At 74.2% G+C, this 113,662-nt stretch carries 101 protein-coding genes, 2 pseudogenes and 1 riboswitch (1 of these 104 running past the window's edge); of the genes and pseudogenes, 37 read left to right on the forward strand and 66 right to left on the reverse strand.

Translation table 11 applies throughout. From position 1 onward, the window contains the following. Positions 1 to 113, forward strand: partial view of an SMP-30/gluconolactonase/LRE family protein gene (locus ACQPZO_RS16115; protein ID WP_433341857.1) — the 3' end only. It extends 907 nt beyond the left edge of the window; the window shows 113 of its 1,020 coding nt (coding positions 908-1,020); its start codon lies beyond the left edge, outside the window; the stop codon is at positions 111 to 113. A 118-nt stretch (positions 114 to 231) separates the two neighbouring features. Here the strand turns inward: ACQPZO_RS16115 and ACQPZO_RS16120 are convergent, their stop codons facing one another. The 5 genes from ACQPZO_RS16120 to pdhA form a co-directional block, all read right to left on the reverse strand. Further along, positions 232 to 1,494, reverse strand: coding sequence for an Ig-like domain-containing protein (locus ACQPZO_RS16120; protein WP_433341858.1), 1,263 nt, complete (start codon positions 1,492 to 1,494; stop codon positions 232 to 234). A gap of 227 nt (positions 1,495 to 1,721) precedes the next feature. Further along, the gene (locus ACQPZO_RS16125) at positions 1,722 to 3,404 is read right to left on the reverse strand and encodes a right-handed parallel beta-helix repeat-containing protein (RefSeq protein ID WP_433341859.1); all 1,683 of its coding nucleotides are present in this window, start codon (positions 3,402 to 3,404) and stop codon (positions 1,722 to 1,724) included. Positions 3,405 to 3,820: 416 nt separating this feature from the next. After that, the gene (locus ACQPZO_RS16130; RefSeq protein WP_433341860.1) at positions 3,821 to 5,242 is read right to left on the reverse strand and encodes a dihydrolipoamide acetyltransferase family protein; all 1,422 of its coding nucleotides are present in this window, start codon (positions 5,240 to 5,242) and stop codon (positions 3,821 to 3,823) included. Further along, positions 5,239 to 6,255 (reverse strand): alpha-ketoacid dehydrogenase subunit beta, encoded by a 1,017-nt coding sequence (locus ACQPZO_RS16135; protein WP_433341862.1) that lies wholly within the window; start codon positions 6,253 to 6,255, stop codon positions 5,239 to 5,241. The genes ACQPZO_RS16130 and ACQPZO_RS16135 overlap by 4 nt, the downstream gene beginning before the upstream one ends. Continuing rightward, positions 6,255 to 7,487 (reverse strand): pyruvate dehydrogenase (acetyl-transferring) E1 component subunit alpha, encoded by a 1,233-nt coding sequence (gene pdhA, locus ACQPZO_RS16140; protein ID WP_433351029.1) that lies wholly within the window; start codon positions 7,485 to 7,487, stop codon positions 6,255 to 6,257. The genes ACQPZO_RS16135 and pdhA overlap by 1 nt, the downstream gene beginning before the upstream one ends. Positions 7,488 to 7,559: 72 nt before the next feature. Between pdhA and ACQPZO_RS16145 the strand changes: the two genes are divergently transcribed. Further along, complete coding sequence (locus ACQPZO_RS16145) at positions 7,560 to 8,066, forward strand: Lrp/AsnC family transcriptional regulator (protein ID WP_433341864.1); 507 nt, start codon at positions 7,560 to 7,562, stop codon at positions 8,064 to 8,066. Positions 8,067 to 8,079: 13 nt separating this feature from the next. Here ACQPZO_RS16145 and ACQPZO_RS16150 read toward each other — a convergent pair whose 3' ends face one another. The 3 genes from ACQPZO_RS16150 to ACQPZO_RS16160 form a co-directional block, all read right to left on the reverse strand. Beyond that, positions 8,080 to 9,051 carry a DNA polymerase domain-containing protein gene (locus ACQPZO_RS16150; protein ID WP_396672707.1) on the reverse strand — a complete coding sequence of 324 codons (972 nt, stop codon included), beginning with the start codon at positions 9,049 to 9,051 and terminating at the stop codon, positions 8,080 to 8,082. A gap of 76 nt (positions 9,052 to 9,127) precedes the next feature. Continuing rightward, a complete protein-coding gene (locus ACQPZO_RS16155) occupies positions 9,128 to 9,949 on the reverse strand; it encodes an SAM-dependent methyltransferase (protein ID WP_433341866.1) in 822 nt (273 codons plus the stop codon). 82 nt (positions 9,950 to 10,031) lie between these two features. Continuing rightward, positions 10,032 to 10,358, reverse strand: a complete 327-nt coding sequence (locus ACQPZO_RS16160; RefSeq protein WP_433341868.1) for a hypothetical protein — start codon at positions 10,356 to 10,358, stop codon at positions 10,032 to 10,034. A 334-nt stretch (positions 10,359 to 10,692) separates the two neighbouring features. Between ACQPZO_RS16160 and ACQPZO_RS16165 the strand changes: the two genes are divergently transcribed. Continuing rightward, on the forward strand, positions 10,693 to 12,183 hold the full coding sequence (locus ACQPZO_RS16165; RefSeq protein ID WP_433341869.1) for a S8 family peptidase: 1,491 nt from the start codon (positions 10,693 to 10,695) through the stop codon (positions 12,181 to 12,183). Positions 12,184 to 12,245: 62 nt separating this feature from the next. On the opposite strand, the gene ACQPZO_RS16170 is transcribed toward ACQPZO_RS16165, so the two are convergent. Together ACQPZO_RS16170 and ACQPZO_RS16175 are read right to left on the reverse strand one after the other, a co-directional pair. Beyond that, positions 12,246 to 12,497, reverse strand: a complete 252-nt coding sequence (locus ACQPZO_RS16170; RefSeq protein ID WP_433341871.1) for a hypothetical protein — start codon at positions 12,495 to 12,497, stop codon at positions 12,246 to 12,248. Between the two features lie 27 nt (positions 12,498 to 12,524). After that, the gene (locus ACQPZO_RS16175; RefSeq protein ID WP_387017538.1) at positions 12,525 to 12,695 is read right to left on the reverse strand and encodes a hypothetical protein; all 171 of its coding nucleotides are present in this window, start codon (positions 12,693 to 12,695) and stop codon (positions 12,525 to 12,527) included. 220 nt (positions 12,696 to 12,915) lie between these two features. Here ACQPZO_RS16175 and ACQPZO_RS16180 point away from each other — a divergent pair, with 220 nt between their 5' ends. The 5 genes from ACQPZO_RS16180 to ACQPZO_RS16200 all read left to right on the forward strand — a co-directional run bounded on the left by ACQPZO_RS16180 (position 12,916) and on the right by ACQPZO_RS16200 (position 16,793). Then, positions 12,916 to 14,172 carry a hypothetical protein gene (locus ACQPZO_RS16180; protein WP_433341873.1) on the forward strand — a complete coding sequence of 419 codons (1,257 nt, stop codon included), beginning with the start codon at positions 12,916 to 12,918 and terminating at the stop codon, positions 14,170 to 14,172. Then, positions 14,169 to 14,813 (forward strand): immunity protein Imm33 domain-containing protein, encoded by a 645-nt coding sequence (locus ACQPZO_RS16185; protein WP_433341875.1) that lies wholly within the window; start codon positions 14,169 to 14,171, stop codon positions 14,811 to 14,813. The genes ACQPZO_RS16180 and ACQPZO_RS16185 overlap by 4 nt, the downstream gene beginning before the upstream one ends. Before the next feature lie 79 nt (positions 14,814 to 14,892). Next, the gene (locus ACQPZO_RS16190) at positions 14,893 to 15,378 is read left to right on the forward strand and encodes a GNAT family N-acetyltransferase (RefSeq protein WP_433341876.1); all 486 of its coding nucleotides are present in this window, start codon (positions 14,893 to 14,895) and stop codon (positions 15,376 to 15,378) included. Positions 15,379 to 15,460: 82 nt separating this feature from the next. After that, positions 15,461 to 16,228 (forward strand): HAD family hydrolase, encoded by a 768-nt coding sequence (locus tag ACQPZO_RS16195; protein WP_433341878.1) that lies wholly within the window; start codon positions 15,461 to 15,463, stop codon positions 16,226 to 16,228. A 64-nt stretch (positions 16,229 to 16,292) separates the two neighbouring features. Next, positions 16,293 to 16,793 (forward strand): hemerythrin domain-containing protein, encoded by a 501-nt coding sequence (locus ACQPZO_RS16200; protein ID WP_433341880.1) that lies wholly within the window; start codon positions 16,293 to 16,295, stop codon positions 16,791 to 16,793. Positions 16,794 to 16,936: 143 nt separating this feature from the next. Here ACQPZO_RS16200 and ACQPZO_RS16205 read toward each other — a convergent pair whose 3' ends face one another. Next, positions 16,937 to 17,785: a metallophosphoesterase family protein gene (locus ACQPZO_RS16205; protein WP_433341882.1), complete on the reverse strand. Its 849-nt coding sequence runs from the start codon at positions 17,783 to 17,785 to the stop codon at positions 16,937 to 16,939. A gap of 210 nt (positions 17,786 to 17,995) precedes the next feature. Then, a riboswitch (ZMP/ZTP riboswitch) is annotated at positions 17,996 to 18,085 on the forward strand. Between the two features lie 18 nt (positions 18,086 to 18,103). Here ACQPZO_RS16205 and ACQPZO_RS16210 point away from each other — a divergent pair. Next, the gene (locus tag ACQPZO_RS16210) at positions 18,104 to 19,543 is read left to right on the forward strand and encodes a glycine hydroxymethyltransferase (RefSeq protein WP_405108352.1); all 1,440 of its coding nucleotides are present in this window, start codon (positions 18,104 to 18,106) and stop codon (positions 19,541 to 19,543) included. 100 nt (positions 19,544 to 19,643) lie between these two features. Here ACQPZO_RS16210 and ACQPZO_RS16215 read toward each other — a convergent pair whose 3' ends face one another. The 6 genes from ACQPZO_RS16215 to ACQPZO_RS16240 form a co-directional block, all read right to left on the reverse strand. Further along, positions 19,644 to 19,904, reverse strand: coding sequence for a hypothetical protein (locus ACQPZO_RS16215; RefSeq protein WP_350887997.1), 261 nt, complete (start codon positions 19,902 to 19,904; stop codon positions 19,644 to 19,646). 61 nt (positions 19,905 to 19,965) lie between these two features. Next, positions 19,966 to 21,369: a PLP-dependent aminotransferase family protein gene (locus ACQPZO_RS16220; protein ID WP_433341884.1), complete on the reverse strand. Its 1,404-nt coding sequence runs from the start codon at positions 21,367 to 21,369 to the stop codon at positions 19,966 to 19,968. Continuing rightward, on the reverse strand, positions 21,318 to 22,418 hold the full coding sequence (locus ACQPZO_RS16225) for an alpha-hydroxy acid oxidase (protein ID WP_433341886.1): 1,101 nt from the start codon (positions 22,416 to 22,418) through the stop codon (positions 21,318 to 21,320). Before ACQPZO_RS16225 ends, ACQPZO_RS16220 begins: the two co-directional genes overlap by 52 nt. Beyond that, positions 22,411 to 23,382 carry an alpha/beta hydrolase gene (locus ACQPZO_RS16230; protein WP_433341888.1) on the reverse strand — a complete coding sequence of 324 codons (972 nt, stop codon included), beginning with the start codon at positions 23,380 to 23,382 and terminating at the stop codon, positions 22,411 to 22,413. The genes ACQPZO_RS16225 and ACQPZO_RS16230 overlap by 8 nt, the downstream gene beginning before the upstream one ends. Before the next feature lie 9 nt (positions 23,383 to 23,391). Further along, positions 23,392 to 24,609 (reverse strand): cytochrome P450, encoded by a 1,218-nt coding sequence (locus tag ACQPZO_RS16235; protein ID WP_433341890.1) that lies wholly within the window; start codon positions 24,607 to 24,609, stop codon positions 23,392 to 23,394. Between the two features lie 71 nt (positions 24,610 to 24,680). Continuing rightward, positions 24,681 to 25,952, reverse strand: coding sequence for an SGNH/GDSL hydrolase family protein (locus ACQPZO_RS16240; RefSeq protein ID WP_433351031.1), 1,272 nt, complete (start codon positions 25,950 to 25,952; stop codon positions 24,681 to 24,683). Between the two features lie 378 nt (positions 25,953 to 26,330). On the opposite strand from ACQPZO_RS16240, the gene ACQPZO_RS16245 reads away from it, so the two are divergent. After that, entirely contained in the window at positions 26,331 to 27,905 is a 1,575-nt protein-coding gene (locus ACQPZO_RS16245) for an AMP-binding protein (RefSeq protein WP_433341892.1), read from the forward strand. Positions 27,906 to 27,931: 26 nt separating this feature from the next. Then, positions 27,932 to 29,185, forward strand: coding sequence for an MFS transporter (locus tag ACQPZO_RS16250; protein WP_433351032.1), 1,254 nt, complete (start codon positions 27,932 to 27,934; stop codon positions 29,183 to 29,185). A gap of 359 nt (positions 29,186 to 29,544) precedes the next feature. Here the strand turns inward: ACQPZO_RS16250 and ACQPZO_RS16255 are convergent, their stop codons facing one another. Beyond that, positions 29,545 to 29,751 carry a hypothetical protein gene (locus ACQPZO_RS16255; protein WP_433341894.1) on the reverse strand — a complete coding sequence of 69 codons (207 nt, stop codon included), beginning with the start codon at positions 29,749 to 29,751 and terminating at the stop codon, positions 29,545 to 29,547. 125 nt (positions 29,752 to 29,876) lie between these two features. On the opposite strand from ACQPZO_RS16255, the gene ACQPZO_RS16260 reads away from it, so the two are divergent. Then, complete coding sequence (locus tag ACQPZO_RS16260) at positions 29,877 to 30,578, forward strand: SGNH/GDSL hydrolase family protein (protein ID WP_433341896.1); 702 nt, start codon at positions 29,877 to 29,879, stop codon at positions 30,576 to 30,578. Positions 30,579 to 30,625: 47 nt separating this feature from the next. Here the strand turns inward: ACQPZO_RS16260 and ACQPZO_RS16265 are convergent, their stop codons facing one another. Both ACQPZO_RS16265 and ACQPZO_RS16270 read right to left on the reverse strand, forming a co-directional pair. Then, on the reverse strand, positions 30,626 to 31,369 hold the full coding sequence (locus tag ACQPZO_RS16265) for an ABC transporter permease (RefSeq protein WP_433341898.1): 744 nt from the start codon (positions 31,367 to 31,369) through the stop codon (positions 30,626 to 30,628). A gap of 71 nt (positions 31,370 to 31,440) precedes the next feature. Continuing rightward, a pseudogene (locus ACQPZO_RS16270) lies at positions 31,441 to 32,100 on the reverse strand (ABC transporter ATP-binding protein); the annotation flags it as partial. 131 nt (positions 32,101 to 32,231) lie between these two features. Between ACQPZO_RS16270 and ACQPZO_RS16275 the strand changes: the two are divergent. Together ACQPZO_RS16275 and ACQPZO_RS16280 are read left to right on the forward strand one after the other, a co-directional pair. Further along, positions 32,232 to 34,157: a sensor histidine kinase gene (locus ACQPZO_RS16275; RefSeq protein WP_433341899.1), complete on the forward strand. Its 1,926-nt coding sequence runs from the start codon at positions 32,232 to 32,234 to the stop codon at positions 34,155 to 34,157. After that, complete coding sequence (locus tag ACQPZO_RS16280) at positions 34,121 to 34,768, forward strand: response regulator (RefSeq protein ID WP_433341901.1); 648 nt, start codon at positions 34,121 to 34,123, stop codon at positions 34,766 to 34,768. The genes ACQPZO_RS16275 and ACQPZO_RS16280 overlap by 37 nt, the downstream gene beginning before the upstream one ends. Before the next feature lie 169 nt (positions 34,769 to 34,937). On the opposite strand, the gene ACQPZO_RS16285 is transcribed toward ACQPZO_RS16280, so the two are convergent. From ACQPZO_RS16285 to ACQPZO_RS16340, 12 genes are all read right to left on the reverse strand, one after another. After that, complete coding sequence (locus ACQPZO_RS16285) at positions 34,938 to 36,296, reverse strand: hypothetical protein (protein WP_433341903.1); 1,359 nt, start codon at positions 36,294 to 36,296, stop codon at positions 34,938 to 34,940. Next, the gene (locus tag ACQPZO_RS16290) at positions 36,293 to 37,267 is read right to left on the reverse strand and encodes an alpha-ketoacid dehydrogenase subunit beta (RefSeq protein WP_433341905.1); all 975 of its coding nucleotides are present in this window, start codon (positions 37,265 to 37,267) and stop codon (positions 36,293 to 36,295) included. The genes ACQPZO_RS16285 and ACQPZO_RS16290 overlap by 4 nt, the downstream gene beginning before the upstream one ends. Then, entirely contained in the window at positions 37,267 to 38,238 is a 972-nt protein-coding gene (locus ACQPZO_RS16295; protein ID WP_433341907.1) for a thiamine pyrophosphate-dependent dehydrogenase E1 component subunit alpha, read from the reverse strand. Before ACQPZO_RS16295 ends, ACQPZO_RS16290 begins: the two co-directional genes overlap by 1 nt. After that, a complete protein-coding gene (locus ACQPZO_RS16300; RefSeq protein WP_433341909.1) occupies positions 38,235 to 39,032 on the reverse strand; it encodes a DUF3050 domain-containing protein in 798 nt (265 codons plus the stop codon). The genes ACQPZO_RS16295 and ACQPZO_RS16300 overlap by 4 nt, the downstream gene beginning before the upstream one ends. A 3-nt stretch (positions 39,033 to 39,035) precedes the next feature. Next, positions 39,036 to 39,965 (reverse strand): phytanoyl-CoA dioxygenase family protein, encoded by a 930-nt coding sequence (locus ACQPZO_RS16305; RefSeq protein ID WP_433341911.1) that lies wholly within the window; start codon positions 39,963 to 39,965, stop codon positions 39,036 to 39,038. Further along, complete coding sequence (hppD, locus tag ACQPZO_RS16310; RefSeq protein ID WP_433341913.1) at positions 39,962 to 41,047, reverse strand: 4-hydroxyphenylpyruvate dioxygenase; 1,086 nt, start codon at positions 41,045 to 41,047, stop codon at positions 39,962 to 39,964. The genes ACQPZO_RS16305 and hppD overlap by 4 nt, the downstream gene beginning before the upstream one ends. 73 nt (positions 41,048 to 41,120) lie before the next feature. Next, the gene (locus tag ACQPZO_RS16315; protein WP_433341915.1) at positions 41,121 to 42,380 is read right to left on the reverse strand and encodes a beta-ketoacyl-[acyl-carrier-protein] synthase family protein; all 1,260 of its coding nucleotides are present in this window, start codon (positions 42,378 to 42,380) and stop codon (positions 41,121 to 41,123) included. Next, entirely contained in the window at positions 42,377 to 43,993 is a 1,617-nt protein-coding gene (locus ACQPZO_RS16320) for a class I adenylate-forming enzyme family protein (protein ID WP_433341916.1), read from the reverse strand. Before ACQPZO_RS16320 ends, ACQPZO_RS16315 begins: the two co-directional genes overlap by 4 nt. After that, entirely contained in the window at positions 43,990 to 44,577 is a 588-nt protein-coding gene (locus ACQPZO_RS16325; RefSeq protein ID WP_433341918.1) for a beta-ketoacyl synthase chain length factor, read from the reverse strand. The genes ACQPZO_RS16320 and ACQPZO_RS16325 overlap by 4 nt, the downstream gene beginning before the upstream one ends. Continuing rightward, positions 44,574 to 45,668: a beta-ketoacyl-[acyl-carrier-protein] synthase family protein gene (locus ACQPZO_RS16330; RefSeq protein ID WP_433341920.1), complete on the reverse strand. Its 1,095-nt coding sequence runs from the start codon at positions 45,666 to 45,668 to the stop codon at positions 44,574 to 44,576. The genes ACQPZO_RS16325 and ACQPZO_RS16330 overlap by 4 nt, the downstream gene beginning before the upstream one ends. Next, a complete protein-coding gene (locus tag ACQPZO_RS16335) occupies positions 45,661 to 45,906 on the reverse strand; it encodes an acyl carrier protein (RefSeq protein WP_433341921.1) in 246 nt (81 codons plus the stop codon). Before ACQPZO_RS16335 ends, ACQPZO_RS16330 begins: the two co-directional genes overlap by 8 nt. After that, on the reverse strand, positions 45,906 to 46,172 hold the full coding sequence (locus ACQPZO_RS16340) for a phosphopantetheine-binding protein (RefSeq protein WP_387017585.1): 267 nt from the start codon (positions 46,170 to 46,172) through the stop codon (positions 45,906 to 45,908). Before ACQPZO_RS16340 ends, ACQPZO_RS16335 begins: the two co-directional genes overlap by 1 nt. Before the next feature lie 15 nt (positions 46,173 to 46,187). On the opposite strand from ACQPZO_RS16340, the gene ACQPZO_RS16345 reads away from it, so the two are divergent. Then, positions 46,188 to 46,910: a 4'-phosphopantetheinyl transferase family protein gene (locus tag ACQPZO_RS16345; protein ID WP_433341923.1), complete on the forward strand. Its 723-nt coding sequence runs from the start codon at positions 46,188 to 46,190 to the stop codon at positions 46,908 to 46,910. Between the two features lie 50 nt (positions 46,911 to 46,960). Here the strand turns inward: ACQPZO_RS16345 and ACQPZO_RS16350 are convergent, their stop codons facing one another. Further along, on the reverse strand, positions 46,961 to 48,301 hold the full coding sequence (locus ACQPZO_RS16350) for a class I adenylate-forming enzyme family protein (RefSeq protein ID WP_433341925.1): 1,341 nt from the start codon (positions 48,299 to 48,301) through the stop codon (positions 46,961 to 46,963). A 362-nt stretch (positions 48,302 to 48,663) separates the two neighbouring features. Here ACQPZO_RS16350 and ACQPZO_RS16355 point away from each other — a divergent pair, with 362 nt between their 5' ends. Then, positions 48,664 to 52,251, forward strand: a complete 3,588-nt coding sequence (locus tag ACQPZO_RS16355; RefSeq protein WP_433341926.1) for a trypsin-like peptidase domain-containing protein — start codon at positions 48,664 to 48,666, stop codon at positions 52,249 to 52,251. Positions 52,252 to 52,302: 51 nt separating this feature from the next. On the opposite strand, the gene ACQPZO_RS16360 is transcribed toward ACQPZO_RS16355, so the two are convergent. From ACQPZO_RS16360 to ACQPZO_RS16395, 8 genes are read right to left on the reverse strand one after another with little or no spacing between them, the layout of a single operon-like run. After that, entirely contained in the window at positions 52,303 to 52,623 is a 321-nt protein-coding gene (locus tag ACQPZO_RS16360) for an antibiotic biosynthesis monooxygenase family protein (RefSeq protein ID WP_405108282.1), read from the reverse strand. Next, positions 52,620 to 53,909: a beta-ketoacyl synthase N-terminal-like domain-containing protein gene (locus ACQPZO_RS16365; protein WP_433341928.1), complete on the reverse strand. Its 1,290-nt coding sequence runs from the start codon at positions 53,907 to 53,909 to the stop codon at positions 52,620 to 52,622. Before ACQPZO_RS16365 ends, ACQPZO_RS16360 begins: the two co-directional genes overlap by 4 nt. Continuing rightward, the gene (locus tag ACQPZO_RS16370) at positions 53,906 to 55,180 is read right to left on the reverse strand and encodes a beta-ketoacyl-[acyl-carrier-protein] synthase family protein (protein ID WP_350888907.1); all 1,275 of its coding nucleotides are present in this window, start codon (positions 55,178 to 55,180) and stop codon (positions 53,906 to 53,908) included. Before ACQPZO_RS16370 ends, ACQPZO_RS16365 begins: the two co-directional genes overlap by 4 nt. Further along, positions 55,177 to 55,611, reverse strand: a complete 435-nt coding sequence (locus ACQPZO_RS16375; RefSeq protein ID WP_433341929.1) for a cupin domain-containing protein — start codon at positions 55,609 to 55,611, stop codon at positions 55,177 to 55,179. Before ACQPZO_RS16375 ends, ACQPZO_RS16370 begins: the two co-directional genes overlap by 4 nt. Continuing rightward, the gene (locus tag ACQPZO_RS16380) at positions 55,604 to 56,332 is read right to left on the reverse strand and encodes an SRPBCC family protein (RefSeq protein WP_433341931.1); all 729 of its coding nucleotides are present in this window, start codon (positions 56,330 to 56,332) and stop codon (positions 55,604 to 55,606) included. The genes ACQPZO_RS16375 and ACQPZO_RS16380 overlap by 8 nt, the downstream gene beginning before the upstream one ends. Continuing rightward, the gene (locus ACQPZO_RS16385; protein WP_433341932.1) at positions 56,332 to 57,789 is read right to left on the reverse strand and encodes an acetyl-CoA carboxylase biotin carboxylase subunit; all 1,458 of its coding nucleotides are present in this window, start codon (positions 57,787 to 57,789) and stop codon (positions 56,332 to 56,334) included. The genes ACQPZO_RS16380 and ACQPZO_RS16385 overlap by 1 nt, the downstream gene beginning before the upstream one ends. 13 nt (positions 57,790 to 57,802) lie before the next feature. Further along, positions 57,803 to 58,240: an acetyl-CoA carboxylase biotin carboxyl carrier protein gene (gene accB / locus ACQPZO_RS16390; protein ID WP_433351034.1), complete on the reverse strand. Its 438-nt coding sequence runs from the start codon at positions 58,238 to 58,240 to the stop codon at positions 57,803 to 57,805. A gap of 11 nt (positions 58,241 to 58,251) precedes the next feature. After that, positions 58,252 to 60,180 (reverse strand): acetyl-CoA carboxylase carboxyltransferase subunit alpha, encoded by a 1,929-nt coding sequence (locus ACQPZO_RS16395; protein WP_433341934.1) that lies wholly within the window; start codon positions 60,178 to 60,180, stop codon positions 58,252 to 58,254. 639 nt (positions 60,181 to 60,819) lie between these two features. On the opposite strand from ACQPZO_RS16395, the gene ACQPZO_RS16400 reads away from it, so the two are divergent. The 5 genes from ACQPZO_RS16400 to ACQPZO_RS16420 all read left to right on the forward strand — a co-directional run bounded on the left by ACQPZO_RS16400 (position 60,820) and on the right by ACQPZO_RS16420 (position 65,663). Continuing rightward, positions 60,820 to 61,623 carry an AfsR/SARP family transcriptional regulator gene (locus tag ACQPZO_RS16400; RefSeq protein WP_433341936.1) on the forward strand — a complete coding sequence of 268 codons (804 nt, stop codon included), beginning with the start codon at positions 60,820 to 60,822 and terminating at the stop codon, positions 61,621 to 61,623. A gap of 182 nt (positions 61,624 to 61,805) precedes the next feature. Further along, a complete protein-coding gene (locus ACQPZO_RS16405) occupies positions 61,806 to 62,156 on the forward strand; it encodes a TcmI family type II polyketide cyclase (protein ID WP_396672745.1) in 351 nt (116 codons plus the stop codon). Between the two features lie 15 nt (positions 62,157 to 62,171). Beyond that, on the forward strand, positions 62,172 to 63,521 hold the full coding sequence (locus ACQPZO_RS16410) for an FAD-dependent oxidoreductase (protein ID WP_433341938.1): 1,350 nt from the start codon (positions 62,172 to 62,174) through the stop codon (positions 63,519 to 63,521). 281 nt (positions 63,522 to 63,802) lie between these two features. Further along, positions 63,803 to 65,017, forward strand: a complete 1,215-nt coding sequence (locus ACQPZO_RS16415; RefSeq protein WP_433341939.1) for a helix-hairpin-helix domain-containing protein — start codon at positions 63,803 to 63,805, stop codon at positions 65,015 to 65,017. 436 nt (positions 65,018 to 65,453) lie between these two features. Further along, on the forward strand, positions 65,454 to 65,663 hold the full coding sequence (locus ACQPZO_RS16420; RefSeq protein ID WP_350888920.1) for a hypothetical protein: 210 nt from the start codon (positions 65,454 to 65,456) through the stop codon (positions 65,661 to 65,663). 812 nt (positions 65,664 to 66,475) lie between these two features. Here the strand turns inward: ACQPZO_RS16420 and ACQPZO_RS16425 are convergent. From ACQPZO_RS16425 to ACQPZO_RS16440, 4 genes are all read right to left on the reverse strand, one after another. Beyond that, the gene (locus ACQPZO_RS16425) at positions 66,476 to 67,081 is read right to left on the reverse strand and encodes a hypothetical protein (protein ID WP_433341940.1); all 606 of its coding nucleotides are present in this window, start codon (positions 67,079 to 67,081) and stop codon (positions 66,476 to 66,478) included. Between the two features lie 492 nt (positions 67,082 to 67,573). After that, positions 67,574 to 69,700, reverse strand: coding sequence for an amino acid transporter (locus ACQPZO_RS16430; protein ID WP_433341942.1), 2,127 nt, complete (start codon positions 69,698 to 69,700; stop codon positions 67,574 to 67,576). Positions 69,701 to 70,180: 480 nt separating this feature from the next. Next, entirely contained in the window at positions 70,181 to 70,951 is a 771-nt protein-coding gene (locus ACQPZO_RS16435) for a DUF5995 family protein (RefSeq protein ID WP_387017618.1), read from the reverse strand. Between the two features lie 124 nt (positions 70,952 to 71,075). Continuing rightward, a complete protein-coding gene (locus ACQPZO_RS16440; RefSeq protein ID WP_433341944.1) occupies positions 71,076 to 74,027 on the reverse strand; it encodes a helix-turn-helix transcriptional regulator in 2,952 nt (983 codons plus the stop codon). A gap of 188 nt (positions 74,028 to 74,215) precedes the next feature. Here ACQPZO_RS16440 and ACQPZO_RS16445 point away from each other — a divergent pair, with 188 nt between their 5' ends. Further along, positions 74,216 to 77,053 carry an AAA family ATPase gene (locus ACQPZO_RS16445; protein ID WP_433341946.1) on the forward strand — a complete coding sequence of 946 codons (2,838 nt, stop codon included), beginning with the start codon at positions 74,216 to 74,218 and terminating at the stop codon, positions 77,051 to 77,053. A 45-nt stretch (positions 77,054 to 77,098) separates the two neighbouring features. Here the strand turns inward: ACQPZO_RS16445 and ACQPZO_RS16450 are convergent, their stop codons facing one another. Further along, a complete protein-coding gene (locus ACQPZO_RS16450) occupies positions 77,099 to 77,665 on the reverse strand; it encodes a dienelactone hydrolase family protein (protein WP_433341947.1) in 567 nt (188 codons plus the stop codon). A 198-nt stretch (positions 77,666 to 77,863) separates the two neighbouring features. Here ACQPZO_RS16450 and ACQPZO_RS16455 point away from each other — a divergent pair, with 198 nt between their 5' ends. Further along, positions 77,864 to 79,036 (forward strand): hypothetical protein, encoded by a 1,173-nt coding sequence (locus ACQPZO_RS16455; protein ID WP_433341949.1) that lies wholly within the window; start codon positions 77,864 to 77,866, stop codon positions 79,034 to 79,036. Between the two features lie 50 nt (positions 79,037 to 79,086). Here ACQPZO_RS16455 and ACQPZO_RS16460 read toward each other — a convergent pair whose 3' ends face one another. After that, entirely contained in the window at positions 79,087 to 80,058 is a 972-nt protein-coding gene (locus ACQPZO_RS16460) for a zinc-binding dehydrogenase (RefSeq protein WP_433341951.1), read from the reverse strand. A gap of 307 nt (positions 80,059 to 80,365) precedes the next feature. On the opposite strand from ACQPZO_RS16460, the gene ACQPZO_RS16465 reads away from it, so the two are divergent. From ACQPZO_RS16465 to crcB, 3 genes are all read left to right on the forward strand, one after another. After that, positions 80,366 to 81,148 carry a class I SAM-dependent methyltransferase gene (locus tag ACQPZO_RS16465; protein WP_433341952.1) on the forward strand — a complete coding sequence of 261 codons (783 nt, stop codon included), beginning with the start codon at positions 80,366 to 80,368 and terminating at the stop codon, positions 81,146 to 81,148. A gap of 162 nt (positions 81,149 to 81,310) precedes the next feature. After that, entirely contained in the window at positions 81,311 to 81,880 is a 570-nt protein-coding gene (locus ACQPZO_RS16470; RefSeq protein ID WP_433341954.1) for a FluC/FEX family fluoride channel, read from the forward strand. Beyond that, complete coding sequence (gene crcB / locus ACQPZO_RS16475; RefSeq protein WP_350889277.1) at positions 81,877 to 82,239, forward strand: fluoride efflux transporter CrcB; 363 nt, start codon at positions 81,877 to 81,879, stop codon at positions 82,237 to 82,239. Before ACQPZO_RS16470 ends, crcB begins: the two co-directional genes overlap by 4 nt. 43 nt (positions 82,240 to 82,282) lie before the next feature. On the opposite strand, the gene ACQPZO_RS16480 is transcribed toward crcB, so the two are convergent. The 6 genes from ACQPZO_RS16480 to ACQPZO_RS16505 form a co-directional block, all read right to left on the reverse strand. After that, complete coding sequence (locus tag ACQPZO_RS16480) at positions 82,283 to 83,533, reverse strand: MFS transporter (RefSeq protein ID WP_433341956.1); 1,251 nt, start codon at positions 83,531 to 83,533, stop codon at positions 82,283 to 82,285. A 155-nt stretch (positions 83,534 to 83,688) separates the two neighbouring features. After that, the gene (locus ACQPZO_RS16485) at positions 83,689 to 84,810 is read right to left on the reverse strand and encodes an FUSC family protein (RefSeq protein ID WP_433341958.1); all 1,122 of its coding nucleotides are present in this window, start codon (positions 84,808 to 84,810) and stop codon (positions 83,689 to 83,691) included. Positions 84,811 to 84,959: 149 nt separating this feature from the next. After that, positions 84,960 to 85,388, reverse strand: coding sequence for an NUDIX hydrolase (locus tag ACQPZO_RS16490; RefSeq protein WP_433341960.1), 429 nt, complete (start codon positions 85,386 to 85,388; stop codon positions 84,960 to 84,962). Positions 85,389 to 85,425: 37 nt separating this feature from the next. Next, the gene (locus tag ACQPZO_RS16495; protein WP_433341962.1) at positions 85,426 to 86,271 is read right to left on the reverse strand and encodes a sugar phosphate isomerase/epimerase family protein; all 846 of its coding nucleotides are present in this window, start codon (positions 86,269 to 86,271) and stop codon (positions 85,426 to 85,428) included. After that, positions 86,268 to 87,419, reverse strand: a complete 1,152-nt coding sequence (locus tag ACQPZO_RS16500; protein WP_433341964.1) for a dihydrodipicolinate synthase family protein — start codon at positions 87,417 to 87,419, stop codon at positions 86,268 to 86,270. Before ACQPZO_RS16500 ends, ACQPZO_RS16495 begins: the two co-directional genes overlap by 4 nt. Further along, on the reverse strand, positions 87,416 to 88,564 hold the full coding sequence (locus ACQPZO_RS16505) for a Gfo/Idh/MocA family protein (protein WP_433341965.1): 1,149 nt from the start codon (positions 88,562 to 88,564) through the stop codon (positions 87,416 to 87,418). Before ACQPZO_RS16505 ends, ACQPZO_RS16500 begins: the two co-directional genes overlap by 4 nt. A 186-nt stretch (positions 88,565 to 88,750) precedes the next feature. Here ACQPZO_RS16505 and ACQPZO_RS16510 point away from each other — a divergent pair, with 186 nt between their 5' ends. Then, positions 88,751 to 89,767, forward strand: a complete 1,017-nt coding sequence (locus ACQPZO_RS16510; protein ID WP_433341967.1) for a LacI family DNA-binding transcriptional regulator — start codon at positions 88,751 to 88,753, stop codon at positions 89,765 to 89,767. Positions 89,768 to 89,791: 24 nt separating this feature from the next. Here the strand turns inward: ACQPZO_RS16510 and ACQPZO_RS16515 are convergent, their stop codons facing one another. The 8 genes from ACQPZO_RS16515 to ACQPZO_RS16550 all read right to left on the reverse strand — a co-directional run bounded on the left by ACQPZO_RS16515 (position 89,792) and on the right by ACQPZO_RS16550 (position 97,702). Next, the gene (locus ACQPZO_RS16515; protein WP_433341968.1) at positions 89,792 to 90,421 is read right to left on the reverse strand and encodes a bifunctional 4-hydroxy-2-oxoglutarate aldolase/2-dehydro-3-deoxy-phosphogluconate aldolase; all 630 of its coding nucleotides are present in this window, start codon (positions 90,419 to 90,421) and stop codon (positions 89,792 to 89,794) included. Beyond that, entirely contained in the window at positions 90,418 to 91,635 is a 1,218-nt protein-coding gene (locus ACQPZO_RS16520) for a sugar kinase (RefSeq protein WP_433341970.1), read from the reverse strand. Before ACQPZO_RS16520 ends, ACQPZO_RS16515 begins: the two co-directional genes overlap by 4 nt. Beyond that, entirely contained in the window at positions 91,632 to 92,708 is a 1,077-nt protein-coding gene (locus tag ACQPZO_RS16525) for a PmoA family protein (RefSeq protein WP_433341972.1), read from the reverse strand. Before ACQPZO_RS16525 ends, ACQPZO_RS16520 begins: the two co-directional genes overlap by 4 nt. Continuing rightward, a complete protein-coding gene (locus ACQPZO_RS16530) occupies positions 92,705 to 93,316 on the reverse strand; it encodes a hypothetical protein (RefSeq protein ID WP_433341973.1) in 612 nt (203 codons plus the stop codon). Before ACQPZO_RS16530 ends, ACQPZO_RS16525 begins: the two co-directional genes overlap by 4 nt. A 4-nt stretch (positions 93,317 to 93,320) precedes the next feature. After that, positions 93,321 to 94,082 (reverse strand): carbohydrate ABC transporter permease, encoded by a 762-nt coding sequence (locus tag ACQPZO_RS16535; RefSeq protein ID WP_433351035.1) that lies wholly within the window; start codon positions 94,080 to 94,082, stop codon positions 93,321 to 93,323. A 119-nt stretch (positions 94,083 to 94,201) separates the two neighbouring features. Beyond that, positions 94,202 to 95,185, reverse strand: a complete 984-nt coding sequence (locus tag ACQPZO_RS16540; RefSeq protein ID WP_433341975.1) for a carbohydrate ABC transporter permease — start codon at positions 95,183 to 95,185, stop codon at positions 94,202 to 94,204. 32 nt (positions 95,186 to 95,217) lie between these two features. Continuing rightward, positions 95,218 to 96,558, reverse strand: a complete 1,341-nt coding sequence (locus ACQPZO_RS16545) for an ABC transporter substrate-binding protein (RefSeq protein WP_433341977.1) — start codon at positions 96,556 to 96,558, stop codon at positions 95,218 to 95,220. A 19-nt stretch (positions 96,559 to 96,577) separates the two neighbouring features. Then, entirely contained in the window at positions 96,578 to 97,702 is a 1,125-nt protein-coding gene (locus ACQPZO_RS16550) for a LacI family DNA-binding transcriptional regulator (RefSeq protein ID WP_433341979.1), read from the reverse strand. A gap of 238 nt (positions 97,703 to 97,940) precedes the next feature. Here ACQPZO_RS16550 and ACQPZO_RS16555 point away from each other — a divergent pair, with 238 nt between their 5' ends. The 6 genes and pseudogenes from ACQPZO_RS16555 to ACQPZO_RS16580 all read left to right on the forward strand — a co-directional run. Continuing rightward, on the forward strand, positions 97,941 to 99,269 hold the full coding sequence (locus tag ACQPZO_RS16555) for a Gfo/Idh/MocA family protein (RefSeq protein WP_433341981.1): 1,329 nt from the start codon (positions 97,941 to 97,943) through the stop codon (positions 99,267 to 99,269). Positions 99,270 to 99,370: 101 nt separating this feature from the next. Then, the gene (gene uxaC / locus ACQPZO_RS16560; protein WP_433341983.1) at positions 99,371 to 100,801 is read left to right on the forward strand and encodes a glucuronate isomerase; all 1,431 of its coding nucleotides are present in this window, start codon (positions 99,371 to 99,373) and stop codon (positions 100,799 to 100,801) included. Continuing rightward, positions 100,798 to 102,102 (forward strand): enolase C-terminal domain-like protein, encoded by a 1,305-nt coding sequence (locus ACQPZO_RS16565; protein WP_433341984.1) that lies wholly within the window; start codon positions 100,798 to 100,800, stop codon positions 102,100 to 102,102. Before uxaC ends, ACQPZO_RS16565 begins: the two co-directional genes overlap by 4 nt. Next, complete coding sequence (locus tag ACQPZO_RS16570; protein WP_433341986.1) at positions 102,093 to 103,583, forward strand: mannitol dehydrogenase family protein; 1,491 nt, start codon at positions 102,093 to 102,095, stop codon at positions 103,581 to 103,583. Before ACQPZO_RS16565 ends, ACQPZO_RS16570 begins: the two co-directional genes overlap by 10 nt. Continuing rightward, entirely contained in the window at positions 103,580 to 104,848 is a 1,269-nt protein-coding gene (locus tag ACQPZO_RS16575) for a Gfo/Idh/MocA family protein (RefSeq protein WP_433341988.1), read from the forward strand. Before ACQPZO_RS16570 ends, ACQPZO_RS16575 begins: the two co-directional genes overlap by 4 nt. A gap of 419 nt (positions 104,849 to 105,267) precedes the next feature. Beyond that, positions 105,268 to 105,876, forward strand: a pseudogene (locus ACQPZO_RS16580) (pectate lyase); the annotation flags it as partial. 441 nt (positions 105,877 to 106,317) lie between these two features. Here ACQPZO_RS16580 and ACQPZO_RS16585 read toward each other — a convergent pair. After that, positions 106,318 to 106,995, reverse strand: coding sequence for a DedA family protein (locus ACQPZO_RS16585; protein ID WP_433351037.1), 678 nt, complete (start codon positions 106,993 to 106,995; stop codon positions 106,318 to 106,320). Between the two features lie 168 nt (positions 106,996 to 107,163). On the opposite strand from ACQPZO_RS16585, the gene ACQPZO_RS16590 reads away from it, so the two are divergent. Continuing rightward, positions 107,164 to 108,012: an HD domain-containing protein gene (locus tag ACQPZO_RS16590; protein ID WP_433351039.1), complete on the forward strand. Its 849-nt coding sequence runs from the start codon at positions 107,164 to 107,166 to the stop codon at positions 108,010 to 108,012. An 89-nt stretch (positions 108,013 to 108,101) separates the two neighbouring features. Next, positions 108,102 to 108,851, forward strand: a complete 750-nt coding sequence (locus ACQPZO_RS16595) for a dienelactone hydrolase family protein (RefSeq protein ID WP_433341989.1) — start codon at positions 108,102 to 108,104, stop codon at positions 108,849 to 108,851. 55 nt (positions 108,852 to 108,906) lie between these two features. On the opposite strand, the gene ACQPZO_RS16600 is transcribed toward ACQPZO_RS16595, so the two are convergent. The 4 genes from ACQPZO_RS16600 to ACQPZO_RS16615 all read right to left on the reverse strand — a co-directional run bounded on the left by ACQPZO_RS16600 (position 108,907) and on the right by ACQPZO_RS16615 (position 112,682). Next, complete coding sequence (locus ACQPZO_RS16600; protein ID WP_161684008.1) at positions 108,907 to 109,230, reverse strand: hypothetical protein; 324 nt, start codon at positions 109,228 to 109,230, stop codon at positions 108,907 to 108,909. After that, positions 109,227 to 111,416: an EAL domain-containing protein gene (locus ACQPZO_RS16605; RefSeq protein ID WP_433341991.1), complete on the reverse strand. Its 2,190-nt coding sequence runs from the start codon at positions 111,414 to 111,416 to the stop codon at positions 109,227 to 109,229. Before ACQPZO_RS16605 ends, ACQPZO_RS16600 begins: the two co-directional genes overlap by 4 nt. Positions 111,417 to 111,598: 182 nt before the next feature. Then, positions 111,599 to 112,333, reverse strand: a complete 735-nt coding sequence (locus tag ACQPZO_RS16610) for a restriction endonuclease (RefSeq protein ID WP_433341992.1) — start codon at positions 112,331 to 112,333, stop codon at positions 111,599 to 111,601. 109 nt (positions 112,334 to 112,442) lie between these two features. Next, positions 112,443 to 112,682, reverse strand: a complete 240-nt coding sequence (locus ACQPZO_RS16615) for a winged helix-turn-helix domain-containing protein (protein WP_350888974.1) — start codon at positions 112,680 to 112,682, stop codon at positions 112,443 to 112,445. 318 nt (positions 112,683 to 113,000) lie between these two features. On the opposite strand from ACQPZO_RS16615, the gene ACQPZO_RS16620 reads away from it, so the two are divergent. Then, entirely contained in the window at positions 113,001 to 113,294 is a 294-nt protein-coding gene (locus ACQPZO_RS16620) for a DivIVA domain-containing protein (RefSeq protein WP_433341994.1), read from the forward strand. A 2-nt stretch (positions 113,295 to 113,296) separates the two neighbouring features. After that, positions 113,297 to 113,608, forward strand: coding sequence for a hypothetical protein (locus ACQPZO_RS16625; RefSeq protein ID WP_433341995.1), 312 nt, complete (start codon positions 113,297 to 113,299; stop codon positions 113,606 to 113,608). Positions 113,609 to 113,662: the final 54 nt, after the last annotated feature.

Raw genomic sequence — 113,662 nt, forward strand, 5'->3', positions numbered from 1 at the left:
TGCACGGCCCGCGCGGCGCCTACTGGATGATCACCGGCGTACGTCAGCACGGCGACCGACTCTGGCTCGGCAGCCTGGTCGGCTCGGGCGTGGCCCGGGTGCCACTGGGCTGAGGGCCGACCGGGGCGTCCCGCGGGCGAGGTGGGCGACGACGGGGCGCAGCCGGTGAGGACGGCGACCGGTCCGCCACCGTGCGGTGACGGACCGGTCCGGCGGTCGTTCCTCCCGTGTTCAGCCGCCGCTGGCCGAGGGGGCCGGTGCGGGCGAGCTGCCGCCGGCCACCGCGCCGGGGTGCGGCGGCGCCATGTGCGGGCTGGGCCGCAGCCCGGCCGGTACGGGCAACGCGCTGCCCTTGGCGAACTCGTCCCAGCCGACGTTCCAGGCCGTCCAGCCGTTGCCGGCCTGCAGCGGCACCTCGGTACCCTTGACGGTCACCAGGTCGCCGACCTGGGTGATCCCCATCAGCCAGTCGGCCGCCGTGGCGGAGACGTTGGCGCAGCCATGGGAGACGTTGGTGTAGCCCTGGTCGCCCTCGGACCACGGCGCCGAGTGGATGAACTCACCGCCCCAGGTGATCCGCTGCGCGTCGTCGACGTCGACCACGTACCCGCCGTCGGGCTCGCCGCGGGTGTCGAACGTCGTCCGCTCGTGCTTCTCCATGATCACCATTTTGCCGCTGGAGCTGGGCGTGCTCGGCTTGCCGAGGCTGACCGGGATCCGGCGGACCAGCTTGCCGTCCCGGAACACCGACATCTGCTTCGTGGCGTTGTCGATGTCGACGGCGACCTGCCGCCCGATCTTCGAGGTGGCCCTGCGGTCGGCGTCGCCCATCCGCTCCTTGCCGATCGGCAGCCCGTCGAGCGCCGCCCGGACGCTGATCGCGGTGCCCGGCCGCCAGAAGTCGGGTGCCCGGTAGTACACCTGACTGCCGTCCTCCAGCCACGACCAGGTGCCCGGCTGCGGCGGATCCGTCTTGACGAACAGCCGCTTCTGTACCGCCGCCCGCGCCTCCTTCGGCACGGCCGGCTCGAACGCCACCGTCACCGGCATCGCGGTGCCGTACGTCTGGTTGCCCGCGAAGTAGAGAGTGCTGGTGATCGCCGGCTTCGTCGGCTTCGACGCCGTGGTGAAGGTTGTCTTCCGGGTGGAGGTCCGCCCCTGGTCCCCGGTCACCGTCACCTCGGCGGTGTACGTCCGCCCGTTCGCCAGGGGCGCGCTGGGCACCCAGCTCGACCCGTCCTCCCGGGGCTCGCCGCCCAGCTGCCGCCCCTTGTCGTCGGTGAGCCGGACGGCGCTGACCTTCCCGTTCGTCACGCTGGTGCCGACCTCGGCGCTGAGCGGGACGTCCCGGGCCCGGTCGGCCGGCGTCAGCTCGACCGCGGGTGGCGGCGCCGCTCCCCCGGCGGTCTTCCGCTCGGCGGTGCACCCGCCGAGCACCAGCGAGGTGGCTGCGATGGTTACCGCAAATAGCGTCGATCGCCGCCTCACGTTCATATTCGCACCCCATTCCCATTTCCCCTTGGCCACATTCTGTACGGCCCGACGGGAGGCGCGACGCAGCTTCCCCGGAATTACGTGAAGCATTTTTCGGCAGTTTCGACGGCACCGGGCCGAAAGTGTTCCCGCCGACCTGGCAGGACCCGATGTCACGGTTCGGCCGGGTCACCCCGGACGACCGGTTCGCCCCGCCGTGCACCCGGCCGGAAACCGTCCACCGGCGATCAGCAGTCCCAGTCCTGGTCGCCGTGGTTGCGGTCCCAGCGGCCGCCGACCGGCGGGGTGTCCAGCCGGGTGGGGGCCACGGCGTTGCCGGCCAGGTCGTTGTCCTCCACCCGGCAGGCGACGCAACTGCCCAGCTCGGTGATCCACAGCCCGTGGGTCTGCGTACGCCTGTGGTGGTTGTCCCAGATCCGGTTGCCCCGGACGGTGGCGGAGTCGAACGGCGCGTTGATCGTGATCCCGGCCCGGCACTGCGGCGCCGGCGACAACTCGTACGCGGTGCCGGGCAGGGGGGTGTCGCCACTCCACCCGCTGTAGGCGTCGGGGCGGACCGGGGCGAGGGTGAGCTCGTTGCCGTCGTTCGCAGCGACCACGGCGACCCGCCTGTCCACCCGCAGCACCTTGCCCCGGTGCCCGTCGTGCGGCCAGTCCGCCGCCCGGTCGACCAGCGACCGGTCGGTGTAGCGGACGGAGTCGCCGCTGCCCCGGTACTCGTCGGCGCACTGCCGGCCGTTGTTGCGGATCCGGTTGTTGAGCAGCACGGCGTCGGCCATCGGGCGGTCGAACCGGATGCCGTCCAGGCCGTTGCCCCAGAAGTCGTTGCTGTCGATGACCACGTCCATCGCCGCCCCCTGGTAGCCGTGGCCCAGATCGTGCCCGTGGTACCCGTACGCCCCGTTCCCGCTGATCCGGTTCCCCCGGATCGTGTACGGGCCGGGGGTGTTGCCCATGCTGACGCCGTCGCGGACGTTGCCGTCGATGACGCAATCGGACAGCAGACCGCCCCGGCCGGCGATGCCGGACGTGCCCTCGGCGGAGACGTCGAAGCCGGCCTCCAGATTGCCGATCATGGTGCAGGCGGAGACGACCAGCCCGTCGGCGCCCCAGTCGGAAATGCCGAACCTGTTGCCCTGGCTGTGGCAGCCGATGATCCGGTAGCCACGCGGGGGCTGCCAGTAGGGCTTCTGCAGCTCCAGGAAGATGCCATTGGTGCCGTTGCCCAGCGTGGTGCAGTTGGCGATGGTGAGCCGCTCCACGGTGCCCCAGCCGCCGATCCCGACACCGATCCCGGCGCCGCCCATCTCCTCGCCGTTGTCCAGCCGGCCGCAGCCGACCACCACCACCCCCTCGATCAGGCTGTCCTGGAGGAAGTCGCAGCCGAGCCCCGTCGCGGCGGTGTGGTGGATGTACAGGTTCCGGAACGTCCCACGCACCACGTACTGGAGGCCGAGCCCCTTGGCCAGGTAGTTGTACTCGGCCATGCTCACGCCGGAGCCGTCGATCTCGAAGTCGGCGAAGGCGCAGTCGGCGATGTGCCGGTCGCGGTCGGCGCCGTGCTGGACCGTGGTCCAGAAGGCCAGCGGCGTCGGCTCGACGCGGTTGCCCTCGTTGCTCAGCAGGAACCGGGTCGCGCCCGGTCCGGCCCCGATCAGCGACACCCCGCTGCGCCACACCGTGCCCGCGTCCCGGATGGAGTAGATGCCGGGCGGGCAGTAGATCACCCGGGCCCGTCCGTCGGCGGCGTACCCCGCACCGAGGCGGTCCACCAACGCGGCCAGCGCTGGTTGGTCGTTGGTCACCCCGTCACCGCGCAGCCCGTATTCGGTGGCGTCACAGTGCAGCGGCGCTCCGGCGACGGCGGGACGACGGTCCCGGACGTTGACAGGCACTCCCTGGAACGACACTGCGCTCTCCTCTCCGACGGCGAACGACGGGCGGTGGAGGGCGCGGCTCGCACCCGGAACGCCACCGCCACGGACGACCGGGACGGCCGCCGACGGCGCCGGTTTCCCGGCCGCCGAGCCGGAAAACGGAATGGTGCCGCCGCTGTCCCCGGCGGCTCGGCCAGGATTGCGCCCGATCGGGGGCACAATTCCCTCATCGCACCCGCGAGGCCACTATTTGCCGGATCGCGCGCGATATTCTCCGCCGTGACAGATCGACGGAATTGTCGGCGCAGTGCGCCGGCCGGGGCTCGGACACCCATTTTCGCCGAAAAGGACCGCACGCCCGGATCCCGCCACGCCTTCGGGTGCACTTCTTGTCGCCAGGGGCGGCAGGAGATGCACCCGAAGGGCGGCGCGCGCCGGGAACGGCGCGGTCAGACGTTCGCCACCAGCAGGGCAGGCTGTTCGACGCAGTCGGCGACGTGCCGCAGGAAGCCCCCGGCCACCGCGCCGTCGCAGACCCGGTGGTCGAAGGTGAGGCTCAGCTGCGTCACCTTCCGTACGGCGAGCTGCCCGTCGACCACCCACGGCTTGTCCACGATCCGGCCCACCCCGAGCAGCGCCGCCTCCGGATGGTTGATGATCGGGGTGGAGCCGTCGACCCCGTACACCCCGTAGTTGTTGAGGGTGAACGTGCCGCCGGTGAGGCGGGCCGGGGGCAGGGCGCCGGCCCGGGCCGCGGCGGTGGTCTCGGCGAGGGCCACGGACAGCTCCCGGGTGGTGAGCAGTTGGGCGTCGCGCAGCACCGGGACGACCAGGCCCCGGTCGGTCTGCGCGGCGATGCCCAGGTGCACCCCCCGGGACTGGACGATCCGCTGCCCCTCGGTATCGACGTGCGCGTTGAGCTGCGGGAACCGGCGCAGGCCGCTGAGGCAGATCCGGGCCAGCAGGGCCAGGATGCTCACCGGTTGGTCCGGCGTCGCGGCGTTGATCGCCCGCCGGGTCTGCACCAGCGCGGTGGCGTCCGTGTCGACCCAGATGGTCACCTCGGGGATCTCCCGCCGGCTGCGGGAGAGCTTGTCGGCGATCGCCTTACGGATGCCGGTGAGCGGGATGACCAGGTCCTCGTCGCCGGTCGACCGGGCGGGCTCGGGCCGGGCCGGCACCGGGGCGAGCCGAGGTGCCGGGGCGAGCGGGGCGGCGAGGGCTGCTTCGACGTCGGACCGGCGGACCACCCCGCCGGGGCCGGTGCCCCGCAGGGTGGCCGGGTCGATGCCGTGCTCGCGGGCCAGCCTCCGGACGATCGGCGAGATGACCAGCGCCGCCCCCGTCCCGGCCGGGGCGAGCGCGGGAGCCACGGCCGGGTGGGTGGTCGGCGCGGGCGCCACCGTCGGGGCGGCGGCCGAGGCGTGGCCCGGTGCGGGTGCCGGGGCCACGGCCGGGGTGGTGGCCGGTGGTTCCGGGGCGAGCGCGAGGCGGGGGCGGCGGCGCCGTCGGCCCGTCCCGCCGTGCCCGGTGCCGTACCCGATGAGGACGTTGCCGGAGCCGGCGCGCTCCTCCTCCCGGTAGGTGGCGTGCCCGGCGGGCTCGCCGTCGTCGCCGTCCGGCGGCGCGATGGTGATCAGTGGCTGGCCGACCGGGCGCGTCTCGCCGGCCGCGCCGTGCAGGGCCACGACCCGACCGGCGTACGGGCAGGGCACGTCCACGACCGCCTTGGCGGTCTCCACCTCGACGACGGTCTGGTCCACGGTCACGGTGTCGCCCACGGCGACCCGCCACTCGACGATCTCCGCCTCGGCCAGCCCCTCGCCCAGGTCCGGCAGGAGGAAGACCCGGGTACGGTCGACGGTGGTCATGCCGCGCTGCCCTGGGTCAGCCAGCGCGGATCGGGCTGGTCGTCCCACTGGAGCCGGGCCACCGTGTCGAGCACCCGGTCCACCCCGGGCAGATGGGTGTGCTCCAGCATCGGCGCCGGGTACGGGATGTCCAGCCCGGACACCCGCAGCACCGGGGCGTGCAGGGCGTGGAAGCAGCGCTCCTGCACCCGGGCGGCGATCTCGGCGCCGACCCCAGCGAAGCCCTGCGCCTCCTGGATCACCACGCACCGGCCGGTCTTGCGCACGGAGGCGCTGATGGTGGCGTCGTCGAGCGGGACGATGGTGCGCACGTCCACCACCTCCAGGTCCCAGCCCTCCTCGCGGGCTGCCTCGGCGGCCTCCAGCGCGACCGGCACCGCCGGCCCGTACGCCACCAGGGTGGCGTCGCGGCCGGGGCGGCGCACGACGGCCCGGCCGAACGGCTCGGTGCGGGCGGGCAGCTCGGCCTCGGCGCTGGAGAAGTAGAGCTTCTTCGGCTCCATGAAGACCACCGGGTCGGGGTCGGCGATCGCCTCGCGCAGCAGCGAGTACGCGTCGGCGACGGTCGCCGGGGTGACCACCTTCAGGCCCGGGGTGTGCGCGTAGTACGCCTCGGACGAGTCGCAGTGATGCTCGACCCCGCCGATGCCGCCCGCGTACGGCACCCGGATGACCATGGGGACGCTGAGCGCGCCCCGGGTGCGATTGCGCAGCTTGGCCACGTGCGAGGCGATCTGCTCGAAAGCCGGGTACGCGAACGCGTCGAACTGCATCTCCACGACCGGTCGCAGCCCGGACATGGCCAGGCCGACGGCGAAGCCGACGATGCCGGCCTCGGCGAGCGGGGTGTCGAAGCAGCGCTTGTCGCCGAACCGGGCCTGGAGCCCGTCGGTGATCCGGAAGACGCCGCCGAGCTTGCCGACGTCCTCGCCGAAGACGAGCACCCGCTCGTCGGAGGCCAACGCGTCGGCGAGCGCGGCGTTGAGCGCCTTCGCCATGGTGGTGGCACCCATCAGGCGTCCACCTCGGACTCCCGGTCGGCGGCCAGTTCGGCGCGGACCAGCTCGCGCTGCTCGACGAGCTGCGGGGTCGGCTCGGCGTAGACGTGGTCGAAGAGGCTGAGCGGGTCGACCTGCGGCTGGACGTGCATCCGCTCGCGCAGGTCGGCGGCGTACGCCTCGGCCTCCTCGGCGATGGCGGCGATCGCGGCGTCGTCGAGCACTTCGCGCGTGCGCAGGTACGTCTCCAGCCGGGCGATCGGGTCGCGGTCGCGCCAGGTGTCGACCTCGGCGCCGTCGCGGTAGCGGGTGGCGTCGTCGGCGTTGGTGTGCGCCTCCATCCGATAGGTGTGCGCCTCGACCAGGAACGGGCCCTGGCCGGCGCGGGCGTGCTCGACCGCGCGGGTCAGCACGGCGAGCACGGCGACGGGGTCGTTGCCGTCGACCTGCTCGCTGGGCACGCCGTACCCGACGCCCTTGTACGCCAGCGACGGCGCGGCGGTCTGCCGGGACAGCGGGACGCTGATGGCGTACTTGTTGTTCTGCACGAAGAACACGACGGGGGCCTTGAACACGGCGGCGAAGTTGATCCCCTCGTGGAAGTCGCCCTCGCTGGTGGCGCCGTCGCCGATGAAGGCCAGCGCGACGGTGTCCCGCCCCTGGTGGGCCTCCCCGTAGGCGAGCCCGGCGGCGTGCACGCACTGGGTGGCCAGCGGCGTGCACTGCGGGGCGGTGTGCCGCTGCGCGGGGTCGTACCCGCAGTGCCAGTCACCGCGCAGCAGGGTGAGCACCTCGACGGGGTCGATGCCCCGGGAGACCAGGGCCATCGACTCGCGGTAGGTGGGGAAGACCCAGTCGGTGTCCCGGACGGCGAGCCCGACGCCGACCTGACAGGCTTCCTGGCCCCGGGACGAGGGGTAGACGGCGAGCCGGCCCTGCTTGGTCAGGGCGGTGGCCTGGGTGTCGAACCGGCGGCCGACCACCATCCGGCGGTACAGCTCGCGCAGCGCCTCGGCGGGCGGCTCGGGGTAGTCGGCGCGGGCCGGCAGCGGGGTGCCGTCGGCGTCGAGCAGCCGCACCGGCTCCGGCTGCGGCAGCAGGCCGGCGGTCGGGTCGGTCGTCGCCTGCCCGCGGGCGGGGGCCTTGGTGGGCTTCTTGGCCGGCGGGCGGGTGCGCGGGGATGCCCTGCGGACCGCCTGGGGTGTGGTCGTCACGGCGGGGACCTCCTGGACGTGTGGTGGCCCTATGCTCCTGCTGTTGGATGATTGACTCAAGATTCACGATGAACGTGGGACGAACGGCACTGGGGAGGGCCTGAGGTGAGCCAGGAGACAATCCCGGAGCCGGCCGGGACGGGCGGGGCGGGACGTTCGGCCGGGCCGCTGGACGAGGTCGACCGGCGCATCCTCGACAAGCTGGTCCGCGACGGCCGGATCTCCATCCGCACCCTCGCCGAACAGGTGCACGTCTCGCGCACCAACGCGTACGCCCGGGTGGAGCGGCTGCTGCGCGACGGCGTGATCACCGGGTTCCGGGCCCAGGTCGCTCCGGAGCCGGCCGGGCTGGGCACCTCGGCGTACATCGCGCTGACCATTCAGCAGAACACCTGGCGGGAGGTGTCGGCCGAGCTGGCCCGGGTGCGCTACATCGAGCACGCGGCCCTGCTCGGCGGCGAGCACGACGTCCTCGCGCTGGTCCGGGCGCCCGACAACGCCACCCTGCGGGACGTGGTGCTGGGCCGGGTGCAGAGCATCTCCGGGGTGCTGTCGACCCGGACCTGGCTGGTCTTCGAGGAGTTCGACGGCGCGCAGAGCCCCTGGGAGTGAGCCCGCGCCCGGCTCAGCGTTCCGGCGGGGCCTCCAGGCCCTCCCGGTCGGCCAGCTCCAGCAGCGGCTCCAGGGAGAACCGCTGCCCGTCCAGCCCGGCGTGCGGGTCGCCCCGCTCGGCGAAGCGGGCCGGCATACCGACCACGTCGAAGTCCTCCGGGCGGGCGTCGTCCAGCTCCGACCAGTCCAGCGGCGCGGAGACCAGGGCCTGCGGGGTGGGCCGGATCGAGTACGCCGAGGCCATGGTGTGGTCCCGGGACATCTGGTTGTAGTCGACGAAGACCGGGCGGTCCCGCTGGTCGCGCCACCAGGTGGTGGTGACCAGCTCCGGCAGCCGGCGCTGCATCTCGCGGCCGAGCGCGAGCACCGCCCGGCGACAGTCGGCGAAGCTCCACCGCGGCTCGATCGACAGGTAGACGTGCAGGCCGCGCCCGCCGGTGGTCTTCGGGTAACCGGTCAGGCCCAGCTCGGCGAGGAACGCCCGGACCTCCCGGGCGACCGGCACCACCTGGTCGAAGCCGACCCCGGGCATGGGGTCGAGGTCGATGCGGAGCTGGTCGGGGCGTTCCACGTCGGCGGCGGTGACCGGCCACGGGTGGAACCGCAGGGTGCCCAGGTTGGCCGCCCAGACCACCACGGCCAGCTCGCTCGGCGCGACCTCGTCGGCCGTCCGGCCGCTGGGGAAGGTGAGGTGCGCGGTGCGGACCCAGTCGGGCGCGCCGGCCGGCAGCCGCTTCTGGTAGAACGCGTCGCCCCGGTTGTCCTGCCGGGTGCCGATCCGCGCGCCGGGGAAGACGCCCTTGGGCCAGCGCTCCAGCATGGTCGGGCGGTCGCGGAGCGCGCGCAGGATCCCGTCGCCCACGGCGAGGAAGTAACGCACCACGTCCAGCTTGGTCAGCCCGCGCTCCGGGAAGTAGGGCTTGTCGGGGCTGGAGACGCGCACGACCCGCTCCCCGACCCGGATCTCCTGCGCCGCCGTCGCCATGCCTGACACCGTACGACGTGGCACCGACACGCGCGGGCGGGTCGGCACCACGCGGCCCCGGCGGGTCGACCCGCCGTCAGGGCTTGCGGGCCACGCAGCCGTACTGCGGGACGGTGACCGGCTCCTCCCCGTCGGCCGGCCGCCACCGCCCGCACGACACCAGGCCCGGGTCGAGCAGCTCCAGGCCGTCGAGGAACCGGGCGATCTCGGCTGCGGTGCGGGACCGGATCGGCGGGGCGGCGTTCTCGTTCCAGAACTTCATGGCCGGCACGTTCGCCTCGCCACCCAGCTCGACGGTCGGGTGGGTGAGCACCAGGAAGCTGCCCGACGGCATCTCGTCCATCAGCCGACGCACTATCGCCACGGCCTCGTCGGTGTCGAGCACGAAGTTGAGGATGCCCAGCATCATCACCGCCACCGGCCGGTCGAGGTCCAGTGTCCGGGCGGCGCCGGCCAGGACCGACGCAGGGTCATGGACGTCGGCCTCCAGGTAGTCGGTGGCACCCTCGGCGGAGCTGGTCAGCAGGGCCCGGGCGTGCACCAGCACCATCGGGTCGTTGTCGACGTAGACGATCCGGGCGTCGGGGGCGACGGCCTGCGCGACCTGGTGGGTGTTGTCGGCGCTGGGCAGGCCGGTGCCGATGTCGAGGAACTGCCGGACACCCACCTCGCCGGCCAGGTGCCGCACCGCGCGGGCGAGGAAGCGCCGGTCGGCCCGGGCGACCTCCCCGATGACCGGGAACATGGTGTGGATGTGCTCGCCGACCCGGCGGTCCGGCTCGAAGTTGTCCTTACCGCCGAGCCAGTAGTTCCACACCCGGGCGTTGTGCGCCACTGTGGTGTCGATACGCTCCGCCCGTCCCCCGTCACGGACCCCGACGTCGCCGGCCTCTGACACGAAAACTCCTCGACTGCCGCTGTTGTCCGGTCAGCGTAGCCGAGCCTGTGGCCGCCGCGTCGAGGGAGGACAGTGAGGACGGTCAGGACAGCAGCGTCACGCCGACGACCATCAGCGGCAGTGAGACGAACAGGAAGATGCCGACCCCGGTGAGCACCCGGCCGCCGCCCGCGTCCTCGCGCTCCGGGGCAAGCCCGAACGTCGCCCGGGCCGGCAGCATGCCGATCCGGCTCAGGGTCAGGTCGCCGGTCAGCCCGAGCAGGGTGCCGACCACGATGAGCGCGACACCGAACCGGAAGACGAAGTCACCGCCGCCGACCACCGTCCACACGCCCACCGCGACGGCCACCGCCACGAGCGCGATGACGAACAGCATGAGAGCCTCCCGCAGGCCCCTGACCACCGTCATCGCTCGCCGCCTCCTCCGGCCGGCCGGTTGCCGGCGTCGCACCGACACCCCGTCGCCGGGACCCCGGCGACGCCGGTGACATTCTGCCGGTCGACACCCCTCGGCGCTGCCCCCTGTCCACTTCGGCCCGGAAGAGCGCCGGCCACGGCCGCGCCCACTCCGGACGGCCCTCATTGCCACCGTCTGACAGTCCCTGTCTGTCCGGACGGATGTTTGTAACGCCGCGACAAGTTCCTACGCTGTGCATCGGAAGCGGGCGCCCCGTCCGCTTCCCGCCGAGCCGCGCCTCCACCAGGGGCGCGAGCCGGCCGGATACAGCCCCCTGGGAGCCTGTGTGAAGAACCTCCGTCGCAAGACCCTGGCCGCCGCGTCCTCCGTGACGCTCGGCGTCGGTCTCGCCCTCACCGGCGGACTGACCCCGGCGGCGGCCGCCGGCCCGGACGCCACCTACCTCGTCGTCGCCCCGCTGGGTGGCAAGGCCGACAGGGCTGCCGCCCGGGTGGCCGCCGCCAACGGCACGGTGGTGGCCCGCTACGACCAGATCGGCGTGATCGTCGCCCGATCCACCAACCCGAACTTCGTCACGGACGTGAAGGGCGCCGGCGTCGAGGCGGCGGCCTCCACCGCCGGCCTCGGTACCGCCCTCGAAGAGGGCGAGACCGTGGAGGTTCCGGCGGCCGACGTCGTCAACTCCACGGGCGACCCGACCGCCGAGCCGATGTACGGCCAGCAGTGGGACATGCCGATGATCGGCGTTCCGCAGGCCCACGCGGTCAACAACGGCCGCCCGAGCGTGGTCGTCGGCGTGCTGGACAGCGGCATCTCCAGCAGCCACCCCGACCTGGCCGGCCAGATCGCCAAGGACAAGAGCGCGTCCTGCGTCGGCGGTGTCGTCGACACCGCCGAGGCCGCCTGGAACCCGACCTCCTCCGACCACGGCACCCACGTCGCCGGCACCATCGCCGCCGCCGTCAACGGTGTCGGCGTCACCGGTATCGCCCCGGGCGTCAAGGTCGCCGCGGTCAAGGTGGTCAACGACGACGGCTTCATCTTCCCGGAGTCCGCGGTCTGCGGGTTCATCTGGGCCGCCGACCACGGCATGCAGCTCACCAACAACAGCTACTTCGTCGACCCGTGGGAGCTGAACTGCCGCAACGACCCGCGTCAGCGTCCGGCGTGGACCGCGATCCACCGGGCCATCCGCTACTCGCAGAGCAAGGGCGTGCTCAACGTGGCGTCCGCGGGTAACTCGAACTGGGACCTCGCGGGCAAGATCACCGACGACGGCAGCCCGAACAACGGGACCCCCGAGACCCGCCCGGACCTGGGCAACGAGTGCCGCGTACTGCCGGCCGAGGTGCCGGGCGTGGTGACCGTGTCGGCGGTCGGCCCGACCGGGCAGAAGAGCTACTACTCGTCGTACGGCAAGGGCGTCGTCGAGGTGACGGCCCCGGGCGGCGACACCCGGTTCCGCACCCAGGGCGCGCAGTCGACCATCGCCGACGGCATCCTGTCCACCACCTTCAACACCGCCACCCGGACCAACGGCTGGGGCTACAAGCAGGGCACCTCGATGTCCTCCCCGCACGCGACCGGCGTCGCCGCCCTGGCGCTGTCGGCCCACCCGAGGATGGGGCCGCTGCAGCTGACGCTGTTCCTGCAGCTCACGGCGGTGGCACAGGCGTGCCCGGCGGGCGCGGTGTACAACCCGGTGCCGCTGATCGCGGCGGGCCCGCACGCGTACGACTCGACCTGCTCCGGCGGGAAGTACTACAACGCGTTCTACGGCTCGGGCATGGTCAACGCGTACAACGTGGTGAAGTGACCGCCTGACCGCACGACCAGTGGTGGGGCCCGGCGCCTGCGTGCCGGGCCCCACCCGTGCGGTCACCGGGTCAGGCCGACCACCATCACCAGGTGCGCCACGCCGGCCGGCGTCGGGCCGCCGCGCGCCACGTCGGCGATCACCGTACGCGCCAGCGGCCGGCACCGGACCTCGGCCGGCGCGGTCCGGTCGGCGTCGACCAGGGCGCGGCCCGCCCGCAGCAAAACACCGACGTGCAGGTACGCCCGCGCGGCGTCGACCAGGTGCGCGGCCCGATGCTCCACCGGCAGCCGCCCCCGCGTTGGGCCCGCCACCGCGCAACCCGCCTGCCTATCGGCAGGTCATCGCTGGTCACGACGCCACCGCCGGTCCGGCACCGCCCTGGTGGTGTCGTCCACCGGAATCCGGTCCGCCTCGGCCTGCGCCAACAGGCGTTGCCTCGCCGCCTCCCGCTCAGCGGCCTCGGCCTGCTCACCCCGGCTCGGCACCGGATCGTCACCGTGCACCTGCATCCCCACCTCCATTGGCAGGGGCGCGGCGGCAAGCTCGTGGAAGGACCCTCACCGCCGCGCCCGGACGACGGGCGCGACGGAGACCGATCCCCTACTGCCGGAGAGGTGCACACCGCGCCCACTACGGAAGGTAGGACAGCAATTACCCGATAATCGTCACTCCCTGTGCGACTACCCCGTTTCGTTGACAGCCCCCCGGTGGCCGGGGAAGGGTTGCGCCATGATCGAACACCTCGACGACGACCGGCTGCGCGCCTTCGGCGAGCCGGCGCGGGTCACGGTATGGCCCGCGCGCGACGCGTTGCTGCAGGTCGGCGATGCGGAGATCCTGCTCAGGATCGTCGAGCGGGACGGCGGTTTCGTGGTCGAGAAGCGGGACCGCGGCGGGGCGTGGCGCCCCCAGATGTCCGCCGGATCGCTGACGGTCGCACGCCGCTACGTGATCGGGGAGATCGGCGGCCGGGTGCGGGCCTTCGTGGAACGGGGACAGCGAGGGCCGTCCCCGGACGAGCCGCTTCGGGACGGGTTCACGTTGACCGATCTCGGGCCCTCGGGGCTCGTGCTGTCCTGGCGCGAGGCGTCCGGCGAGCGGTCGGCCCGCTTCCCGCCCGGCCCGTGGCGCGGCAAGGCCGTGCGGTTCGCCAGGTACGCCGACCTGTCGGAGGAATCGATCGTGCGGCGGTTCGGCGGCACCGGGGCGGCTGCGGACGCGCTGCCGCCCGGCACCACCGCCCCTGCCGAAGCCGATGCCGATGCCGAGGAGCAGCGGGTGGCGGCCCGGGAGATCGTGCGGTTGGTGCGCCGCGAGCTGCCGGTGGGAGCGGACCGCCTCACGATGCGCGCCGGCGTCCTGGCGACGGTCGACTGCTGCCGGTGGTGGGCGACGTGGGGCGAGCGGCGCGAGGAGATTCGCCGCCCGGACGACCCTGCGCTCCGCGACGCGCTCCAGGCGTCGCGGCGGGCCTCCTACCGGCCGGGCCTGGGTACGTGGTTCGGCCTGGAGCTGACCGTGACGTCAGCGGGCGACGTGACGATGCGGTTCGACCGTGACGACGAGCCGGTGTGGTGGCCGGAACCCGTCGACCCCACCGCGTACGTGGCGGAGCAGCGGTGCTTCCCCCGCGAGGAGACGCACCAACCGCCGTGGCTGCGTCAGCGCCTGGCGCAGGGGCGTGCGCAACTGCCGCAGCGCCTGATCGAGCGGGGCACCGAACTGTTCGGCCGGATCGCGCCGGGCGCCCAACTCGTCCACCACCTGCTGCCGGAGGACGACGCGGTGCTCGTCGTCCGCCCGGTCCGGGGCGGCGGCTCGATCTACGTCGCGCACGACGGGAGCGTGCTGTTCGCGGCGTCCGCCGTGCCGCCGCACCAGGCGCTCGAACTGTTCCGGGCCGGGCAGCGCACGCCCGCCGAGAAGTTCGTGGAACGACGACCACAGGAGGATCCACACTCGGGCGGGCGGTCGGCGGGGCGATGACACTTCCGCTCCGCGAGTTCTCCCGCCGGATCGGCGCTGCGACCGTCACGGTCGACGCCGGGGAACATCTCCGGACGCAGGCGGATGCGCTGCTGGACATCGTCGCCGCCTACGCCGACGAGCTGAGGGACGAGTTCAGCGTACGAGCGGGGTGGGCGCCGTTCATGCTCGTCGCGCGTGGTGGGGACCGGCTCGGTGTCGTCGCGCCGGACTTCGCGACGAAGACCCCGGACCGGGTGGGGTGGGTCGGGGACCTCACGCTGGCGCTCCGGGTGCTCAACGGCCAGGTGACGGTCGCCCGCAGGCTGCCCGGAGTCGAGCCGCAGCCCGTGCACTTCAACGACACGGTGCTGTGCTGGCGCGGCATCGAGAACGCCGACCGGCTGGTCATGAGCCGGACCGCGCGCAAGGACCACGCCGACGACTCCGGGTGGTACATCGACGTGTTCCCGCAACCCCGTGGATCCCGGCAGGCGCACGAGTTCGTCCGCTGGCCGGCGTTCCAGCTGCTCGGCGTCAACGAACACCTCGCCCGGGCGTTGCTCCTGCCGGTGGGTTACGGCGCGGTCGTGAGCCCCACCAGGATAGATGCGATCATCGATCTCTCCACCACCAGCGTGGCGGTCCGCGGGCCGCTCTGAGCCCAGGGCCGTACCGTCCGCTCAGCCCGTCCCGGGTCGCGGCAGCCGGTCCGAACGGCGGGTTGCTAGGGTCGCGCGGGTGACCGGACTCCAGCGGCTCGACGCCCACCATGCCGCCGCGCTGCTCCGCTTCGAGCGGCAGAACCGGACGTACTTCGCCCGGTCCGTGCCGGATCGGGGCGACGACTACTTCGCCGGCTTCGCCGCGCGGCACGCGGGGCTGCTCGCGGAGCAGGCCGCCGGCCTGTGCCACTTCCACGTCCTGGTCGACGAGGACGGGGCCGTGCTGGGCCGGTTCAACCTGGTCGACGTCGCCGACGGCGGCGCGGAGCTGGGCTTCCGGGTGGCCGAGCGGGCGGCCGGGCGGGGCGTGGCGACGGACGGCGTGCGCCGCGTGGTGGAGCTGGCCCGCGCCGGGTACGGGCTGCGCCGGCTGGTCGCGTCGGCCGCGCTGGACAACGCCGGTTCGCTCGGGGTGCTCCGGCGCACCGGTTTCGTCCCGGCCGACGAGGTGCTGCTCGACGGGCGTCCCGGGCTGCGGCACGTCCGGGAGCTGGGGGCCTGACGCGGGGCCGGCCCCGCCCGCGTCGCCCGCCCGGGGCCGGCTCGCCCTTCACGTCCTCCCGCCGGTGCGACAGGATGCGGGGATGCTTCCGATGCCGCGCGCCCTCCTGCTCGACTTCGGCGGCGTCCTCGCGGACGCCCCGTCCGCCTTCACGACCCCGCCCGAGCTGGTCCGGCGTCTGGTCGAGCTGTCCGGGGGCGTGCGGTCGGCGGAGGAGGTCACCCGGGACCTGAGCGACGCGTCCCAGGCGTACGCGCGGTGGCGTGACGACGTGGGCAACCGCGAGCGGTCGATGGAGCTGCCGCACGCGCGGGTGTGGGCCGAGTTCCTGACCCCCGACTGGCCGGCCCCGGCGCGGGAGGCCGTCGAGCGGGAGGCCACCCCGCTGGCGTACCTGTGGACGTGGCGCCCGGAGTGGGCGGTTCGTCCCGGCGTACCCGAGGCGCTGGCCGCCGCCGCGCGCGCCGGCCTGCCGATGGCGATCGTCAGCAACACCCTCTGCGGCGCCGCGCACCGGGACTTCCTGCGGGGCGTCGGCCTCGACGGGCGGTTCGCGGCCCAGTTCTACAGCGACGAGGCCGGGCCGCGCAAGCCGAACCCGGAGCTGGCCCGCCTCGCCGCGCGGGCCGTCGCCGTGCCGGTCGGTGACTGTTGGTTCGTCGGCGACAGCGTGCACCGGGACATCGTGTGCGCCCGTCGCGCCGGGGTGGGCGCGGCGGTGCTGATGCGCTCACCGCGCACCGACCGCGAGGCCCCGCTACCGGGTTTCGCCCCGGACGCCGTGGTCGACGACGGTCACGGCCTGCTCGCGCTGCTGCGGGACGCCGGGGCGGTGGACTCGTCCGGGTGACGGCTGTTTCCGCAGCTCACCTCACGGGTACCGGAGGGATCACCAGCAACCGAGGAGGTCACGGGTGTCCACCGATGCCATCGTCCTGTTGAAAGAGGACCACAAGGAGATGCGCCGCCTGTTCAAGGCGTTCCAGGATGCCGAGGACGGGCCGGCGAGCCGGCGGCAGAAGCTGGTCGGGCAGATCCTGGAGGCCCTCACGGTGCACACCTACCTGGAGAACGAGGTGATGTACCCGGAGGTCCGCAAGCTGCTGCCGGACCTGGAGGACGACATCCTCGAGTCGTACGAGGAGCACCACGTCGCCGACCTGCTCTGCGCCGAACTGGCCACCATGGACGCCGGCCACAAGCACTTCAACGCCAAGACGACGGTGCTGATCGAGAACGTGCAGCACCACGTCGAGGAGGAGGAGCAGGAGTGGTTCCCGAAGGTGCGGGAGGCGCTCAGCCGCAAGCAGTTGCAGGAGATCGGCGAGCGGATGATCGCGCTGCGCCCCGACGCGCCGCGCAGCCCGACCGAGCCGAAGGCGATCAAGAAGGCCGTCGACGCGGTCACCGCCTGAGCGCGCACGCCCCCGACCGGGGCCCGGCCTGAGGGCCGGGCCCCGCCGTCGTCCCCACCGCCGGTTCTTGGACGGTTTCCGTCACCGGCGGACGGCAACCGTCCAAGATCCGAGGTCGCCGGGAGCGGGCGCCGGGGGGCGGGTCAGGGGGTGGGGGGCGGGGGGAGGATCTGGCGGAGCTGGCCGGGTGGGGTGGCACGGGGACGCCACTCCCGGGGGTAGCCCACCGACACCTCCTCGAAGCGCACCCCGTCGTGCCAGGTGGTGCGGGGGATGTGCAGGTGGCCGTAGACGGCCGCGACGGCGTCGTAGCGCAGGTGCCAGTCGGCGGTGGCGTCGGTGCCGCACCACTGGGCGAAGATCGGGTAGCGCAGGACCCGGGTCGGCTCCCGCACCAGCGGCCAGTGGCTGACCAGCACCGTCGGCAGGGCCGGGTCGCGGGCGTCGAGCCGCCGGGCCGTCCCGGCCACCCGGGCCGCGCACCACGCCTGCCGGCTCGGGTACGGGTCGGGATGCAGCAGGAACTCGTCGGTGCAGACGATCCCGGTGGCGTACGCCTCGGCGAGCGCCGCCTCCCGGGTGTCCAGCCCTTCGGGCCGCCAGCCGTAGTCGTACAGCAGGAACAGCGGTGCCACCAGCGCCGGCCCGCCGGGGCCCCGCCACACCGGGTACGGGTCCTCCGGGGTGAGCACGCCCAGCCCGCGGCAGACCTGGACGAGGTGCCGGTAGCGGGCCTCGCCGCGCAGGGCGATCGGGTCGGCCGGGGGCGTCCACAGCTCGTGGTTGCCGGGCACCCAGACGACCTTGGCGAAGCGGCGGCTGAGCACGCCGAGCGCCCACTCGACGTCGGCCACGGTGTCGCCCACGTCGCCCGCGACCAGCAGCCAGTCGCCGGGCGAGCGGGGCCGTAGGCCCTCGACGATGTCGCGGTTCTCCGCGTACCCCACATGCAGGTCACTGATGGCGAGCAGCGCGCCGTCGTCCTTCGCCATCCGTCGATCGTACGGGAGGGAACTCCCGCCCCGGGAGGCGCGGCGGCGACGGCCGGCCAGCAAGTCGACGACCCCCACCGGCTGACGCTCTCCTGCCCAGATCTTGGAAGGAAACGGCCCTTCGGGGGGCCGTTTTCTTCCAAGATCTCCATGGCCGCCGATGAGGCCACGGAGGTCGGCCGGGGCGGCAAGGGCGGACCGGGTACGATCAGCACGGGCCGTGACTGGCGCGTGGGGATGGAAAACCATCGGGAAGCGGTCCCGTCATCAGGACGTTTGCCGAGCGCCTGGGCCTTCCGCACGTCACCAGGAGGTCGCATGTCGTCGCCGAATGCCGAGTCCACCGCCTTCCGCAGCGCCCTTGAGGTGATCCGGGCCGTGGAGCCCCGGGTCGCCGACGCGATCGGGGCGGAGCTGGCCGACCAGCGCGAGTCGCTCAAGCTGATCGCCAGCGAGAACTACGCCTCCCCCGCCACGCTGCTGGCGATGGGCAACTGGTTCAGCGACAAGTACGCCGAGGGCACCGTCGGCCGCCGCTTCTACGCCGGCTGCCAGAACGTCGACACGGTCGAGTCGCTCGCCGCCGAGCACGCCAAGGAACTGTTCGGCGCCACCCACGCGTACGTGCAGCCGCACTCCGGGATCGACGCCAACCTGGTGGCGTTCTGGGCGGTGCTGGCCGACCGGGTCGAGGCGCCAGCGCTGAAGAAGGCCCAGGTGCGGCAGGTCAACGACCTGACCGAGGAGGACTGGTTCACGCTGCGCCGGGAGCTGGGCAACCAGCGGATGCTCGGCATGTCCCTGGACGCGGGCGGGCACCTCACCCACGGTTTCCGGCCCAACATCTCCGGCAAGATGTTCGACCAGCGCAGCTACGGCACGGACCCGGTGACCGGGCTGGTCGACTACGACAAGGTCGCCGAGGCGGCCCGCGAGTTCAAGCCGATGATCCTGGTCGCCGGCTACTCGGCGTACCCGCGGAAGGTGAACTTCCGGATCATGCGGGAGATCGCCGACTCGGTCGGCGCGACGTTCATGGTCGACATGGCGCACTTCGCCGGCCTGGTGGCGGGCAAGGTCTTCACCGGGGACTTCGACCCGGTACCGCACGCGCACATCGTCACCACCACCACCCACAAGTCGCTGCGCGGCCCGCGCGGCGGCATGGTGCTCTGCGGCCCGGAGCTGGCCGACCAGGTGGACCGGGGCTGCCCGATGGTGCTCGGCGGCCCGCTGCCGCACGTGATGGCCGCCAAGGCGGTCGCCCTGGCCGAGGCCCGCCGCCCCGACTTCGCCGACTACGCCCAGCGGATCGTCGACAACGCCCAGGCCCTCGCGGAGGGGCTGCTGAGCCGGGGCGCGAAGCTGGTCACCGGCGGCACCGAGAACCACCTGGTGCTGATCGACGTCTCCGGGTACGGGCTGACCGGCCGGCAGGCCGAGCAGGCGCTGCTCGACTCGGGCATCGTCACCAACCGCAACTCCGTCCCGCAGGACCCGAACGGCGCCTGGTACACGTCGGGCATCCGGATCGGCACCCCGGCGCTGACCACCCGGGGCCTGGGCGTGGCCGAGATGGACGCCACCGCCGAGCTGATCCACACCGTGCTCAGCCAGACCGTCTCCGGCTCGAACGCCGACGGCACCCCGTCGAAGGCCAAGTACGTCCTCGACCCGGCGCTGGCCGACAAGGTCAGCCGCCAGGCCACCGACCTCCTGTCGGCCTTCCCGCTCTACCCCTCGGTCACCCTGACCTGACCCACCCCTCCGCCCCCGCGATCACGGAGGCGTGGTGCCCGGGAATGGCTGGCGTGAACCAGCCGTTCCCGGGCACCACCCACAGCCATGATCGGTGGGGTCAGGCCAGGGGGCGCTTGAGGTGGTAGCGGTGGACCTCGGTGCTGCCCTGGACGTTGTTCACGTCCTCGGCGGCGGAGACCAGCTCCCAGCCGTCCCGGCCGGCGCGGTTGAGGTGGGCGATCGCGGTGTCGCCGTACGCGGTGATGTCGGTGCGGGACCCGTCCGGGCCGTACCAGACGAACGAGACGTGGAAATTGCGTCCCTGCCCCTGGTAACGGCGGACCAACAGCGCGTACTCCCATGCGACCATACGGTCCATTATGGCCGGTGCGTCCGGACCGCCGACACACGGGGGGTGGCGGAACGGCGACAGTGCGGGGTCAGGCCGGCGCCGCCGGGGCCGCCACCCGGGCCAACTCGTCGGCGATCAGCGCGGCGAGGCGGTCCAGGCCGACGTCGATCTGCTCGCAGGTGACCGCGCTGATCGACAGCCGCAGCGCGGCCACCGGTGCGGTGTCGTCGTAGAAGTGCGCCATCGGGGTCCACAGTACGCCGTACTCCTGCGCCGAGCGGCGCAGCAGCGCGTCGTCGACGGGGAACGGAACGGTCAGCACCGCGAAGAACCCGCCGGCCGGGACGTTCCAGGACACCGGGGAGGGCGCCGGGAACCGCCGCGTCAGGCCCGCCACCAGGTGGCGCAGGTTGCGGGCGTACGCGGCACGCTCCCGCACGTTCGCCGCGACCAGGCTGCCCCCGTGGGCGAGCAGCGCGCCCCCGACCACCGCCTGGGCGATCGCCGACGTGTTCACCGTGACCATGCTCTTGATCTTCGCGAGCTGGTCGGCGAGCGGCCCCACCGTCCCGTCGGAGCCCCGGACCCGCTGGTCGGCCACCAGGTAGCCGACCCGGGCCCCGGGCAGCACAGTCTTGGCGAACGAGCCGAGGTAGACCACCCGCCGGCCGGTGTCCAGGGCCTTGAGCGTCGGCATCCGCTGCGCGCCGTCGGCGTGGAACAGCCCGTACGGGTTGTCCTCGATCAGCAGCAGGTCCTCCTCCGCGGCGAGGTCGAGCAGCCGCCGCCGGTCGGCCAGGTCGATGCTGGTCCCGGACGGGTTGGCGAAGTCCGGCATCACGTAGCAGGCGCGCGGGCGCAGCCCCTCGGCGCGGGCCCGGCGCACCTGCTGGCGCAGGTCGGCCAGGTCGATCCCGGTCGGGCCACCGGCCACCGGGCGCACCGGCAGGTCCACCAGCCGGGCGGCCCCGGTGAGCCCCACGTACGTCGGGGCGACCGCGAGCAGCACGTCCCGGGGGTCGGCGCGCAGCGCCCGCAGCACCAGCAGCATCGCCTCCTGGCAGCCGACGGTCACCACGATCGACTCCGGGTCGACGGTGATCCGCTCGTCGACGGCGAGGTTGCGGGCCACCAGGTCGTGGATGATCCCCTTGGTCCGGCCGTACTGGAACAGGGTGCGGTGCACCTGCTCCGGGCCGTACCCGAGGTCGTCGACCAGGTGCGCCCGGAAGGTCTCCAGGTGCCGGTGCAGGTCGGCGACGTCGAAGAACTCCTCGTACGGCCGGCCTGCGGCCAGCGACAACGCCGCCGGGTAGCGCTGAGCCACCTCGTTGAGGAAGTTCATCGAGTTCAGCGCCGGGTCGTCCACCGCCGGGTGCAGGTCAGCGACGTCCAGGTCCACATCCATGGCCGCCTCCACCGGTCGTCCACCGTCCACGTTCAGCCTCCCGTGATCGTCCGCAGGTCGCGGGCCTCGGCCGGGTCGGCGCACCCAGCGAGGGTGAGCGCGTCGCGCAGCTCGGCGGCGAGCAGCGCGAAGGCGGCGTCGGCGCCGGCCCGCCCGGCGACCGCCAGCGCCCACAGGAACGGCCGGCCGACCAGCACCCCGGACGCGCCGAGCGCCAGCGCGCGCAGCACGTCGACGCCGCCGCTGATCCCGCTGTCGACGAGCACTCCGCACCGGTCACCCACTGCGGTCAGCACCTCCGGCAGCATGGTGACGGCGGCCGGGGCCGCGTCGAGCTGCCGCCCGCCGTGGTTGGACACCACCACCGCGTCCGCGCCCGCGTCGGCGGCGAGCACCGCGTCGCGGGGGTCGAGGATCCCCTTGACCACCAGCGGCAGGTCGGTCTGCCCCCGCAGCCAGTCGACGTCGGACCAGGTCAGGGCGGGGGCGAAGACGGCGCTGGTGTGCCGGGCCACGGCTGAGGTGCCGGGGATGCCGGCGTGCGCGAGGTCGTCGCGGCTGCCCGGCAGGTTGGCCGCGCTCACCTCCCGCGGCAGGGCGAAGCCGTTGCGCACGTCGCGCAGCCGGGGGCCGAGGATCGGCACGTCGACGGTGACCATGAGGGCGGTGCAGCCGGCCCGGTGCGCCCGGTCCACCAGCTCCCGCACCATCCCCCGGTCGCGCAGCCAGTAGAGCTGGAACCAGACCGGGCCGCCGATCGCCGCGATCTCCTCGACGGTGGTGCTGCTCAGCGTGCTCACCACGTACGGCACCCCGGCCGCGTGGGCCGCCGCCGCGAGCGCCGGCTCCCCGTCGGGGTGCACCAGCCGCTGGTACGCCATCGGCGCCACCGCCACCGGCAGGGCGTGCTGCCGGCCGAGCAGCGGGGCGTCGGTGCGGGGCCGGTCGACGCCGCGCAGCATCCGGGGCAGCACGGCGATCCGGTCCAGCGCGGCCCGGTTCCCCGCGAGGGCGGTCTCGGTGCCGCTGCCGCCGGCCACGAAGTCGTACACCTCGGGCGGGAGGACGTCGCGGGCCAGGGCGGCGAAGTCGGCGAGGCTCGCCGCGAGCGGGACGGGGGCCGGTTCAGCCATCGACGGCTCCCGCCTCGGAGGGGAGCGCCGGGGCGGTCCCGAGCCGCTCGCGCAGGAACGCGGCGGCCCGGTCCTGGGCCCGCCGGCCCGCGTCGAACACGCCCGGCATGGCGAAGAACCCGTGGATCATCCCGTCGTAGCGGGCCAGCTCGACCGGCACCCCGGCGTCGCGCAGTCGGGACGCGTACCGCTCCCCCTCGTCGCGCAGCGGGTCGTACTCGGCGGTGACGACCAGGGCCGGCGGCAGGCCGGTCAGGTCCTCGGCGAGCAGCGGCGAGGCGAGCGGGTCCTCGGCCGTGGCGGGGTCGGGCAGGTAGTGCCCCCGGTACCAGGCCACCGAGTGCCGGTTGAACAGCAGCGGGTCCTGCTCGCCGGCCGGCTCGTCCCGCCGACGCTGGTCGGTGTTCGGGTAGACCAGGAGTTGGGCGGCGAGCGCCGGCCCGCCCGCGTCCCGGGCCAGCAGGGTGACCGCGGCGGCGAGGTTGCCGCCGGCGCTGTCCCCGCCGACGGCCAGCCGGTCCGGGTCGACCCCGAACTCGTCGGCGTGCCCGGCGAGCCAGCGCACGGCGGCGTGGCAGTCGTGCACGGCCGCCGGGAACGGGTGCTCGGGGGCCAGCCGGTAGCCGACGGTCACCACCTGGCAGCCGGCAGCGTTGGCCAGCCGGCGGCAGATCCCGTCGGCGGTGTCGACGCTGCCCAGCGTCCAGCCGCCGCCGAAGAAGTAGACCAGCGTGGGCAGCCGGCCCGGCCCGGCCGGCCGGTGTACGCGGATCGGGAGGTCCCCGGCGGGGCCGGGGACGACTCCGTCGCGTACCTCGTGCACCGGCTCGACGTCGCCGCCGCCGGCCCGGATCGCGGCCAGGTCGGCGGCGCGGGCCTCGGCGAGAGACTGGGTGTACAGGGGCGTGACGCCGGCCGCCGCGCGGGCGGCCCGGTACGCGATCACCTGAGGGTCCAGGGGCATGCCGGTCTCCTAACCGCCGGTCGTGACGAACAGCTTGTCGATGCCGCGCAGGAACAGACTGCCGCTGTACACCGGCGTCTGGGTGATCCGCAGCTCGGGGAAGCGGGCGAACAGCCGGGGCAGGGCCAGCCGGCCCTCCAGGCGGGACACCGCCGCGCCGAGGCAGTAGTGCAGGCCGACGCCGAAGGCCAGCGACGGCGGGCCGCCCCGGCGCGGGTCGAAGCGGTCGGGGTCGGGGAAGCGGGCGGGGTCCCGGTTCGCGGCGGCGATCAGCAGCATCACGTTCTCGCCCTCGGCCACCGGGACGCCGTGCAGGACGGTGTCCCGGGGCGCGGCCCGGGCCAGGAAGTGCACGGGGTTCTGCATCCGCAGCACCTCGTCGACGCAGCCCCGGGTCAGCTTGTCGTCGCCGGGCAGGGCGGCGGCCACCTCGGGGTGGTCGAGCAGCAGCGGCAGGCCGTTGCTGAACATGTAGACGGTGGTGACGAAGCTGGCGTTGAACAGGACGATGAGGTTGCTGATCAGCTCGTCCTCGGTGAGGTCCACACCGCCGGAGTCCACCGCCTCGACCAGGCCGCTGACCAGGTCCTCGCTGGGGGTGCGGCGGCGGTCGGCGATCAACTCCCGGTAGTACGCGCGCAGCTCCGTGGCGGCGGTGTCGGCCTTGGCCAGCCGCTCCGGGGTCGCCCCGGCGACGTCCAGGAAGTCGTCGATCCGCTCGACCCGCTCGCGGTACCAGGACAGGTCGGCCTCGGGCAGGCCGATGAACTCGGCCATCACCAGCGCCGGGATCGGGTACGCGAAGTCGGCCACGAAGTCGACCTCGGCCCCACCGGCGCCGGCCTCCGCCATCCGGTCCAGCAGCCGGTCGGTGATCCGGTCGATCACCGGCTCCAGGGCGCCCAGCCGGCGGGGGGTGAACGTCTTGGCGAACACGGCCCGCATCCGGGTGTGGTCCGGCGGGTTGATGAACATCATCGAGGACTCGAAGGTGCGCAGGATCTCGTGCTGCTCCCAGCCCGGTGGGGACTGCTTGGTCCACTCGGGGTCGCGCAGCACCTCGCTGACCAGGTCGTATCCCCCGGCGACGGCGGCGACGGTGCTGTGCGCGGCGCGGTTCGGGATCTCACGGATGGGGCCCAGCTCGTGCAGGGCCGCGTAGAAGGGGTACGGGTTCTGCCGGCCCTGTTCGCTGTACAGGCCGGCCAGCAGCTCTTTGACGTCCACGGTGACGCTTCCTCCCCAGGAATCTTCAAAGACGGGGCGGCGGGGGGATCGCCCCCGCCGCCCCGCCGGTGTCACAGACCGAGCAGGCGCAGCGGCACCGCGTCGGCGATCGCCTGGTTGCCCAGGTCGTTCGGGTGGATGTGGTCACCCGAGTCGTACGCCGGGAGCAGCCGGCTCGGCTGCGCCGGGTCGCGCAGCACCTTGTCGAGGTCGAGGACCCCGTCGAACTCCCGGCTGCCACGCAGGTACGCGTTGACCGCCTGGCGGGTGGCCTCCTTCTCCGGCGTCCACACCCCCTCGACGCCGTGCCCCTGGTACGGGGTCAGCGTGGCTACCAGGCTGGTCAGGCCGCGGGCCTTGACCTGCTGGTTGATCTGCCGCAGCGAGGCGATGATGTTCTCGGCGGAGTCGCCGGACATCCAGATGTCGTTGATGCCCAGTTGGGTGACGACGGTCTGCACGCCGGTCTGCGGGAAGACGTCCTCGTTGAGCCGGGCCAGGCCGTTCGGGCCCAGCTCGAAGTAGCCGGGGAAGCCGCCCGTGCCGGGCTCCGTGCCCTCGTGGTTGAGCCGGTTGCCGGCCAGGCTGAGGTTGAGCACGCCCGGGGTGCGCACCTCGGGACGGCCGTCGATCAGCCGGTCGGCGAGCAGGTCCGGCCAGCGCTTGTTGGAGTTGACCGAGCTGCCGTTGCCGTCGGCGATCGAGTCGCCGAGGACGACGACCGAGCCGGGGCTCTGCCGCCGCTGCACGTCCACCCCGGACAGGAACATCCAGCAGCAGTCGGGGCGGGTGGTGAAGCCGGTGCCCGCGGCGGAGCCGGTGAGGTCGGTGGCGCCGATGAACGTGGTCTGCCGGGACTGGCCGTGGAAGGTGACCGGCCCGGTCAGCACCGGGAAGTACAGCGTGACGACCAGGTCCTCCTGGTCACCGACCGGGAAGTCGATCGGGTCGCTGAGCAGCTCGGCGCCCCGGTTCATGGTGACCGTGGCGGAGCCGTTGAACTTCAGCTCCCGCACGCTGGCGGCGGTGACGTCCGACAGGTCCGTCGGGGTCGCGGTGTCCGGCCGGGCGACGGTGGCCCGGCCGACCTTCACGGCCTGCTCGCCGTAGACGTTGCTGAGCCGGATGCGCAACCGGGGACCGCCCACGGTGGTGTGCACGATCATCCGGATGCTGTGGTTGTTCAGGCCGGTGTTGGTCAGGCCGGCCGAGTTGCCCCGGGTCACCGCGGCGGCCCAACTGCCCGCCCACACGGGGTCGTTGCGGCGCTCCCCGTTGTCCGGGCCGGCGGTCGCCACCACGGCCGGCGCTCCCACGACCAGTGCCGTGGCCACGGCGGCGATCATCTGCCATCTCTTAGGGGCCTTCGTCAATTGCCATCTCTTCGGAGTCGACATTGAACCTCCATGTTGGCCCAGGGTCGTCCACTGACGACAGCTGCCTGGACGATGGTCCAGAAACCTAGCGGCGCCCCTGACAGGCGTCAATCAACCTGATCGACAAGATCAATTGACGTCGAGGCATGGCGGGGCACCGATCGGCCCTGTGCCGGACGGGTCCGCGCGGCCTAGGCTCGAAGCGGCGGCGGTGCGGTCGTCGAAGCGCCCCCGCCGTCGCCGCGTCCTGGCCGCGAGCTGCCCGGACGTCGCTCGCGGCCGGTCATCGCGGGTGCCTCGCCGGGTCGCCACCGATCGCCGCCGAAAAGCTGATGGGGGCTGGCGATGACTGACGGGTCCAACCGACCGACCACCTACGTCCACGAGGCGCTGGAACTGTTCGCCGGCTTCGGCGACCGGGAGGCGCTGGTGGGCGGCGGACGCCGATACACCTATGTGGATGTCGCCGCCGAGGTGCGCGGCATGGCCGGCGCTCTCGCCCGGGGCGGGGTCCGGCCGGGTGCCGCAGTGCTGGTGATGCTCGGCAACGCGGTGGAGGGTCCGCTGCTCCAGCTCGCCCTGCACCTACTGGGCTGCCGGACGATGTGGATCGCCCCCGTCACCTCCCGGCGGGAGGTCGACGACTTCGTCCGGCTGTCCCGCCCCGAGGCGTTCGTCTACGACGCCCGCACCGGCGACGGGTTGGGCGCGGAGCTCGCCGCCGGGCTGGCCGGCGTACCGGTGCTCTGCCTCGGGCCGGGCGGCGCGGGCCCGGACCTGACCGCCGCCGACCGGGACGCGGCGGCCGGGCTACCCGGCGACGTGCCGGAGCCGGAGTCGTTCCTGCAGACCAGCGGCACCACCGGCACCCCGAAGCTGGTGCACCACCGGGAGAGCTTCTACCGGCAGATCCTCACCCTGGCCGCGGGCTTCCGCGCCGGCGGGGTCCCCCTGCTGCGGCACCTGTCCCACTCCCCGATGTGGCTGGCCAGCGGGCAGATCACCACGCTGGTCAACCTCTTCAGCGGCGGCGTGCTGTTCCTGCGCGCGCAGTGGGACCCGGCGGCGTTCATCGACACCGTCGGCCGGGAGCGGGTCAACTCGACGTTCGTCACCCCGCCGATGCTCTACGAGGTGCTCGATCACCCCGACCTGGCCGGGGCGGACTTCTCCGCGATGTTCATGTTCAACGTGGGCGCCGGGCCCGCCGCGCCCGCCCGGCTGCGGCAGGCGATCGCGCGCTTCGGCCCGTGCCTGCGCATCGTGTACGGCCTCAGCGAGGCCGTCGTGATCACCGCCCAGCCGGGGCTGACCGAGGACCCGGAGCACCCGGAGCGGCTGCGCTCCTGCGGCAGGCCGTACGGTGACGTGGCCGTGGAGATCCGCGACGCCGACGGCGAGGTGCTGCCGACGGGCGTCGACGGCGAGGTGTGGGTGCGCACGAAGCTGAGCTTCGTCGGCTACCACGGCCAGCCCGAGCTGACCGCCGAGACCCTGGTCGACGGCTGGGTGCGGACCCGCGACATCGGCCACCTGGACGCCGACGGGTACCTCTACCTCGTCGACCGGCTCCAGGATCGGATCCTCACCCGGCAGCGGAGCTGGCCGATCTACTCGCGGCCGATCGAGGACGTGCTGGCGGGCCACCCGCAGGTGCGCGCCGCCGCCGTGATCGGGGTGCCCGACGAGGTGGCCGGCGAGCTGCCGCACGCGTACGTGGTGCCGGCGCCCGGGGCGACGGTGACCGGGGCGGAGCTGATCGAGCTGGTCACCGCCGAGCTGAGCGAGACGTGGGCGCCCGGCGCGGTGGAGTTCGTCGACTCGCTGCCACTGAACCGCTCGGCGAAGGTGGACAAGCGGGCGCTGCGCGAACGGTACGCCGCCGGCCGGCCCGCCGACCCCGTCGGCAGCCCGGCGTGACGACCGACGCCGCCCCCGAGCCCACGGTGAAGACCGACACCGGGCGGGATCCGGCGCGGGCCGCCGCCCGGCGGGAGCTGGTCACCCTGGTCGCCGCCGACCTGATCTCCAACCTGGGCAGCCGGATCTCGGTCATCGCCATCCCGTGGCTGGTGCTGACCACCACCGGCAGCCCGGCGAAGATGGGCATCGTCGCGGCGGCGGAGTTCCTGCCGTACATGCTCTCCAGCTCCCTGGCCACGCCGTGGGCCGACCGGTTCGGGGTGCGGCGCACCTCCATCGTGGTGGACGCGGCGAGCGCGGTGGCCATGGCGGTGGTGGCGCTGACCCCATGGCTCGGCTTCGGGGCGCTGGTCGTCCTGGTCGCGTTCGCCGGCGGGCTGCGCGGCATCGGCGACCGGGTCAAGCACGTGATGTTCCGGCCCGCGGCGCAGCGCGCCGGGGTGGAGCTGATCCGGCTCACCTCCGCCTACGACGGGCTGGCCCGCGCGGTGACCCTGTTCGGGGCGGTGATCGGCGGCCTGCTCATCGGCTGGGTCGGGGTGACCCGGGCCATCTGGATCGACGCGGGCAGCTTCGCGCTCTGCGCGCTGCTGGTCGGGATCCTGGTGCGCCCACCGGCCACCGAGGCGTCGGCCGCACCCCGGGAGAGCTACTTCCGGGCGCTGCGCACCGGCTTCGCCTACCTGTGCACCGACCGGGTGCTGCTGGCCATGCTGCTGGTGGTCTCCGCGCTGAACATGATGGCCGCGGCCAACACGACCGTGTGGCTCCCGGTCTGGATCCGCGACGTGCTCGGCGATCCCGCCGGCTTCGGCCTGGTGCTCGGCGTGTTCGGCGCCGGGGCGCTGCTGGGCAACGTGGTCTTCACGACGATCGGCCCCCGGCTGCCCCGGACGCTGGTCTTCGCCGTGGGCGCCGCGATGAGCGGCGCTCCCCGGATGCTCACCATGGCCGTCACCGACCACCTGGTGGTGGTGCTGGTGGTGACGTTCCTGTCCGGGATCGGGATCGCCGCGGTCAACCCGCTGCTCGGGGTGACGCTCTACGAACGGGTGCCGGACGCGTTGCAGACCCGGGTGCTCGGCATCGCCGGCTCGCTGGCCTTCGTCGGGCTGCCGATCGGCGGCCTGGTCGGCGGCTGGTCGGTGGCGCTCCTCGGGCTCAAGCCGGCGCTGCTGGTGATGGCCGTGGTGTGCGCGGTGCTGACCGTGGGGCCGCTGCTCGTCGGCCCGCTGCGGGCGGGCCGGTCACGGCCCGGGCCGACCCCGGCGGTCTGACCGCCGGCCGCGACGCCCGACGGCCGGGTCGGCGGACCGTCCGGGTTCGCCTCCTCGACGCCGGGCGCGGTGGCGGTACGGAGGGGTGGTGCTGATGTCGACGCGGGCTCCAGCGTCATCGCCGGTCGGCGGTTGACGCCTGTGATGGCTCCTTTGCTCTGCTGCCCCCGGTGCAACGCACGCGCGTGCGCTGCGTCTCCTGCCCTGCGTTCGTGCTGGCCCGTGATGCGAAGCGGCCGCGTGGTGCCGGTGTTGCGGTGCCGGCAGCAGAGCAAAGGAGCGAGGAGGCATCACCGGTCGGTCAGCGGGCCCGTCCCAGCGACCGCCGGCAGATCCCGGGCCCACTTCCGGCGCAGGCCTCAGCCGAGCAGGCCGCCGAGCCAGAGGCCGAAGGCGGCCAGCACGAGGCTCGCGCCGAGGCTGCCGAGCATGTTGAAGTGCGGCCAGGTGGTGAAGCCGCCGATGAGACCGGTCGACAGGAACGGCTTGCCCCGCGGCCCCGGCAGCCGGTGCGCCGCGAGCAGCGTCATCACGGTGCCGAGGGCGAAGACACCCCATTGGCCCACCGGCGGCCTGGGCCCACCGCACAAGTCGGGGGTGCCTCACCCGTACGGTTTCGGCTGCCGCTCGAGGTGACCGGAGACCGGTCGTGGTGTCGACGCCCGGCCGGGGGTCGACTAGCGTGCCGATCATGTCGTCGAGCCTGACCGAAGCGACCGATCCGCACTGCCTGCGCGCCGGGGAGAGCGCGCGGCTGCTGGCCGGGCATCCGTGGCGGCGGTTCGTGGTGCTCGGCGACAGCGTCGCCGAGGGGCTGTGCGAGCCGGTCGACGGGTACCCGGACGTGCAGTGGGCCGACCGGATCGCCGCCGAACTGGACGCGGCCCGCCCCGGGCTGGCGTACCGGAACGTGGGGCTGCGCGGGCTGCGGGCGCACGAGGTCCGTGCGGCGCAGCTCGGCCCGGCGGTGGAGTTCGGTCCGGACCTGGCCCTCGTGGTGTGCGGCGGCAACGACGCGTTCCGCCAGGGGTACGACGCGGACGCCGTCGACGCCGAGCTGGCCGCGATCGTCACCGGCCTTCAGGCCGCCGGGGCGGACGTGGTCACGGTGGGCATGTTCGACGTCTCGCACAGCCCGGCGGTGCCCGCGCGGCTGCGGGAGGACCTGGGCGAGCGGATGCGCCGGCTGGCGGCGCGCACCCGCGCGCTGGGCGAGCGGCTGGGCACCCTGCACGTGCACCTGACCGACCACCCGGCGGTGGCCGACCCGGGCCTGTACAGCACCGACGGCCGGCACGGCAGCGCCCGCAGCGACGCCATCGCCGCCGCCGAGACCATCCGCCGCCTCGGCGCCCACCTGGCCGCCGCCCCGGGAGAGGCGGACAGCCCCTGACCGCCGGAACCCGCCCGCCCTCCCCCGTCAGGGCACCCGCTCGCGGATCACTCCCAGCGGAAGTAGCGGGCCGCGATCCCGCCCAGCACCACGGTGAACGCCACCATCACGGCCAGGTGCGTCAGTGTGGGCCAGGAGCCCGACCAGGCGTCCTGCACGGCCAGGGACGCGGCCCCCAGCGGGGTGAAGTCGGCGATCTTCCGCACCAGGTCGGGCATCTGCGGCCCCGGCGTCCACACCCCGGCGAAGAACATCATCGGGAAGTAGATCAGCGTGCCGACCCCCGACGAGGCCCGGGCGTTCGGGGTGACCGCCGCCACGAGCAGCGCGAGGGCGCACATCGTGCTCGACCCGAGCGTGAACGCCAGCACGAAGCCGACCACGTTGCCGGGCGGCGGAACGCTGAAGACGGTCGCCGCCACCAGCCACGCCAGGCCGCAGGCGACCAGCAGCGCGGCGACGTTCACGGCCACCTGCGCGACGAGCAACGCCGTCGGTGAGACCGGGGTGGTCGACAGTCGGCGCAGGACGCCCCGCTCGCGGTAGCTGCCCAGCACGCCCACCAGCGTCACCATCGTCACCGTCGCGATGGCCAGCGTCATGGTGATGGGCAGGTAGACCTCCATGGGACGCCGGCCGTCCAGCTCGTCCGTCGACTCCCGGAGCCCTGGCATGGCCAGACCGAGCACCAGGATCAGCAGGGCCGGGAACGCGATGGCGAAGAACGTGCCGACCGGATCCCGGACAAACAGCTTCGCCTCGACACGGATGATCCTGGAAAGGGCGGTCATCGGTTGCTCCTGGCAGAGGTGCGGGCGAGGATCGCGTCCTCGAGGGTGGGTCGTTCGACGCCGGGCACCCGAGCACCGGCGATCAGGTTGCGGGGGGTGTCGACGGTGACGACCCGGCCGGCCGCGACGACCGCCAGCCGGTCACAGAGCCGCTCCGCCTCGTCCATGAAGTGGGTCACCAGCACGACCGTGACGCCGCGGTCCCGGACGTGGCGGACCAGCTCCCACGTGTCGCGCCGCGCCTGCGGGTCCAACCCCGTGGTCAGCTCGTCCAGGATCGCCACCGACGGGTTGCCGACCAGTGCGAGCGCGATCGACAGCCGCTGCTTCTGGCCGCCGGACAGCTTCGCGAACACCGTGTTCCGTTTGGTGGCCAGGCCCAGCTCGTCCATCAGCGTCCGCCAGTCGGCCGGGTGCGGATAGAACGAGCTGTACAGGTCGAGCGCCTCCCACACCTTGATCCGATCCGGCAGCTGGCTCTCCTGTAGTTGGATGCCCAGCTTCTGCCGCACCGCCGCGCGGTCCCGGCGCGGGTCCAGCCCCAGCACCCGTACCGTTCCGGAGTCCGGGACCCGGAGCCCCTCGATGCACTCCACCGTGGTGGTCTTGCCTGCTCCGTTCGGGCCGACGAGCCCGAAGATCTCGCCCTCTTCCACGCTCAACGACACGTCGGCGACGGCCACCTGGTCGCCGTACTGCTTACGGAGGTTCCGCACCTCGATGACTGACATGCCGACAACGCTAGGAATCCCACCGGCCGCGGGTAATGGATCCAGCTGCCCGGTGGGGGTGTACCCAGCCCCACCCCTGGTCGGTAGCCTGCCCCAGTGCGGTGGCGGTCGGTAACGCGAAGACTCGACCCGTGACCCGCTTCGCACTCGCCGTACCACGCTGCGTCGCCCTGGTCGTGCTGAGCGTGGCCGGGTTCGCCTACGGGCACTTCCTCGTCCTCGGCGCCGCCCTGGTGATCGCCTATCCGCTCGCCGTCTCCGGCCAGTTCCGGCTGACCGCGCTGGCTCGCCGGCTCACCCGCGCCTGGGCCGGGGCCGACCTCCCCGACCCCGTCCGCTCGTCGCCACCCACACCGCACCGGCGCGAGGACGGCTGGTACGCCCACAACGGCACGCTGTTCCGGTCGCCCCGGGTGCCAGCATTCCTGCTGAAGTTGGACCACTACGCGAAGGACCCGACGCTCCGCCAGGAATGGCTGTGGCTGATCCTCACCCCGGTGACCGGCGTGGTCCCGATCCTGGTGCCCCCCGCACTGATCGCGGCCGGCGTGTTCCTGCTCGTCTCGCCCCCCTGGCCCCTCGCGTGGTCGGTGCCGGCGGCCATCGGGGCCGTCGTGGCCGCGTTCCTGCTGGCTCCGGCTGCGTTGCGGGCGTACGGGCTCTGGGCCGGCGTGCTGCTGGGGACCGGGGAGCCGCCGCAGACGGCGGTCAGCCGGTGGGTCACCCGGGCATCGGCCGCGACCTGGCGGGGGGCCGGCCTGGCCGGGCTGTCGATCGCCGCGTTCGGCGGCCTGCTGCTCAACCTGCTCGCCGCGGCCCTGTCGTGGGGCGGGCTGCTGCCGTACACCCTCCCGGTCACGCGGTCACTGGTGGAGCTCTACCGGCGCCACGTCGGCCGGTGGACGGGCACCGACCTGCCCGCACCGTACCGGCCGTACCCGCCGTCGCCCAGCCCCGGCGAGGACGGCAACTACCGGGTCGGGCGGGTCCTGTACACCGACCTCCCGGCGGCTGTCCAAGCGCAGCGGCCGGGGTGGCTGTTCGGCGACCCGGCCACCTGGCGGGACCAGCTGTGGTCACTGGGCTCGGTCGTCCTGGCCCCGCTCTCGTTCGTCCCGGCGGTCCTGGTCGGCTTCGGGTTCTACGGCCTGTTCTGCCAGCCCCTGACGTGGGTGGGCTGGGCGGTGCCGATCGGCCTGATCACCGGCTACTGGGCCACCCCGTTCTATCTGTGGTTCGGCATCGAGCACATCCAGCCCGACGCGTCGTGGTTGCCTGGCTGGGCCAGCATGCCCGCCGGGTTGGCCATGACGCTGCTCGGGCTGGGCCTGGCCAACCCGCTGATGCGGCTGCGGCTGGCGTGGGACCGGTTCCTGCTCACCCCCACGGCGGCCACCGTGCTCGCCTCGCGGGTCGCGCACCTCGCCACCACCCGGGCCGACGCCGTCGACGTGCAGGCGGCCGAACTGCGCCGCATCGAACGCGACCTGCACGACGGCGCCCAGGCCCGGCTCATCGCCGTCGGGCTCAGCCTGGCTGCCGTCACACGGCTTCTGGAGACCGACCCGATGCGGGCGCGGCGGCTGCTGGAACAGGCGCAGGAGACGTCCGCCGCCGCGCTGGCCGAGCTGCGCAGCCTCGTACGCGGCATCCATCCGCCGGTGCTGGCCGAACGCGGACTCGGCGACGCGATCCGGGCGATCGCGCTCGACACCCCGCTGCCGGTGGACGTGGACGTCGACCTGCCCGGCCGGCTCGACGCGCCGGTCGAGTCGGCCGCCTACTTCGTCACCTGCGAGGCCCTCACCAACGCGGCCCGCTGCGCGGCCCACATCTCGATCTCGCTGTCGCACCGCGCCGGGGTGCTCCGGATGGTGGTGACCGACGACGGCCCCGGCGGGGCCGACCCCGCCGCAGGGACCGGGCTGCGCGGCATCGGACGGCGGCTCGCTACATTCGACGGCACCCTGGCCCTGCACAGTCCGCCCGGCGGACCCACCGTCGTCACCATGGAGATCCCGTGCGCGTTGTCCTCGCCGAGGACCTCCACATCCTGAGGGATGGGCTGGTCCTTCTCCTCGAAAGCCACGGCTTCACCATCGCCGAGGCGGTCGGCGACGGGCCGGCGCTGCGCGCCGCCCTGGCCCGGCACCGGCCCGACGTGGCCATCGTCGACGTGCGACTACCGCCGACCTTCACCGACGAGGGCCTCCAGGCGGCGCTGGCCGCCCGGCGAGACGTTCCCGGTCTGCCGGTGCTGGTGCTGTCCCAGCACGTCGAGCAGCTCTACGCCCGAGAACTCCTGGCCGACGGGGCAGGCGCGGTCGGCTACCTGCTCAAGGACCGGGTCCTCAACGCGGACCAGTTCATCGACGCCGTACGCCGGGTCGCGGCGGGCGGCACCGCGATGGACCCCGAGGTGATCGCCAAGCTGTTGACGGCCGGCGGCACCGCCTCGCCGCTGGCCCGCCTCACGCCACGCGAGCGCGACGTCCTCGAACTCATGGCCCAGGGGCGTTCCAACGCCGCCATCTCGCAGCGGCTGTTCCTCAGCGAGAGTGCCGTGGGCAAGCACACCGCGAGCATCTTCGGCAAGCTGCGTCTCCCCCCGTCGTCCGACGACAACCGCCGCGTCCTCGCCGTCCTCACCTACCTGAACAACGCCTGACCCCCGGATGCGCGCCCGCCCGCCCGGTCCCGCCGCCACCTGACCAGCGTCGATCATGCACTTACGGCCCTTGATTCATTCACTTACGCCCACTTTGGGCGGGCCACATGTGCATGATCGACGCCGGTGGGGCGAGGGCGAGGGCGGGGGGTGGGGTGGCGGGTGGGGGTCAGTCGGTGAGGAGGATGCCCGTGAGGAGCACGCCGCGGGCCAGGTTGAGCACGCTCTCGCAGCCGGGGAAGCCGACCCGGGCCAGGGCGCCGGAGCCCTGCCGGCCGAACAGGTAGGGGGCGAGGCTGTACGGGACGTCGGCGGTGACCGTCTCCCCCGTCTCCATCCGGACGAAGTCCATCGGCACCCGGTCGGCCTCCATGTATTCCTGGAGGATGAAGCCGCCCTCGTCGAGGGCGGCGCGCAGGCCCTCCTCCCACGCCTGGGCGCTGGTCTCCCGGCCGAGCAGCACGCCGAGGCCGGCGGAGCCGTCGGCTGGCTTGGCGACCAGGTCGTGCTGGTCGGCCAGGGCCCGGGGCAGCTCGGCGGCGGTGAGCGCGCTGGTACGCGGGACGTACCGGCGGATCAGCGCCTGGTCGGCCTCGGGCAGGGTGTCGAGGTCCTCCCAGAGCCAGGCAAAGTTGATCTTGTTGCCGAGCAGCCAGGCGGCGGAGCTGACGAACATCGGCAGGGTGCCGGCCGCGAGGGCACCGGCCACGGCGTCCAGGCCGGCGCTGGCGTGGACCCGGTTGGGCACGAAGAGCCGGAACAGGCCGTCCACCGGGGCACCGTTGACGACGAGCCGGCCCTCCTCGTCCAGGGTCGACAACTTGAGCTGGGCGATGACCAGGTCGATGCCGAAGTTCCGGGCCCGGTCGGCCAACGGGGACAGGATCCTGATGAAGTCGTCCGGGGTCTCCAGGCCGGGGTAGTCGGCGTCGAAGTCCAGCAGCAGCGCCACCCGGGCCCCGTCGGCCAGGGCCAGCTCGTCCCGGATCGCCACGAACCGCTGGTCCAGCAGGGACGGGGCGGGCCGCACCGGCAGCCCGTCGAGGATGCCCTGATCCTGGTAGATCTTCGTGTACCGGTAGACGACCGTGTCGGCGTCGAAGCCACCACCGAGGCTGCTGTCGATGTTGTACTCGACGAACTTCGGCACCCCGCCGGAGATCAGCACGTCCGGCCGGTACGCGGCCAGCAGCGCCTCGGAGAGCTCCTCGGACTCGTCGAGCAGCCTCGTCTCCTCCGCCGGCACGCCGAGCAGTCGGGTCAGCTCCCCGGCGGTGCGGGCGCGCCGCTGGCACGTTTCCAGGATGAGCTGGGCGAGCCGGTCGCAGACCTCGTTCAGCTCGCGGAAGGCGTCCGCCGGCATGACCGGCGGGCGGGCCAGCCGCCACGTCTTGTTGTACGTCGCGCAGCCGTAGAAGACCTCCTTCCAGGCGGGGGCCCCGGCGGCCACCATCGCCGTGCGGGTCGACTCCGGCAGGTCGTTCCACGCCTGGTCCAGCGGCGGCCAGGGGTAGTGGGGATCGATCATGATCCGTCCTTCATGGTGAGTTGGATGGCGGCGGTGAGCTGCTCGCGGCCGGGCTGCACGGCCCGGTCCAGCGCCGGGGCGAAGGGCAGCACCGCGCCGTCGGGGCGGGTGACCCGCCGGGGCGGTGCGAGCAGCCGCACCCGTTCGACCACGGTCGCGATGATCTCCCCGGCGATGCCGCAGGACCGGTTGGAGTCGTCGACCACGACCAGCCGGCCGGTGCGGGCCACGGACTCCGTCAGCCCGTCCCAGTCGAACGGGTACAGGGTGCGGGGGTCGAAGACCTCCACCGAAACCTGCCCGGCCAGTTCCTCGGCGACGGCGAGCGCGTCGTGCACCAGGTGCCCGACCGCGACCACGGTGACGTCGTCGCCGGCCCGATGCACCCGCCCCTTCCCGATCGGCACCGGAGCCAGGGTGGCGAAGTCCACGTCGGCCCGGACGTCCATCGCCCCGGCCGGTGCGAACACCACCACCGGGTCGACGTGCCGGATCGCCGAGACCAGCAGCCCGTACGCGTCGGCCGGGGTGGCCGGGACGAGGGTGGTCACCCCGACGTGGGCGAACAGGCTGTACGGGTGGTCGGAGTGCTGCCCCGCCCACCCGGTCCGCGAGCCGGAGCCCGGGACCAGGTAGGTGACCGGCACCGCGCACTGCCCGCCCGTCATCAGCGGGAACTTGTGCGCGTGGTTGACGATCTGCTCGAACACCAGGAACAGCAGGGACGGGATCTGGAACTCCACCACCGGGCGCAGCCCGGCCAGGGCCGCCCCGGTGGCGAAGCTGGTGAACGCCTGCTCCGACAGCGGGGTGTCCAGCACCCGGTCCGGCCCGAACTTCTTCAGCAGCCCGGCCGTGACGTTCGAGGCGGCCACCCGGATGTCCTCGCCGAGCAGGAAGACCGACTCGTCGCGGGCCATCTCGTCGGCGAGCGCCCGGGTGAGCGCCTTGCGGTACGACAGCCGTGGCATCAGCCACCTCCCGTCCGGGCGACCAGCCCGCTGGCGTACAGGTGTTCCAGCGCGCCGGCCGGGTCAGGCTCGGGGCTGGCCAGGGCGAACTCCACGGCCGCGTCGAGGGTGGCCTCGACCTCGGCGTCGACGGCAGCCCGGTCGGCGTCCGCCAGCCGGCCGCCCTGGATCTCGACGGGGTCCCGGGACCGGCCCCGGGCCACCTCCTCAGGCGCGCGGTAGTCGAGGCGTACCACGTGCTCGAAGGTGTGGTGGGCGTCGAAGCGGTAGGTGCGGGCCTCGATCAGCTCCGGCCCGCCGCCGGCGCGCATCCGCGCGACGGCGGCGGCCGTGGCCTCGCGTACCGTCTCGGGGTCCTGGCCGTCGACGACGGCGGCCGGCATGCCGAACGCCTCAGCCCGGCCGCCGATGGTGCCGGCCACCGCGCCCTCGACGGGCATGGTGGTGGCGTAGCCGTTGTTCTCGCAGACGAACAGCACCGGCACCCGCCACAGCGCGGCCAGGTTGAACGCCTCCAGCAGCATCCCCTCGTTGACCGCGCCGTCGCCGAAGAAGGTCGCCCCGACGATGTCGTCGCCGCGGCGCCGCCGGGCCCACACCGCTCCGGTGAGGATGGCCCCGCCGGCGCCCACGATGGCGTTGGCGCCGAGCACCCCGACGCCGAGGTCGGCGGCGTGCATGGACCCGCCCCGGCCCCGGTTGAGCCCGGTGACCCGGCCCAGCAGCTCGGCGAGCATGCGGGCCGGGTCGGCCCCCTTGGCGAGCACGTGGCCGTGCCCGCGGTGGGTGCCGGTCACCAGGTCGTCGGCGCGCAGCGCGGCGCAAACCCCGACGGCGATCCCCTCCTGACCGAGGTACGGATGGATGCCGCCGACGATCGCTCCGGAGCGGACCAGCTCGATCGCCCGCTCCTCGAACCGGCGGATCAGCCGTACCGCCCGGTACAGCCGGACGGGATCGGTGGGGGTCACGCCGGGCGACCCTCCTTGATCGCGTCGAGGACGTCGTCCCAGAGCTGCGCCCGGGCGGCCAGCGCCATGTTGACCGTGTCGGCGCACTCCTGCCACTTGGTGTCGTCGTCGCCGCACAGGTCCGCCAGCATCTGCATGGCCATCGGGGTGTGCTGCTCCCCGTCGACCTCGATGTGCCGCTCCAGGTAGTCGACGAACTTGTGCAGCTTCTGGCTGCGCTCGTTGACCGCGACGACCTGGGTGAACATGTCGGGGATCAGGTCCTCCCGGCCGAAGGCGAACGCCGCCGCCTGGCAGTGCACCGGGGTCGACTCGATGATCTTCCAGGTGGTGCCGGCGAACGTGGCGGACGGGCCGGGCACGCCGGCCTTCACCAGCGCCTCGGTCACCGACGCGCCGTTGCGCAGCAGGTCGATCAGATCGTCGATGGCGGTGGTGGCGGCGCCGGCCTCCCGCATGCCCTGCACGTACAGCTCGAAGTGGCTGATGTAGCCCTCGCCGAGCTCGTCGCTCTCCTCCACCATCACGATGTCGTTGATCAGCCGGCGGCTGCCGGTGGGGCCGGTGGGGATCCACGGCACCGTCACGCAGGTGAGCTGTCGCTGCAACGACTTCAGCAGGGACATGAAGTCCCAGACCGCGAAGACGTGGTGCTCCATGAAGGTGACCAGCGCCTCGTGGGTGTCCAGGTTGGCGTAGAGCGGGTGCTTGACCACCACGTCGCGGCGGTCGCTGACCGCCTGCTCCAGCCGCTCGATGCCCGGGTGCGTCCTACCCCAGTCGTACCGTGACATTGTTCAGCCTTCCTGCGGGGCGCGGTCGCGCCAGATGACCGGGCAGTATTCGGGGTCCGCGTAGTCCGGCCGACCGTCGTCGGTGCGGCGGACGAGCACGTCGTGGTTGTACGCGGCGAGGGTGCCGTCGGAGAGCGGGAACTTCCGGTAGGCGTTCGCGCCGTCCTGCAGGTGCAGCGAGATCGCCCGGCGGGGGCGGCCGCTGACGTTCGCGCCGCTGCCGTGGTAGGTGCGGCAGTGGTGGAAGCTCACGTGTCCCTTGGGGATCACCATGGGGATCTTGCTGATCCGGGCGCCGTTGTGGGCGGCGTTCTCGGCCAGCATCTCCTCGAGCTGGCTGCGGTCGCGCTCGGCGAAGTGCCGCACGACGGTGTCGTTCGCGCCGATCTCCTTCCACCGGTGCGACCCGTCGACCATGGTGATGGTGCCCATCTCCTCGCCGCAGTCGTGGAAGGGGATGAACGCGGTGAGCATGTCCTCCGACGACGAGGACGACCAGTAGTGCTTGTCGAAGTGCCAGGGCACGATGTTCGACGGCTCGCCGGAGATCGGCGGCTTGTAGATCAGCGTGGACTGGAACACCCGGATCTCGGCGGCCCGGGCCAGCCGGGCGGCGACCGCGCCGAGCAGCGGCTTGCGCAGGATCGCGGCGATCCCGTCGTGCTCGTGGTGGACGTAGTCGTTGTGCCGCTGCACCGGGCCCTTCGACGGGTCCCAGTAGGCCAGCTTCGGCGGGCGCACCGGCAGGGTGCGGTCCCGCTCGCCGTCGTAGTACCGGTCGGTGGCCGCCACCAGGGCGTCCACCTCCTCGTCGGTGAACAGCTTCTTCGACAGGTACCAGCCGTGCTCGGCGTAGAACCGCACGTCGGACTCGGACGGCAGCAGCGCCTCCTCCTCGGCGGTCAAAGCCGGCTGCAAGTCGACGGTCGTCACACTCCCACCCCCTGTGCTGTGGCCGTGGCGGCCAGCTCCCGTTCCTTGGCCTCGTAGAGGGCCTTGATGTTGCCGCTGCCGAAGGTCAGCGCCCCGCGCCGCTCGATCAGTTCGAGAAAGAGCGTGCGGCGCACGTGCATCGACTCGGTGAAGATCTGCAACAGCTGGCCGCCGTGGTCGCGGTCGACCAGGATGCTCAGCTCGCGCAGCTGGTCCAGCGGCGCGTCGACCGGGCCGACCCGCCGCTCCAGGTCGTCGTAGTAGGCGCCGGGGGTGCCCGCGAAGCGGACCCCTCGCCCGCGAAGCGCGCCGACGGCGGTGACGATGTCGTCGGTGCGCAGCCCCAGGTGCTGCACGCCGGCCCCGGCGTGCTCGGCGAGGAACGCGTCGATCTGCCCCGGCCGGTGACTGCGGTCCGGCTCGAGCAGCACCAGGGTGACCCGCCCGGACGGGCTCTGCACCACGGTCGAGTTCATCGCCTGGCCGGCGACCTCGACGTGCTCGGTGAAGATCTGCGCGAAGCCGAAAACCCGCTCGTAGTGGGCGACGGTGTCCTCGAGCTGCCCCGGCGGCACGCAGATGGCCAGGTGGTCGATCTCGGCGAGCAGACCGTCGTCCCCGCCGGTCGGCGGGTCCATCTCGATCGCCCCGGGCAGGAACTCGCGCCGGTCGCCCCGGCGCTGCACCAACCGGTGCAGCACGTCGCCGAAGCCCCCCACCTCGGCGGTCACCACCTCGGCGTCCGCGCCGGTGAAGGTGGTCGGTGGGGTCACCGGCGTCGCCCCGCGGGCCACCAGCTCGGCGTACGCCCCGGCGGCGTCGTCGACCTCCAGCGCCACCACCGCGATGCCGTCGCCGTGCCGCTGCACGTACGACGACGCCGGATGCTGCGCGGTCAGCCCGGAGGTGAGCACCATCCGGATGTCGGCCTGGCCCAGCAGCAGCGAGCGCTGCCCGGCCAGCCCGGTCTCCGGGCCGCCCTGGCCGCGGAGCCGGAACCCGACGGCGGTGCCGAAGTAGAAGGCGGCCTGCCGGGCGTCCCCCACGTAGAGTTCGATGTGATCTATAGAACGAATGTCCATTTTTTCCAGCCCTTCCCCATGTCCCCCCGTGACTGCCGCCCGGGCGGCGCACCGCCCGGAGTGGAACGAGCAATCACCTCCCCGGACCGGCGACGCGCGCACCCGCACCGGTGCCGCGCCGCAGTAGCAGGCTGACGTTCTGGCCGCCGAACCCGAAAGAGTTGGTCAGCGCGTGCTCCGGGGCTGCCACCCTCGGTTCCTTGCTGATGTGGTCGGCGGGGCAGGCCGGGTCCGGGTCGTCGAGGTTCCAGGTCGGGGGCAGCAGCCCCCGACCCAGCGCCAGCGCCGTGGCCGCGGCCTCCAGCACGCCGGACGCGCCGAGCAGGTGCCCGGTGAGCGCCTTGGTGGAGCTGACGGGCACCCCGCCGTCGCCGAACACCGCGGTGAGCGCGGCGGTCTCGGCGATGTCGCCGAGCTTGGTGGCCGTGCCGTGCGCGTTGACGTAGCCGACGTCGCCGGCCGTCACTCCCCCGCTGGCCAGGGCGCGGCGCATGCACTCCGCCGCCCCCGACCCGTCCGGCCGCGGCGCGGTCGGGTGGTACGCGTCGGTGTTCACCCCGTAGCCGGCCACCTCGGCGTACCCGGTGACACCCCGGGCGGCGGCGTGCTCGGCGCGTTCCAGCACCAGCAGCGCCGCCCCCTCGGCGAGCACGAATCCGTTGCGCCGGGCGTCGAACGGCCGGCTCGCCTCGGTCGGGTCGGCCCAGCCCCGGGCGAGGGCCCGGGCGTTGCCGAAGGTGTCGGCGAAGGTGGGGAACAGCGGGGCCTCGCTGGCCCCGCAGACCACCACGTCGGCCTCCCCGGCCCGGATCAGCCGGACCGCGTCGGCCACCGCCTGCGCGCCGGAGGCGCAGGCGGTGCCGACCGACGAGCTGTAGCCGCGGATGCCGTGGGCGATGGCGATCCGCGCCGCCGGCATGTTCGGCAGGATCCCGGTGAGCAGGTACGGGCTGACCGCCGCCCGCCCCCGGGCGGCCCGGGCCAGCACCTGGCTCTCCAGGGTGGACATCCCGCCGACCCCGCCCACGATCACGCCGATCCGCCCGGGGTCGACGTCCCGGCCCACCTCGATGCCGGCGTCGGCGAGCGCGTCGGCGGCGGCGAGCAGGGCGAGCACCACGATCCGGTCCAGCACCCGGGTCTCCGGGCCGGAGGCGACGGTACGCGGGTCGATGTGCGGCAGCAGCCCGACCACCTCCAGGGACTCCCGGGCGGGGTGGTCGTCGGCCGGGCGGGTCAGCCCGGACCGGCCGGTGAGCAGGGCGTCGAAGGTCTCCGCGACGCCCCGGCCGACCGGGGTGAACATGCCCATCCCGGTGATGACGGCGGTCATGACGGCGACTCGGTCAGGTACCGCTCGCGCAGCACCACCTTGCGCACCTTCCCGGTCACGGTGACCGGGATGTCCTCCGAGCGCACCGGCACCACCCGGCGCAGGGTCGCCCCGACGTCGGAGCCCAGCGCGGCGCGCACCGCCTCGGCGCGGTCGACGTCCGGTTCGGCGCCGGCCGCCAGCTCCAGCAGCACGTCGGTGACGACCGTGTCGTTCTCCTTGACGATGACCACCGTGCAGTCGGTGACGTCGGGGCAGGCGGCGAGGACCCGCTCCTCGGACAGCGCGGTGAAGTACCGCCGGCCGTCGCCGACCTCGACGGAGTCGGCCGCCCGGTCCATGTGGTAGTACCGGCCCTCGTCGTCGGCGTACACCAGGTCGCCGGTGAGGTACCAGCCACGCAGCCGGAACCGGTACGTGGTGACCGAGTCGTTCCAGTAGCCCCGGAACAGCGACGGGGAGTCGATGCCGAGCCAGCCGACCTGGCCCGGGGGCAGCTCGTTGCCCTCGGCGTCGAGCACCGCGACCTTGGTGAACCGGTACGGGCGGCCCACGCAGCGGCCGTACTGGTTCGTCTCGCGGGTGTGGGTGATGTGGAACATCGAGTGGCCCATCTCGCTGGAGCCCAGCCCGTCGATGAAGACGGAGCCTGACACCCGGACCACTCCCTGGCGGGTGACGGTGTCCCGCGAGCCGACCGCGACGAGCCGGCGCACGTGCGGCTCGTGCGAGCAGTCGCCGGTGTTGAACCACAGCCGCACCGAGTCCAGGGCGTACCCGGACAGGTCGAACCGGGCCAGCTCAGCCCAGGTGACGGAGAACCCGAACACCCCGTCCGGCCGCCACCGCTGGATGGCGTCGAGCACCCGCTCCCCGCCCTGCTCGGACAGCAGGAACATCTCCGCCCGGTTGCCCAGCGCCTGGTTGACCATCAGCACGGTCGCGGTGTGCGGGGCGGGCAGCGCGTTGAGGATGCGGCCGGTGCCCTGCGCCTGCGGCATGGACAGCAGGTGCCGGGTCGCGGCGAAGAGACTCGCGTGCGAGTGCAGCACCGCCTTCGGCACGCCGGTGGTGCCGGAGGTGTGGGTGATGACGATCGGGTCGTCCTGATGGTGCCGGTAGTGCGCCGGGGCGGCGGCCGGGTCGCCGGCGCCGGCCTCGGCGGGGGTGCCGATCAGCGGCGCGCCGAGGTCGTGGCCGGCCAGCAGCTCGGTGTGCGCGGCGTCGGCGAGCACGCCCGCGCCGCGCAGCCGGCGGATGTACTCGGCGGCGATCTCGGGGCGCAGCCTGCCGTTCATCAGCGCCGGGATCGCGCCGATGCGGGTCAGCGCCAGGAAGCTGAGCACCATGTCGGCGGCGGCCGTGGCCCAGACGGCGACCGGGTCGCGCGGCTTGACGCCCCGGGCGTGCAGCCAGGCGGCCCGGGCCGCGACCAGCTCGTCGAGCTGCCCCAGCGTCAGCGGGTGCTCGGCCGGGTGCCCGCCGACCGGCGTGTCGAAGGTCAGCCCCGGGCCGTCCGGGTCGGCGCCGTGCGCCAGCACCCGGGCCAGCATGTTGCCGGCGCCCAGTTCGGTGTCGGCGGCCAGCACGCCGCGCAGTCCCCTGGTCCTCATCGCGGGTCTCCTCCCCCCAGCAGCACCGCGGCGGCCCGGATCCCGGGCGCGTCGCCGGGATCCCCGGCCGCGACGCCCGCACCGGCGTCGTCGGGTGCCTGCTCAATCATGATCAACAATGTCTCGTCGGCGTCGCCGTCGTACCGCAGCAGTTCCGCCTCGGCCGTGCCCTCGGCCAGCGGGTCCCCGGTCGGGGCGACGCAGACCACCGGCCCGCCCAGCCCCCAGCGCGCGGCGACGTACCCGGCGACGCTGTTGGGCACCGACTGGTAGAAGAACAGCGGCCCGGGCCGCCCGCCCCGCGCGACCGTGGCGTGCACGTGGTCGGCGCTGGCCCGGTCCCCGGCGGCGCTGACCAGCACCACTGCGGTCCGGGCGCCGACCGGATCCGGGGCCGGCCGTTCGCCGTGCCGCCGGGTGAGGCACCGCTCGGCGACGGCCGCCACGACCGGGCTGAACGTCGAGTGCACGAAGCCGGGCAGGGTCGGCGGCGAGCCGTCGTCCGGCTCGGGCCAGCGCGCCTGCGCTAGCACCCGCAGAGCGCCGGCTGTTCCCCCGCCGGCCCGGTCGGGCCCCCCGGTCACGCCGCACCCACCAGCAGTGCGGTGTTGGCACCGCCGAAGGCGGAGTTGAGGCTCAGCGCGTAGGCGGTGGCGGCCGGGCGCGGCGCGTCGCGGATGACGTCCAGCGGGCACGCCTCGTCCGGGCCGAGCCAGCCGGCGTTGACCGGCAGCTTCCCGTGCCGTACCGCGAGCACGGTCACCACAAGCTCCAGCAGCCCCGACGCCTCCAGCGCGTGCCCGTGCAGCGCCTTGGTGGAGCTGACCGGCACCCGGCCGGCGTGTTCGCCCCAGGCCAGCCGCAGGGCCGCCGCCTCGGCGGCGTCGCTGTACCCGGTGCCCGTGGCGTTGGCGTTGACGTACCCGATCTCCTCGGGGTCGAGCCCGGCCCGGCGCAGGGCCGCACCGACCGCCCGGGCCAGCCCACGCCCCTGCGGGTCGGGCTGGCAGGGGTGGTGGCCGTCGCCGGCCCGCCCCCAGCCGAGCACCGACGCCGGCGTCGGCGCGTTCCGCCGCCGGGCCTCCCCGGCCGACTCCAGCACCACGGCGGCCACCCCGTCGCCGAGCAGCAGCCCGCGGCGGCCGGCGCTGAACGGGCGCACCGCACCGTCGGTCGCGAACGCCCTCCCGGCGTCGAACAGCGCGTACTGGTCGGGTTCGACCAGGTAGCCGGCGGCGACGACGACCCGGTCGACGTCGCCGCGACCGATCAGCGCGGCGGCGTCGGCCACCGCCGTGGACGCCGACACGCAGGCGCTGGTGTAGACCCGGGGGGCGCCGGCCAGCCCGCACCGGCTGGCCAGTTCCCCGGCCAGCGCGGGCACACCCGCCCCGCCGTGCGCGGCGAGCAGCAGCGGCGTGCCGGCCCGGTCGCCGGCGCCGAGCCGGGCCGCCGTGCAGGCGGCGTCCACCGCCTCGGCCAGCTCGTCGGCCAGCGGGCCGACGTCCGGCAGGGTGGCCGCCACGCCGACCCGGCGGGCCGCGGTGTCGAAGCGACCGACCGGCCGGAACGCCGGTGCGCCGGCGAGCACCCCGGCGAGCTGCGCCTCGGCTCCCCTGCCGAGCGCGCTGAGCGCGTGGACGCCGGTGATCCGTACGCCGGGCCGCTCAGCCATCTGCGGGAGCGGTCAGACAGGTGTGGAACACCGCCAGGGCGTCGTCGACCGTCCGGATTCCGGCGAGCTGGTCGTCGGTGAGGTCGAGCCGGCGGTCGTAGCGCTGTTCGACGAGGTGGACCAGCCAGGCGAGTTCCATCGAGCCCACCCGGTCGGACACCTGGTCGACCGGTTTCGCGGTCATCTCGGCGAGCATGGTGAGCAGGTCAGCTCGCCCCAGGTCGGGCTGACCGGGCATCAGGAGTTGCCGTCGGCCGTCGCGGCGACGCGGTCGGCGATCATCGTGGTGAACTCGCCGACCGTCATCAGGGCCAGCTTCTCGGACTCGTCGTCGGCGAACTTCAGGCCGTAGCGGTCCTCGACCCGTACGGACAGGTCGGCCAGGGCCAGCGACTCCAGGTCGACGCCGGAGGGGCCGAGGGTGGTGTCGTCGTCGATGTCGTCGACGTCGTAGTTCATGTCGGTGAGCTGCTCGATGACGAAGACGCGTACGTCGTCGCGCATGGTTAACCTCTTTCCGTGAGCCAGTCAGCGGTGCCCGGTCGGGACACCGTGTACGTGTGGTTCGGCCGTACCGCCGGCGATCGGCCGGAGGCGGCCCGGCGGCTGTTGCGGCACGCGGGTGGCATGCTGCTCGGCCGGGTGGAGACGGAGATCCGGGTGGGGCGCGACGCCGCGGGGCGGCCGTTCGTCCGCGCCGGTGACGCGGCCGAGCTGCCGGTCAGCGTGAGTCACGCCGGCGACGCCGTGGTGGTCGCGGCCCGCCGCGCCGGCCCGGTCGGGGTCGACGTGGAGACGCGCCGGGAGCTGCCGGCGGTGGCGCTGGCCCGCCGCTGGTTCGCCCCGGGGGAGGCCGCGTGGCTGGCCGACCGGCCCGCCGAGCGACGTGCCGAGGCGTTCCTGCTGCTCTGGACGGCCAAGGAGGCCGTCGGCAAGGCGCTCGGCCGGGGGTTGCGTGACGGCGGCCTGGGGCGGCTGATGCCCCGGCCCGACGGGCCGGGCGGCCTGCTGCGGCCGGTCCCCGGGCCGGGCGGCCTGCGGGTCGGCCATCCCCGGCTGGCCGGCGACGCCGCCGGTGACCGAGTCGCCACCGCGGCCCCGACCGGCGGCCCGACGCTGTCGGACGCCGCCGCGGGGCCCAGCGGCCTGGCGCTGTTCGACACCGTGGCGGGGCCGGGCGGCCTGGTGCTGGCGGTGGCGGTCGGCGGGCCGGTCGACGGGGTCGAGATCGTCACCGACTGAGCAGTCAGTCAGGGTCGAGGGCGCGACGGAGGACCGCCGGAGCAGGCTGGTCACGGCGTGGCCGCCCGCAGCGCCTGGGTCGAACGGACCAGCTTGCCGGTGGTGGTCCGGGGCAGCCGGTCGAGCAGGTGCAGCGTCCGGGGCCGCTTGTAGCCGGCGAGCCGCTCGGCGAGCAGCTTCTCCAGCGCCTCCTCCGACAGCGGCCCGTCCGGCTGCACGTACGCGGTGATGCCGTCGTCGTAGACCACCACGGCGGCGCCGACACCGGGCAGCCCGGCGAGGGTCGCCTCGACCTCGGTGAGGTCGACCTTCATCCCGCCCACGGACACCTGGGAGTCGAGCCGGCCGCGCACGGTCACCAGACCGGTGTCGGGATCGACGGTGCCGGCGTCGCGGGTGTGCAGCCAGCCGTCGGACCAGCGGTCCGGGTCGGAGAGCCCGACGTAGGGCGACTCCGGGCAGCTCACCCAGAGCTCGCCGGTGGCGGACTCGCGCACCTCGATGCCGGGGGCAGGGGCGATCGTCGGGCGGTGCCAGCCGTGCAGGTCGGTGCCGATCACCCCGACCTCGGTCATCCCGTACATGTTGCCCAGCGGCACCCCGAACCGGTCGGTGAACGCGGCGACGACGGCCGCCGGGACCAGCTCGCCGCCGGTCGTCATCCGCTTGAGCTGCGGCAGCGGGCCGGTCGCCCGGGTGGAGGCCAGCAGCCCGATGTGGAAGGGCACGCCGAGCACGGTGGCGGGGCTGTCGTCGGCGGCGACGGCGGCGAGAACCGCGTCGCCGCTGAGCCGGTCCGGCGTGACCAGCGTGATCCGGGCGTGCAGGCCGTAGAGCAGGCCGCCCACGAGGCCCAGCACGTGCACCATGGACGGCAGCAGGATGATCCGCTCCCCGGGCAGCGCGACCCCGTCGATCCGGGTGTAGCGGCGCACCTCGGCGACGAGCGAGGCGGCGCTGCGACCGATCACCTTGGACGGTCCCGTGGATCCGGAGCTGAGCTGGATCACCGCGTGCGGGCTGCCGGCCGGCCGGTCCGAGTGGGCGGTGACGCCCTCGGTCACGTCGACGAAGATCTTCAGCGCGCCGGGGCCGGTGCGCACCGGGGCCACCACGACCTGCGGGGTGAGCCGCTCCAGGGCGCGCTCCACCTCGTGGTCGGTGAGCCGGTGGTCCAGCAGGATGGCCTGCGCGCCGCTGCGCCAGGTGGCCAGCAGGTTCACCACGTACGCCAGCGACGGAGGCAGCCGCAGCGCGGCGGCCCCGCCGGGGCGCAGCCCGCCCTCGGCGAGCCGGACCTGGGCCTCGCCGACCAGCCGGCGCAGGGTGCCCCGGTCCACCGGGTCGGGCAGCCGGAAACAAACGTCGGTCGACGAACCGGCCAACAACACTTCGTCAACCCAGGCAGCGTCGTCTACTGTGGATTCTTCTGCCGAACGATCCTTGCTCACTGTGGTCTACCGCCAAGCATCGAAAAGGGCGCAACCGCCCAATATGGTGCGTCTTTCGGGGTGCTGACGGAACACTACGACAAGCGCCGAGACCATTACTAGATGCGAATGGCTAGATCAAAAAGGTCGGCCGGCCCCATTGCCGGTCGGCCGGTTCGGCGGGCAGGATCGGCCGCGACGCGGTGGCCGGCGGTAGCCTGCCCGCGTACACCCGGCGTCCGGCGGGGGCGTGAGCCTGCCCACCGGAAGGCGGGCTTACCGGGGCGGCAGCCTGCCGATCGACCGACTGGAACGGGTTGACCGTGGACGGAACGCGCCGCATCCCGATCGAGGCCGCTCTGGTCCGCCTCTGGAAGGGCGACACCCCGGTCGGCGCGGGCTTCCTCGCCGGGCCGAGTCACCTGCTCACCGCCGCCCATGTGGTGGCCACCGCACTCGGCTGCCCGGCTGACGGCGACCCGCCCGTCGACGCGGTCGAGGTGGACTTCCCGCTGCTCGCCCCGGGCCGCCGGCTGACCGCCGAGGTCGTCGCCTGGCAGCCGGTCGCCCCCGAACACACCGGCGACGTCGCCGGGCTCCGACTGCTCTCCCCGCCCCCACCCGGGGCGAGGCCGCTCACCTTCGCCCGGCACCGCAGCCTCTCCGACGCCCAACTGGTCATGGTGGGCTTCCCGGCCGCCCTGAGAATGGGTGGCTGGGTGTACGGCCGCACCGGCGGCGCGGTCGCCACCGGCTGGGTGGAGATCCTCAGCGACGACCGTCGACCGTCCACACTGGAAAAGGGCTTCTCCGGGTCACCCGTGTGGGACACCGAGGTCGACGCCGTGATCGGCATGGTGGTGCAGAAGGCCAGCGGCACCCCGCCCCGGATCGGCTACCTGCTCCCCACCGACCGGCTCCTGCCGGCCTGGCCGGAGCTGGCCCGGGTCGCCGAGGGCGAAGCCCCGTTCCGGGGGCTGCGGGCGTTCGGCGAGCAGGACGAGGCGCTCTTCTTCGGTCGTACCGAGCAGGCGGAGCAGCTTGCCCGGCAGGCGCTGTCCGTGCCGGTGCTCTGCCTGGTCGGGCCGTCGGGGGTCGGCAAGACCTCGCTGTTGCACGCCGGGGTGCTCGCCCGGCTGCGCCGCACGCCGCGCCTCGCCGTCGCCGTCCTGCGCCCCTCGGACGCGGCCACCGGGCTGCACGCCCTCGCCCTGGCACTGGACCGGCTGACCGACCCGGACCCGGTGGACCGGGCGGACGGGACGGCCACCGCCGCCCGGAACCCGGTCGACCGGGTGGACCGGGTGGCCGCCCTGGCCGCCCGGCTGGCCGACGGGGGCGGGGCCGACGTGCTGGCGGTCGTGCTCGCCGCCACCGACGCCGACCGGCTGGTCCTCGTGGTGGACCAGTTCGAGGAGGTGCTCGCCCAACCGGAGGCGGCCCGCCGTGGCCTGACCGACGCGCTGGGCGTGGCGCTGCGCCCGGGGGCGCGGGTGTCGGTCCTGCTCGCCCTGCGCGACACCTTCCTCGGGGCATGCCTGCGCGAGCCGGCGATGACGGAGCTGACCGCCCGCTGGCTGCCGGCCACCGTCGCCGAACTCACCCCGTCCCAGTTGCGCGAGGTGGTCACCGGGCCGCTGTCCCGGACCGGCACGGTGACGGCGCAGGCCGGGCTGGTCGACCGGATCGTCGACGACGTGCGGGACGCGCCGAACGCGCTGCCCCTGGTCCAGTTCACCCTGACCGAGCTGTGGCAGCGCCGGCACGCCGGGCTGCTCACCCACCGGGCGTACGACGATCTGGGCGGGGTGCGGGGCGCGCTGGCCGGCTACGCCGAGCGGGTGTGGGGCAACCTCGACCCGGCGGCCCGGAACGCGGCGGAGCGACTGCTGGCCCAGCTCACCCGGCCGCTGCCCGAGTCCGGGCTGTCGGTACGCCGTACCGCCGCCCTGGCCGACCTGGACGACGCGCAGCTCGCGGTCGCCCAGCGGTTGGCCACCACCCGGCTGCTGGCGCTGCGGACGGCCGGCGCGACGCCCGGCGTGGAGCTGGCCCACGAGTCGCTGGTGACCGGGTGGGAGCGGCTGCGCGCGCTCACCGACCGGCACCGCGAGTTCCGCACCTGGCAGGAGATGCTGCGGCTGCGGATGGCCGGCACGCCGGCCGGTGACGCGGCGGGGCGGCGCCGGCTCAGCGGCGCGGACCTGTACGACGCCCGGCGCTGGGCCGGCACGCACGGCGACCAGCTCGCCCCCGCCGAGCGCGCCTTCGTCGCCGACAGCCTGCGGCGGCGCAACCGGCGGGTCCTCGCGGCCCTCCTCGCCCTGGTGGTCGTCGTGGGCGCGGTGGGAGGCGCGTGGCGTACCACCGCCGAACAGCGCGCCGAGATCGCCGCCGCCGACCTCGTCACGAAGGCCGGCGCTCGGGCGGGGGTGGACAGCTACGGGGCGAATCAGCTCGCGCTGCGGGCCTGGCGCACCGACCCCGACGTATCGTTCAAACTCAGCACCCCCGACTGGTACGAGGGGGTGGACGCGCTGCTGCCGCACTACGCGGGCACGCGGAGCACCGGGGCACAGCCCACCCCCAGCGACGCCTCCGGCGAGCCGCCCACCGGCGGATGGTTCGGCAGCGACCTGTCGCAGCAGCTCAGCGCCGACGGTACCCACCTGGTCACGCAGGACGCGGCGCTCCGCCCCGCGCTGTGGCACCTGACCGACGCGGTCAGCCGGGACGCCACCCTGACCTCGCTGGCCCGATCGAGCGTCGGTATCGGCCGGCCGGTCGTCAGCCGCTCCGGCGATCGGGTGGCGTTCGTCCAGTCGGTCATGCCGGTCCTGCGGACGGGGGCGCCGGTGGACGACAAGGGGCTGCCGAAGCTCGACCCCGACGACTACCCCACCTGCCGGCCCGCCTCGCTGTTCGAAACGATGAGCTGCCTCGTGGTCTACGACACCGGGGCGCGGCGGGTGAGCCACGCGGTGCCGCTGGACGGGATCACGGCCGGCCTGCGGGTCCGGGCCATGAGCATCGACCCCACCGGGGAGGTGCTCGCCCTCGTGACGCCGGCCAGCAGGAAGCTCGGCGACCCGGGCGCGGACCTGAACACCGTCGTCCTGTACGACCTGCGCACCGGGGCGGAACGCGGCCGGGTCACCCTGGCCTGGCGCAGCACGGTCGCCAAGCTCTGGCTGGGCCCCGGCGGGCGCACCGCGCTGCTGGTCGAGATGCCCTCGGGCGACGGCGGCACGCCCGGTCCGCCGATCACCCTGTCCGCCGCGGACCTGACCGGGGCGACCGCCCGGCGGGTCCTGGTCGACGGGATCAGCGACGTGGCGATGAGCGCGGACTGGAGCACGGTCGCCGCCACCACACGGGACCGGACCGGCGACAACGCCCGGGTGAGCGTCCTGGACACCACCTCGCTGCGCCCGAAGGCCCCCGTGATCGACCTGCGGCCGGAGGAACGCACCGGGGCCGTCGCCCTGGACGCGACCGGGTCGACCCTGGTGCTGTCCTGGCGGCGCGACCTGATCAGCGCCACCGCCAGCGACATCCGGGACCTGTCCACCAGCTCCACCCCCGAGGTGAGCGTGTGGTCGCTGCCCGACGGGGCGCGCTCCGGCGAGCGCCGCACCCACTCCGGCGAGTGGGAGGCGGTGCTGCCGCTGGGCCGGGGCCTGGACGGGCCGGTGGCGGTGCTGGACAACAGCACGATCGGCGTCGCCCTCCCGGCGGCCGGGAAGCCGCCGCCGCTGCGCCGACTGGCGAAGACCGCCGACACCCGCCGCCACTCCGTCGACGACGTGATGGAGCGGCTCTGCGGGCTGCTGGCCGACCCGAACACCGACGACGCCGTACGCGAACTCGTGCCGGACGACGCCCACCAGGGAAAGCTGTGCCCGGGCTGAGGCGGGGCCGGTCCCGGCCACGCCCTGCGGCCCGTCCCGCGCGGGCTCCGATCACGCCAGGGCGGGCGTCTGCGCGTAGACCAGGAAGCGCAGCGACAACTCCTCCTCGCTGAAGCACTCACGCAGCGGCAGCACCAGGTCCCGGTGCTGCGCGCTGCGCTCCCACGCCTCGAACGCGGCCAGGTTGACCCACTCGCTGGTGATCAGCCACTGCTCCGGGTCGGCGGCCGAGCGGCACACCTGGTCCACCAGGTGCCCCGGCGTCCCCTCGGCGACCAGGTGCCGGATCGACTGGTACGCGCGGAGGAAGTCCCCCGTACGCTCGTCCGGCACCCGCACCAGGAACACCACCCGGGCCCGCTGTTCGATCATCCGTCCACTCCTCTCGTCACGCCGGGCTCGGCCGCCCGGCGGGGTTGTGGCGCCGGGCGGCCCGCCGCGCCGCGCAGCACCAGCGCGCTGTTGAAACCGTCGAACCCGCGCGCGCCCACGAGCGCCACCCGGGAGGCGGGCAGGCGCGGCTCGCGCAGGAAGTCCAGGTCGCAGCCGTCGGCCGGGCGGTCCGGGCCGGCGGAGGCGGGCAGCGTGTCGTGCGCGAAGGCGAGCAGGGCAGTGGCCACGTCCAGCGCCGACCCGCCCTGGTGGGCCCGGCCGGTCAGCGGCTTCTGGGTGGTCACCGGGACTCCACGGGCCCCGAACACCGCGCGCAGCGCGTCGGCCTCGGCCCGGTCGTGGCGGGGGGTGCCCAGCGCGTCGGGCAGCACCACGTCCACCTCGTCCGGGGCGACCCCCGCCCGGTCCAGGGCCAGCCGCATCGCCCGGGCGTACTGGGCGGGATCGCCCGCCGAGTCGGGGGTGGTGTGCGCGGCGTCGTGGGTGGACGCCCACCCGGTGACCTCCCCGTAGACCCGGGCACCCCGGGCCAGGGCGTGCCCCAGTTCCTCCACCACGAACACCGCGCCGCCCTCCGCCGGGACGTACCCGGCGGCGTCGGCGTCGAAGGGCCGGTACGCCCGCTGCGGGTCGTCCTCCGTGCTGAGCAGCCCGGAGGCAAGCTGACAGGCCAGCGCGTACGGGCTCAGCGGGCACTCGGTGGCCCCGGCGATCACCACCGGGGTGCCCCGGCGCACGGTACGCACCGCGTGCGCGAGGCTGTCCAGCCCGCCGGCGGACTCGCTGACCAGCACCCCGCACGGGCCCTTGAACTGGTGGTGGATGGAGAGCTGCCCGACGCTGGCCGCGTAGAACCAGGCGATCGACTGGTACGCCCCGACGGTGCGCGACGGGCCGCCCCAGAGCCGTTGCAGCTCCCGCTGGCCGAACAGGTTCCCGCCCGAGGAACTGGCCAGGGTGACCGCGTACCCGTACGGGTCGGGGGCCCGCTCGGGCAGCCCCGCGTCGGCCAGCGCCAGCCGGGTGGCCGCGAACCCCAGGTGGGTCCACCGATCGGTCTGCACCAGCCGCCGGTTGTCCGCCCAGGTCAGCGCCTCGAAGCCGGGCACCTCACCGGCGAGCCGGGTGGGGTAGGACGCCGGGTCGAACAGGGTGATCGGCCCGGTGCGCCGGGTCCGCGTGGACACCGTGGCCCAGTGCGCGTCGGCTCCGACGCCACTCGGGGCGACCACCCCGATGCCGGTGACCACCGCCCGGGCGGTCACCCGGCCACCGCCGGGGACAGCCGGCGGAACAGCATCGCCGACTGGAAGCCACCGAATCCGCTGCCCACCGACAGCGCCACGTCCACCGGCAGCTCCCGCGCCACGTTCGGCACGTAGTCCAGGTCGCACTCCGGGTCGCGGGTGGCCCAGTTGGCCGTCGGCGGCACCACCCCGTACTCGACGGCCAGGGCGCAGGCGGCCATCTCGATGGAGCCGATCGCGCCGAGCGAGTGCCCCACCATGGACTTGATGGAGCTGATCGGCACCCGGTGGGCGGCCTCGCCGAGGGCCCGCTTGAACGCCGCCGTCTCGTGCCGGTCGTTCTGCCGGGTGCCGGAGCCGTGCGCGCTGATGTAGGAGACCTGCTCGGGGATGAGCCGGGCCTGCTTCAGGGTGGCCGAGATGGCCAGCCCCATCTCCAGCCCGTCGGGGCGCAGCCCGGTCATGTGGTAGCCGTTGCTGCGGCTGGCGTACCCGGCCAGCTCGCAGTAGACGTGCGCGCCCCGGCGGCGGGCGTGCCCATACTCCTCCAGCACCAGCACGGCCGCGCCCTCGGCGAGGACGAAGCCGTGCCGGTCGGCGTCGAACGGCCGCGAGGCGTGCGCCGGGTCGTCGTTGTCGGGGCTGGTCGCCTTGATCGCGTCGAAGGAGGCGACGGTGACCGGGGAGATGGGCGAGTCGGCCGCCCCGGCCAGCACGATGTCGGCCTCGCCGTCGGCGATGAGCTGGTGGGCGTACCCGATGGCGTCGATGCCGGAGGTGCAGCCGGTGGAGATCACCTGCGCCGGGCCGTGCAGCCCGTGCCGGCAGGCCACGTCGGCGGCCAGGCTGCTGGGGATCAGGGCCTGGTACAGGTACGGCCCGCCGCGGGCGTGGTCGACGAGCCAGCGGCTGCCGGAGTCGCTGACGGCGACGTACTCCTGTTCCAGGGCCATGGTGCCGCCGACGGCGGTGCCGAGCACCACCCCGGCGCGGTCCCGCTCGGCGTCGGTCAGCTCCAGCCCGCTGTCGGCGACCGCCTCGATCGAGCACGCGAGGGCGAACTGCACGTACCGGTCGGCGCGTCGCCGCTCGGCCTCGGTGAGCCCGGCGGCGACGGGGTCGAAGTCGCACTCGGCGGCGATCCGGGAGCGGAACGGCGACGGGTCGAAGAAGCTGATCCGCCGCGTCGCCGTGCGCCCCTCGGTGATCGTCTTCCAGAATCGGTCCCGGGTCGCGCCGCCCGGGGCGACCACCCCGATGCCGGTCACCACCGTGCGGCGCGCGGTCACGACGCGCCCCGCTGTTCGGCCAGTTCGGTGTCGACGTGCCCGAGCTCCGGGCGGGGTGCGAGCGGACCCAGGTGGAACACCACCTCGGCCGGCTCGGTGCCGGTGTTGCGCAGCCGGTGCCGGACGTTGACCGGCACGAACAGGGACTCGCCGGTGGCCAGCGGCACGGGGCGGTCGTCCAGGTCGACGGTGATGGACCCGCGCGTCACGTACAGGAACTCCTCGCTGTAGGGGTGGTAGTGCTCGGCGATCCGCTCCCCCGGGGCCAGGGTCGCCACCCCCATGAACCCGGAGGTGCTGCCGACCGTCTTCGGGCCGAGCAGCACCCGCAGCTCGCCGCCGCGGCGCCGGTCGGCCGGCACGTCCCGGCCCGCGACGGGCCGGTGTGCCGGTGCGCCGGCCGCCGGCCGCTGGTCGGTGGTCTCACTCATCGTCGCCTCCGGTGGTGGTGGAGCGGTTCCCGGCCGCCCGCTCGATCCGTTCCTTGATCACCGCGAGCTGGACGCGGCTGTTGGCGTTGATCCGCGCGGTCATCCCCGCGTTGTCCAGCGGCGCCTGCGGGCGCATCGCGAAGTCCTGCACCCAGGTCATCCGGGTGCCGTCGGGTTCGGTGTCGTAGCGCCAGTGGATGCGCATGTACTCGAACGGGCCGGTCTCCACCCGGTGCGCCCGCACCTCGCGGTTCTCCCAGTCGGTGGTGCGCTCGCTGACCCAGCTCCACACCGTGCCGTTCTCGTCCGGGTGCATGGTCAGCCGGAACCGGACGGTGCGGCCGTCGCGTTCGAGGATGTCCGCCGCGGCGTACTCGGTGAACAGGTCCGGCCAGTTCGCCACGTCGTTGGTCAGCTTCCAGACCAGCGGCAGGGGCGCGGCGATGACGATGCCGTTCTCGGTGTGCCCGGGCGGATCGGTCCCCTGGGCGACCAGGTCGGCGACGGCGTCGATGCTCAGCTGCCCGGCCTCCTCCGGGATGCGCACCCGGTACCGGTCGGCGAGCACGGCGGACAGTTCGAGCAGGGCGAGCGAGTCCATGCCGAGTTCCTCCAGGGACGCGGCCGGTTCCCTGGCCGCGGCCTCGGCGTCCAGGCCGCAGTGCGCCACCAGGATCTCGGTGATCTCGGTGGTCAACGGTCGGCCGTGGGTGACGGTCATCAGTTCCTCCTCTGGTCGGGGCCGGACGGCACGGTGCCGTCGGCGGTCGGGGCGGCGGCACCGGCGGTCGGGGCGGCGGCACCAGCCGCGGCGTCGTCGGCCGGGTCGACGGCCCGCAGCAGCCGGTCGACCAGGCCGGTCGAGTAGCGCCCCTTGCGGAAGGCGGCGTCGTCGAGCACCCGCCGGACGAAGGGGATGGTGGTCCGCACACCCGGCCCGCCGATGTCGAACTCGCCGAGCGCCCGTTCCAGGCGGTCCAGCGCCAACTCCCGCTCCGGCGCCCACACGGCGACCTTGGCGAGCAGGGAGTCGTAGTGGGGGCCGACGACATAGCCGGGTCGCCCGTGGGTGTCCACCCGGGTGAACGGCCCCCCGGGCGGATGGAACCGGTCCAGCCGGCCGGGGGTGGGTGCGAACCCCCGGTCCGGGTCCTCCACGTTGACCCGGCACTCCACCGCGACGCCGTGCGGGCGGACGTCGGACTGTCGCATTCGCAGGGGCACCCCGGCGGCGATGTGCAGCTGCTCGTGCACCAGGTCGATCCCGGTGATCATCTCGGTGACCGGGTGCTCCACCTGGATCCGACAGTTGATCTCCAGGAAGTGGAACCGGTCGGCGTCGTCCACCAGGAACTCCACCGTGCCCGCGCCGGTGAAGCCGACCTCCAGCACCCCTCGGAGCGCAGCCCGCTCGATGCTGTCGACGACGGCCGCCGGCAGCGACGGGGCGGGTGCCTCCTCCACCAGCTTCTGGTGCCGCCGCTGCACCGAGCAGTCCCGGGTGCCCAGGTGCACACCGTTGCCGTTGCCGTCGCAGAGCACCTGCACCTCGACGTGCCGCGCGTCGGTCAGGTACCGCTCGACGTACACCCGGTCATCGCCGAAGGCGGCCTGGGCGGCAGCCCGGGTCCGCGCGTACGCCCGGGGCAGGTCGCCCGGGGTGTGCACCACGGTCATGCCCCGCCCGCCACCGCCGGCGGCGGCCTTCACGATCACCGGGTAGCCGACCTCGGCGGCGATCTCGGCGGCCCGCTGCGCCGTCGGTAGGGTCTCCACGCTGCCCGGGGGCAGCGGCAGCCCGGCCCGGCGCATCCACGCCCGCGCGGTGGCCTTGTCCGCCAACGCGGACATCACCGGCGGGGGCGGGCCGATGAACGTGAGCCCGTTGTCGGCGCAGATCTCGGCGAAGTCGGCGTCCTCGGAGAGGAACCCGTAGCCCGGGTGCACGGCCTGCGCCCCCGTGCGCCGGGCCGCCTCCACGATCGCCGCCGCGTTGAGGTAGCTGCGCCGGGCCTCCGCCGGCCCGATCCGGACCGCCTCGTCGGCCAGTCGCACCACCGCGGAGTCGGCGTCGGCGCTGGAGTAGACGGCCACCGTCCGCACGCCCAGCTCCCGGCACGCCCGCAGCACCCGCAACGCGATCTCGCCCCGATTGGCGATCAGCACCTTCTCGAACATGTCCCCACCCGACCTAGGCCGGTTCCAGCGCGACCAGCGGCTGGTCGTACTCGACCGGCGCCGCGTCGTCGGCGAGCACCGCCGACACCCGGCCGGCCCGGTCGGCCGTGACCTCGTTCATCAGCTTCATCGCCTCGACGATCCCGACCACCTGACCGGCCCGGACCAGGTCCCCGACCGCGACGAACGGCGCGGCGCCGGGTTCCGGCGCACGGTAGAACGTGCCGACGATCGGCGACCGCACGACGGCACGGTCGGTCTCCTCGCCCGCAGACGCGGGCTCGGCGAGCGGGGAGGGTGGGCCGGGCGTCTGCTCCGCCGTCCCGTGCCACTCCACCTCCAGGGCGGTCTGCCCGCTGCTCAGCCGCACCCGGCGCACCGGGCCGGCCAGCTCGGCGGCGAGGGCCCGGGCGTGCCGGCGCAGCCCCGCCAGCACGGCGTCGTCGGGCATCGTCTCGGCGCTCACCGGACGACCCCCACCGTCGCGCCCGCGCCGCCGGTCCGGGCCGCGCCGTACCGGCGGAACCGCTGCCGGCGGCGGCGTACCAGCGTCGCGGGCGGCACGTCGAGCAGCGGGGTCAGGTTCGCCAGCACCGCCCGGCGCAGCAGCTCCCCGGCGGCCTCCGGGTCCGCGTGGGCCGCCGGTTCCGGCTCCGCCACGACCTCGTCGGCGATGCCGAGCGCGCACAGGTCCGGCGCGGTCAGCCGCAGCGCCCGGGCGGCCAGCGGGGCCGCGGAGCTGTCCGGCCAGAGGATCGCGGCGCACCCCTCGGGGCTGATCACCGAGTAGACCGCGTGCTGGAGCATCAGCACCCGGTCGGCGACCGCGAGGGCCAGCGCCCCGCCGCTGCCGCCCTCACCGGTGACCACCGCGACCACCGGCACCGGCAGGCTGCTCAGGGTGAGGATGTTCTCGGCGATGGCCGCCGCCTGTCCCTGCTCCTCGGCGCGTACCCCGGGGTCGGCCCCGGGGGTGTCGACGAGGGTGACCACCGGCAGGCCCAGCCGGGCCGCGAGCCGCATCAGCCGCAGCGCCTTGCGGTGCCCGGCGGGGCTGGCCATCCCGAAGTTACGGGCGACGAGCTCGGCGGTGTTGTGCCCCTTCTGGTGGCCGATGACCAGCACGTGCCGGTCGCCGAGCCGGGCCAGGCCGCCGACCACGGCCGGGCAGTCGGCGCCGAGCCGGTCGCCGTGCAGCTCGACGAAGCCGTCGAACGCGAGGTCGAGGTAGTCCAGGGTGGTCGGTCGGCCCGGGTGACGGGCCGTCCGCACCGTGTCCCACGGGTCACGCGCCGCCGCCCGGTCCCCGTCGCCCCGGCCCGCCGCGCGGTCGTCCGGAGCGCCGCTCAGCCGACCGGGCGTCCCGTCTCCCCCGGGGCGGCCGTCCGGCGCGACGCCCGTGGCACGGCCCGGCGGGGCGGCGAGCCCGGCGCGGCCGTCCGGCGCGACGCCCGTGGCGCGGCCCGGCGGGGCGGCGAGCCCGGCGCGGCTGTGGCCGGCCGACCCGGCGGCCGGCTGGCGGGGCATCAGGTGCCCGGCCTCCGGCCGGCACACCAGCCGCCGGTCCGCCGCACGCCGGTCCGCACGGGCCGAGCGGGCCGCCGCGAGCAGCACCAGCAGCCGTGCCCGCAGGGACCGCCGCTGCACCACCATGTCGACCTGACCGTGCCGCAGCAGGAACTCGGCGGTCTGGAACCCCTCGGGCAGGTCGCGCCCGGTGACCTGGCGGATCACCCGAGGGCCGGCGAAGCCCATCCGCGCGCCGCTCTCGGCCAGCACCACGTCCGTGTTGGTGGCGAACGAGGCCGCCACACCCCCGTACGTCGGGTCGGTCAGCACGCTCACCGTCAGCAGCCCCGCCTCGCGCAGCGCCGCCACCGCCTGGCTCACCGTGGCCATCTGCATCAGCGACAGGGCACCCTCCTGCATCCGCGCCCCGCCCGAGGCGGTGACCAGCACCAGCGGGACGCCGTCGGCCAGCGCCCGCTCGGCGGTACGGGTGATCAACTCGCCGACCACGCAGCCGAGGCTGCCGCCGAGGAACCGGAAGTCCATCACCGCGAGCGCCACCGGGTGGCCCCCGATCGTGGCCGTGCCGCAGACCACCGCCTCGGGCAGGCCGGTGGCCGCCCGGGCCGCCACCAGCCGGTGCGGGTACGGCAACACGTCGACGAAGCCGATCGGGTCCACGTCGTCCGGACGGTCCGGCAGCGCGGCGAAGGACGACGGGTCCGCCAGCTGACGCAGCCGCTCCGGCGCGCCGAGCCGGACGTGCGAGCCGCACTCCGGGCAGACGTCCAGGTTGCGCCGCAGCCGCTTGCGGTAGAGCAGGGCCTCGCACCCGTCGCAACGCGACCAGAGCTGCTCGCCGTGCCCGATGGTGGCGGTCACGGCCGCCGCCCGGCTGTCGACTCCCAGCGGTGGCAGCAGCCCGCCCCCGGCCCTCGGCCCGGCTGCCCGGAATCCTCCGGGCGGACGCGGCGGTCGTACGGTCGGCACGGCGGCCGGTGACGGGACTCGGCCGGGCGCGGCAGCTCCGTCGCGCCGGGCCCGGCGGGAACCCCGGCGGCCGGGACCACCGGGGCGACAATCAGCGAACGATCCATGGACGTGCCTCCCTAGGGCGCGTGGCGGGACGTGGCCTGGCCCGTTCGTCACGCGGGACGACTGCCGCCACGGTGCGCGTGCCGCCGTCACAGCGGCGTCACCACCGACCCCCGAACGGACACGACCTGTGGTGACGATGCGTTGATGCAAGCTGTGAATAATCCATGCCGCACCTTTGAATCACCTGACGGTGCCGACAAAGTTTTCGCAGTTGGGAAGGTGTCAATCAGGTGACATGACCCGCGCCACCACGGACAGCATGTTGACTCACCGTAATCGCTGGGGTTAATCTCCGAGAGGGCCAGCCCGGTGGTCGCGGCGCTCGGTCCGGTGCCTTGTGGAGCCACCGGCGACAGTGGCGTCCCGGGCACGCCGCACCGGGACACGACAGTCCGGACGAGGTCCGGTGCAGGGGGTGCCGCCGTGACCGCTGATCCGCCCACGCCGACCACGTTGGACGGCCCCTCCCCACAGGTCTCACTGCACCTGCTCGGCGGCTTCCGCCTGCTGCACGACGGAACCCCCGTCGTCGTCCCCCGCGGGCTGCAACGGGTCCTCGCGCTGATCGGGCTGCGCCCCGGCGCCACCCGCAGCCACCTAGCCGGCCTGCTGTGGCCCGAGGCGCCCGAGGAGCGCGCCCTGTCCTCCCTGCGGACCGCGCTCTGGCGGCTGCGCCAGGACCCGTGCTGCCCGCTGGTCACCACCGGCGACACCGCGCGCCTGCACCCCCACGTCCGGCTCGACGTCGACGAGCTGACCACCACCGCCGCCCGGGTACGCGACGGCGACGACCCGGGCACCACCAGCGCCGCCGGCCGACACGACCTGCTGCCCGGCTGGTACGACGACTGGGTGCTGCTGGACCGGGAACGACTGCGCCAGCTGCGGCTGCACATGCTGGAACAGGTGGCCCGCAACCACATCGCGGCGGGCCGGCACGGCGAGGCCCTGGAGGCCGCGCTGGAGGCGATGGCGGCTGAACCGCTGCGCGAGACGCCGCACCGGCTGGTGGTCCGCATCCACCTCGCCGAGGGCAACGTGTTCGAGGCCGTGCACGCCTTCTACGCCTACCGCGACATGCTCCTGCGGGAGCTGCGCCTGGAACCGTCCCCGGCCATGTCCGCCCTGCTGCACGACACGCTGGCACCGATCCGGCGGGCCACCCGGCCGGCCGCGCCCGAGCCACGCCGCGAGCCGCTCCCCCGCACCGGCCCCCGCCCGCGCTGACCCGCGCCGGCGTTGGCCGACTCGTTCTCGTTCCCGGCTGACCCCGCCCCGCGCCCGCGGTCCCGTCACCATCGCCACACGGACAGTGACGGTGACGTGACAGGACGACCGGCAAGGTGGGCGGCAACGGTGCACGTGGTCACCCGACCTGATCCAGGAGCACCACCGGCGGGAGGGGTCCCATGAGTCGTCTACTAATCGTCAGCCGGATCATCCCCGGCGCGGAAGGCCGGGTGGCGCAGATCTTCGCCGAGGCCGACGCGACGGAACTACCGGGCCTCACCGGGGTCCGGCACCGCTCCCTGTACTGCCTGCACGACCTGTGCGTCCACCTGATGGAGACCGAGGACGTCGACCCCGACGTCCTCGCCGAGGCGCGCAGCCACCCGTTGTACCTCCAGGTCAACGAACGGCTCTCCGCGCACACCTCGCCATATCTGCCGACGTGGCGCTCACCGCGCGACGCGATGGCCGGCTGCTTCTACAGCTGGGACGCCACCTCGTCGGTCAGCACGACCGGCACGGTCGGCTGAGCCGGAGCCGGCCCCGTGTCAGCCAAGACACCACACGTACTGGTCATCGGGGCCGGCACCGGCGGCCTGTGCCTGGCCCACGGGCTACGCCGGGCCGGCCTCGACGTCTCGGTGCACGAACGCCACACCACCCGCGCCGACGGCCTGCTCGGCTACCGCGTCGGCATCAGCCCCACCGGCAGCAGGGCGCTACGCGAGTGCCTGCCGCCGGAACTGTTCGACACCTTCGTCGTCACCTGCGCCCGCGCCCCCCGCTACTTCAACGTCATCACCGAGCGGCTGCGCCAGACCGCGTCGTTCGAGCTGCGCCCGGACAACCACCCGGTCGACACCGAACGCTCCGTCGCACGGATGACCCTGCGCCAGGTGCTGCTCACCGGCCTGGAGGACGTCGTCCACTTCGGCCGGACCTTCACCCGGTACGAACAACGCGACGACGGCACCGTCACCGCCCACTTCGCCGACGGCAGCAGCGCCACCGGCGACCTGCTGGTCGCCGCGGACGGCACGCACTCCGCGGTCCGCCGCCAGTACCTGCCGCACGCCGCCAGCCGGGACGCCGGCACGATCAACATCGCCACCCGGATCCCGCTGACCGACCACACGCGCGAGCTGATCCCGGAGCGGCTCCAGCAGGGCATCTCCCTGATCTTCGGCGCCGGTGGGATGATGGGCGTGCTGCACGTGATGGAGTTCAAGTGGGACCGCCACGGCGAAATCAAGCCCGGGGTCGCCGACGCCGACGCCGCGCTGTTGCGCCGCTGGCCGGGCCTGCGCCACGACACCACCCGCGACAACATCAACCTCATCGTGTGGAGTACCGCCCGCCGGTTCCCCGCCGACATCATGCGGCGACGGGGCGGCGAACTGGTCGAGGTCGCCCAGGAACTCACCCGCGGCTGGCATCCGCAGCTACGCGAGTTGCTGGCCCGCTGCGACCCGGGCAGCGCCCTGCCGGTCAAGGTGTCCACCGCCGAGCCGGTGCAGCCGTGGAAGAGCAGCACCATCACCCTGATCGGCGACGCGATCCACAGCATGACCCCGGGCCGCGGGGTCGGCGCGAACACCGCCCTGCGCGACGCCGCCCTGCTCAACCGCCAGATCAGACTGGCGGCCTCCGGCGACAAGACCCTGGTGCAGGCCGTCGCCGACTACGAGGCAGCGATGATCCCGTACGGCTTCGCCCGGGTCGCCGACTCGTTGCGCAGCAGCGGCACCAGCGGCGACGACGCGCTGTACCGGCCGGTGATCGGCCGGCTCGCGCTGCTCGGGGCGCGCAGCTACTTCGGCGTCACCAGCCGGGTGCCCACGCTGCGCCGCAGGTTCGTCGACGACTTCTACACCTACCGCGGCGAGGCCGACTGACAGCCCAGCCCGCGCGGGCCCGGCACCGTCCTGCGGTGCCGGGCCCGCGCTGTCCGGGTCCGTTGGCGTGCCTTCGGTGGACGACGGGCGGCGACGCGGCGGAGCGCGGACACCCCGCCACGCCACGTTCAGTCACCCCGCCGACACCCAGGGTGCGAAGTACCCCACCAGCGCCGGAAGCCCACGGTCCTCCCTGCCGCCGACACGGCACGTGTGCGAAGCTGCGACGGATTTTTCTCGCGACTTTTCACCGACCACACTCAATAAGAGGGAGCTTTGCCGTGCCGTCGACTTTCGGGCAATGGCTGATCGTGATCCTGGCTCTGCTGCTGGGCGCGGCGGCCGGATGGGTGCTACGTGGCCGGCAGGACCCGCCGGCCACCGTTACGCCCATCGTGGAGGGCGACCCCGTCGCCGGGGTGGCCGTGGTGTCCGGCCCGACCGCCGAGGCCACCGTCGACACGCACCGACCGGAGGCGATCGTAGCCCCGGCCGCGGCCCCGGCCGCCGTGGTCGACCGCCCCGCTCCGGAGACCGCCGAGGCGACCCGGCCGGGCGCGGTCCTCGCCGACAAGGACCCGACCGTCTTCGCCCCCGCCGACACCGCCACCACGGGTGTCCCCGCCGACGCCGAGCCCGGCCCGGCCCCCGCCTCCGCTCCTGCCGCCGACCCGAGCTCCGTGGACGCGGTCACGACCGGAACGCTCTCGGCCGACGCCACCGTGGACAACGAAACGCCGAAGGCCGACCCGTTCATCGACGAGGGTCGGACGGACGACGAGGCCAGCCCGGCCGCGCCAACCGCCCCGGCCCACACCGAGGCCGCGCCGGTCGAGGCCGCCCACGCGGAGGCCGCGCCGGTCGAGGCCGCCCCCTCGCAGGTGGCGCCGCTCGAGACCACCCTCACCGAGGCCGCTCCCGCCGTGACCACGCCTGCCGGGGTCGCGGAGGAACCCGCTCCCGTCGCGGCCCCGGCGGCTGAGGAAGCTCCGGTCGCGGCGGCTGAGGAAGCTCCGGTCCCGGTTGCGGTCCCGGCAGTCGCCGGGCCGGTCGTGCCGGCCCCCCGGGCCGCCGCCGACGACGCCGAGCCGACTTCGGCTGTTCCTGACGACGCCGAGCCGACTTCGGCTGTTTCCGGCGACGCCGAGGCACCCGGAGCCGAGTCCCGGGCCGGCGTTGGCGAGGCCAGCCCGTCGGCCCCGGACGCGGCCCCCGTCCCCGCTCCGTCAGCCGGTTCCGCAACCGCCGACGACTTCCGGCGCATCCAGGGCATCGGGCCGAAGATGGCCGCCGCGCTCCAGGACGCCGGCATCCGCACCTACCGGCAACTCGCCGACCTGAACGAGGCCGCGCTGCGGGACACGATCCGCGCCGCCGGCCTCCGGGGGACGCCGAGCCTGGCCACCTGGCCCCAGCAGGCCGCGGTGCTCGCGGGTGCCCCGGCTGAGGCAGACCGGGTCCTCTCCGCGCCGGTCGGCGCCGACGACCTGTCCTGATCGACGACGCCGGTCGGTGACCCCGCACGGGGCCACCGACCGGCGCGCGGCCGGCGTTCCTCGTCGGCACCCGGGCCACGACGCTCTGGTCACCGACATCATGTTCAGCCTCAGTCAGCCGTAGGCGGGGCAACCCGGCCGCCTCCGGCTGACGGTCCACGCAGGCCCGGGCGACGGTCGGCCCGGCGTTGTTCCCGGTCGGCCGGGCTGACCTGGGGGCGGGGTAGTCCGACCGGGTCCCGCAGTTCCGTCCCGACGGCCTACCGGTCCTGCTCACCGCCGCCCTCGGGGGCGCTTCCCGCCGGTGCTCGGTCACCCGGCGCTATGACTGAAATCGGACAGCCGTCCCGCCCGCCCGGCCCGGACGCCGTTTAGCCGATCGCCGCGGATGGGTACAACGGGGCCACCTCGACCTACCACAACCCGGGAGGAAGCCATGCGGCGTGGCCCGTCGATTTTGGGAATCATCCTTGTCATCTGGCTCGTCATCGGCGCGATCGCCGCAGGCCAGCGTGGCTACTACAAAGGCGACGACACGAACTGCGCCGAGGCGGGCACCATCCTGGTGACCATCGTGGCCGGTCCGCTGAACTACATCGGCGCCAACCCGAAGGTCGACTGCGACCTTCCCGAGCCGTCCAAGTAGACCCGCTCGCCCCGGCCCGCGCCCCCACCCTGGGGGCGCGGGCCGTTGTATGTCCGCCGGCCCCGATCTCGGCCCTCACTGGGACGGGGGCCGGGGCAGGGCCCCGGCACAGTCGCGGAGTGTCCGATCCCGCCCGACGTTTCATCCACCCTCCGGGAATCCCGTTCCGCTCCATGCGGATGACCCGAGACTCTGGCCAGGGCCCCGGTCTCGCCGGCCCTCAGCTATGTTCCCTCTCCCCGTACCCGCCCCGGGAGGTCGCCGCTACGCCGCCCCGTACACCGGGCAGCCGGGCGGCGGCCTGAACAATGCCCCCCCGGTCGGGGACCAGCCCTTCAGCCCCTATGGAGCTGCCCCGTCCACGCTCCCACTCCACCGACAGCACAAACGGGGCAGCTCCAAAGGAACCAACGCAGGGCACGCCGACCCGGCAAAGACCGACCCGGCAGGGGCCGATCATGTCGGCAGCGCGCGCATCCCATGGGGCCTGCCAAGCCGGAGCCCCTCACGACTTTGCCGGGGCCCTGGGGCCGGAGTGCCCCTCGGGTCAGGCGGGACACTTCCCCTAAGGCGTCCTAGGAGGCTGGTTTTCTCTTTGCGTCGGATTCTTCCTGAGTCACTGAGGAAAGGCCTTTGGGGACCGACGTTCGGGAAAGCCGCGTACGGCCGGCGGCCGTCGTCCTGGTGGGCGTCGACGAGATTTCGGCAACCGAGGCCGCCGGTAGTGCGAGAGGTGTGCGATTCGTTCGGCAACTGCGGCGCGTTGTCCGGCCGGCCGGGGTGGCTGACCGCCAGGCGGTTTCGTCGTTGGGTCAGGACAGACCGGTCTGCTCCCAACTCCGCACGGGCACCCGCCCGGCCATCTGAAGCACGAGCATGGTGGAGAAGATGGCGGCGGCCACGCCGAGGGCCCAGACCACTACGAGCCCGATCTGGGGCGCCAGCTCGACGCCGTCGCGGAGAAAGATGTACCCGATGGTCCAGCCCAAGGCGCACACGCTCGTCGCAACGAAGGTGAGCAGCAGTGGCAGCGCAGAACCCAGGAAATGCGGACTGCGTGGCTGCCGCTGCCGAAGCCACTCTTCCCAGCCGAGGCCGCCCGGAACACGGCCGCTGAGCTCATCCGTGATGTACTCGGCTATCCGCAGCGTGCCGAAGTTCTGGGCTACCAAGCGCCCACACAGCAGGTACGACGTGAACGGCATGATCAGCAGGAGAGCGGTCATCCCGGGACGGGAAATGGCGAAACCAAAGATCGCTGCGGAGACGGTGAGCTGCAAGGAGAGCAATTGCTGCTGTGCCTTGACGCGTTCCTGAATCTCCTGCCGGAGCGCGGAGAACTCAGCGAGTGGGCCCTCGTGTCCGTCATTTGCTGCCGCTGTTAGCTGGCCATCGACCAGCGTGGGTTCCGATCGCATGCCCGTGACGGTATGACCTGACAGCCACCGTGTGTCCTCGGTCGACTGATGTGCGACATGCGGCCGCCAACTGATCTGCGGCACTTCAGCGCGCTCATCGCGGCTCAATCCGCACGGATAGGCTCTCAGGCTTTGCCATGATCCGTCCGGACCCAACGTCGTCGACGATCAATCACGAGGTGAGATGGCCAGCAACGGGATCGTCGTACTCTCGGGCCCCCGTGCTCGGGCAAGACCACGGCCGTCAAGGCAATGGCTGATGGGATCTCCTCACGCCGCAGACGGAGACATCTGGAGGTCGACACCCTGTTCGACCTCCTATTTCCTGCCTCCGATAGGAACCGTGACGACCGCATGCGGGCCTACGACACGTGTGGGCCCAGGCTGGAAGGGACTGGAGCTGACAGAAACCCGGACATCGGCATGACAGGACGTGGTCGGTGGCTAGCCTGCCGCCCCTGGATCGCCGGAGCCTGTCGCACATCCCCGCCGTCAGCCGCCGACGTGGATGCCCGGACGGCGGGACGGGTCCGGCTCGGACTTACGGATGATCTCCCGCACCACGGGCGGGGTGTCGCCCCGGCCGAGGATCAGGTACCGCAGCAGGTGGGCGATGGGGTTGCCCTCGGACCACTCGAAGTGGGCATGCGGGCGTACCCCGGTGGCGTCGCGCAACGCGAGTAGGATCGCGGCGATCGCGTTCGGCACGGCCGGGCTCGCCGCCCGCAGCACCCGGAACCCGCCGGCCTCCACCCCGTGCACCCGCAGCACCCGGCTGAACTCCGACGGGTCGACCACGTCGATCTCCAGGAACAGCACGTCGGCGGCACCTGGGACCGGGTTCATACCACGCTGCGTGCGCTCCTTGACCCGGTACTCCTTGACCGTGCCCCTGTCGCGCTTGTTGGCGATCAGGTGCAACCGGCCGTCGTGGGCCAGGGACTCGGCGACGAACCGGCGGGCGGCGTCGTCGAACTCGATCCGCTCGGCACGCAGCTCGGTGGTGCGGGTGACCCGGGAGATCAGCGAGACGGCGACGATGCCGGCCACGAACATGCCGGAGATGGCGATCCCGTCCGGCTTCTCGATCACGTTCTCGACCAGGGCGTAGAGCAGCACCGCCGTGAGCACGGCGAAGCCGGCCGCGGCGGACCGCCGGCGGGCGCGGGCCGCCGTGGCGGTCACCGCCACCGCGCCGGAGACCATCATCGCCAGGATGCCGGTGGCGTACGCGCCGGCCTGGGCGGCGACGTCGGCGCGGAAGGCGACGGTGATGGCGATGCTGATCAGCGTGTAGACGATCACCACCGGGCGCACCGCCCGCCCCCACTCCGGGGCCATCCCGTACATGGGCAGGTAACGCGGCACGATGTTGATCAGGCCGGCCATCGCGGAGGCGCCGGCGAACCAGAGGATCAGCACGCTGCTGACGTCGTAGACGGTGCCGAACCCCTCGCCGAGGCGCTCGTGGGCCAGCCAGGCCAGCGCCCGACCGTTGGCCGCGCCGCCCGGCTGGAACTCCCGCGCCGGGATCAGCACGGTGGTGACGAAGGTGGTGCCGACCAGGTACACCGACATGATCAGCGCGGCGGTGGTGAGCAGCCGGCGGGTGTTGCGGATCCGAGCGGCCAGGCGTCCGGCGGCGTCCGGGCCGTTCCCGCGCACCAGCGGCATCATGCTCACCCCGGTCTCGAAGCCGGAGAGGCCCAGTACCAGCAGCGGGAAGGCCAGCGCCGCCGGGCCGACCACGTCGGCGAACCCGGTGCCACCGGCGGTCAGCGCGGCGGACCAGTCGCCCACCGCGTCCGGTTCGGCGGCGATCTGCGCCAGCCCCGCCACCACGATCACCGCGTTCAGTCCGAGGAAGACCACGACCAGCGGGATGGCCACGGTCACCGCCTCGCTGAACCCCATCAGGAACACCCCGCCCAGCACGAGCAGCAGCACCACGGTCACCGCCACCGCCGCGAGTTCGCCGTGCGGGGCGGACGCCGGCAGGTACGGGTTCTCCAGCAGGTGGACGGTGGCGTCGGCGGCCGACAGGGTGATCGTGATGATCCACGAGGTGGCGACGAAGCCGAGCAGGACGAGGACGAAGATCTTGCCGCGCCAGAACGGCAGCAGCCGCTCCAACATCGCCACCGAGCCCTGCCCGTGCGGGCTCTCCCCGGCGACCCGCCGGTACATCGGCAGCATCCCGAACAGGGTCAGCGCCACGATCAGCAGCGTTGCCAGCGGGGACAGCGCCCCGGCGGCGAGAGCGGCGATGCCGGGGAGGTACGACAGGGTGGAGAAGTAGTCCACCCCGGTCAGGCACATCACCTGCCACCAGGGGTGGGTCTTCGCCTGCGCCTCCCCGGCCTCCGGCCCGACCGGCTGCACCCGGTGCTGGAACAGCCAGCGGCGCAGCCGGCCCACGGGCTCGTCCCGGGGGCCGGGACGCTCGACGCACTCCGGGATCGCCGCCGGGCCAGGGCCGCCGCGTCCGCCCAGGCGCGGGTCGCGGGCGGCCCGCTCGGCCGGGCTCGGATCCTGGGCAGGCCGCTCCTCCGGGCTCGGGTCCCGCGAGACCCGCGCCCGGTGCTCCCGGGGCCGCGCACCGTCCCGCCGCTCCGCCATGCCACGCCACCCCTTCACGCCCTGCTCCGACGGTAGGCGGTGCCGACGGCGTCGCCCGCCGGAACGGTGAGGAAGTCCGGCGGAATGGGTGCCGGACCCGACAGGGGCACCGAGACCGGCGAAGCGGGCCATGCGGCGACGGGGCGGGCGGCGACGGGGCGGGCGGCGACGGGGCGGGCGGCGACGGGGGCGGCGGGGGCGGCGGATCAGCTCGGCCCGACGAGGACGGCGGGCGCGAGGATCAGCTCGGCCCGACGAGGACGGCGGGCGCGAGGATCAGCTCGGCCCGACGAGGACGGCGGGCGCGAGGATCAGCTCGGCCCGACGAGGACGGCGGGCGCGAGGCTCAGCTCAGCGCGGCCGACCAGGCGTCCCGGTACGCGTCCAGGGCTGTCCGCCGGCGTCATCCGGTCGTCCTGCCCGAGACAGGGGGATGCCCCCGCGCTTCCCCCCGGTAGCGCGGGGACCCCCCGTCCCGGCTTACTGCAGGAACGCCCCGAGGGGCGACAGCAGCAGCCGGCCGAGCGCGGCGGCGTTGTCGTCCAGCCGTTCGCGCTCACACTCGCGGGCATCTGGATCATGCCGGCAGCGCCAGACTTTCTGCGCGTTGCGCCAGGCCACGTTCCGGGTGTACTCCACCAGCTCGCCCTGGTACCAGTCGTCGATGTCGCCGTTGAGCATGTCGATCATGAGCTGCCAGTTGTCCAGGTAGCCGCGGCGCAGCTCCGGGATCCGCTCCGCGAAGATCTGGTTGATCTCCAGGTAGTCGTGGTGCTGGTCGCTGCCGTCGACCGGCTCGGACTCCAGGCTGTCGAACGTGGTCACCAACGCGAACGGCAGGTCGTAGTTGATGTGCGCGTTCACCCCGGCCGCGGCCGAGGGGAGCGGCCGGGCGTCCGGGCCACGCATCCGCCGGAACAGGCACGACCAGGCCCGCGGCGTGACCGGGCTGGACTCGGTCCAGTAGCGCAGCGCGTCGAAGTAGCGGGCGGCGAACTCCACGTCGAGCCGGGCCAGGAAGACCGGGTCGGCGAAGCGGTCGTCGTACAGGCCGTTGAGCACGCTGGTGGTGATGGTCAGGTAGAGCTCGTTGAAGTCCGCCAGGGGGCAGCTGCGCTCCAGCGGAGGCAGCCGGACCAGCATGTCCTGGAGCTTGGTGAGGTGGTCGACCACCGCCGGCACGTCCGCCGGGTGGTCGGCCAGCAGGCCGACGATGTCCTGGTGAACAGGGCCCCAGACCGGTTCGTCCATTTCTCCTCCACTGTGGTCCGAGGCACCCCCGTGCCGCCGTCATCGGAGCACAGCCTTCCAGCCACGGCCCGTGCGGCGGATCAGTAGAACGACGTATAAGCAGCCGACCGACGTACGTCGGCGCCTACCCGGGATGGTTACGCAGGAAGATCGCGCTGGCCTGCACCCGGGTGCGGACCTGGAGCTTGTCGAAGATGTGCGAGACGTGCACGCCGATGGTCCGCTCGCTGATGAACAGCCGCTGGCCGATCTCCTTGTTGGTCAGCCCCTCCGCCACCGCGGCGAGCACCTCACGCTCCCGGGCGGTGAGCACCGCCAGGTCGTCGCTGGCCGGCTCGGCGCCGGTTGGGGACCGGCCCTCGACCGCCGCGCCGTGCTCCTCCAGCTGCACCCGGGCCCGGCCGGCCAGGGTGCGGATCTCGGTGCTCAGCGGCACCGCGCCGAGCTGCTGCGCCACCTGGTACGCCTGGCGCAGCAGCTTGCCGGCGGTCGCCGTACGGCTGCGCCGGGCCAGCAGCGCCTCGGCCTGCCGCAGCCGCGAGTACGCCGCCGGGTACGGGTGGTGGCGCCGCTCCCACTCGCTCACCGAGCGTGCCCACAGCTCGGGGTCGCTGCTCCCGTCGAGGCGGCTGAGCTCGGCGTCGCACAGCGCCAGGAAGCCGTCGACCACGTCCCGCACGGAGCGGACGGCATGCTCGCTCTTGCGGGCCACCCGCTCGGCCACCTCGCGCAGCCGGCGTACCGCCGTCCGGTCGACCGGCACCGTGCGGGACCCGTACGCCTCGGCCTCGGCCCGCAGCCCGTGCCAGACCAGCGCGGCGAGGATGCCCACGTCGTCGGAACGGCTCTCGGTCAGCCCTCGCTGCACCGCCTGGCGGGCCAGGTCGTGCCGGCCCTGCCACATCGCCAGGCCGGCGCGCAGGGTGAGCAGCGGGATGACGTGCCGGGCGCCGCCGCCGGCCAGCACCGTGGCGACGGCCTCCAGGTCCCGGTCGGCGGCCTCGATGTCGCCGTAGCCCACCGAGAGGCGGCAGCGGGCCAGCAGCAGCTCCACGGCGTCCGCGCCGGAGGGGCGGTGCCGCAGCGCCGCCGCGACCACCTTCTCCGCCTCGGCCCACTGCCCGACCCGGAACAGCCCGTTGGTGGCGATGGCCAGCAGCCGGGTCTCGTACGTGCGGCCCAGCCCCAGCTCGGCGACCCGCTCGGCGCCCCGGCGGGCCACCACGACACCCTCCTCGAGGATGTTCAGCGGCCCGGTGAGCAGCTCCGCCAGGTGCAGGTACGCGCACGCCACATCCTCGGGCCGGCCGGCCCGCTCGGCGGTGTCCAGGGCCTCCCGCATGACCGCCAGCCCGGTGTCCGGGTCCTCCAGGTACGCCTCGCTGAACCCCAGCGCCATGCTGGCCACGACGACCTCGGGGACGGACCCGTCCACCTCGGCGGCCAGCGCCAGGGCCTCCCGGGCCCGGTCGCCGGCGTCGGCGTACCGGCCCAGGTGTAGCAGCAACTCGGCCAGGTGCGCGGCTGCGGTGGCCCGCTCCCGGGAGGTGCAGTCGGCCGCCGCGAGGGCCCGCCGGTACTCCGCCTCCGCGGGGGCGGACCGGCCGGCGGCGGCCAGGTAGCGGGCCCGCCGGATGTGCAGCGCGCAGGCCGGCGCAGCGCCGTCGGCGGTGGTGGTGGCCAGTTCCTCCAGCAGGGCCAGCGCCCGGGCGTGCTCGCCACAGTGGTGCGCCGCCTCGGCGGCGTGCCGCAGCAGGTCCGCGCGGTCGACGACGCCACCGTCCGCCGGGGACATCCCGGTGGTCGCCGCGGACGCCCCGGTGGGCTGGACGCCGGCCAGCTGGAGGGCCACCGTCCAGTGCCGGTGGGCCTCGGCGTAGCCGTGCAGTCGCTCGGCCTCCTCGGCGGCGGACACCGCCGCCGGCAGAGCGCGGGCGGGCTCGCCGGCCAGCCGCCAGTGGTGTGCCAGCCGGGCCTGGTGCAGCTCCGCCGGGGCCGCGGTCAGCGCCTCCGCGTACCGGCGATGCAGGGCCGACCGCTCGGCGGGCAGCAGCTCATGGGCGAGCACCTCGGCAACGAGACGGTGCCGCAGCCGGTACCCGTCGCCGTCGCTGACCAGCAGCCGGTGCGCCACCGCGGCCCGGGCCGCGTCGATCAGCTCCTGCTCCGGCAGCCCGGTCACCTCGGCCAGCAGCCAGTGCGCCACCGGCTCCACCCCGGCCGCCACCGCGTGCACCACCGCGTGCGCGGGCTCGGGCAGGGCGTCCACCCGGGCCAGGAACACCTCCCGCACGGTGTCCGACAGCCCGTCCCGGCCGTCACGCAGGTCCCGCGCCAACTCCTCGACCACGAACGGGTTCCCGCCGCTGCGCTGCCACACCGACTCCGCCGTCTCCACGCCCAGCGGCCCGCCCACGATCTCCGCCGCCAACCGCTGGGTGTCCGCCCGGTCCAGCGGGGCCAGGTCGAGCACCCGCACCGACCGCAGCCGGCGCAGCTCGGTGAGCACCCGGCGCAGCGGGTGCGCGCCCTGCAACGACTCGGACCGCACCGCCGCCAGCACCGACAGTTGCAGGTCGCCCAGGCCGGCGAGCAGGTAGAGCAGCAGCTGCCGGGTGCTCCGGTCGACCCACTGCAGGTCGTCGAGCACGAGCACCAGCGGCCGGCCCTGGGCCACCAGGTTCAGCCCCCGGGAGACCCGCTCCAGCAGGGCCCCCGCGCCGTCCGGGCCGCCGGTCTCCTCGGCGAACATCTGCAACAGCCCGCGAACCTCCGACGAGGTGCGGGCGTGCGAGGCGGTCAGGTCCGCGTCGAACCGGCGCAACGCCTGCAACAGGGGGTGCAGCGGGGAGGCGTCCCCGATGTCGAGGCACCCGCCGGTGAGCACCAGCGCGCCTGCCGCGCGCAGCCGGTCGCCCACCTCACGCAGCAGCCGGGTCTTGCCCACCCCGCTCTCGCCCGTGAGGAAGACCGCCGCCGTCTGTCCCGGCCCGACGTCGTCGAGCAGCGCGGACCGCAGTGTCGCCACCTGGCCGGCACGGCCGACGAGCGGTGCGGTGTCCACATCGCTGGCCATGGCTCGCAGCCTAGTCACAGGTCCCCGGACCGTTCTACAAGTCTTCACGGCCACTGGTACGCCTCGCGTCGACATTACGACTAATGGTTGCGGGTGGCCGACATACGTCGTTCTGCCGATCCCCCGACCTGCCGGTGGTGGGAGTCTCCTGAGGTCGTCAGGCGCCAAACGGGGGGAAGGACGGTGCGATGCCCATGTCCACGATCGTCACGAAAACGCAGGTCACCGCACCGGCGGACTGGCCCGTTCCCGAGGAGCGGCGGACGGTCAGCGTGCTCTTCGCCGACATCGTCGGCTCGACCGCGCTGGTCGACCGGCTCGACCCGGAGGATGTCCGGGCGCTGCAACGTGCGTACTTCGACACCGTCGCCGGGGTGCTGGTCCGGTGGGGCGGCGTGGTCGAGAAATATGTCGGCGACGCCGTGATGGCCCTGTTCGGGGCCCGGGAGTCCGACGGCTTCGACGCGTACCGGGCGGTGCGAGCCGGGCTGGAGATCCAGCGCGCGCTGGACGGACGGACGCTGCCCGGCGCGGCAGCCCTGCGTACCCGGGTCGGGGTCGCCACCGGCGAGGCGCTGGTGGACGTCGCCGCGTTGCGCGACGGCGCGCACGGCATGGCCAGCGGTGCGGTGATCACCGCCGCCGCCCGCCTCCAGGAGCACGCCCCGCCCGGCGCCGTCGTCGTCTGCGCGGCCACCCGCCGTGCCACCGCCGCCCTGGTCGTCCACCGCGCGCTTCCCCCGCTGACCGTCGCCGGCAAGCCACTGCCGATGGACGTCTCGATCGCCGCCGACGTGGCCCGCCCCGAGCCGGCCGGCCACCACGGCCGGCTGGTCGGCCGCCGCCGCCAGCTGGCAGGCGCGCGGGACCAGGTGCTGCGGGCGGTACGCGAGCGCAGCCCCCGCTGGGTGTCGCTGGTCGGCCCGGCCGGCAGCGGGCGCAGCCGGATGCTGCACGAGCTGCGCCGGGCCGTCGACGCCTCCGACGGGACCCCGGTGCGCTGGTGCGTGGTCGCCTGCCCGCCGTTCCCGGAGCGGCCGGTGGGACCCGTGGCCGACCTGCTGCGCGCGTTCGCCGACGTACGCGCCGAGGACCCACCGGCGACCGTCCGCCGTCGACTGCTGGCGGCGGCGGACGGCCTGGTGCCGCCGGGGCGGGCGCTGTCCACGGCCGTCGCCCTGGAAGGGCTGCTGGACGGATCGTTCCCGGCCGGCGCGGTGGTCTGGCAGCGGCTGCTGCTGCGGCAGGCCGCCGTGCGGCCCCTGGTGGTGGCGGTGGACGACCTGGACCGCGCCGCCCCGGCGGTGACCCGGTTCCTGCGCGGCCTGATCGCGGCGGCCGTCGTGCGGCAACTGCCGTTGGCGGTGGTGACCACCCACCGTCCGGAGTGGGCCGACACCCGGCCGGGGCCGGACGTCCGGCGCGCCGAGGTGCCACTGCCGCCCCTGTCCCAGGTGGAGACCGGACGGCTGCTGCGTCAACTGCTCGCCCGGGCCGGTCAGCCAACGGCGCTGGCGGCGCGGCTGCTGCCCCTGGTCGGCGGCCTGCCCGGGACCGCCGAGGCGTACGCGCGGCGGATCCCCGAGGGGGCGGACCCGGCGGCGGCGCTGCCGGACCGGGTACGCGCGAGCGCCGCTGCCCGGTTGGACGCCTGCGGCGGCGCGGAGCGCGCCGCGACGATGGTGGTCGCCGCGCTCGGGCCGTCGGTCCCCGCCGCGACGGTGGACCGGGCGTTCGGCTGGGCGCCGGGGCGGGCCGAGCCGGTCCTGCGCCGGCTCGCCGGCCGCGGCCTGCTGCGGCGCGTGGCCCGGGACGGCTATCGCGTCGCCGATCCGGCGCTGCGCCGGGTCGCGCACGACCGGCTGCCCCGGTCGGTACGGACCGAGATCGCCCGGCGGGCCGACCTGAGGGCCCCGGTCGGCCCGCACCTGGCGGCGCTGCCGATCAGCGCTGCCCTGAGTCGCCCAACGCTGCCGATCAGCGCTGTCCTCAGTCACCCGACGCTGCTGATCAGCGCTTCCCTGGGTCACCCGGCGGACCCGGCGCGACCGGCCGGAAGGACCCAGGGATACCCGGCGCGACCGGCCGGCGCGGACCCGCGCTACCCGATCGACGCGCCCCTGCCCCGCCCTTGGGGTGGCCCGCCGGTGCGGACGGGGTGGTCGCCGGCCACCCGGCGGGCCCTGACCACGCTGCCCGGCCCCGCCGTGGCTGCCCGCCCCACGCCCGCCGGTCCGGCCCTGGATGCGCCACGCCCCACGCCCACCGGCCCGCCCGGGGACCCACGCCTCACGATCGCCGTTCCGCCCGAGGGACCACGCCTCACGACCGCCGTTCCGCCCGAGGGACCACGCCTCACGACCGCCGTTCCGCCCGAGGGACCACGCCTCACGACCGCCGTTCCGCCCGCAACGGCGGGGGCCCTGCGGCTCGCGGTCGCCCGTCCTTCCGCACCCGACTCCCGCCCGTCGGGCGGCCCTGCGAGGCCGGCCGGCCGGCCGGCGTGGGAGATCCGGCGCGGGCCGGGAGACAGCGGGGCGGCCCGCCCCGGGCCCGACGGCACCGCCTGGCCCGATGCCCGATGGGCGCCGGTCGTCCGCCTACGCGAGTGGGCAACGCCGCCACCGGCACCCGACGGGGCAGTCAGGTCGGTGGGCCCGACGGGGAGCACCGACGGAACCGGGGCCGGACCGGGCGACCGGCCGACACCGGGCGGCACGGCGACCGGCGCACCGGCGGTCGCGTCGGCGGCGCCGGTCGCCCCCGAGCACACGTCCGCCGGCCGGACCGCAGCCGGCACGGCGACGGCAGCCGGGGCGCGCCCCGGCACGACGGCCCGCCCCTGGACGGGCCGGGCGACGACGCGCCGGGCGACGACCGGCCAGCCGGCGAATGGGCGGGCGGTGGCGGTTCGGACGGCGGGCCGGACCGTGAGCCGGACCGTGGCGGTCGGGGCGACGGGCCTGACGGAGGCCGACCGCCCGGCCACCGGGACCGGCCCGGCCCGGCTGGCCGTGGCCGCCTGAGAAACCGACGCCGACCGGGCGGGGCGGGTCAGCCGGGCGTGCGCGTCAGCGGCCGTCGAGGAAGGCGAGCACGCGTTCCCAGGTCAGCTCGGCGGCGGCCGGGTCGTGATCAGGGACATCCGGGTCGGTGAAGAGGTGGCCCGGGCCCGGGTAGCGGTACACCGACAGGTCGGCGCCCGCGGCGGTCATCGCCCGCTGCCACGCGTCGACCTCGTCCTGCGGCTCGTACTCGTCGGGGTCGGCGAGGTGCAGTTGCACCGGCAGGCCCGGCCGGACCGTCTCCGGCGGGCCGGCGATGCCGTGCAGCAGGAGCAGGGCGGCGGCGTCGGGGCGCTCGGCGAGCAGTTCGGCGGCCACCCAGACGCCGAAGGAGAAGCCGGCCAGGACCGTGTCGGGCGGCAGGTCGGCCACGGCAGCCCGGGCCCGGTCGAGCACGGTTTGCTTGCCGATCTTGTCGAGCAGGGCGAACCCCGCCTCGACGGTGTCGGCGGCGGGCTCCCCGTACAGGTCGGGGGTGACGACCTGGTGCCCGGCCGCGCGGAGCCGGTCGGCGGCGGCGAGCACGGCCGGGCGCAGGCCGTAGACGGAGTGGAACAACGCGATCTGACTCATCCCGCCATCGTGGCGCGGGGGTCCGACATCTACCGACGGTAGGCGGAACCCGCCGATGCCCGGGAGACCTGCGTACGGCATGTTCCACCAGGTGGACGCGGGGCGACCCGCCCGGCGTGGGCACCTCGACCGTCCCACCTCATCACACAACGGAGTCGCACAATGACATGGAGTCGCCAATCTTCGAGAGGGCCACCGATGACGAGCAGCGGAGTCCGCCACGAGGCATCCCCGTCCACCCCTGCGGCCGTCCCCCGGGTGCCGCCGGCCACCCGCCGGGAGGACCTGGTCACCGTCCTGTTCGGCGCGTGCCTGACGGCCGGGGCGATGTCCGACGGCTGGGCGCACAGCAACATCGTCGAGAGCATCGAGGGGTTCTTCACCCCGTGGCACGGCCTGCTCTACGCGGGCTTCGTCGCCACCGCGGCGTGGACGTTCTGGCTGGCGTACCAGCGGCGCGACGCGGCGCCCCGGTGGTGGCGGGACGCCTTCCCGGCCGGTTACCGGGTCGGGGCGATCGGCGCGGTGGCCTTCCTGTTCGCCGGCCTGGCCGACATGGCCTGGCACGAGATCCTCGGGGTGGAGGTGGGCCTGGACGCGGAGTTCAGCCCGAGCCACCTGCTGCTCGACGCGTCGGCGGTGCTGCTGCTGACCAGCCCGCTGCGGTCCTGGTGGGCCAGCGGGGAGCGCGGCGGACGATCGGCGACGGGGGTGGCGTCCCTGGCCCTGGGCGTGATGGCGCCATCGATCCTGCTCACCTACGCGTCGGCGTTCCTCACTCTGGCGCCGACCCGCGCGATCGGTGCCGTCGGGACGCAGCAGGCGGCGATCCTCGGCGTCGACGCGTACCTGATCACCACGCTGGTGCTGGTCGGGCCGTTCCTGCTCGCCCACCGGAGGCGGGCCACCCCGGGGGCGGCCGCCACCCTGGCGGCCGGGGTGGCGCTGTTCGACATGGTGATGCACGAGTTCCCGACACCGCAGGCGTGGGCCGCCCTCGGGGCGGTCTGCGGCGCCGGCCTCGCCGACGTGTTGCTGCTCCGGCTGGACGCGATCCGTGGGCGCGGCGCCGCACTGCGACTGCCGATCGCCGGCGCCCTGCTCGCCGGGCTGCTGGTCGCCGGGCACCTGGCGGGGCTCGCGTTGGCCGCCGGGATCGGCTGGACGCCGGAGGTGACCACCGGCGTCGTCACCCTCGCCGCGCTCCTCGGCGCCCTGCTCGGCGGCCTCGCCGCCCGGCCGGCCCCGACACCGGACGGCCCGGCCCGGATCCCACCTCCGGCCGACCCGGCCCGGATCCCGGCCCCGGCCGGGCCGGCCCCGGTGGTCGCCGACCCCGTCCCGCCGGCCCCGGCCGACCCGGGCCGCTGACCGGCGGCCGGCCGGGGCGTCGGTCCCCGGCCGGCCCTGGTCCGTCCGGGTCAGACGGAAAGCAGCGTCTTGCCGACCGTCTCCCGGTCCTCGATGGCCCGGTGCGCGTCGGCGGCGCGGTCCAGCGGGAACGTCTGCCCCACCAACGGCACCACCCGGCCGGCCGCGACGGCGTCCAGCGCCGCCAGCAGGTGGTGCCGTCGGGCCTGCACCGTGAGGGCCCGCAGGTCCCCGATGCCGGTGACCGCCACGCCCCGGTCACGGGCCGACGCGGGGTCCGGCACGGCGAAGCCACCGGCCGGAGCGCCGTACGCGCACGTCCGGCCGCCGGGCACGACCAGGTCGAACGCGGCCCGACCGTACGCCCCGCCGGCCCCGTCGAGGAGGACGTCGACGCCGCCGAGGACGGCGCGTACCCGATCGGTCCAATCCGGGGCCGTGTAGTCCACGATCTCCTCGGCGCCGAACCGGCGCAGCGCGTCCCGCTTGGGCGCGCCGCGCGCCGCCCCGACCACCCGGGCGCCCTCGGCTCGTGCCGCCTGGAGCAGCACCGCGCCCGCTCCCCCGGCGGCGGCGGTGACCAGCACCCGCTCGCCGGCCCGGACGCCGCCGACCAGGTCGAGCACGGCGAACGCGGTGAGTCCGTCGGTCAGCAGGGCGGCGGCGTCCCGCAGCGACACCGCCGGGGGCACGGCGAAGAGGTCGTCGACCGGCACCAGGGCCCGGTCCAGGTAACCGCCCTCCGGCCCGGTCCGCGTGACCACCCGCCGGCCGACCCAGGCGGGATCGACGCCGGCACCCACCGTGGCGACCGTCCCGGCCACCCCCGAGCCGGGCCGGTACGGGGGCCGGTCCGGGAACCATTCCCCGGCCCGGCCCGCACGGATCGCCGTGTCGATCCACAGCACGTTCGCGTAGGCCGCCTCGACCACCGCCTCGCCGGGGCCCGGCGACGGGTCCGGCACCTCGGTCAGCGCCAGCACCTCCGGTCCACCGAACCGGGTCACCTCGATCACCCTCATGCCGTACCTCCGTTGGCTCGCCCTCACCGCCCAGGGTCGGAGATGAAGCGGCGTTGAGGTCAACCACCGTCGGGAGCGACGTGGGTCACGGGTTCCCGGGGTCGAGCACGCCGCCAGGAGGGGCAACCAGGCGGGACGGGCGACGGCCGGAGACGGGGGGCGACCTCCCGGGCGGGGATGGAACCACCGCCGCCCGGGACGCCCACGCCGACCATCCGGCGATCATCGCACTGCCATTATTCGGCAGTTGCCAATAGTTTGCAACAAGGTCTGGACCTACGTCGGCGACGTAACTAGCCTGACCACCATGACTCCTTACATCACCGAGGCGACCAATCCGCTCGCCGGCACGGCGGCGGCCTGGCAGGAAAGCTGGGACCGGCAGCAGGAGGCGTTCATGCCGGACCGGGAGGCACGCTTCGCCGCCATGCTCGACGCCGTCGACGCGGTCGTCGACGGGGACGCTCCCCGCCTGCTCGACCTCGCCGGGGGCACCGGCACCATCTCCCTGCGGGCGCTGGCCCGCTTCCCCCGGGCCAAGGTGACCCTGGTCGACCTCGACCCGGCGTTGCTGGCCCTGGCCGACGCGTCGCTGCGCGACCGGGCCACCGTGCTGGTCGCCGACCTGGGCCACCCCGACTGGGCCGATCGGCTGCCGCACCGCGACTACGACGCGGTGCTCACCGCCACCGCACTGCACTGGCTGCCGGCCGACCGGCTCACCGCCCTCTACGGCGAGATCCGGGACCTGCTACGTCCGGGTGGTCTCTTCGTCAACGCCGACCGGATGCCCGACGGCGCGCTGCCAGGGCTGACCGACCGGCTGACCGCCCGGGCCCGCGAGCGCCGGGCCGCCCGGTACGCCGCCGGGGCGGCCCTGTCCTGGCCCGACTGGTGGGAGCGGGCCGGCGCGGACCCGGTGCTCGGCCCGCTGGTCGCGCGGCGCCGCGAGATCTACCCGACCGGGCACAGTCCCGAGTGGAACCCGCCGGTCTCCTGGCACCTCGACACGCTGGCCACTGCCGGCTTCACCGAGGTCGGCACGCTGTGGCGGGGCGGCGCCGACGCGGCGGTGGCCGCCGTCCGCTGACCGGGCCGCCACCTGTGTCGCGGTGGCCGGGGGCGCGCCGACGGTAGGCTCGTCCCGGCGAAGACACGAGGGCGCCGCCGCCGGGCAGCCGCGAGAACGCGCGTCGACGGGTTCCCGCCGAGGGGTTCCGCCGACGGCGGACGTGCTGGTCGGGAGGGCGAGGTGACCGGAGCGGACCCGCGCCGGGTCGACCCCGACGTCGACCTGCGCGTACCCGGGGACCGGGGCGAACTGCGGGCGCACCCGGCGGCGGTGCTCGGCGTGATCGCGGCCGGGGGCGTCCTCGGCGCGCTGGCCCGCGCGGGGCTGCAGGCCGCCCTCCCGCACCGGCCCCCCGGCTTCCCGTGGGCGACGTTCGCCGTCAACGTGACCGGATGCCTGCTGATCGGGGCGCTGATGGCGATCGTCGCCGCCGGGCGGACCCGGCCGCTCACCCGGCCCTTTCTCGGCGTCGGCGTGCTGGGCGGGTTCACCACCTTCTCCACGTACGCGGTGGACGTGCGGCTGGCGGTGGCCGCCGGGGCGGCCGGCACCGCGCTGGCGTACCTGGTCGCCACCCTGGTGGGGGCGCTGGTCGCGGTGTGGCTCGGCGACGCCGCCGCCGGACGGTTCCTGCGCCGCGCGGCCCGGCCGGCAGCGGCGGGCGGCGGCCGGCCGGGCGCGGGCGGTTCCGGGGCGGCGGACGGGCCGTCCCCGGCCGGCCGGGCCGACGCGGATCGGGAGGCCCGGTGACGGTCCTGCTGATCGCCCTCGGCGCGGCCGTCGGGGCGCCGCTGCGCTACCTCACCGACCGGGCCGTGCAGTCCCGGCACCGCTCGTCGTTCCCGTGGGGCACCCTGACCGTGAACGTGCTCGGCTCCCTGCTGCTCGGAGCCCTGGTCGCCGCGCCGGTCGGGCCGGCCGTCGCCGCGCTGCTCGGCACCGGCTTCTGCGGCGCGCTGACCACCTACTCGACCTTCGGCTACGAGACGCTGCGGCTGGCCCGCGACGGGTCCCCGTGGACCGCCCTGGCCAATGCGCTGACCAGCGTGGCCGCCGGGCTGGCCGCGGCGTCGCTCGGCTACGCGGTGACCCGCGCGCTGAGCGGGTGACCCGGTCCCGGTGGCTCGTGCGGGCGACGCCGTCTGCCCGGGGTCAGCGGGTGAGCCGGGAGCCGGCCAGCGGCCGGATCACCGGGACCAGGGCCAGGGCCGGCAACAGCAGGAGGGGCACCACGATCAGTGCGCGCAGCGTGCCCACCTCGTCGCCGAGCAGGCCCAGCAGCGGCGGACCGCCGAGGAACGCGGAGTAGCCGATCACCCCGACGACGCTGACCCGGGCCGGCGCCCGGTCCTCGTCGTCCGCGGCGGCGCTCAGCCCCACCGGGAAGCCGAGCGACGCGCCGAGCCCCCACAGCGCGACCCCGGCGATCGCGACCGGCCCGGAGCCGGCCAGCACCGCGAGGGTGGCGCCGACCCCGGCGCACAGGATCGTGCCGAGCAGCACCGGCACGCGGCCCCAACGGTCGAGCGCCACCGTGCCGGCGGTACGACCGACGGTCATGCCGACCACGAAGACGCCGAAGACGGCGGCGCCGGCGGCCTCGCTCAGCCCGTAGCCGTCGACGAACGCCACCGCGAGCCAGTCGTTGGCGCTGCCCTCGGTGAACGCCATCACCAGCACCAGCAGGCCGATGAGCAGGGTGCGCGGCTCCCGCCAGGCGGCGAGCAGCGAGCCACGGCGCGCGGCGGCGTCGTCGCGGGCGGACGCGGGGTCGGCGGCGCGGGCCGCCAGGAAGGACCGGGCCCCGAGCAGCGTGCCGGCGAGCACGACCGCCGCCAGCACGATCAGGTGCACGGCGATCGGCACCCCGGCCCGGGCCGCCCCCGCGCCGAGGCCCGCGCCGGCCACCGAGCCGAGGCTCCACGCGGCGTGGAACCGGGGCAGGATGGTCCGGCCCAGCCGCCGTTCGACGGCCGTCCCCTCGATGTTCATCGCCACGTCGCAGGTGCCGGAGCCGTAGCCGAACAGGAACAGGCCGACGGCGACGCCGGGCAGGAACCCGGCGAATCCGGCGGCCATCCCGGCCACCGTCATGCCGCCCGCCACCAGCAGGACGCTGGCCGCCACCGTGCGGGCCGCGCCGAGGCGCTGGGTGACCAGCCCGGCGGTCGGCATCGCCAGCAGCGCGCCCACTGACATGGCGAGCAGCAGCAGCCCGAGCCGCCCGGCGCTGAGGTCCAGCGCCTCGCGGACCGCCGGCACCCGGGAGAACCAGGAGGCAACCGCGAGGCCGTTGAGGGCGAACACGGCCGCCACGCCGTTGCGGGCGGCCAGGACCGGGCGGGGCACGCCGGCCGGCGCGCTGCCGGGGCCGGCGGTCGGGGCGTCGGCGGTGCTGCTCACGGGGTGGTTTCCTCTCCGGGGGTACGTCGCCCGAACATTGGACACCCCGGGGCGACAGCACCGACCACCGGCCCGGCCCTTACCCGCATCCTGACCGGCGGACCGGGCGGCGGCGGGCGGTGGGGACGCGCGACCCACCCGGGCCGACGCGGGGGTCACACCGCCGGGACGCCGAGCGCCTCGTCGATCCGGCCGCGGATGGCGTCGTCGTCCGCCCCGATCCCCCGCAGCAGGTCGATGGCGGTGGTCCGCAGATGCCCGACGATCATGGCCAGCGGCAGGGTGCCGCCCGGGGTGAACAGCCGGCCGGCGCACCGGACCGCCTCCAGCGCGGCGGTCTCGGCGCGGGCGGCGTGCCCGTCGGCGGCGTCCTCCCGGCCGTCCAGGTCGGCGGCCAACGCCTCCCCGGCGGCGTGCACCGCGTCGGCCATGGACCGGATCGCGGCGCCGAGGCCGTCGGAGGCGGGGGTGGGCAGCCGGGTGAGGTTCACCCCGGCCCGGGCCAGGACCCGCACGTTGCGCACGACGGAGTCGATCTGCCCGATGGACGCGTCGACCGAGCGCAGCCGGCTGATGCTCCGGCGGCGGCGCACCCGCAGGGTCAGCGCCTCGCCGGCGGCGCGTACCCCGGCGCGCAGCCGCTGGACCGCGGCGTCCATTCCCCGGGCGCGGTCGAGGGCGGCCAGGGCGGCGGCCTCGTCGTGGGCGTCGAGCGCGTCGGCGACCTCGCCGAGCAGACCGGCGAGGTCGCCGAAGGTCCGCCGGAACTCGGCGGCCAGCGGGACGAGCGGGTGCCGGGCACCGGCGAGCTGGCTGGCGACGAGGGCCACCGTGCCGCCGATGAGCGCGTCGACGAAGCGGAACGGCACCAGCGACTCGGTGGGCGGGGAGACCACCACCACGTAGAGGGCCGAGACGGCGGCCTGCTCCACGGCGACGCTCCCCGCGCCGAACGCGACGGCCAGCACGATGGTGATCAGGATGACGATGAAGACCGTCCAGCTTTTGCCGGGGCCGAGGGCCCGCACCAGCACGTCGGCGACGAACACCCCGGCGGCGACACCGAACAGCACCTCCAGCGCCCGGCGCGTCCGGTGCCCCCGGGCCTGACCGAGGACAACCAGCGCGGCGGCCGGGGCGAAGAACGGCCGCGAGTGCCCCAGCAGCCAGCTCGCCAGCAGCCAGGACACGGTGGCCGCCAGGGTGCCCTCCGCCACCACCACCCAGTTCTGCCGCAGCCGGCCGGCCGCCTGCCGGAACCAGCCCCACCGGACCATCGCCGCCTCCTCCACCGTCGCGCCGTCGCCCGGCCCGTAGCGGCGGGCGCGGCGGCCCGGCCAGGGCCGCCGCCACCGCGGGCCTGCCCGGTGACGGCCCGCCCGATCCGGGGCGGCGCCGGCCGAACCGGGGAGGCAGCGCTGCGCCGCTACCCGCCCGCCGCCCTGCGCGCCTCGGCGTACTCGGGGGCCACGAGGAAGCGGGCCAGCACCTCGGCGGTGCCGGGCATGTAGGGCCGGCCGTCGAACAGCTCGTCGGGCGGGACGAAGACGATCGCGGCCCCCTCGCCGAGCACCACGTCCTCCTGACGGGCGCTCGTTCCGCCCCAATAGTAGTGCTTCATCCGATTTATCTCCGGCACCTGTGGGGAGCCGAAGGGGCGCAGGCCGGCGTCGGGCGTCAGCGCGGTCTCCTCCCGCAGCTCCCGCAGGGCGGTCTGGTCGACCGTCTCCCCCGGCTCCCGGTGCCCGCCCGGAAGCCCCCAGACGTTCGGGTGGCGCGGCGCGTACGCGTCGCGAAGCTGCAGCAGAATCCGTCCGGCCCGGTCGACGAGCAGCACGCTGGCGATGTCGATCACCCCGCCACCCTAGGTCCACGGACCGTGGTGACCCGACTCAGGCGACGTGGGTCAGGTGGGCCGTGATCGCTGCGGCGAGGATGTCCGGGCCGGGCCGGGACCACAGGTCGGCGTGGAAGACCTCCACCTCGATCGCGCCCCGGTAGCCGGCGGCGTCGACGGCGTCCCGGAACCGGCGCAGGTCGATGCAGCCCTCCCCCGGCAGCGCCCGCCCGAGCAGCACGCCCTCGGGCAGCGGGGTGACCCAGTCCGCCACCTGAAAGGCGGCGATCCGGTCCCCGGCGCGGTCGATCTGCCGGTACACGGTGTCGTCCCACCACAGGTGGTACGTGTCGACGACCACCCCCACGGCGCCCGGGTCGAACCGTTCGGCGATGTCGAGGGCCTGGCCCAGGGTGGCGATGACGCACCGGTCCGCGCAGAACATCGGGTGCAGCGGCTCGATGGCCAGCCGCACCCCGGCCGCGGCGGCGTGCGGGGCCAGCTCGCCGATGGCGTCGGCGACCCGCTCCCGGGCCCCGTCGACGTCCCGGCTACCGGCCGGCAGCCCGCCGGAGACGAGCACCAGCTCGGCGGTGCCGAGGGTGGCGGCCTCCTCGATCGCCCGCAGGTTCTCGGCACGCCAGTCGTCGGCGGTGAAGAACCCGCCCCGGCACAGGGAGGTGATCCTCAGCCCGGCGTCGCGGACCAGCCGGGCGGCCCTGGCCAGCCCGTACTGCCGCACCGGCTCCCGCCACAGCCCGACGGCCGGGACCCCGGCGGCCACGCAGCCGGCGACCAGCTCCGCCAGCCCCCAGCCGGTGGCGGTGGCCTGGTTGAACGAGAACCGGGCCAGCCGGCCTCCGGCGGGGGCGGTCACCGCCGGCTCGTCGACGGCGGTCACTGGGCCACCCCGGCGACGGTGAGGTAGGCCCGGGCGCGGGTGCCGGCCAGCTCCGCGTCGGGCAGCAGCCCGGCGGCGTCGGCGAGGGTGAGCAGCCGGGCCAGGTGGGCCGGCGACCGGCCGGCCTGCTGGCCGCCGACCATGGTGAAGTGGTCCTGGTGGCCGGTCAGCCAGGCCAGAAAGACGATGCCGGTCTTGTAGTGCCAGGTCGGCGCCGCGAACAGGTGCCGGGCCAGCGGCACCGTGGGGGCGAGGATCCCGTCGTACGCGGCCAGGTCGCCCCGGTCGAGGGCGGCCAGCGCGGCGGCGGCGGCCGGGGCGATCGCGGCGAACACGCCGAGCAGGGCGTCGGAGTGGCCAGCCGCGTCGCCACGGATCAGCTCCGGGTAGTGGAAGTCGTCGCCGGTGTAGAGGCGCACCCCGGCGGGCAGTCGGCGGCGCAGGGCCACCTCCCGGTCGGCGTCGAGCAGCGACACCTTGATCCCGTCCACCTTCTCGGCATGGTCTTTGATCAGGTCCAGCACCGCGTCGGCGGCGAGGTCCAGGTCGGCCGAGCCCCAGTAGCCGGTCAGCGCCGGGTCGAACATGTCGCCGAGCCAGTGCAGCACCACCGGCCGGTCGGTGGTGGCCAGCAGGTGGGCGTACACCCGCTGGTAGTCCTCCGGGCCGCGGGCGGCGGCGGCCAGGTGCCGGCTGCACATCAGCACCGGCCGGGCGCCGGCGGCCAGGACCTCGGTGAGCTGCTCGGTGTACGCGTCGCGAATCCGCTCGATGCTCGCCGGGCCGACGGGGAGCTGGTCGGTGGCGACCCCGGCGACGATCCGCCCGCCGGACGCGTGGGCCTCGGCGGCGCTACGTCGGATCAGCTCCCGGGTGGCCGGGTAGTCCAGCCCCATGCCGCGCTGCGCGGTGTCCATCGCCTCGGCCACGCCGAGCCCGTACGACCACAGGTGGTGACGGAAGGCCAGGGTGCGCTCCCAGTCGACGGCGGCCGGGGCGCCGGGGACGTTCTCGGCGCGCGGGTCGGCGACCACGTGCGCGGCGGCGTACGCGGTCCGGGAGGTGGCCGGGGCGTCGGGGCGGGCGAAGCCGCCGGCGCCGGAGAGCCGGTGCCGGGTGCCGTCGGGGAGGGTGACCTCGGTCCTCAACGGCTCAGCTCCGGGATCTCGACGCGGCAGTGCTCGCGGGCGGAGCGCAGGCCCAGCTCGGCGAGCTGCACGCCGCGGGCGCCGGCCAGGAAGTCCCACGGGAACGGTTCGCCGGCCACCACGTGCCGCAGGAACGCCTCCCACTGCACCTTGAACCCGTTGTCGAACTCGTCGTTGTCCGGCACCTCGGTCCACTGCGAGCGGAAGTCCTCGCCGGAGGGCAGGTCCGGGTTCCAGACCGGCTTCGGGGTGACCGACCGGTGCTGGACGCGGCAGTTGCGCAGCCCGGCGACCGCGCTGCCCTCGGTGCCGTCCACCTGGAACTCGACCAGCTCGTCCCGGTTGACCCGGACGGTCCAGGAGGAGTTGAGCTGGGCGATGATCCCGCCGTCGAGCTCGAAGATGCCGTACGCGGCGTCGTCGGCGGTGGCCGGGTAGGGCCGCCCGGCCTCGTCGACGCGGCGCGGGATGTGCGTGGCGGTGACGCAGGAGACCGCGCGGACCGGGGCGAACAGCTCCTCCAGCACGTAGTGCCAGTGCGGGAACATGTCCATCACGATCCCGCCGCCGTCCTCGGCTCGGTAGTTCCAGGACGGGCGCTGGGTGGGCTGCCAGTCGCCCTCGAAGACCCAGTAACCGAACTCGCCCCGCACGGAGAGGATGCGGCCGAAGAAGCCGCCGTCGATCAGCCGCTTGAGCTTGCGCAGGCCGGGCAGGAAGAGCTTGTCCTGTACGACGCCGGTGCGCACGTTCGCGGCCTCGGCGGCCCGGGCCAGTTCCACGGCGGCGGCGCTGTCCTCCGCGAGGGGCTTCTCGGTGTAGACGTGCCTGCCGGCGTCGATCGCCTGGCGGACGGCCTTCTCCCGCTGCTGGGTGAGCTGGGCGTCGAAGTAGATCTCGATGTCGTCGCGGGCGAGCGCGGCGGTCAGGTCGGTGGTCCAGTCGGTCAGCCCGTGCCGCTCGGCGATGTCGCGCAGCCGGTTCTCGTTGCGTCCGACGAGGACCAGCTCGGGCCAGATCCGGGTGCCGTCCGCCAGTGGCACCCCGCCCTGCTCCCGGATGGCGAGCAGCGAACGGACGAGGTGCTGGCGGTAGCCCATCCGGCCGGTGACGCCGTTGACGATGATGCCGATCGGCCTGCGCATGTTCTTCCCTCTCCTCGGGCCGGCGCCCGCGCGGCGGGCAGGGATCACCAACACGCCGGGCAAGCGCTTTCCTGGGAGCGTAGGGGCGGGGCCCCTCGCGGGGCAAGGGCTTTCCGACGCCACTGCGGTAACCTGTCCGCGACCGGCGGGGCGGGACCGCTCGGGAGGACCACCAGGGGGCGGCGGATGGCGACGCTGGCCGATGTCGCACGACAGGCGGGGGTCTCCCCCGCGACGGCGTCGCGAGTGATCAACGGCAGCAGCAAGCCGGTCGCCGAGGAGCTGCGCGTACGCGTGCTGCGCGCCGTCGCCGACCTGCGGTACGTGCCGAACGCGCACGCCCAGTTGCTGGCCCGGCCGCAGCGCAGCGTGGTCGGTGTCGTCGTGCACGACGTCTCGGACCCGTACTTCGCCGAGGTGACCCGGGGACTGCAACGGGTGGCCATCGAGCGGGGCCGGCTGCTGATCATCTGCAACAGCTACCGCGACCCGGTCCGCGAGCTGGAGTACGTCGAGCTGCTGCGCGGCCAGCAGGTCGCCGCCATCGTGCTGGCCGGCTCCGGCTACCACGACGCCGCGTTCACCACCCTGCTCAACGAGAAGCTGGCCGCGTACGAGGCGACGGGCGGTCGGGTCGCGGTGATCGGCCGGCACGACCACTTCGGCGACGCGGTGATGCCGGCCAACGACGCCGGCGGCGAGCTGATCGGCCGGGAGCTGCTGCGCCTCGGGCACCGGGAGATCGGGGTGGTCGCCGGCCCCCGGATCCTGACCACCATCACCGACCGGCTCACCGGGCTGCGCCGGGCGCTCGCCGGGGAGGGCGTGGAGCTGCCCGAGGAGCGGATCCGCTACGCCGACTTCGACCGCGACGGTGGTGCCCGGGCCACGGCCGACCTGCTGGACGCGACCCCCGGCCTCACCGCGCTGGTGGCGCTCAACGACTCGATGGCCGTCGGCGCGCTCGCCCTGCTGCGCTCGCGCGGCGTCCGGGTGCCCCGGGACGTCTCCGTCCTCGGCTTCGACGACATGCCGATCGCCGGCGACGTCACCCCGGCGCTGACCACGGTGCGGCTGCCCCTGGTCGAGCTGGGCGTCCGGGCGATGACCCTAGCCCTCGACCCGGCCAGCGGCCGGCCCCGCGTCGAGACGCTGCCGGCGGAACTGGTCCGCCGGGGCAGCACCGGCCCCGCCCCCGACTGAGCCCCGCCCCCGCCCGAGCCCGGGTCAGCCGGGGCGGACGGCGGCCTCCCGGCCGCCCCGGGCCAGCTCGGCGAGGCGGTCGATCTGGGCGGGGTCGGACAGCGCGGACCCGACGGCCACCACCCTGACCCCGGCGGCCAGGAAGCCGGCCGCGTTGCCCGCGTCGATCCCGCCGGTGGCGACGAAACGCAGCTCGGGCAGGGGCCCGGCGACCGCCTTGAACCACTGGGGCCCGAGGCTGACCGCCGGGAACGCCTTGAGCCAGAACAGCCCGTGGTCGCGGGCCCGCTGGGCCTCGGTCGGGGTGGCCACCCCCGGCAGGTGGGGAATCCCGTGGTTGAGCGCGGCGTCGGCCACCGCGAGGTCGAGCCCGGGCGCGACGGTGAACGCGGCCCCCGCACCGGCCGCCTGCCGCACCTGCGCCGGGTCGAACACGGTGCCCGCGCCGACAATCCGGTCCCGGTCCCGGCCGGCCTCCACGGCGACGCGCAGCGCCTCCATCGCCTCGGGGGTGCGCACCGGCACCTCCACCACGTCGATGCCGAGGTCCCAGGCCCGGTTCGCGAGCCGGACCGTCTCCTGCGGCGGCAGGTCACGCAGGATCACCATGACCCGCGCCCCGTCGAAGATCGGGCCGAAGTCGTGCGCCGTCACCGGCCGCTCCTTCCGTTCTCGGGGCCGGCCCCGCCGGCCCCCACGATTGCCGAGCCGGCGACGCCGGCCTCCGCTGTTCCGGAGCCGGCCGCGCCGGCCCCCACGACTACCGCGCCGGCCGCCCCGGCCCCCGGGGTTCCGGAGCCGGCCGCGCCGGCCCCCACGACTACCGAGCCGGCCGTCCCGGCTCCGGCGCCGAGACGCCCGGCCGCATTCCCGCCGTCGACAGGGGCTTCGTCGACGAGGCCCGCCGCGAACAGGTCGAGCGCCGCCCATCGGTCGGGGGGCAGCGCGACGGCGGCGTCGAGGTCCCGCCGATCCGGCGGCGGGGCGCAGTCCCCGGGCACCGCGAGGGCCCGGACCGCGACGAGGTGGCCGCAGCGCAGCGCGGCGGTCGGGCCGAGCCCGCGCAGCAGGGCGGAGAGGTAGCCGGCGGCGAACGCGTCCCCGGCGCCGACCGGCTCGACCACCGGCGCCCGCAGCGCCGGCACGAACACCCCCGGCCCGGTACGCGGCAGCGCAGTGGCGCCCACGGAGCCGTCCTTGACCACCACCACCTTCGGGTGGGGCAGCAGGCGGCGCACGGCCTGCGGATCGGCGCTCCCCCACAGCAGCTCGGCCTCGTCGAGGCCGACGAGCACCACGTCGGCCCGGTCGGCGAGGTCGCGCAGCACGTCGGCGGCCCGGTCGGCCGGCCAGAGCCCGGGCCGGTGGTTGACGTCGAAGCTGACCAGCGCGTCGCCGAGCGGCCGGCCGTCGACCGCGTGGGTGACCAGCGCCCGGCAGGACTCCGACAGCGCCGGGGTCACCCCGGACAGGTGCAGCAGCCGCGCGCCGGCCAGCCGGGGGTCGTCCAGCGCCTCCGGGCCAAGCCGGGACGCGGCCGAGCCGGCCCGGTAGTAGTGCACGCCGGTTGCCTGCGGCCGGGGATCCTTGAAGTAGACGCCGGTCGGGGCGTCCGGGTCGACGGCGACCAGGTCGACGTCGACGCCCGCGTCGGCGACCTCGCGGGCCACCATCCGGCCGAACGGGTCGTCACCGACCCGGCTCACCCAGGCGACGCGGTGGCCGAGGCCGGCCAGGCCTGCAGCCACGTTGGACTCCGCCCCACCGACGCCGAGCCGGACCCGGTCGGCGCGTTCCAGCGGCGTCGCGTCGACCGGCGACAGCACCACCATCGTCTCGCCGACGGTGACCGCCTCCGGGCCGGTCATGCCCGCCCCGCCGACTCGCCCGGGTCCACCGGCTCGCCCCGTCCCGCAGGCTCGCCCGGGGCCACCAGCTCGCCCAGGGCCACCGGGGCCGCCGCGCCCGCGGCGGCGGCGAGGGCGGCGGTCGCGTCGCGGTCGAGGATCCCGTCCGCGACGGTGACGGTGTGCCGGCCGTGCCGGCTGGTCCCGGCCGGGACCACGGCCGGGGACTCGAAGGCGAAGGCCACACAGACCCCCGGGTACATCGCCGTCCGGACGAACCACCGGTCGCCCGGCCCGAGCCCGGTGAAGACCAGGGTGTACGCGCCGCCCCCCGGCCCGGTGCCGGCCAGCGCCACCCACGGCGCGTCGGAGCCGTTGACGGACTCCTCACCGTCGGCCCACTCGGTGAAGGTGCGGGGCGGCTCGGTGGCGACGGCCCGCCAGAAGAACCCGCCGTACCCGGCGCCGCCGGGGCGGCCGTTGGTGGCCGGGCTGCCGAGGGGGACGTCCCGGTCGGCGGGGGCGCTCAGCGCGTACCGCAGGTCCAGCCGCCACGCCCCGGGGGCGTCGGGCACGGGCGCGGCGGCGAGCCGGCGGTGCTCGGTGAGCAGCACCCCGCCGGCCGGGTCGCGCCACTGGAGGCGGTGTTCCAGCCGGTCGTCGGCCCGCTCGGTCCAGCCGGTGTGGACGATCCGACCGTGGTCGTCCCGCCAGGTGTAGCCGATGTCGCGTACGTAGGTGCGCCCGCCCCACAGGTTGGTGCCGGCGACGTCCTGCACGGCCAGGGACGCGCCGAGGTGCCACACGTGGTCCTCCGGCAGCGCGTCGGTGACGACCGTGCCGGCGAGGGTGCGCACCGGGTGCAGGTAGGGCCGGGGGCCGTGCCTGGCGTCGAGGTCCGGGGCGAGGACGTACCGGGCCACCTCGACGCCGCCGACCAGCAGTCGGGGATCGTCGCCGGAGTCGTCGGTCCGGCGGCCGGGCTCATCAGCGGGGTCGGCCCGGGTGCGGGGGTCGGCCCCGTCGGCCCCGGTGCGGGGGTCGGGTTGGGGGCTGGCCCCGTCGGCCCGGGTGCGGGGGGCGTGGTCGGTCACGACGGCTCCACGGCTACGGCCGGGCGGCGGCGGGCGACCGCGTGCAGCGCGGCCAGGGCGTACCCGGCGAGGATCGGCAGCGCGACCGGGATGACCAGCACGGCAAGGACGCCGGCCAGGCAGCACACCCCGCTGGCCGCCGCCCAGCCGGCCGGGCGGGCGACGCAGGAGCGGGCGGCGGTGCGGGCCGCGGCCCGCCAGCCCTGCCCGCCGGCCCGCCCGACCTCGACGACGACCAGCCCGGCGTACCCGGACAGGGCCGCCGCGACCACGCCGGTGACCAGCAGGGCGGGCGCCCCGCCGGGGACCCGGCCGGTGGCCAGCGCGGCCAGGTCGGCCCCGAGCAGGACCGCGCCGGCCAGCCCGGCCAGGGTCACCGGCACGCCGGCCGGCAGCGCCCGGACGTACCGGCGCAGCGTGGTCCGCAGGCTCGGCCAGCCGCCGTCGGTCACCCGGTCGTGCACGGCGGCGCTGGCGGCGGCGAGCGCGGCGCCGGCGGTCAGCACCGGCAGCGCGCCCGCCACCAGCAGGAACCCGACCAGCGCCAGGTCGGCGGCGTCGGCGACCACGTCCCGCCAGTCCCGGCGGGCCGTTCTCTCCCGCGTCACGGCGTCACCCCTTGATTCCGCTGGTGTTGATGCCCTCGACGAGCATCCGCTGGAAGGCGAGGAAGAACAGGAACACCGGCAGCAGGGACAGCACCGACATGGCGAACATCGGGCCGACCGCGCTCTGGCTGGTCGAGTCGATGAACAGGGTCAGCGCCACCGGCACGGTGTAGTCCTCCAGGCTGGACAGGAAGACGAGCTGCCGGAAGAAGTCGTTCCAGGTCCAGATGAACGAGAAGATCGCGGTGGTGACCAGCGCGGGTCGGCTCAGCGGCAGGATGATGTGCCGGAAGATGCCGAACGCGCTGGCCCCGTCGATCTTCGCCGCCTCGTCCAGCTCGCGCGGGATGCCCCGCATGAACTGCACCATCAGGAAGACGAAGAACGCCTCGGTCGCCAGGAACTGCGGGATCAGCAGCGGCAGGTAGGGCCACTCGCCGCCGACCAGCCCGAGCGTGCGGAACAGGATGTACTGCGGCACGATCAGCACGTGCCCGGGCAGCAGCAGGGTGCCGATCATGACGGCGAACCACATCCCGCGCAGCCGGAACCTCAGCCGGGCGAAGGCGTACGCGGCGAGCAGGCAGGAGACCGCGTTGCCGACCACGGTCAGCAGGCTGACCATGGCGCTGTTGAGGAAGAACCGGCCGAAGTTGAGGTCGAAGTTGGCCCACCCGTCGGCGTAGTTGCCCGGGGTGAACTCCCTCGGCAGCAGGCCGGTGTTGCTGACGATCTCCTCCTGGCCCTTGACCGAGGTGCCGATCATCCAGAACAGCGGGTAGAGCACGACCACCACGATCGCGATCAGGACGACCAGGCGCACGGCCTGCCCACCGCCGGAACGCGGGCGGCGCGGCCGGGTCGCCACCGGGCTTGCGGTCGCCGTCACCGGTCCTCCCCGTCGGAGTAGTGCACCCAGAACCGTCCGGTGCTGAAGAAGACGGCCGTGATGAGGCCGATGGCGAGCAGGAAGACCCAGGCCATCGCCGAGGCGTAGCCCATCTCCAGCTCGGTGAAGCCCTTGATGTAGAGGTTCAGCGTGTACATGAGGGTGGAGTCGACCGGGCCGCCGGTGCCGTTGCTGAGCACGAAGGCCGCAGTGAAGCCCTGGAAGCCGTTGATGGTCTCCAGCACCAGGTTGAAGAAGATGACCGGGGAGAGCATCGGCAGGGTGACGGCGCGGAACTGCCGCCACTTGCCGGCCCCGTCGACCGAGGCCGCCTCGTACAGCTCCGTCGGCACCTGCTTGAGCCCGGCCAGGAAGATCACCATCGGGGCGCCGAACTGCCAGATGGCGAGCACCATCAGGGTCTCCAGTGCCCAGTCCGGGTCGTTGACCCAGGGCTTGCCCTCGATGCCGAACAGGGCCAGCACCGAGTTGAACGCGCCGTCGCGGTTGAACATGTTCACCCAGACGATGGCCAGGGCGACGCTGCCGCCGAGCAGCGACGGCAGGTAGAACAGGCTGCGGAACAGCCCGACCCCGCGCCATGCCCGGTTGAGCAGCAGCGCCACCCCCAGCGCGGCGGCCAGCTTCAGCGGCACCGCCACCAGGGCGAAGGTCAGCGTCACGCGGACCGCGTGCCAGTACGAGGGGTCGTTGGTGAACATCCGCTCGTAGTTGGCGAACCCCACCCACTCGACCTCCGACCAGGGGGTGAGGATGTCGTAGTCGGTGAAGCTCAGGTAGAGCGACAGGAGCATGGGAATCGCCGTGATGGCCATCAGTCCGATGAGCCAGGGCGAGAGGAAGACGTACCCCGCCAGACCTTCGCTGTGCCGGATCCGCCCGGCCGCGCCCCGGGAGGCGTGGGCGCGGGCGGATCCGGTGCCGCGTCGGGTCGGGTCGGGCGCCGTGGTCAGTGCCACGAGCCGGCTCCTTTCCGAACGTGTGCGGCGGCTCAGCCGATGGCGGACGTGCAGGCGGCGAGGAACTGGGCCGCCGCCTCGGCCGGGGTGGCCCGGCCGTACTGGGCGTTCTCCGCCGCCTTGATCAGTTCTGCGCGGACCTTGCTGTGGCCCTTGATCGGCACCTGCGGCGACTCGCCGAACTTCTGGGCCAGCTCGGCCTCCACCGCGATGGACTGCTTCATCGCCGGGTCGGTGGTGCCCTCGCTGACGAGCCGGCGCAGGTCCTGGTTCGACGGCAGGCCCCGGTCGGTGCCGAGGAGCTTGACCGCCTCCTGGTCGTTGGCCAGGAAGTTCAGCACATCGACCGCGATGTCCCTGTGCTTGCTGCCCTTGAACACGGACCAGTACATCGAGGCGCGGGCCCACTGGGCGCTCGGGTCACCCGGGTACGCGACGACACCCAACTCGTCCTTGGTGTTCTTCTTCAGCTCCGGCATCTGGTTGACCCACACCCAGGACGTGCCGGCCTTGCCGGTTACCACGAGCTGCTTGGTGATGTCGGTGGCGTTGCCCTCGTGGATCACGTCCGGCGTCGGGGTCGCGCCCCGGTCCCGGGCGCCCTTCCACAGCTCGAACCACTTGGTGACGTCCTCGGCGGTGAAGCCGAGTTCCTTGCCCTCGTACAGGTCCTTGCCCTGCTGGCGCAGCCAGACCCAGAACGCCTTGTAATCGGCGCTCGGGTCCTGGGTGCCGGGGACCTTGGTCTTCTTCGCAGCCTGCTCGGCCCAGGCGATGTGCTCCTCCCAGGTCATGCCGGTGGTCGGCTCCGGGAGGCCGTTCCTGGTCAGCAGCGTCTTGTTGTAGACCAGCCCCTGGGTGTTCTCCCCGGCGGCCAGCCCGGCGAGCTTGCCGTCGACCACGCCGTACTGCCACAGGCTCTTGGGGAACTTCGACACGTCGAGCTTGCCTGAGTCGGAGTAGCTGGTCAGGTCGAGCGTGGTGTTGCGGGACGCGTACTCGGCGAGGTAGTTGTCGTCGATCTGGAAGATGTCCGGCGGGTTGCCGCCGGCGGTGAGGGTGGCCAGCTTGTCGAAGTAGCCCTGGTTGGCCTGCCAGGTCGTCTCGAACGTGACGTTCGGGTGCTTCCTGGTGTAGAGGGCGAGGGCGTCCGCGGTCAGCTTCCCCCGGGCCTCGCCGCCCCACCAGAAGATGGAGAGCTTGACGGGGGCGTTGGGGTCATCGCTGGCCTCGTCGTCGCCGCAGGCGGCGGCGCCCAGGACCAGCGGCGCGGCGACCACGAGGGCGACGAGCCCGCGCAGCAGCCGACGGCGGGGGGTACGGTGGGAACGCCCGGCGGGTGCGCCGGCGGTGGGGGGCGTGGCGGGGTGCATGTGCGCTCACTCCTTGGCATTAGGAGGCGACGGCGCCACCGGTGGCCGCAGTCGGGCGGCCCGGGTCCGCAAGGCGATGCGGGCCCGGGCCGACACGTTCGGCACCGGGGCCACCGGACGACGGAACTTCTCCGGTGGAGTCGCGGATGACCAGCTCGGTCTGGAGCATTACCTGTGCGGTGGTGCGACGGGCGTCGGCTGCCGTGCCCCGACCGGCGCCCCGCGGTCCCCGCGGCGCGTCGGTGTCCTGTTGCAGCAGCATGTCGACGGCCGTCCGGCCGGCGGCCGCGGTAGGCGTGGCCACCGTCGTCAACTTGGGCCGGGTGAGCCGGCTCAGGGCGATGTCGTCGATACCGACGACGCTGACGTCCTGCGGCACCCGGACCCCGAGGGCGTCGAGCCCCTCGATCAGCCCGATCGCCATCAGGTCGTTGTAGGCGAGCACGGCGGTGACGCCGGCGCGCTGGACCTGTTCGGCCAGCGCGCCGCCGCCGTGCACGGTGGGCGGGTTGGGCCCGAGAACGGTCAGTTCCGCGCCGCCGGTCCGCGCCGCTGCGGCGGCCGAGCGGCGGATCTCCCGGTTGGTCCACGAGCCGCGCGGCCCACCGAGCAGGGCGATCTCGGTGTGGCCGAGGCCGACCAGGTGCTCGATCGCGGAGCGGGCCCCCTGCCCGACGTCCATCATCACGCAGGGCAGGCCGGTCACCTGCCGGTTTATCACCACCAGCGGGACCTCGCGGCTGAGCTGTTCGATGAGGCTGTTGCTCATCCGGGGGCTGCACAGCAACACCCCGTCGACCTGCTTGGCCAGCGCGTGGACCAGTTCCTCCTCGACCACCGGGTCCTCGTTGGTGTCGGCGACGAAGATGTGGTAATCGCGGTGCCGGGCCTGCCCCTCCGCCGCCTTGATCAGCGGCGGGAAGAACGGGTTGGCGATGTCGGCGATGATCAGGCCGATGTTGTGGGTGCGGCCGGTGATCAAGGCCCGCGCGGCGCGGTTGGGCCGGTAGCCCAGGTCCTCCGCGCAGGCCAGCACCCGGCCCCGGGTCTCCGGGTTGACCAGGTGCGGTGCGGAGAACGTGCGGGAGACCGTGGAGATGTGCACGCCCGAGGCCCTCGCGACGTCCCTGATGGTGACTGGCACGGCGGCCCCTTCGTCCAGTGTGGTTGCGGTCACGTGGGTGCCGACAATTAATGCAAACGGTTGCTCCACTGTCAACGCTCGAAGGTTACGACCAGGTTTCGAGGGGTCACCCCCCACGCTCCGATAAGCCCACGAAGACGGGCAAAACGAACTGATTTTGGCTACGTCGTTGACTCATCGCGATCGATCGTGGTTTCTTCACTGCAAACCTTTGCAGTCTCACCCGGGAGGCGACGCGATGTCTTCGAGATCCGGTGAACGGACCCGTCACGCGGTGGTCGGCACCGGCGCCCGGGCCGAGATGTTCGTCCGGGCGCTGGTCCGGGACCACCCCGACACCGCCGAGCTGGTCGCGTTCGCCGACGTCAACCAGTCCCGGATGGACGCGCACAACCGCTGGCTGGCCGAGCTGGGCCACCGGGGGGTGCCGACGTACCGGGCCGACGAGTTCGCCGCGATGCTGGCCAAGGAGCGCGTCGACACCGTGCTGGTCACCACGGTCGACGCCACCCACGACGAGTACATCGTGGCCGCCCTGCGCGCCGGCTGCGACGTGGTGTCGGAGAAGCCGATGACCGTCGACGCGCCGCGCTGCCGGCGGATCCTGGACGCGGTCGCCGAGACCGGCCGGCAGGTCACCGTCGCCTTCAACTACCGCTACAACCCGCTGCACGAGCAGTTGCGCCGGCTGCTGGCCGACGGGGCGGTGGGCGAGATCGGGTCGGTGCACTTCGAGTGGCTGCTCGACGTGCGGCACGGCGCCGACTACTTCCGGCGTTGGCACCGGGACAAGGCCAACTCCGGCGGGCTGATGGTGCACAAGGCGAGCCACCACTTCGACCTGGTCAACTGGTGGCTCGACGCCACCCCGGTCGAGGTCTACGCCGCCGGCCGGCTGTTCTTCTACGGCGACGCCGGCCGCCGGCACGGCTACGCCCGGGACTACGACCGGGCACACGGCGCCCCGGACACCACCGGCGACCCGTTCGCCCTGCGGATGGCCGAGCATCCCCGGCTGCGCGAGCTCTACCTCGACGCCGAGGCCGAGGACGGCTACCACCGCGACCAGAACGTGTTCGCCCCCGGCGTCACCATCGAGGACGACATGGCGGTGCTGGCCCGCTACTCCTCTGGCGTGACCATGACGTACCACCTCACCGCCTACGCCCCCTGGGAGGGCTACCGGGTGATGGTCAACGGCAGCCGGGGCCGCGTCGAGTTGGAGGTCGTGGAGAGCGACTTCGTCAGCCCCGGGGCCGCCGGGGCGCTCAAGGGCGCGGCGCTGCACGGCGACGAGGCCGCCGCCGAGGGCGGCTCGGCCACCCTCACCCTGCGCCCGTTCTGGTCGCCGCCCCGGCAGATCGAGGTCGAGGGGTACACCCGGCAGGGCCACGGCGGCGCGGACGCCCGGATGACGAAGGTCCTCTTCGGCGGCGCGACGGACCCGCTGCACCGGGCCGCCGGCGCCCGCGACGGGGCCCTTGCCCTGCTCACCGGCCTGGCCGCCAACCGGTCCTTCGAGACCGGGCAGGCCGTCCGGGTCGCCGACCTGCTCACCCTGCCCTGACCGACCGCGCCCGGAGCGCGCCGCCGCGGCCACCCCACCGGCCCCGGCCGGCCCCGCCGGTCCGCCCCGTTCGACCGACCGCACCCGAGGAGCCATCCGACGTGCCGACCACCTCCAGACCCGACCTGCTCCTCCCCGCCGACCCGGGCCTGCGGGCGCTGTCCCGGCAGCTCTACGCGTTGGCGGCCGAGCAGCCGATCATCTCGCCGCACGGGCACGTCGACCCGGCGCTGCTGGCCGAGGACCGGCCGTTCCCGGACCCGTCCCGGCTGATCATCGTGCCCGACCACTACCTGACCCGGATGCTGCTCAGCCAGGGCGTTCCCCCGGCGGACCTGGGCGTCCCGACGGTCGACGGCAGCCCCGTGGAGACCGACGGGAGGACCATCTGGCGGCGCTTCGTCGACGGCTGGCACCTGTTCCGGGGCACCCCGTCGCGGCTGTGGCTGGAGCAGACCCTCACCGAGGTCTTCGGGGTGGACACCCCGCTCTCCCCGGCCACCGCCGACGCCGTGTACGACGAGGTCGCGGCCCGGCTCGCCGAGCCGGAGTTCCGGCCCCGGGCGCTGTTCGACCGGTTCCGCATCGAGGTGCTCGCCACCACCGAGTCGCCCCTGGACGACCTGGCCCAGCACGCCAAGCTCGCCGCCGACGGCTGGGGCGGCCCCGGCGGCAGGGTGGTCACCACGTTCCGGCCGGACAACGTCGTCGACATGGAGTTCGACGACTGGGCCGCCAACGTCGAGCGGCTCGGCGAGGTCTCCGGCGAGGACACCGGCACGTACGCCGGGTTCCTGGCCGCCCTGCGGCGACGCCGGGAGGCGTTCATCGCGGCCGGCGCCACCTGCTCCGACCACGGCCACCCGACCGCCCGCACCCTGAACCTGAGCGGGTCGGAGGCGGCGGCGCTGTACGAGCGGGGCCGGCGCGGGGTGGCCGACGCCGCCGACGCGGAGGCGTTCCGGGCGCACATGCTGCTGGAGTTCGCCCGGATGTCGCTCGACGACGGGCTGGTGATGCAACTGCACCCCGGCTCGGTGCGCAACCACAACCGCCGGCTGTACGCCCGGCACGGCCGCGACGTCGGCGGGGACATCCCGCAGGCCACCGAGTACCTGCACGCGCTCACCCCGCTGCTGGACGCGTACGGCAACGACCCCCGGCTGCGGGTGGTGGTCTACACCCTCGACGAGTACACCTTCACCCGGGAACTGGCTCCCCTCGCGGGTGGCTACGCGGCCCTGTACCTCGGCGCGCCCTGGTGGTTCCTCGACTCCCCCGAGGTGCTGCGCCGGTTCCGGGAGGCGGTCACCGAGACCGCCGGGTTCTACAACACGGCCGGGTTCGTCGACGACACCCGGGCGTTCTGCTCCATCCCGGTACGTCACGACGTGGCCCGCCGGGTCGACGCCGGCTTCCTCGCCCGGCTGGTCGCCGAGCAACGGCTGACCGAGGACGAGGCCGCCGAGACCATCGTCGACCTCGCGTACCGCCTGCCCAAGAAGGTCTTCAAGATCGGGGAGCACCGGTGAGCGTCACCATCACTTCCGTGGACGTGCACGACGTGCGCTTCCCGACCGCGGCGGCCGGCGACGGCTCGGACGCGATCAACCGGGGCGACTACTCGGCGACGTACGTCGAGCTGGGCACCGACGCCGGGCCGGTGGGCGCCGGGTTCACCTTCACCAACGGCCGGGGCAACGAGATCACCTGCGCGGCCGTGCGCGCCCTGGCCCACCACGTCCGGGGCAGGACGGTCGAGGAGATCGTCGCCGAGCCGGTGGTGTTCTGGCGCTCGCTCAGCGCCGACGCGCAGCTGCGCTGGCTGGGGCCGGAGAAGGGCGTCATCCACATGGCGACCGGCGCGCTGGTCAACGCCGTGTGGGACCTGCGGGCCAAGCTCGCCGGCAAGCCGATGTGGCGGTTCCTGGCCGAGCTGCCCACCGAGGACCTGGTGGCCAGCATCGACTTCCACCACATCACCGACGCGCTCACCCCCGGCGAGGCGGCCACCATCCTGGACCGGGGCCGCGACGGGATGGCCGACCGGCTCGCCCTGCTGGAGCGCGACGGGTTCCCGTCGTACACCACCTCCGTGGGTTGGCTGGGCTACCCCGACGACAAGGTCCGGGCGCTGACCCGCGAGGCGTACGCGCAGGGCTGGCGGGCGATGAAGATGAAGGTCGGCGGCCCGCCCGCCGACGACCTGCGCCGCGCCCGGATCATCCGCGCGGAGATCGGCTCCGACGCGCTGCTGATGATGGACGCCAACCAGGTGTGGGACGTCGACGAGGCGATCGTCAACATGACGGCGCTGGCCGAGGTGGACCCGTACTGGATCGAGGAGCCGACGCACGCCGACGACATCCTCGGCCACGCCCGGATCGCCCGCGCGGTGACCGAACTGACCGGCGGGCGGTGCCGGGTGGCCACCGGCGAGGTGGCCGCCAACCGGGTGATCTTCAAGCAGCTGCTCCAGGCCGAGGCGATCGGCGTGATGCAGATCGACGCCTGCCGGGTCGGCGGGGTCAACGAGGTGCTCTCCGAGATCGTCATGGCGGCGAAGTTCGGGGTGCCGATCTGCCCGCACTCCGGCGGCGTCGGCCTGTGCGAGTACGTGCAGCACCTGGCGATCTTCGACTTCCTGCGGGTCGGCGCCAGCCTCGACGGCCGGATGGTCGAGTACGTCGACCACCTGCACGAGCACTTCGTCGACCCGGTGCGCACCCGGGGCGGCCGGTACCTGCTGCCCACCGCACCCGGCTACAGCTCGACGATGCGCCCCGAGTCGATCGCGGAGTTCCGCTTCCCGGACGGCCCGGTATGGCGGTGACCGTCGGGGCGTCCCGGCTCGGGCTGGCCGCGCTGCGCCGGCTGCCCGAGGCGAGCCGCCCGCTGCTGCGCCCCGGCACCGTCCCCGCCGGCATCGTGCACCTCGGCCTGGGCGCGTTCCACCGCGCCCACCAGGCCGTCTACACGGAGGCCGCGATCGGCGCGGCAGGCGGCGACTGGGGCATCGTCGGGGTCGCCCCGCGCAGCACCGAGCTGGTCGAGACGCTCGCCGCGCAGGACAACCTGTTCAGCGTGACCACCAGGGCCGCCACCGGCGGCGGCACCCAGGTGATCGGGTCGCTGGCCGGGGTCCGGCACGCCGCGAGCGACCCGGCCGGGATCGTGGCGCTGCTCGCCGACCCGGCGATCCGGGTGGTCACGCTGACCGTGACGGAGAAGGCGTACCAGCTCGACCCGGTCACCGGCCGGCTGCGCCCGGACCCGGCGCTCGCCGCCGACCTGGCCGGCGACGGGCCGCCCGGCACGGTGCCCGGCCTGCTGGTACGCGGGCTGGCCGCCCGGGCGGCGGCCGACGCGGGGCCGATCGCGCTGGTCAGCTGCGACAACCTGCCGTCGAACGGGGTCCGGCTGCGCGGCCTGGTCGAGCAGGCGCTGGCCCGCTCCGGCGCATCGGAGCGGGTGCTCGGCTGGGTGGCCGCGAACGTCACCTTCCCCGGGACCATGGTGGACCGGATCGTGCCGGCCAGCACGGCGGACACGTTCGCCGTGGCCCGGCGCGCGCTGGGCTTCGCCGACCTGGCGGCGGTGGACGCCGAGCCGTACACCCAGTGGGTGATCGAGGACGCCTTCCCCGGCGGCCGGCCCGCGTGGGACCGGGCCGGAGCCGTGCTCACCGACGACGCCGGGCCGTGGGAGCGGCTCAAGCTGCGCGGCCTCAACGGCCTGCACTCGGCCACCGCCTACCTGGGCGCCCTCGCCGGTCGGGAGACCGTCGCCGACGCGCTGGGGATCCCCGGCCTGACCCGGGTGCTGCGCCGCCTCGTCGCCGAGGAGGTGGCGGTCAGCTTCGCCCCGCCGGCCGGGGTGTCGGTGGTCGAGTACGGCGACGAGGTGCTGGGCCGCTTCGCCAACCCGGCGATCCGGCACCGCACCCTCCAGGTCGCCCTGGACGGCTCGCAGAAGCTGCCCCAGCGGATCCTGCACACCATCGCCGACCTGCGCGCGGCCGGCCGTCCGGCGCGCTGGTCCGCGCTGGTGGTGGCCGCGTGGGCGCGGTTCGCCTGCGGTCACGCCGACGACGGCGGCACGCTCCCGCTGGTCGACCCGCTCGCCGACCGGATCCGGGGCGCGCTGGCCACCGCCGACGGCACCCCGGCCGGGGTGGTCGACGCCCTGTTCGCGCTGCGCGAGGTCTTCCCCGCCCAGCTGGCCGACGACGACGAGGTACGCGCCGACGTCACCGACTGGCTGGCCGCCCTGCACCGGCACGGGGTGGCCGCGACCCTGGCCGGTGCGGCGTGAGCGACGCCCGCCCGGGGTCCGCCCCGGGTGGTCCGGGCCGGTCCGGCGCCGGGGGCCCGCCCCGGGTGGCGGTCATCGGGGCGAACGGGCACGGCCGCTGGCACCGCCGGGCGATCGCGCCGCTGCACGCCGCCGGCCGGGTCCGGCTGGTCGCCCTCGTCGACGTACGCCCGATCGAGGAGGAGCCGCACGCGCCGGTGCCGGCCGGCGCGGGGGTCTTCACCGACCACGCCGCGATGCTCGCCGAGGCGAAGCCGGACGTGGTGGTGGTCTGCACCCCGCCGCACACCCACCTGCCGATCGCGCTGGACGTGCTGGCCGCCGGGGCGGACCTGCTGCTGGAGAAGCCGCCGGTGCTGTCCACGGCCGAGCACCGGACGCTGACCGCCGCGCTGGCCGACACCGGCCGGTCCTGCCAGGTCGGCTTCCAGGCCCTCGGCTCGGCCGCGCTCGCCGAGCTGACGGCGGCGGTGACCGGCGGGCGGCTCGGCACGGTCACCGGCATCGCCACGGTCGCGGCCTGGCAGCGCCCGGACGGCTACTACGCCCGGGCCCCCTGGGCCGGCCGGCGGACGCTGAACGGCCGGCCGGTGCTCGACGGGGCGCTGGCCAACCCGTTCGCGCACGCGGTGATGCAGTGCCTGGCGGTGGCCGAGGCGGTTGCCGGCGGGCCGGTGCGGCCGGCGGTGATCGAGCTGGAGCACTACCGGGTCCGCCCGATCGAGGTGGACGACACGGCGGCCCTGCGGGTCGTCCCGCGCTCCGGGCCACCGATCGTCGCCGCGGTGACCCTGGCCGGCGAGGACTTCGTCGCCGGTGAGGTGATCGTGACCGGCACCGCCGGCCGGGCCGTGCTGGAGTACCCGACGGACCGGCTGCTGCTGCCCGGCGACGACGCGCCCCGGGAGGTGCCGGGGCGGCGTGGCCTGCTGGAGAACCTGCTGGACCGCCGCGCCGACGGGACGCCGCTGATCGCCCCGCTGGCCCGCACCGCACCGTTCACCGCCGTGCTGGAGGCGGTCCGGGCCGCGCCCGAGCCGGCCCTGCTCGGCGGCGACCTGGTGACCGCAGCCGGGAGCGGGCCGGACCGGGTGCTGAGCGTCCGCGGTGTCAACGGGGCGCTGCGGCGGGCGGCCGGGTCCGGCGCGCTGCTGTCGGAGCTGGCGGTGCCGTGGGCGGTGCCGCCGACGCGCACCGAGCTCACAGAGGAGAAGTACTCGCCACGGAATCCGCCGCACCGACCAACCACATCGGAGAGTCCCTGATGCGTCCACGCGTTCTCGGGGCGGCCCTGGTCGCCCTGTCCCTGCTAGTCGTACCGGGCGCGGCGGCGTCGGCCGCCCCCGGCGCCACCGCCCCGGTGCCCGACCCCGTCGAGCGGCTCGCCCGCCAGGCGCTGCCGGCCGGCGACGGCTGGGCGGCCGACGGCGTCGGCACCACCGGCGGCTCGACGGCCGCCGCCGACCAGGTCCACCTGGTCCGCAGCCGGGCCGAGTTGGTCCGCGCCCTGGGCGGCGACAACGCCACCAACCGGGCCAACGCCACCCCCAAGGTGATCGTCGTCGACGGCGTCGTGGACGGGTTCGAGGCCGACGACCGCAGCCTGCTCGACTGCGCCGACCTGGCCGACCCGGGGTACTCGCTGGCGGCCTACCTGGCCGCGTACGACCCGGCGGTGTGGGGCATGACGCCGCCGACCGGGGCGCTGGAGGCCGCCCGGGTGCGCTCGGTGGCGAGCCAGACGCGGCAGACCCAGATCAACGTCGGCCCGAACACCACCATCGTCGGGCTGCGCGGGGCGACGCTGACCGGGCTGACCCTGATGATCGACAGCGCCAGCAACGTCATCGTGCGGAACCTGACCTTCGACGACGCCCGGGACTGCTTCCCGGCGTGGTCGCCGACGGACGGCGCCACCGGCAACTGGAACTCCCAGTACGACCAGATCTCGGTGCGGCGCAGCGAGCACGTCTGGGTCGACCACAACAGCTTCACCGACGGCGACAACCCGGACAGCGCCCAGCCGGTGCACTTCGGCCGGCCGTACCAGGTGCACGACGGGTCGCTGGACGTCACCCACACCGCCAGCCTGGTCACCGCCTCGTACAACCGGTTCGTCGGACGGGACAAGCTGATGCTGATCGGCTCGTCGAACACGGTCGGGCTGGACGTCGGCCGGCTCAAGGTGACCCTGCGCCACAACCTGTTCGACCGGGTGCTCCAGCGCCTGCCCCGGGTCCGGTTCGGCCAGGTCGACGTCTACAACAACTGGTACCGGCTGGCCGGCGAGGACTTCCAGTACGCCGTCGGGGTCGGGGTGCAGTCCGCGCCGTACGTGGAGAACAACTGGTTCACCCTCGGTGCGGGCCTCGCCGCCGAAAACCTGCTGTACGACTGGGGCGGCACCGCCGTCACCACCCGCGGCAACTGGGTCCGCGCCGACGGCGGCCGGGCCCGGCCGGTCGACCTGGTGGCCGCGTACAACGCGACCCACGATCCCGACTGGGCGCCGACGCCGGCTGGACGCCGGCCCTGCGCAGCGGCCAGGTGCTGCCCGCGCCGCTGGTCCCGCTCGTGGTCGGCGCGCTGGCCGGGGCGAACCGGCTGCCGCTGTAGAGACCCCGGGCACGCCGCGTCGTCCCGCGCGGCACGTCCGGGAGGTGGGTCGCCGCGTCGGCGCTCAGCGCGGCGACCCACTCACTCCCCCGCACACCCCACCACCAGTCCCACGGCCTCATCCGGCGGCCCGACGGGCCGCCCGGCGGTGCCGCCAGAGACGGGCCACCACCAGCACCACCAGCAGGGCCAGCAGCGCCTCCCCGCCCAGTCCGAGGCGATGCTCCAGCAGCCGGTACGAGGCTCCAGCCAGGTAGCCGAGCACCGCCACGGTCACCGCCCAGAGCACCCCGCCGCAGATGTTCGCCAGGGTGAACGTGCCCCGTGGCACCCCGCTGATCCCGGCGATCCCCGGCACGAGGGCGCGCAGCGCCGCCACCCAGCGGCCGAGCACCACCGCCACCGCGCCCCGGCGGCGGACCAGATCCAGCGCCCGCCGAAGCTCCCCCGAGCGGGCCAGCCTGCGGGGCACGCGGGACAGCAGCCGGCGGCCGTACCGGCGGCCGATGAGGTAGCCGGTCTGGTCGCCCAGCGCCGCCCCGGCCACCGCCGCGGCGGCCACCGCCCACAGCGGCAGCCGACCCGAGTGCGCGAGCACTCCGCCGACCAGCACCGCGACCTCCCCCGGCACGAACAGCCCGAGGAAGGTGGACGCCTCCAGCGCGGGGAGCAGGAAGACCAGGGCGAGCACCAGCGCGGGCGGCGACGCCACCAGCACCGCGAGCACCCGGTCCACCCGGCCATTCTTCCCGGACGGCGACGGCCGGTGACGCCGATCGCCGTTTCCGGCCGCCACCGGCGCGCGCCGCCGTTACCGCCCACTGCCGGCGAGCACCGCCCGGATCGGGGTGGACACCGCCGGCCGGCCGGGGAGCAGAGGGGTCGGCGCGGCTCCGGGCGGTCGCGCACGACACAAGCCCGACGAGGGGACCCGCGGACGGTGAAGATCAGCTATAAGTGGTCCATGGACTTCCCGCCGTACCTGGCCACCATGCCGATGCACGCGATCACCGAGATCCACGGGGAGCCCGGCCTGCTGGAGCGGTTCCGGCTGGAGATCCGCGCGTTCGACTCCGACGCGCGGGCCCGGCTCACCGCCGCCCTCGACCTGGCCGCCGAGCTGCACCGCGACGACCGGCGGGTGCGCGAGCCGTACCTGAACCACCTGCTGCGGGTGGCGATCCGGCTGATGCACCACTACCAGGTGCGCGACGTGGACGTGATCGTCGCCGGCCTGCTGCACGACGCGGTGGAGGACCACCCGGCTGAGCTGGCGGGGCTGACGGGGGACCACCCGGTCGAGCCGGCGGGCCGGGCGGGGGGCCACCCGGCGGGGCCGGCGGGCCGAACGGGGGACCACCCGGCGGGGCCTGCGGCGGACAGGCCCACGGCGGGGCCGGAGGTGGCGGCCGGCGACCCCACCCCGGCGGCGCTGGCGGTGCTCGCCGCGCGGTTCGGCCCTCGGGTCGCGCGCCTGGTCGCCGCAGTCACCAACCCGGCGTACGACCCGGGGCGCGACCGGCACGCGCAGTACCGGGAGCACGTGGCGGCCAGCCTGGACCGGGAGCCGTGGGCCCGGGTCATCAAGATCTCCGACTTCACCGACAACGGGGTCGGCGTGATCCACACCGTCGGCCCGAAGGTGTTCTCCTCGGCGACGAAGTACCGTCCGCTGGTGCCGGTCCTCCGGGAGCTGATCGCCCGGCCGGACACCCCGCTCCTACCGGCGGTGAAGGCACACATCTTCAGCCAGCTCGACCTGGCCGAGGAACGCTTCAGCGCGATCCTCGACGTGCCGGCGAGCGCCGGCTGAGACAGGCCCCCGTGGGCGGTGGTGGTGTCGATCGGCGGCAACCCTGGTAGGGGCTGCGTACCGGCATCAGTCCGAGAAAGGATGGTGCCATGCCCACCAGGACCCTGCAGATTCCCACCGCCGACGGCCAGGCCGACGCTTTCGCCGCCCTCCCCGACCGTGGCGGGCGGCACCCGGGGGTGCTGGTCTACATGGACGCCATCGGCGTGCGGCCCGTGCTGAGGGAGATGGCCCGCCAACTGGCCGAGCACGGGTACTACGTACTCGTTCCCAACGTCTACTACCGGCACGGCCCGGCACCGGTGATCGAGCTTCCCGAGCACATCGGAAAAGAGCTCCGACCGGCCGTCTTCGCCCAGCTGATGCCCCTGGTCGAGGCGCACACCACCGAGCGCGCCCTGCGCGACGCCGACGCCTACCTCAAGTTCCTCACCACCCAGCCCGAGGTCAGCGTCGGACCGGTCGCCGTGATGGGCTACTGCATGGGTGCCGTCCTGGCGATGCGCACCGCGGCGGCCCACCCCGGCCAGGTGGCTGCCGTCGCCGGATTCCACCCCGGCCCCCTGGTCACCGACGCGCCCGACAGCCCGCACCGCCTCGCCCCCGAGCTCACCGCCCAGGTCCACCTCGGCCTCGCCGAGAACGACATGGGTTCCAAGGCCATCAGCGAGCTCAACCAGGCCCTGGATGTCGCAGGTGTCCGCCACACCTGCGAGATCTACCCCGGCACCGTCCACGGCTTCACCATGTCCGACACCGACGCCTTCAATCCCTCCGCGCTGCAGCGCCACTGGGACCGCCTGCTCCCCCTCCTCGACCGCACCCTGGCCAACGGCTGAGGCACCGGCACCCGGCTCCGGATTCCTCGGCCGGCACGCCGGCCGCGAAGCAGTGTCAGTCCTGGTCGTCGAGGAGCGGGCGGAGCTGTTCCAACAGCCGAGCCCGGCTGACGTTGCGCGGCAGGTCCACCTTCAGGTCGATCCCGGGGCCGGTGACCGTCAGGGTCACCGACGGGCGAGGGTCCCGCAGCCGCCAGTTGCGGATCGCGGCCACCAGGTCGCCCAGCTGGGGCTGCAACGCGGCGAGTGCGGCGAGGTTCGCCAGCAGGCCCGTTCCCTCGACGGCGAGGGTGATCGCCGACAGGTCACGAACGCCCTCGTACGGCAGGTCCAGTTCCTCGAAGACCTCGGCCGGCAGCAGCAGCTTGACTGTGGTCATTCCTCGCCTCTCACCAGGCCCGCGATCCGCTCGCGGGCGGCCTGATCCAGTGGTTGCAGCGACGTCGACGCGACGGCGCCGCTGAAGAATCCCTGCACGTGGTGGATTCCCAGGTCGTAGATCTGCTTGAGGGTCACCGGCGCCGCGTCGTCGAACCCCTCCACGATGACGGCCCGGGGCGTGGGGGCCTGCCCGAGGTCGCTCGCGTGCCGGGACACCCGCGCCACCAACGCGAGTTCCTCCAGCGCCATCGGGTGGTGCAGCACCGCCCGGTCGACCTTGATCTGGGTCAGCGGCAGCTCCGCCATCCGGGCCAGCGAGGCGTACCCGACGCCGAAGTCGTCGACGGCGAAGCTGATCCGAAGCTCCCGGGCCAGCTCGGTGAGGCGCCGGTGGAAGTAGAGCAGCGGCTCCTGCGGCCACCGCTCCCCCGGGCCGGGCTGGATCGCGTCCTGCTCGGAGATCTCCAGCGTGAGCGTGCGCGGATGCATGGCGGCCTCGGCGAGCGCCCTGCTCACCTGGCTGAGGTACGAGTCGCTGAGCAGCGAGCGGACCGCGACGTTCACCGACAGTGGCTTGGTGCCGTGCCACGGGGCGTCCGCGTCCGCGGTGGCGTACGAGTGGATCGACTTGGCGAGCAGCAGCGAGTCGCGCTCGACGATGAAGCGGTCACCCCAGACGTACGCCATCTGTAGCGCGGCGAGTGGCGCGCGGAGCTCCTTGTCGCTGCGGCGCGCGAGGGCCTCGAAGCTGTGGATGCTCACTCCGGCCGGGCGCAGGTCCAGCTCCACGACGGGCTGGAACACCATGATCATGGAGTCGACCAGCTTCTGGTAGAGGCTGAAGGCGTACTCGTACAGGTTCAGTGGCAGCCGACCGAAGGCGGTGCGCAGGGCGGTCACCACCTGCATCTCGGCCTGCAGCGGGTCGCCGAGGAGATTCGAGTCCCACAGGGCCCGGAGCATGACGGCGAGCGGCTCGCCCATGTCGAGCAGCGCGACGGCGGGGTCGACGACAGTCAACGTGAGGATGCGATCGTCCTCGTAGGAGAGCGGAACGCAGAGCAGCCGCAGGCCGGCGTCGTTCGAGACGATGTGCCCGGGCATCGACGTGCGGTACCGGATCGCGTCGGCGGAGCTCAGTTCCAGCAGCGGTCGCAGCTCCTCCTTGTCGAAGCGGGCGGTGGAGTCGGCCACCCGGATGGCCGGGCCGGAGAACTCCACCACGGCCACGGAGGCCGCGGCCAGCGCGTGCCGGACGATCTCCACCCGCTCGGCGTGCCCGCGCTGCTGGGACGCCCGCATCGGGTGGGCCTCGGAACGGAAGACCCGACCGAGCAGCTGCACGATCGAGCTGGACTGGTCCTCAAGCGGGCTCTTACAGGGCCGGGTGGTGCTGGGGTTGGCGGGCGAACTCTGCAACCGACGCTCGTGCCGCGAGGTCGGCGGCTGGACCAGCACGGTGGTCGGGCCCCACATGTGCACGAGTTGGACCGGTGGTGGTTCGAGCCCCTGCTCGGCCACGAACGCGGCCATCTGACCGAACGACACCCGGCCCCTGTCGTCGGCGGCGCCGCCGCGAAGGGCGCTGAGCAGGTGGTATGTCAGCACCCCGTGCCCGTGCTCCTCGTCCTCCCGCGCCGCCGCACCGTTACGGCAGGCCAACAGCGCGCTGTGCCGGTCGACCCGGGTGCGGTAGGTCTGCATCGCCTCGGCGTGGCGCAGGTCGGCGTCCAGATAGATCCCGGCGTGGCAGCAGTCGAGGACGAGGAAGGAGGTGCCAGCGAAGGTCTCGAAGACGTCCCGCTTCAGGAAGGCCATCCGCAGGCCGTTGTCCGGCTCCCGGCGAAGGGCGTCCGGGTTGAGGTCGGCCGTGACGAGGTACGCGTCGAGCTGGGTGCTCCACTCGGGCACCAGCGCGTGGCCGGCGAAGTACACGAGCAGCACGTCGGAGGGGCCGGAGTCCAATGCCATCTCGCGAAGCCCGGCCTTGATCTCACGCCAGGTCGCCTCCGCGCCGACGTACATTTTGATGTCGGCGTCGTCGAAGGTGCCGATCTCCTCGTCGAGCAGCACCCCCCGGACGGCCTCGACATCGCGTTCCGCATATCGCAGGGCGGGCAGCCGAACGTCGCTCCCACCCTGGTTGACCCCGATCAGAACCGCCCGCCGCCGGCTCGGCGCCATGCAGAAACCCCCACTGAAGGATCCGCCCGCGCTGACGAGACGGAATCGGAGCAGCACTCAGGGCGAGGTTATCGGTTTCGACGAGCGTCCTTGATCTGACCGCCGAGTCAGATACCCGTCAATGGTGGAATCGGCCGGCGAGCACCCGGCCTGCCGCCCGAGCGGACGGCCGATCGGGAGACTCAGCGGGCCGCGAACAGGCCCGGGGGCGGAGTGCGCGTCCACGCCCAGGTTTCCAGAGCCGCCCGGTCCACCAGCGCGATGTCGAGCTGCCGGGCCAGCCGCACGCCGTCGCCCGCCGTGAAGAAGCTGTTGGTCACGATCACGCAGAGCTGACCCCCGTGCACCTCGCGGCAGGTCCCCGCGAAGCGCTGGATGGCGGCGCTGCCCACCCGGTTGTGCGCGCTCTGCCGCTTGCACTGCACCACCACCCGCCGCCCGTCCGGCGCGACCGCCACGACGTCCGCGCCCCGGTCCCCCGACCCGCCCGTGACCGTGACCTGCCGGAACCCCGACGCCTCCAACAGCCGGGCGAACCACCGCTCGAACTCCGGCCCGGACATCGCGTCCGTCACCGCGATCAGCATGTCCCGCCGGGCCTGCTCAACCCGCTGTCGCTCCTGCTCAACCCGCTGTCGGGCCCGCTGCCTCGCCCGGGCGAAGAGCAACGCGGCGACGGCAAGGCCGACGACCGCCAGCAGGAGGACCGACCAGTACGGGTGCCGCCGCACGAAGTCGACCGCCAGGACCACGAGCACCAGCGCGGACACGCCCCCGAAAAGCAGCGCCGCGCTCCCGGCACCTCCGCCGGACCGGCCACGGCGGGCCGCCCCGCCGCCGCGAGCGCGCCGCCGCTTGCGGTAGTGGGCCCGGACCCGGGCACCGTCGCGGCGGATGTGGGACTTCACGTACGGCATGCGGCACCTCCGACGACGGGACACCAGCTTGCCGATCGGCGGGGACAGTTTTCACGCCCCGACGCCGGTTCTGTCGGCTACCCGTCACGCCGGCATCGACCTCGTCCGCCTACGGCTCCCGCATCCAGGTCTTCGGGTCGGTAACGAAGATGCCCTTGCCCTGATGCCGTCGGATAACTCGCAACGCTTCCAAGCGCACGTAGACCATCTTGACGGTAGACGGGCTGACCTGGTGGGTCGCCGCAATTTGCGCGATCGAGGGCAGCCTGTCGCCCGGCCTGAGCTTCTCGGCCCGGACGTCGGCGACGATCTCGTCGGCGATGCGGATGTAGTCGGCGGTGATCGGCATGACCTTCCCCCTGCGTGGCACGCCAATTTGATCACGCAAGGACACCCTGCAACAACTCAGAGTTTGACTAAGACGACTGGGACAGCTAAGTTTGCTCCTGCCTCTCCCCTTGCGTGGCAACAAGGAACAGAGGCATTCCCCCGGTCGGGGCGGGCGCCCCCTGCCCGCCCCGACCCACCGGATTGCTCCGCCGCCGTACCGCCGAACCGGGCTGCGGCGGCGGAGCGGGCGGGCCGTCCGTGGCCGGTGCGGACGGCCCGCCCTTCCAACCCACCGCACGGACCCTGCACGTTTCCGTCTGCCCCGGAAAGGATCGTCGTGGCCCAGGTGTATCGAGGTGGCCAGCTCTACGGGACGGGCCGGCCGGCCCGGTTGACCCCGCACGAGGTGCGCACCCGGGCGTTCGACCCGCGTCGGCGCGGCGTCGACGCCGATCAGGTACGCGAGTTCCAGGCCCGACTGGCCGACGAGCTGACCGAGCTGCACGAGGAGGTGCGGCTGCTCGTACAGGAGAACGACCGTCTCAAGCGGGCACTGCGCGACTGGCAGATCATGCACGCCCAGGAGTGCCGCCCGCCGGAGCAGCAGCCACCCAACCGGGGCCACTGGTAGCGATGCGACCCTCCCCCGGCGACCTGCTGACGATCGACGGCCGGGCCTCGGTGCAGTTCGCCGGAGACCGGGCCCTCACCTTCCGCGTCGTGTCGGTTCCCGACCAGCCGACGTACCACGGCTGGATCTGGCTGACCGGCTACGTGCTCGACCGTCGCGGCCTGGCCACCGCCAAGCGCGAGTTGTACGTCCAGCTCGCCGGCCTGCGCCCCGCCTTGCCGCCGACCCCACAGAGTCGCAGGACGGTACGAGGCACCGTGCCTGCGGGCGCGATTACACCAACCCGCACGGCGGCTCGGTGGCTGCCCAGGTAGATGCCGATGTCGAGGACTACCTGGGCGAAGTCCTCTGGATCCCATCAACGAACT

Origin of the sequence: Micromonospora sp. CA-111912 (assembly GCF_050948415.1) — a bacterium.
In the GTDB taxonomy this organism is placed as follows: Bacteria; Actinomycetota; Actinomycetes; order Mycobacteriales; family Micromonosporaceae; genus Micromonospora.

Bases quoted from the DNA above. Each gene is read 5' to 3' on its own strand.
- ACQPZO_RS16120 (WP_433341858.1), bottom strand. From the start codon at position 1,494: ATGAACGTGAGGCGGCGATCGACGCTATTTGCGGTAACCATCGCAGCC.
- ACQPZO_RS16130 (WP_433341860.1), bottom strand. From the start codon at position 5,242: ATGACCACCGTCGACCGTACCCGGGTCTTCCTCCTGCCGGACCTGGGC.
- ACQPZO_RS16135 (WP_433341862.1), bottom strand. From the start codon at position 6,255: ATGGGTGCCACCACCATGGCGAAGGCGCTCAACGCCGCGCTCGCCGAC.
- ACQPZO_RS16150 (WP_396672707.1), bottom strand. From the start codon at position 9,051: ATGGCGACGGCGGCGCAGGAGATCCGGGTCGGGGAGCGGGTCGTGCGC.
- ACQPZO_RS16160 (WP_433341868.1), bottom strand. From the start codon at position 10,358: ATGACGGTGGTCAGGGGCCTGCGGGAGGCTCTCATGCTGTTCGTCATC.
- ACQPZO_RS16175 (WP_387017538.1), bottom strand. From the start codon at position 12,695: ATGCAGGTGCACGGTGACGATCCGGTGCCGAGCCGGGGTGAGCAGGCC.
- ACQPZO_RS16180 (WP_433341873.1), top strand. From the start codon at position 12,916: ATGATCGAACACCTCGACGACGACCGGCTGCGCGCCTTCGGCGAGCCG.
- ACQPZO_RS16185 (WP_433341875.1), top strand. From the start codon at position 14,169: ATGACACTTCCGCTCCGCGAGTTCTCCCGCCGGATCGGCGCTGCGACC.
- ACQPZO_RS16195 (WP_433341878.1), top strand. From the start codon at position 15,461: ATGCTTCCGATGCCGCGCGCCCTCCTGCTCGACTTCGGCGGCGTCCTC.
- ACQPZO_RS16205 (WP_433341882.1), bottom strand. From the start codon at position 17,785: ATGGCGAAGGACGACGGCGCGCTGCTCGCCATCAGTGACCTGCATGTG.
- ACQPZO_RS16210 (WP_405108352.1), top strand. From the start codon at position 18,104: ATGTCGTCGCCGAATGCCGAGTCCACCGCCTTCCGCAGCGCCCTTGAG.
- ACQPZO_RS16215 (WP_350887997.1), bottom strand. From the start codon at position 19,904: ATGGACCGTATGGTCGCATGGGAGTACGCGCTGTTGGTCCGCCGTTAC.
- ACQPZO_RS16225 (WP_433341886.1), bottom strand. From the start codon at position 22,418: ATGGCTGAACCGGCCCCCGTCCCGCTCGCGGCGAGCCTCGCCGACTTC.
- ACQPZO_RS16230 (WP_433341888.1), bottom strand. From the start codon at position 23,382: ATGCCCCTGGACCCTCAGGTGATCGCGTACCGGGCCGCCCGCGCGGCG.
- ACQPZO_RS16245 (WP_433341892.1), top strand. From the start codon at position 26,331: ATGACTGACGGGTCCAACCGACCGACCACCTACGTCCACGAGGCGCTG.
- ACQPZO_RS16260 (WP_433341896.1), top strand. From the start codon at position 29,877: ATGTCGTCGAGCCTGACCGAAGCGACCGATCCGCACTGCCTGCGCGCC.
- ACQPZO_RS16265 (WP_433341898.1), bottom strand. From the start codon at position 31,369: ATGACCGCCCTTTCCAGGATCATCCGTGTCGAGGCGAAGCTGTTTGTC.
- ACQPZO_RS16285 (WP_433341903.1), bottom strand. From the start codon at position 36,296: ATGATCGATCCCCACTACCCCTGGCCGCCGCTGGACCAGGCGTGGAAC.
- ACQPZO_RS16290 (WP_433341905.1), bottom strand. From the start codon at position 37,267: ATGCCACGGCTGTCGTACCGCAAGGCGCTCACCCGGGCGCTCGCCGAC.
- ACQPZO_RS16300 (WP_433341909.1), bottom strand. From the start codon at position 39,032: ATGTCACGGTACGACTGGGGTAGGACGCACCCGGGCATCGAGCGGCTG.
- hppD (WP_433341913.1), bottom strand. From the start codon at position 41,047: ATGGACATTCGTTCTATAGATCACATCGAACTCTACGTGGGGGACGCC.
- ACQPZO_RS16315 (WP_433341915.1), bottom strand. From the start codon at position 42,380: ATGACCGCCGTCATCACCGGGATGGGCATGTTCACCCCGGTCGGCCGG.
- ACQPZO_RS16320 (WP_433341916.1), bottom strand. From the start codon at position 43,993: ATGAGGACCAGGGGACTGCGCGGCGTGCTGGCCGCCGACACCGAACTG.
- ACQPZO_RS16330 (WP_433341920.1), bottom strand. From the start codon at position 45,668: ATGGCTGAGCGGCCCGGCGTACGGATCACCGGCGTCCACGCGCTCAGC.
- ACQPZO_RS16335 (WP_433341921.1), bottom strand. From the start codon at position 45,906: ATGCCCGGTCAGCCCGACCTGGGGCGAGCTGACCTGCTCACCATGCTC.
- ACQPZO_RS16340 (WP_387017585.1), bottom strand. From the start codon at position 46,172: ATGCGCGACGACGTACGCGTCTTCGTCATCGAGCAGCTCACCGACATG.
- ACQPZO_RS16360 (WP_405108282.1), bottom strand. From the start codon at position 52,623: ATGATCGAACAGCGGGCCCGGGTGGTGTTCCTGGTGCGGGTGCCGGAC.
- ACQPZO_RS16375 (WP_433341929.1), bottom strand. From the start codon at position 55,611: ATGAGTGAGACCACCGACCAGCGGCCGGCGGCCGGCGCACCGGCACAC.
- ACQPZO_RS16380 (WP_433341931.1), bottom strand. From the start codon at position 56,332: ATGACCGTCACCCACGGCCGACCGTTGACCACCGAGATCACCGAGATC.
- ACQPZO_RS16385 (WP_433341932.1), bottom strand. From the start codon at position 57,789: ATGTTCGAGAAGGTGCTGATCGCCAATCGGGGCGAGATCGCGTTGCGG.
- accB (WP_433351034.1), bottom strand. From the start codon at position 58,240: ATGCCCGACGACGCCGTGCTGGCGGGGCTGCGCCGGCACGCCCGGGCC.
- ACQPZO_RS16405 (WP_396672745.1), top strand. From the start codon at position 61,806: ATGAGTCGTCTACTAATCGTCAGCCGGATCATCCCCGGCGCGGAAGGC.
- ACQPZO_RS16420 (WP_350888920.1), top strand. From the start codon at position 65,454: ATGCGGCGTGGCCCGTCGATTTTGGGAATCATCCTTGTCATCTGGCTC.
- ACQPZO_RS16425 (WP_433341940.1), bottom strand. From the start codon at position 67,081: ATGCGATCGGAACCCACGCTGGTCGATGGCCAGCTAACAGCGGCAGCA.
- ACQPZO_RS16430 (WP_433341942.1), bottom strand. From the start codon at position 69,700: ATGGCGGAGCGGCGGGACGGTGCGCGGCCCCGGGAGCACCGGGCGCGG.
- ACQPZO_RS16435 (WP_387017618.1), bottom strand. From the start codon at position 70,951: ATGGACGAACCGGTCTGGGGCCCTGTTCACCAGGACATCGTCGGCCTG.
- ACQPZO_RS16440 (WP_433341944.1), bottom strand. From the start codon at position 74,027: ATGGCCAGCGATGTGGACACCGCACCGCTCGTCGGCCGTGCCGGCCAG.
- ACQPZO_RS16445 (WP_433341946.1), top strand. From the start codon at position 74,216: ATGCCCATGTCCACGATCGTCACGAAAACGCAGGTCACCGCACCGGCG.
- ACQPZO_RS16450 (WP_433341947.1), bottom strand. From the start codon at position 77,665: ATGAGTCAGATCGCGTTGTTCCACTCCGTCTACGGCCTGCGCCCGGCC.
- ACQPZO_RS16455 (WP_433341949.1), top strand. From the start codon at position 77,864: ATGACGAGCAGCGGAGTCCGCCACGAGGCATCCCCGTCCACCCCTGCG.
- ACQPZO_RS16460 (WP_433341951.1), bottom strand. From the start codon at position 80,058: ATGAGGGTGATCGAGGTGACCCGGTTCGGTGGACCGGAGGTGCTGGCG.
- ACQPZO_RS16465 (WP_433341952.1), top strand. From the start codon at position 80,366: ATGACTCCTTACATCACCGAGGCGACCAATCCGCTCGCCGGCACGGCG.
- ACQPZO_RS16485 (WP_433341958.1), bottom strand. From the start codon at position 84,810: ATGGTCCGGTGGGGCTGGTTCCGGCAGGCGGCCGGCCGGCTGCGGCAG.
- ACQPZO_RS16505 (WP_433341965.1), bottom strand. From the start codon at position 88,564: ATGCGCAGGCCGATCGGCATCATCGTCAACGGCGTCACCGGCCGGATG.
- ACQPZO_RS16510 (WP_433341967.1), top strand. From the start codon at position 88,751: ATGGCGACGCTGGCCGATGTCGCACGACAGGCGGGGGTCTCCCCCGCG.
- ACQPZO_RS16520 (WP_433341970.1), bottom strand. From the start codon at position 91,635: ATGACCGGCCCGGAGGCGGTCACCGTCGGCGAGACGATGGTGGTGCTG.
- ACQPZO_RS16535 (WP_433351035.1), bottom strand. From the start codon at position 94,082: ATGATCGGCACCTCGGTCAAGGGCCAGGAGGAGATCGTCAGCAACACC.
- ACQPZO_RS16545 (WP_433341977.1), bottom strand. From the start codon at position 96,558: ATGCACCCCGCCACGCCCCCCACCGCCGGCGCACCCGCCGGGCGTTCC.
- ACQPZO_RS16555 (WP_433341981.1), top strand. From the start codon at position 97,941: ATGTCTTCGAGATCCGGTGAACGGACCCGTCACGCGGTGGTCGGCACC.
- ACQPZO_RS16570 (WP_433341986.1), top strand. From the start codon at position 102,093: ATGGCGGTGACCGTCGGGGCGTCCCGGCTCGGGCTGGCCGCGCTGCGC.
- ACQPZO_RS16590 (WP_433351039.1), top strand. From the start codon at position 107,164: ATGGACTTCCCGCCGTACCTGGCCACCATGCCGATGCACGCGATCACC.
- ACQPZO_RS16595 (WP_433341989.1), top strand. From the start codon at position 108,102: ATGCCCACCAGGACCCTGCAGATTCCCACCGCCGACGGCCAGGCCGAC.
- ACQPZO_RS16600 (WP_161684008.1), bottom strand. From the start codon at position 109,230: ATGACCACAGTCAAGCTGCTGCTGCCGGCCGAGGTCTTCGAGGAACTG.
- ACQPZO_RS16605 (WP_433341991.1), bottom strand. From the start codon at position 111,416: ATGGCGCCGAGCCGGCGGCGGGCGGTTCTGATCGGGGTCAACCAGGGT.
- ACQPZO_RS16610 (WP_433341992.1), bottom strand. From the start codon at position 112,333: ATGCCGTACGTGAAGTCCCACATCCGCCGCGACGGTGCCCGGGTCCGG.
- ACQPZO_RS16615 (WP_350888974.1), bottom strand. From the start codon at position 112,682: ATGCCGATCACCGCCGACTACATCCGCATCGCCGACGAGATCGTCGCC.
- ACQPZO_RS16625 (WP_433341995.1), top strand. From the start codon at position 113,297: ATGCGACCCTCCCCCGGCGACCTGCTGACGATCGACGGCCGGGCCTCG.